The organism is Variovorax sp. HW608 (assembly GCF_900090195.1).
GTDB lineage: Bacteria > Pseudomonadota > Gammaproteobacteria > Burkholderiales > Burkholderiaceae_C > Variovorax.
Genome location: NZ_LT607803.1, coordinates 4119264 through 4233461, shown reverse-complemented (window position 1 = coordinate 4233461; position 114198 = coordinate 4119264). Strand labels below are relative to the sequence as shown.

Sequence of the window (114198 nt, the reverse complement as noted above, 5' to 3'; positions counted from 1 at the left end):
AGGCGCTGGCCGAAAAGGAGTTCGTCCTCATCGACGAGCCCTACCGCCTGCAGCGCTGACCCAGCCGGGCGCGCGGGCGCATCGCCGCCCTACACTCGCCCGATGCAAACCTATCTCGTCGGCGGCGCGATCCGCGATGCGCTGCTGGGCCGGCCCGGCAGCGATCACGACTGGGTCGTGGTGGGCGCGACGCCCGAGCAGATGATCGCGCGCGGCTACCTGCCGGTCGGCCGCGACTTTCCGGTCTTCCTGCATCCCGAGACGCGCGAGGAATACGCACTCGCACGCACCGAGCGCAAGAGCGCACCGGGCTATCGCGGCTTCGTCGTGCATGCGGCGCCCGACGTGACGCTCGAACAGGACCTCGCGCGCCGCGACCTCACCATCAACGCGATCGCCTTGCCCGAGGACCGGATCGGCGCCTCCGACCGCCTCGACGTCGATCCCGCCGATCTCGTCGATCCCTTCCACGGCCAGCGCGACCTGCGCGAGAAGCGCCTGCGCCACGTGACCGACGCCTTCCGCGAAGACCCGGTGCGCATCCTGCGCGTGGCGCGCTTCGCCGCGCGCTTCGACGACTTCAAGGTCGCGCCCGAGACCCTGGGGCTCATGCGTGAGATGGTCGAGGCCGGCGAGGTCGATGCGCTGGTGCCCGAGCGCGTCTGGCAGGAACTCTCGCGCGGGCTCATGGAAGCCAAGCCTTCGCGCATGTTCGAATTGCTGCGCGAATGCGGCGCGCTCGCGGTATTGCTGCCCGAGGTGGAACGGCTCTGGGGCGTCCCGCAGCCCGCGCTGCATCACCCCGAGATCGACACCGGCGTGCACCTGATGATGGTGCTCGACATGGCCGCGCACCTGAAGACATCGCTGGCCGTGCGCTTCGCCTGCCTGGTGCACGACCTCGGCAAGGGCACCACGCCTGCCGACATGCTGCCGCGCCACCACGGCCACGAACAGCGCAGCGCGAAATTGCTGCGCGATGTGTGTGACCGCTTGCGCGTGCCGGTCGAGATCCGCGAGCTGGCCGATGTGGTGGCGCGCGAGCACGGCCACATCCATCGCAGCGGCGAGCTCGACGCGGCTGCGGTGGTGCGCCTGCTGGAGCGCTGCGACGCCTTGCGCAAGCCCCAGCGCTTCGACGAGGTCCTGCAGGCCTGCGAATGCGATGCGCGCGGCCGGCTCGGCCTCGAAGACCGGCCTTACGCGCCACGCCAGCGCCTCCTTGCCGCGCTGGGCGCCGCGCAATCGGTGGCGACCGAGCCGATCGCCCGCGCGGCGCTCGATGCCGGCGCGTCGGGCCCGAAGATCGGCGAGGCGATCTCGCGTGCGCGCGTGGCCGCCGTGGACGCGGCGCTTCAACCCTCCTTGCGAAGTTGAATTGACGGCTTTGGCCGACGCGGCCTGCGGCGCGAGTCTGCTATGGTTTTTCCTCCATGCAGCAGCCCCCCCGACTCACCCGCGACGCGGCGCTCTTCCTCGACTTCGACGGCACGCTGGTCGATCTCGCCGAGACGCCCGAGGCCGTGCAGGTGCCGGCCGCCATGGTCCCGCTCCTGGGCGACCTCGCCGAGCTGCTCGGCGGTGCGCTGGCGGTGGTCTCGGGCCGACAGATCGACGTCATCGACCGCTTTCTCGCGCCCCTGCGGCTCCCGGCCGCGGGCGAACATGGCGTGCAGCGCCGCGATGCCGGTGGCGAGATGCTGGAGCAGCGCCCGCCCGATCTGCTGTTCGTGCTCCACACCGCCAATGAACTCGCACGCGTGCACGAAGGCCTCTTGGTCGAGCGCAAGCATGCCGCCATCGCGCTGCACTACCGGCTCGCGCCGCAGCTCGAGGCGGTGTGCCGCGACGCCATGCAGCGCGTGATCGAAGGCCAGCCCCAGCTCGAACTCATGCACGGCAAGTTCGTCTTCGAAGTCAAGCCCGCCGGCATCAACAAGGGCATCGCCATCGATGCCTTCCTGAAGGAGCCGCCTTTCGCGGGCCGCGTGCCGGTGTTCGCGGGCGACGACACCACCGACGAAAGCGGCTTCGCGATCGTGCAGCCGCGCGGCGGGGTCGGCATCAAGGTCGGCGCCGGCCCCAGCCTGGCGCTGCACCGGCTCGATTCGCCGCGCGCGGTCTTCGAATGGCTCGTCGCCACGCGCGACCTGCTCGCGGCGCCTGCAACGACAAGCCCGAGGAGGCCGGCATGACAACCTTTCAGAAAGACAACGAAACCATCGAGGGCCGCGCGGGCCCCTCGATCGCCGGCGCTGCCGGCGCGAGCGACACGGCGCCGGCCTATGACGAAGCCCTGGCCCGCCCCGGCGTACGCACCGGCTTCGCACCGCCGGCCGCACCCTCGCTCGAAGTCGGCGTGATCGGCAACTGCGCGTACAGCGCGCTCATCGATTCGCGCGCCCGCGTCGTGTGGTCCTGCCTGCCTCGCTTCGACGGCGACCCGGTCTTCAACGCGCTGCTGCATCCCGACGAGGATGAGGCCGGCGCCTGGAGCATCGAGCTCGAGGACTTCGCATCCTCCAGGCAGTGGTACGAGCCGAACACCGCGGTGCTGCGCACGCAGCTCGTCGACAGCGCCGGCCAGTGCATCGAGATCACCGACTTCGCGCCGCGCTTCCACAGCCGCTCGCGCTACTTCCGGCCGCTCACCATGGTGCGGCGCGTCAAGCCGGTCGTCGGCGCACCCCGCATCCGCGTCAGGCTCGCGCCGCGCTTCCAGTGGGGCGCCGCGGCGCCGACCATCACGCGCGGAAGCAATCACATCCGCTATGTCGGGCCCGAGTTCGCGCTCCGGCTCAGCACCGATGCGCCGGTCTCGCACATCCTCTCGCACCAGCCCTTCGTGCTTTCGCGCGAACACAACTTCGTGCTCGGCGCGGACGAGACCCTGAGCGACGGCATCGCCGACACCGCGCGCCACTTCGAGCAGGAGACCATCGCCTACTGGCGCACCTGGAGCAAGCGGCTCGCGATCCCCCTCGAGTACCAGGAGGCGGTGATCCGCGCCGCGATCACGCTCAAGCTCTCGCTCTACGAGGACACCGGCGCGATCGTCGCCGCGATGACCACCAGCATTCCCGAGGCGCCCGACAGCCAGCGCAACTGGGACTACCGCTACTGCTGGCTGCGCGACGCCTTCTTCGTGGTGCGCGCACTCAACAGCCTCTCGGAAGTGGGCACGATGGAGGACTACCTGCGCTGGCTCTCCAACGTGGTGATCGGCTCGCGCGGCGAGCACATCCAGCCGCTCTACGGCATCGGCCTGGAGCGCGAGCTGCCGGAGTCCTTCGTCGACGGCCTTCCGGGCTACCGCGGCATGGGGCCGGTGCGCGTGGGCAACCAGGCGCAGGAGCACTTCCAGCACGACGTGTACGGCAACATCGTGCTCGGCGCGGCCCAGGCCTTCCACGACCACCGGCTGCTGAGCCGCGCGGGCCTGGCGGAGTTTCCGTACCTCGAAGCCATCGGCGAGCAGGCGATCCGCGTCTACGGCACGCCCGACGCCGGCATGTGGGAGCTGCGCACCCGCGCCCGCGTGCACACCAGCTCGGCGCTGATGAGCTGGGCCGCCTGCGACCGGCTCGCGAAAATCGCGCGCGCGCTCGGCCTGCCGGAGCGCGCGGCCTACTGGCACGGCCATTCGTCGCGCATGCGCGAGGAGATCCTTGCGAAGTCCTGGTGCGAGGAGCGGCAGGCCTTCGCCGAGAGCTTCGGCGGCCATGAGCTCGACGCGAGCATCCTGCTCATGGTCGAAGTCGGGCTGATCGACGCGCGCGATCCGCGCTTCATCTCCACCGTCGACGCCATGGAGAAGTCGCTCTGCGACGGTCCGTACATGCGCCGCTACGAAGCGGCCGACGACTTCGGCAAGCCCGAGACCGCGTTCAACATCTGCACCTTCTGGCGCATCGACGCGCTCGCGAAGATCGGCCGGAAAGCCGAGGCGCGGCAGATCTTCGAGACCATGCTCGCCGCGCGCAATTCGCTCGGCCTGCTGTCGGAAGACACGCACCCGGTCACCGGCGAGATGTGGGGCAACTTCCCGCAGACCTATTCGATGGTGGGGATCATCAACGCGGCTGTTCGACTCTCTGCGCCCTGGGATTCGTGCATATGAGCAACGCCGGGCCGCCCCAAGTTGCGAAAGCCCCCTCGGGGGGCAGCGAGGACACGCCAGTGCCGAGCGTGGGGGCTCGCTCATGAGTCGTTTGGTGGTGATCTCCAATCGCGTGGCCGACCCCCGCAAGCCCGCAGCGGGCGGACTGGCCGTGGCGCTTGGAGAGAGCCTTCAGCAGAGCGGTGGCCTGTGGTTCGGCTGGAGCGGCGCGATCGTCGAGGACGGCCCGACCGGCGAAGGCGAGCTGCACCGGCAGCAGGCCGGCAAGGTCACGCTCGCGACCATCGACCTCGGTCGCGAGGACCATGACAGCTACTACCTCGGCTACAGCAACGACGTGCTCTGGCCGGTCTTCCATGGACGGCTCGACCTCGCGCATTTCGAGGCCGCCTTCATCACCGGCTACCGCCGCGTCAACCAGCTCTTCGCGCGCAAGCTGCTGCCGCTGCTGAGGGACGACGACCTGATCTGGGTGCACGACTACCACCTGATCCCGCTCGCGGCCGAGCTGCGCGCGATGGGCTGCCGGCAGCGCATCGGCTTCTTCCTCCACATCCCGATGCCGCCGCAGATCATCCTGGCGGCGGTGCCTCAGCACGAGTGGCTGATGCGCTCGCTGTTCGCGTACGACCTGATCGGCTTCCAGTCCCGACAGGACGTGCAGCACTTCGAGGACTACGTGCACCACGAGGCCCGCGGCGAGGACCTCGGCGACCATCGCTACCGCGCCTTCGGCCAGACGGTCAGCTCAGATGCGTTCCCGATCGGCATCGACGTCGACGAATTCGCCGCCCTCACGCACGCGAAGGAATCGCGCGACATGTACGAAACCATGAAGCGCGAGTATTCGACGCGGCGATTGCTGCTGGGCATCGACCGGCTCGACTACTCCAAGGGCATCCCGCAACGGGTGCGCTCGTTCCGCGAGCTGCTCGCGCACTACCCCGAGAACCGCCGCAGCGCGACCTTGATCCAGATCGCCTCGCCCACGCGCGAGACCGTCGATGCCTATGCCGACATCCGCCGCGAGCTCGAGTCGCTGTGCGGCGCGATCAACGGCGACTACGGCGAGCTCGACTGGATGCCGGTGCGCTACATCCACCGCATGGTCGCGCGCAAGCGCGTGCCTGGCCTGTGCCGCGCGGCGGCCGTCGGGCTCGTGACGCCGCTGCGCGACGGCATGAACCTCGTGGCCAAGGAATACATCGCCGCGCAGGACCCGGCGGACCCGGGCGTGCTCGTGCTCTCGCGCTTCGCGGGCGCGGCCGAGCAGCTGAAGGAAGCGCTGCTCGTGAACCCCTACGACACGCACGGTACCGCGGAGATCATGCAGCAGGCGCTGCAGATGCCGCTGGAGGAGAGGCGCGAGCGCCACCAGAAGCTGCTCGCGCGCATCCGCGAGCAGGACGTGCACTGGTGGCGCAACGGCTTTCTGAATGCGCTGCGCGCTGCCGAGCGGGTTCGATAGGCCGCCGCGGCGTGCTCAGCGCGCGCGCTCGCCCACCCGCCGCCCCGCCCGCTTCTCGTTCACCCTCACCCCCACCTTCTCGCGCCGCAGGCTGTTCCCCAGCGCCGTCTTGCGCAGGATCACCGCGAAGGACTGGATGAACACCGGCTTGGTCTCGCCGAGCCGCCAGAGGATGCCCGGCGTCCGCGTGGGCGTGGGGCTTTCGAGCGGGATCACGGTGAGCCCCGACATGCCTTCAGGCACCGCGTTGATCGCGACGATGGCGCCGATCTGCGTGCGCGCGACCAGCCCGAGCATCGGCGCGACGGTCGACATCTCCGCGACCACCATCGGCTCGGCGCCGCAGGCGCTGAAGCATTCGTCGATCATCGTGCGGGTGGAGAACGACTTGCCCAGCAGCACGAGGTCCTGCCGGTGCAGCTCCACCATGCGGATGCGCTTGCGGCCCGCGAGCGGATGGGTGTCGGAGACGACGAGCACCATCTCCTCGTTGTAGAGCGGCTCGAACCACAGGTCGGTCGGATCCTCGGGCCGGTAGGCGATGCCCAGGTCGAGCTCGCCCGCGCGCAGGCGCGAGCAGATCACCTCGGCCGAGAGCTCCTCCACGCTGATGCGCACCGTCGGATGCCGGGCCAGGAAGAGCGCCACGCATTCCGGAATGAGCCCCATGTTGAAGGTGTGCGTGGCGCCGATGCGCACCTGCCCCGTGAGGTTGCCCGCATCGGGCTTGAGCAGCGCCACGCCCTGGTCGACCTCGCGCAGCGCGCGCGAGGCAAAGCCGCGCAGCAGCTCGCCGGCCTCGGTGGTCACCACCTTCTTGCCGATGCGTTCGAAGAGCGGCTGGCCCAGTTCTTCCTCGAGCTGGCGGATCTGGTGCGAGAGGGTCGACTGGGTCACGTGCACCCGCTCCGCCGCCCGCGTGAAGCTCAGGCAGTCGGCGAGCGCGACGAAATAGCGCAAATGCCTCATCTCCATGGAAACCCCCAGGAATGATCGATGCCATCGATGATATCGATGGAAATTCATCATTTGTCGGGTGCGGGCCACCGCCCTATCGTCCACGCCATCGGCGCTCGATGACGCCGGGACAGGAGACAAGCACCATGTCGGAATACAACCAGGACGGCATCACGCGCGACGTGCTCGATGCCTTTGCCAAGACCCCCGACCCGCGCCTGCGCGAGCTGATGACGGCGCTGGTCAGGCACCTGCATGCCTTCGCACGCGAAGTCGATCTCAAGCCGGAGGAATGGCTCGCGGGGCTGAACTTCCTCAATGCCACGGGCCAGATCTCGACCGACAAGCGGCCCGAGTTCATCCTGCTGTCGGACACGCTGGGCCTGTCGATGATGGTGGTCGCGCTCGCGCAGGCCCGCGCCAGCAGGGCCAAGGGCGCGACCGAGGCGACCGAGGCCACGGTCGAAGGCCCGTTCTACTGGCCCGGCGCGCCCGACGTGCCGCTGGGCAGCGACATCGCGAACGGCGCGAAGGGCGAGCCGACCTTCTACATGGGCCGCGTGACCGACTGCGACGGCCAGCCGCTCGCGGGCGCACTGCTCGACGTCTGGTCGGGCGACGGGCACGGCAAGTACGACGTGCAGCTCAGCAGCGAGCCGTCGATGCAGGCGCGCGGGCGCTTGCGCACCGACGCCCAGGGCCGCTACTGGTTCTGGTCGATCCGGCCGAACTACTACCCGATCCCGGACGACGGCCCGGTCGGCGACATGATGCGCGCCACCGACCGCAGCATCTACCGCCCCGGCCATCTGCACATGCAGGTGTCGGCGCCGGGCTACGTGACGCTGACGACGCAGGTCTTCGTCGGCGGCAGCCCCTACATCGACGCCGACGCGGTCTTCGGCAAGCGCGACAGCCTGGTGGTGGATTTCGAGACCCATCCGCCGGGCAAGGCGGTGGACGGCCGCGAGATGCGCGTGCCCTACCACTCGGCGAGCTTCGACGTGCGGCTCGCACCCGCAACGGCCTGAAGAGGACATCACATGAAGATCGGCAAAGCGACCGTGCCGCGCACGGCCATCAGCACGTCGGACGCGCACACCATCGTCATCCGCGGGCAGGACCTGTCGAAGGACCTGATCGGCAAGATCTCCTTCGTCGACCATTTCTTCTTCCTCCTGACCGGCCAGCGCCCCACGCCGGCCCAGTCCGAGGTGCTGAACGCCACGCTGGTGGCGATCGCGGACCACGGGCTGGTGCCGAGCGTGCAGGCCGCGCGCATGACCTTCGCGGCTGCGCCCGATGCGCTGCAGGGCGCGGTCGCGGCCGGCATCCTCGGGTGCGGGTCGGTGATCCTGGGCGCCTCGGAGACCGCGGGCCGCATGTACCGCGAGATCGACGCCCTGGCGAGCGACGGCAGGCCGCTCCCCGCCGCGGCGCTCGAAGTGATGAAGGCATGGCGCGCGGCGGGACGCTCGATCCCGGGCTACGGCCACCCGCTGCACAAGGAACGCGATGCGCGGGTCGATGCGCTCTTCGCCGTCTCGAAGTCGGCAGGGACCGATCAACGCTTCGTCGAGATCGCCGGCGCGGCCGAGGCGGTGATGCCCGACGTGCTCGGCAAGCCGCTCAAGCTCAACGTCTCGGGCGCGATCCCGGCGGTGCTGCTCGGCGCGGGCTTTCCGGTGGAAGCGCTCCGGGGCGTGCCGATCCTGGCGCGCACCGCGGGGCTGATCGCGCATCTGTACGAGGAGATCCAACAGCCCATCGGCTTCGCGCTGTCCTACCAGGCCACGCGCGAGATGCAGTACGACGGCGAACTGCCCGCCCACTTCGGGACGCACGAATGATCCCTGTCCTGCAAGGCCTCAAGGTCATCGAGCAAGGCACTTTCATCACGGGGCCCGCGGCCGGCATGCTGCTCGGCGATCTCGGCGCCGACGTGATCAAGGTGGAGCAGCCCAAGACCGGCGACCCGTTCCGCGCCTTCAAGGACGGCCTCTACAGCCCGCACTTCCAGACCTACAACCGCAACAAGCGCAGCATCACGCTCGATACCCGCAGCGCCGAGGACCGCGAAGTGCTCGATGCGCTGATCGCCGATGCCGACGTGTACATCCAGAACTTCCGCCCCGGCGTGGCCGAGAAGCTGGGCGTGGGGGCGGAGCGGCTGCGCAAGCTCAACCCGAAGCTCGTCTACTGCTCGATCAGCGGCTTCGGCGCCACCGGCCCGGCCGCGGACCGGCCGGCCTACGACACCGTCGCGCAGGCGGCGAGCGGCTTCCTCAACCTCTTGATCAACCCCGAGAACCCGCGCGTGGTCGGCCCCGCGATCGCCGATTCGCTGACCGGCTTCTATGCCGCCTACGGCGTGCTCGGCGCCCTCTTCGAGCGCAGCCGCACGGGCCAGGGCCGCATGGTCGAAGTCTCGATGCTGGAGGCGATGGCGCACTTCAACCTCGATGCCTTCACGCACTACTTCCAGGCCGACGAGGTGATGGGTCCCTACAGCCGGCCCAGCGTCTCGCAGTCGTACGTGCTGCGCTGCGCGGACGGCAAGTGGATCGCGCTGCACATGTCCTCGCCCGAGAAGTTCTGGCGCGGGCTCGCGACCGCGATCGAGCAGCAGGGCATCTTCGAGGACCCGCGCTTCGCCACGCGCGAGGCCCGCATCGCGAACCAGGAAACGCTGATCGAGCTGCTCGGCGAGCGCTTTCGCACCCGGCCACGCGACGAGTGGTGCCGCCGCCTGCAGCGCGAGGACGTGCCCCACGCGCCGATGTACGACACCAGCGAGGCGCTCGAAGACCCGCAGGCCAGGCACCTGCAGCTCATGACCTCGGCCGAGCATCCGGTGATGGGGCTGTTCCGCACGGTGCGTTCGCCGGTGAGCTTCGACGGCCAGCGCTCGCTTGCGGTGCGGCCGCCGCCGGTGCTCGGTGAACACAACGAAGAGATCCGCGCCGCATTGCAGGCGCGAGCGAAGGCCAGCCGGCAAGGAGACGCGGCATGAGGCTGCACGACACACGACGCCGGCTCATCGGCGCACTGATCGGCGCTGCACTGGTCGCCGGCATCGCGCACGCACAGGACCGCCCGCCGATCCGCATGGTCGTGCCCTTCGGCGCCGGCACCACGACCGACACCGTCGGCCGCGTCGTTGCCGAAGCCCTCGGCAAGAACCTGCAGCAGCCGGTGATCGTCGACAACCGCGCCGGCGCGGGCGGATCGACCGGCACCGACCTCGTCGCCAAGGCCGCGCCCGACGGCCGCACGCTGGTCATGGGCACGGTCGGCACGCATGCGATCAACGCGGCGCTCTTCACCCGGCTGCCCTACGACCCGGTGCGCGACTTCGCGCCCATCGCCTTCATCGGCTACACGCCGACGCTGCTGGTCGTTGCGGCCGATTCGCCGATCAAGTCGCTGAATGACCTGGCACGGGCCGCCGCGAAGCCGGCCGGCATCAGCTTCGCCTCGGCCGGCAACGGCACCTCGGGCCACCTCGCGGGCGAGCTGCTCGCGCAGCGGCTCGGCGGCAAGATGATCCACGTGCCCTACAAGGAGGGCGCGGTCGCGCTCACGAGCGTGATGGCCTCGCAGGTGGACTTCATGTTCTATCACCCGGCCGCGGTGCTGCCGCAGATCAAGGCCGGCAAGCTGCGCGCGCTCGGCGCAAGCGGCGCGGTGCGCAGCGCCGCCGCGAGCGACGTGCCTACGCTGATGGAGCAGGGCGTCGCCGATTTCGATCTGGTCGCGTGGTTCATGCTGTATGCCCCCGCCGCGACACCAGCGGCCACGCTCGCGCAACTGCGCACCGCGGCCGGCGCCGCGCTGGCCCAACCCGAGGTGATGGCGCGCCTGCGCGACCAGGGCATCGAAGCGCGCAAGCTGCGCGCCGACGAATTGCTGCCCTTCAACAAGTCCGAGCTCGCCAAGTGGGCCGGGCTGGTCAAGCGCTCCGGCGCACAGGTCGACTGATTCCGACAGAAGAAACCAATAGGAGACAGGAACCATGAAGACATCCAATGGCATCGGGCGGCGCAGCGCAGTGGCCGCGATCGCGCTCGCGGCAGCCGGCATCTCGATGGCGCAGACGCCCGCCGGGCAGCCGATCCGCATCGGCAGCACGCTGGCGCTCACCGGGCCGCTCTCGGCCACGGCGCAGATCCACAAGCTGGTGGGCGACATCTACATCGAGCAGGTCAACAAGCGCGGCGGCCTGCTCGGCCGGCCGGTGGAATGGGTGGTGAAGGACGACCAGTCCAAGCCCGATTTCGCGCGCACGCTCTACGAGCAGCTGGTCACCGCCGACAAGGTCGATCTGCTCATGGGCCCCTACGCCACCGGCGCGATTCTCTCGGCGATGGGGGTGGCGCAGCGCTACAACAAGGTGCTGGTGCATCACACGCTGGGCATTCCGTCGCTGGCCAAGTACGACATGCAGTTCCCGGCCTGGTCGATCGGCTCCGACCCGGCGAACACCGTGCCCAACACGCTCTTCGATGCGCTCGCCGCATCGCCCAAGCCGCCGAAGACGGTGGCGGTGGTGACCAGCAAGTTCCCGTCGATCCAGTTCATGAGCGCGGGCGCACGCGAGGTGCTCAAGAAGCGCGGCCTCACCGAGGTGCTGTTCCTCGAATGGGACTTCGGCAACCGCGACTTCGGCCCCATCGCCAACCGCATCAAGGATGCGAAGCCCGACTTCGTCTGGGTCGGCGCGATCGGCCTCGACGGCAACCTGCTGCTCGATGCGATGAAGAAGATCGACTATGTGCCGCCGCAGCACTTCTACCTCTACCCCTCGCCCGGTCCCCTGCTGGCTGCGCCGGAGGCGAAGAACGCGCTGTCGGCCACGATCTTCGAGGACCAGCCGCCCTTCACCAGCAACTACGGCGCCGCCGAGTTCGTGAAGCTCTACCGCGAGCGCGCGGCCAAGGCCGGCTTCACCGACACCTCGGTCGAAACGCAGGCCGCGGCCTCGTACACCGCGTGGCAGATCCTCGAAGCCGGCATCGCGGGTACCAAGAGCCTCGACGACAAGGCCATTGCCAACTACCTGAAGACGCACAAGGTCGACACCATCCAGGGCAAGCTGCGCTTCGACGGCGTCGGCAACTTCGGCGACGACCTGATGCGCATCAAGCAGATCCAGGATGGCAAGTGGGTGGTGGTCTGGCCGAAGGAAGTGACCTCCGGCGGCGCGAAATTGCTGGCACCCTGACATGTCGGGCTTCACGCTGCCGAGCCTTTCGCTCTTGTCCCAGTCGGTCCTGTCGGGCATCTTCGTCGGTGCGCTGTACGGGCTGATGGGGCTCGGCCTCAGCCTGAGCTGGGGCCTCTTGCGGCTCATCAACCTCGCGCACTTCGCGTTCGCCTTCCTCGCCGCCTACCTCTGCTTGCAGCTCGCGACGATGGGCATGGACCCGCTGCTGACGCTGGCCGTGATCGTGCCGCTCTTCTTCGTGCTCGGAGCCGCCCTGCACTGGGTGATGGCGCGCTTCGCGGTGACGCCGTTCAACTCGCTCTTGCTGACCTTCGGGCTCATGGGCATCGTCGAAAGCATCATCCAGTCGATCTGGACCGCCGACTTCCGCAAGCTCGAATCGAGCTACGCGCAGCAGAAGTTCAAGGTCGGCGAGCTGTTCGTGCCGGTGCCGGAGCTCATCACGCTGCTGCTCGCGATCGGCATCGCCTTCGCGGTCTGGGGCGCGCTGCGCTTCACCGACCTGGGCAAGGCGATGCGCGCAGCCGCGCAGGATGCGCCGGTCGCGGCGGCCTTCGGCGTCAACGAGAAGGCGCTCGGCCTCTTGCTGGCCGGCACCTGCTCCGCGCTCGCGAGCGTGGCCGGCGTCTGCCTGGCGTTGAGCTTCACGCTCGCGCCCTCGCAGATGTACGCCTGGGTCGGCGTGGTGTTCGCGGCGGTGATGCTCGGCGGGCTCGGCAGTGCGCTCGGGCCGCTCGTCGCGGGCACGCTGATCGGCGTCAGCGAGGCCGTGACGATGGCGGTGACCGCGCCGTCCTGGGCACCGATCGTGTCCTTCACCTTGCTGATCTTCATCCTGCTGCTGCGACCCAGAACATGAGCACGCTCACACAGACCCTGGCCACTGCGCCCGCCCCGCCGCGCGCGGCAGGCCGGTTCATGAAGCGCACGCCGCTCGCGATCCTCGCGGCCGGCGTGGCGCTGGCCTTCGTGCCGCAACTGGGCCTGCCGGCCTTCTACGACTCGCTGCTCTACCTCGCGCTGCACTGGGTGGTGCTCGCGACCTCGTGGAACATCCTGTCGGGCTACTCGGGCTACTTCTCCTTCGGCCACGGCGCGTTCTTCGGCACCGGCATCTACACCAGCGCGAACCTGATGGCGCGCTACGACTGGCCCTTCCTGTGGACGCTGCCGGTGGCCGCGCTGACGGCCGCGCTGATCGGCGTCGCGCTCGGTGCGATCGTGTTCCGCGTCAAGGGCGTGCGCGGCGAGCTGTTCGCGCTGCTGACGCTCGCGATCACGCTCGTGATCGGCACCATCGTGGTCAATACGCCGCTGGACGGCGGCTCGGGCGTGCCGCTCTACGGCGTGCCGGTGCCGAAGATCGGACCCACGCAGTCGTCGACCTTCTACCTGCTCGCGCTCTCGGCGGCGGTGGTCACGCTGCTGATCGCCTGGGGCATCCAGGTGTCGAAGTTCGGCGCCGGCCTGTTCGCGATCCACGACGACGAGGACGCCGCCGAAGTGATGGGCGTGCCCACCTACCGCTACAAGCTCTGCGCGCTCGCGATCTCGTGCGCGCTGGCCGGCGTGGCGGGCGGCATCCACGCGCTGTTCCTCTCGTACGTGACCGCGGGCGAAGTCTTCACGATCGCGGTGCCGCTCACGGTGGTGCTGATGAGCGTGCTCGGCGGCACGCGCCACTGGGCCGGACCGGCCATCGGCGCGTTCGCGATCACCGGGCTGCTCTACAGCTTCACCGCGGCCGACCACGCGGTGGCGGGCAAGGCGGTGATCGGCGTGATCCTGATCGCGGCGATCCTGTTCATGCCGGAGGGCATCCTGGAGCGCTTCCGGCGTCATCGCCGGCCCGCGCCACCGACGGCGCCGGTCGCCACGCCGAGTGCGATCCAGCCGCCCGAGTTGCCGGCGCGAACCGCGCCGGGCATCGTGACGCAGGGCGAGCCGCTGCTGCGGGTGCGCGGCCTCACCAAGTCCTTCAAGGGCGTGCGCGCGCTGGCCGGTGTCGACGTCGACGTGCGGCAAGGCGAGATCCTCGGCCTGCTCGGGCCGAACGGCTCGGGCAAGTCGACCTTCATCAACGTGGTCAGCGGCCACTACGTGCCCAGCGGCGGCACGATCGCGTTCGAAGGACGCTCGCTCGACGGCCTGCCCGCGCACCGCATCGCCGGCAGCGGCATCGCGCGCACCTACCAGATCCCGCGCCCCTTCGCGCACCTGAGCGTGCTGCAGAACGTGGCGATCGCGACGATGTTCGGCGGCGCGATCCGCGACCCGGACAGCGCGCGCCGGCAGGCGATGACCTGGCTCGAATTCACCGGGCTGCAGGACAAGGCCGACGCGCGGCCCGACGACCTCAACCTGCACCAGCGCAAGTTCCTCGAACTCGCACGCGCGCTCGCCTCGCGGCCGCGGCTGGTGCTGCTCGACGAGGTGCTGTGCGGCCTCACGCCGAGCGAGATCGACGACGCGGTGGCGCTGATCCGGCGCATTCGCGACCAGGGCTCGACCATCGTCTTCGTCGAGCACGTGATGCGCGCGGTGATGGCGCTGACCGATCGCATCGTGGTCTTCAACCACGGCGTGCTGCTCGCCGAAGGCGCGGCGGCCGACGTGATGCGCCGACCCGAAGTCATGACCGCCTACCTGGGGAAAGCCCATGCTTGAGGTCCGCGATCTCCAGGTGGCCTACGGCGCCGCGCCGGCGTTGTGGGGCGTGTCGCTCGACGTGCGGCCCGGCGAACTGCTGTGCGTGGTCGGCCCCAACGGCGCAGGCAAGACCACCTTGATCAACACCATCGCGGGCATCCTGCGCGTGCGCGGCGGCAGCATCCGCCTGGGCGGCCAGGACATCACCCGCCTGCCGCCGCACCGCTTCTGCGAGGCCGGCATCGCGCTGGTGCCCGAAGGGCGGCGGCTCTTCACCGGCATGAGCGTGCTGGAGAACCTCGAACTCGGCAGCTACCTGCCGCGCGCCAAGGCGAAGCGGCGCGAGACGCTCGACGAGGTCATCGCGCTCTTCCCGGTGATCCGCGAGAAGCTCGCGAGCCCGGCCGGCGAACTCTCGGGCGGGCAGCAGCAGATGGTCGCGATCGCCCGTGCGCTGATGGCGCGGCCGAGCCTGCTGCTGCTCGACGAGCCCTCGCTCGGGCTGTCGCCGCTGATCGTGCACGACATGTTCGCCGCGATCCGGCGCATCAACGCCAGCGGCATCTCGGTGCTGCTGGTGGAGCAGAACGTGACCATGGCGCTCGATGTCTCGCATCGCGCCTATGTGCTCGAAGAGGGGCGCGTCGTCGCGGAAGGGGTGCCACGGGATCTGCTGGCGCAGCCCGAGATCCAGCGCGCCTACCTCGGCGTCTGAACCCAAGCCCGGAGGAAACCATGCTCTTCCCCACCACCATCGTCGGCAGCTTTCCGCAGCCTGAATGGCTGATCGACCGCGCGAAACTCGCGGGCCGCTTTCCGCCGCGCGTGCGGGCGCGCGAGCTCTGGCGCATTGCGCCCGAGTTCCTCGAAGAGGCGCAGAACGACGCCACCCTCATGGCGATCCGTGCGCAGGAAGAAGCGGGCCTGGACATCGTGAGCGACGGCGAGATCCGCCGCGAGAGCTATTCGAACCGCTTCGCGACCGCGCTGGACGGCGTGGACCTCGACAACCCGGGCACCGCGCTGGACCGATCGGGCCACCCGAATCCGGTGCCGCGCATCGTCGGCAGGATCGTGCGGCGACACGCGGTGGAGGTGGACGACCTGAAGTTCCTGCGCGCGCACACCGACCGGCAGGTCAAGATCACCGTGCCGGGCCCCTTCACCATGCTCCAGCAGGCGCAGAACGACTTCTACGCGAGCGAGGAAGAAGCCGCGATGGATTACGCCGCCGCGGTCAACGCCGAAATCCGCGATCTCTTCGCGGCCGGCGCGGACGTGGTGCAGATCGACGAGCCCTACATGCAGGCGCGGCCCGAGAAGGCCCGGCAGTACGGGCTCGCCGCGCTCAACCGCGCGCTGGAAGGCATCACCGGCACCACCGCCGTGCACATCTGCTTCGGCTACGCGGCGATCATCCACGAGCGGCCGAGCGGCTATTCCTTCCTGCCCGAACTCGCGCAGTGCAGCTGCAAGCAGGTGTCGATCGAGACCGCGCAATCGAAGCTCGACTGCGCGGTGCTCAGGGAGCTCGAAGGCAAGCGCGTGATGGTGGGCTGCATCGACCTGTCGGACCCGGCGGTCGAATCGCCCGAGACGATCGCGGGCCGCATCCGCCGCGCGCTGCCCTACATCGAGCCGGAGAACGTGATCCTCGCACCCGACTGCGGCATGAAGTATCTGCCGCGCGATTCGGCCATCGGCAAACTGCGCGCGATGGTCGCGGCGGCCAGGATGCTGCGCGCGGAATTCGCGCACCGCGCGCTGCCGGCATGAGCCGCCCGGCCGCCCGTAGGCGAATCCCGAAGCGCTGCTGCGCGAGGGTAGTCCAATGAGCCGCCCGGCCGCTCCGAAGGCGAATCCCGAAGCGCTGCTGCGCGAGGGTAGTCCAATGAGCCGCCCGGCCGCTCCGAAGGCGAATACCGAAGCGCTGCTGCGCGAAGGTACTCAATGAGCCGGCCGCACGCTCCAGCACGATCGGCTGGCCGCGACGCTACCGTCGCGGCGCAACTCCCCGTGTGACAGCGTGCCGCTCGCGAGGTTCTTCGACAGCACGCCCTTGCCGATCAGGCTCACCTCGATCTCGGAGCGGCTCGGGTCGACCCGGTCATCGGCGAAGGCCATGCCCGTGCGGATCATGCCGATCATCAGCAGCAGCATGGAGATCGCGAAGAAGAGGTCACGCGGGTTCATGGTGTCGGCCCTTCCGTGAGTGCGGCGCGACGGATGCGCGCCGATTCACTGCAATGTAGGCAGACGGCCTCCCGGGCACGAGTGACGAGTTCGCAACCCCGAAGTGACGCAGTTCACTTCGTTCGTCAGCTGCGCCACGCCAGGGCGCCCGTGAGGAGCTGGACCAGCCGCCCGACGCGCGTGCCGTTCACATAGCTCACCGGCGCCGGACGCGGCAGCCCCTGCACCCGCGCGGCGGACAGCGCCACGATCTCGATCCAGCCGCCGCGCTCCACCACGTGCACCTCTTCCGCCTGCACCGTGGACTTCACGTTGAACACGTTCTCGCCGAACCATGCGGGCGGAGACACCACCTGGACGCTGCCCTCCAGCACGCGCACTGCAAAGCCCTCGTCCACGGCCACGCGCAGCGCCTGGCCCGGCTGAAGGCAGGTGATTTCGGAAGTTTCGCTCGTCATGAAGGCACCTCGTCGGGTCGGTTGGGGATGGCTTCATCGTAGGAATCCGGCCGCTCGAAAAACAGGCACAGCGACGCGGCATACGAAGCGAAACAGATGCGCCCGCGGCCATCTGTTATGGTCCCCTGGCCTCGAATCTGCATCTGTTTTCAGGACGCGCGACGAGGGAGCATCGACCCATGGACTCGCCACCCCTCTACCGCAAACTCGCCGCGCATTACATCGACGCCATCGGCGCCGGCGCGCTCAAGCCCGGCGACCGGCTGCCGTCGCTGCGCAGCCTGATGCGGATGCACGACATCAGCCTTTCCACCGCGCTGCAGTTGTGCCGCGCGATGGAAAGCGAAGGCTGGGTCGAGGCGCGCGACCGCTCGGGCTACTTCGTGAAGCGCCCGCGCCGCCTCGCGATCGCGGCCATGGAAGAACCCGCGACCCACGTCGCGCCCGATCCGGCGCAATACGTCGGCATCCACGCGAAGGTCTCCGACTTCGTCGCGCGCCGCCGGCAGGGCGAGGTGCGCATCGATTTCTCCACCGCGCGCGGCTCGCCCGAGCTCTACCCCGGCGAGGCGCTGCGCACGATCATGATGCGGCTTTTGCGCCAGAAGCCCCTGCTCCTCACCACCGCCGCGCCCTCGCGCAGCCTCAACCCCTTGCGCGAAGCCGCCGCGCGCCGCGGCCTGCGGGTGGGCATGACGCTCTCGCCCGACGAAGTGCTGACCACCAACGGCTGCATCGAGGCGCTCAACCTCGCGCTGCGCGCGGTCGCCCAGCCCGGCGACACCGTCGCGGTCGAATCGCCGACCTTCTACGGCCTGCTGCAGGTGCTCGAAAGCCTGGGCATGCGCGCGCTGGAGATCCCGACCAGCCCGCAGACCGGCCTGTCGATCGAGGCGCTGGAGATGGCGCTCGATGCCTACGACAACATCAAGGCGGTCGTCACCGTGCCGCACCTGCAGAACCCGCTCGGCAGCGTGATGCCCGATGCCCACAAGGAGCATCTGGTCGCGCTGTGCGAGCGCCACGGGGTCGCGCTCATCGAGGACGACACCTACAGCGAACTGCTCGACATGGACACGCCGCCGCGCGCCATCAAGTCATGGGACCGCAGCGGCAACGTGATCCATTGCGCCTCGCTGCACAAGATCCTCGCGCCCGGCCTGCGCCTCGGCTGGATCTCGGCCGGCCGCTGGCACAGCCGCGTGGAAATGCTCAAGTACACCCAGACGCGCAGCAACGAGGAGTTGTCGCAATGGGCCGCCGGCGAATACATGAACACCGGCGCCTTCGACCGCCACCTGCGCCGCCTGCGCGAACGCCTTCGCCAGCAGCGCGAACAGGCCGCCGATGCGATCGCGGCGCACTTTCCGTCCGGCACGCGGCTGACCTACCCGCCGGGCGGATTGCAGCTGTGGGTGGAACTGCCGGACCGCCTGTCGTCGATGACCGTCTTCGACCTCGCCCTGCGCGACAGGATCTTCGTCGCGCCGGGCACGCTGTTCTCGAACTCGTCGCGCTTCGATCACTACCTGCGCCTGAACTGCGGATGGCCGATCACCGAGACGATCGAAGGCGGCCTGCGCCGGCTCGGCGAGATCGCGAGCGAATGTGTGGCGATGCAGCGCAAGGCGGCGTGATCCTTGCCAAATTTTGCCAAGCAACATAGGCTTGGCTCATGAGCACCATGAACGTATCCCTGCCGGACGCCATGAAGGCGTTCGTCGACGAGCAGGTGGCCGAACGCGGCTATGGCACGAGCAGCGAATACGTGCGCGAGCTGATCCGCAAGGACCAGCAGCGACTCCAGTTGCGCAACCTGCTTTTCCATGGCGGCCGCTCGGCGCCCGCCGCCGAGGCCGACCAGGCCTATTTCGATGGTCTGCGCGAGAGGGTGCGCAACGCCGGCAAGAAGGCGGACAGAGCCGCCGGCAAAAGGTGAAGGCGAAAAGAGTCGTCCCGCGTGAACAGGCAAACCGGGACGTTGACGACGCCATCGCGCATTACCTGCAAGAAGGCGCGGAAGGCGCCGCCCTCGGCTTCATCGACGCGCTCGAAAGCGCCTACCTCCACATCGGCCGGCACCCGGGCACCGGCTCGGCGCGCTACGCCCATGAGCTCGAATTGCCCGGGCTGCGCTTCTGGCCGTTGACTCGCTTTCCACACCTGGTTTTCTACTTCGAACAATCGAACTGCATCGACGTCTGGCGCGTGCTGCACGGGCAGCGCGATGTGCCTGCGTGGATGCAACCGGCTTCCGGCACCTGAAGTCGCTGCCGCGTGCTGTATGCGCATGCAGTATTTCGTCTCGCCTACACCTTCAGGGGACTTCTCACATTTGGCAACAGTCCTACACTGGGCCGCACCAGATGAGTACCTAATTCGTACATCCGTGCATCTAGGGGGTTTTATGGAAACGTTCAATGACGACGCCGCCCGGCTCAGGGCAGAGGCGACGAGGGCGGACGCGTTGGCCCGGCGCGCGAAGCGTGAGGCCGACGAGGCGTTCAGGGTGTTTCTGAAGGAGGACGGCGCCGTAGCGCCCGACCAGGCCATCGAGACCGCGAAGGCCAGCGCCCGTGCCGCGCAGGAAGCGTGGCGCAACTACGTGCGGCACGTCGCGCTGCATGGCGGGCATCTGCACAACTGCTGATCCCGGCGCGGCAACCGGGCAGGCTCGGGTGGGGTCAATCCACCAGCGCCAGCGCGCCGTAGTCGCCCACCTCAGAACGTGATCTTGACCGACGTCGCGCTGCGCTGAGCCTCGCCGTGGAACACCGCCTCGATGTTGTTGCCGTCGGGGTCCAGCACGAAGCACGCGTAGTAGCCCGGGTGGTAGGGCCGCTCGCCGGGCACGCCGTTGTCGGTGCCGCCGTTCGCGAGCACGGCCTTGTAGAAGGCGTCGACCATCGCCCGGTCCTGCGCCTGGAAAGCCAGGTGATGCCGCCCGGTCAGCTTGCCTTGCGACTCCTCACTGTCGGCCGTGGAGACGACGAGCTCGTCGGTCCAGAAATAGCCCTTGCCGGTGCCCCCGAGCGGAATCTTCAGCGCTTCGAAAGCCGCCTCGTAGAACGATCGGCTCGCGGCGAGATCGCGCACCACGAGTTGGATGTGGTCGATCAGGCGTCCTCGGTGCAGTTCCTGCGTTTCCATGAATCGGGCTCCCCTAAATTCAATCCACCAGCGCCAGCGCGCCGTAGTCCCCCACCTTGTCGCCCAGGCCGGCCGGCACCAGCAGCGCGCCGCGGGTCAGCGCTTCGAGCTTGCCGTCGATCTGCGCCTGCAGACGCGGCAGCAGGAAGTCGCGGTTGTTCCAGAACACGCTGCCGCCGAGGCTGATGCGCTGCAGGTCGAGCGTGGCGATGAGGTTGTAGAGCATGCGCCCCATCACGCGGCACAGCCCGTCGGTGGTGGCGAGCGCCGGCGGCTCGCCGCGCGCAGCGCGCGCGAAGAGATCGGCCGCGGGCTCGCCGAAGCGCCGCGCAATGCCGTTGCCGGCCGCGAGCGCTTCAACGTCGCCGTGGTTGCCGCAGCCGCACAGCGCGTTGTTGTCGTCGTCCGAGACGAAGCTGTGGCCCGCGTGGCCGGCGTTGCCGTTCTTGCCGCGAAGCACGAGCCCCTCGACGCAAAGGCCGACGCCGACGCCGGTGCTCCAGGTGACGTAGGCGCAATGGTCGAAGCCCTTCAGCGCACCCCAGCGGCGCTCGGCTTCGAGCGCGGCGACCGCATCGTTCTCGACGCGCACCTGCGCGAAGCGCTTGCAGAGGGGCGCTTCGAGCAGCGCGGTCATCCATTGATTGGGCAATCCGCGCGCGGGGCCGGCGATGCCGCCGCAGATGTTGGGCGTGGCCAGTTCGACCATCCCGTCATGCAGTTCGAACGGCCCGGCGGAAGAGACGCCGACGCGGTCGATGCTGCCGGCATCGATGCCCTGCTCGGCGCAGATCTGGTCGATGAGGCGAATGATCTGCACCGCGACCGCATCGTTGTCGCCGGTCTTGGCGGTCGGCTCGCTGCGGCGGCCGATGAGCGGGGAGGTGCTGTTGGCGGCGAGGCTCACCGCCACCTTGGTTCCGCCGAGGTCGACGCAGGCTTTCACGAGTGCCCCCACGCTCGGCACTTCGTGTCCTCGCTGCCCCCCGAGGGGGCTGAATGCCGCGGCTCCAAGTCTGCACGGGCAGACTTGGACGGCATGAAGAGACGCTGCGTCTCGCAGCGGCGCGGCCTGCAAGGCCGAGCTTGCTTGGGGCGGCCCTGCGCTGCGCTCATGCGCGCCCCCACGCTCGGCACTTCGTGTCCTCGCTGCCCCCCGAGGGGGCGCGAGCTTGCTTGGGGCGGCCCTGCGCTGCGCTCATCGATTCAAATCCATCGTGCGACCAGGGCCGCGATCATGCTGAGGACCACCGTGCTCGCGATCGGCAGCCGCCACTCGCGCCCGAACGCACGGAACTCGAAATCGCCGGGCAGCCGCCCGAAGCCGAAGCGCTTGAGCCACTCGGTGAGCCCGCTCATCAGCACCAGCGCAAGGACGACGACGATCAGCCAGCGAATCATGGTTGCAGTTTAGGGCGCGAGAAGCGAGAGCGCCTGTCGGTGGAGTTCGCGCGTCGCGGCGGCGACCACGCGGCCGTCGGATTGCAGGCCGAGCGGGCGCCCTTCCCAGTCGGTGACGATGCCGCCGGCGGCCTCGATGAGGCCGGTGGGGCCGAGGTAGTCGTAGGGTTGCAGGCCGGTCTCGACGACCAGATCGATGGTGCCGCCCGCGAGTTGCGCGTAGCCGTAGCAGTCGCCGCCGAAGCGCCGCATCGCGCACTTGCGGCTCAGGCGGTCGAAGGCCTGCCAGTCGGCGGCGTTGAAGATGTCGGGCGAGGTGGTGACGATGCGGGCGTCGGCGATTGCGGTGCAGTCGCGCACGCGCACCGCCTGCCCGTTGCGCTCGGCGCCGATGCCGGGCTGCCCGATCCAGCGCTCGCCGAGCACCGGCATGTCGACCATGCCCAGCTCGACGCGGCCGCCACGCACCAGCGCGATCAGCGTGCCCCAGAGCGGCGAGCCGGTGATGAAGCTGCGGGTGCCGTCGATCGGGTCGAGCACCCAGACGCGCTCGGCTTCGAGGCGCGTGAGGCCATGCTCCTCGCCGAAGATGCCATCCGCCGGCCGCTGCGCGCCGAGGATGTCGCGCATGGCCTGCTCGGCCTCGCGATCGGCCCGGGTGACCGGGCTCTCGTCGGCCTTGGCGATGATGTCGAGCGGCGTGCGAAAGAGGCGCATCGAATGCGCGGCCGCCGCATCCGCCAGTGCGTGGGCGACGCGCAGATCGTCTTCGGGCGTGAAGGTGGAACTCATGGGGCTTTTTCGGCAGAAGGAAGCCCGATTAGACCTGAGCCGCAGGACCCGCAAGCTCAGAAGGGCACGTCGCCTTCGACCGTGGTGCGATAGAGCTTGCGCCGCTCGCTGTCGGGTGTGCCGGCGGCGAGGTGCATCAACGACCGGTTGTCCCAGAAGACCAGATCGTGCGGCGCCCAGTGGTGCCGGTAGACGAACTCGGGCCTGACGCTGTGCGCGAAGAGTTCGGCCAGCAGCGCGTCGCTTTCCTCCTTGGGCAGCCCGACGATCCGGGTCGTGAAGTGCTCGCTGACGAACAGCGCCTTGCGGCCGGTCTCCGGATGCGTGCGCACCACGGGCTGCACGGCCGGCGCGACCTCGTCGATCTGCGCCTGCGACAGCTTGGGGCGCCACGGATTCTTGGCGCGCAGCTCTTCGTATTTGGCGAGGTAGCTGTGCTCGGCCCTCAGCGGCAGGATGCGCGCCTGCATCTCGGGGCTGAGCGCCTCCCAAGCGAGATGCTGGTCGGCGAAGAGCGTGTCGCCGCCCTCGCCCGGCAGCTCCTGCGCGTGCAGCAGGGAGCCGAGGCTGGGCTTTTCCTTGTACGAGATGTCCGAATGCCAGTAGGCTCCCGCATCTCCGAGGCCGATGGGCTCGCCGTTCTCCTTGATGTTGGAAACGATCAGGATCTCCGGATAGCCCTCGAGATGGAACTGGTGCAGCACATGGATTTCGAGCGGACCGAAGCGGCGGCTGAACGCGATGTGGTCCGCGGGCGAGACCTGCTGGTCGCGGAAGACGAGCACATGGTGGTCGAGATGGGCGCGGTGGATGCGCGCGAAGTCGGCGTCGTTGATGGGCTTCGAGATGTCGAGCCCGACGACCTCGGCGCCCACGGGGGCGTCGAAGGGGCGGATGTCGAAGGGCTGCGGCGGTGCATCGCGCGTGGTGGCTTCGGGGGAGAGGGCTGCTGTCATTCGAACCACCTTGGAAGATCTCAAGAGTGATGACACTCTACTTCATATGTCAAAGAAATAAAGCCAACGAGACCGATTGCACCGGTGTTTTCACCTATCTCATTTGATTATCCCGTGCCGACCATTGTCATGACTTGATCTGCCCATTACCGTTCAACGGGAATTGCTCGGCAAGCGGATGCTTGTGGGCGGCAGCCCTCGACAAAAAGACGACGCAATATGCAACTTCAAACGATAGGCCTCAAATCTTTCGCGATCTTGTTTGCAATAGTGGCAATTGGCCCGATAGTTGTCGGCGCGGTTCTTGCGCGCGAAGCCGGCACGGCAAATCGAGCGGGCTTCTGGTGGATCTTTGCCATCGGAGTGCTTACTCTTGCTGTCATTGGCGGCTCGATGAAAAACCGCAGCGTAGCCATCCGTGACGACGAGGTGATCGTCAAATCGACTTTTTACTCCACGTCAATTCCGTTGACCAACATCAGCAGCATCAGCACGGTGGTTCCGGGGTCGCCATCCGATCTTGTGGGCATGCGGGTGAATGGAGTCGGATTGCCCGGTTTTCGTTCCGGCTGGTTCGACTCGAAGGCTGGCGGCCGCCTCTTCGTAGACAGGGTCGCGGGCGATTATTTGTCGATCTTCGTAAACGGCAAGCCGCGACTGGCCCTTCAATTCTCGGACAATCAATCTGCCGCGCAAATCCTGTCTGCAGCAATTCCGAAGGAAGCGAAATAAAGAGATGCGAAATGGCAATTCGCTTCACAGCGTGTGGCTGCGGTCGCCCTGCGTGAAACCGATCGCGTCCCACGCCTCGCCAGCCGCGAAGCCGACGACCTTGAAGAGTTCGCCCATCTCGTGCTCGTGGACGAGCCGCGCGGCCATGCTGCGCTCGGCGAGCGAGGCCTCCTCCATCATCGGCAGGATGCCGGCGTTCAGCAGGAACCTCGCCTGGTTGCAGTAGCCGAGCACTTCGAGCCCCGCGTTCTGGCCCGCGAGCGCGATGCCGGTGAAATTGACGTGGGCGGTGATGTCCTTCTCGCCCACGTCCGAGAGCGGATCGCCATCGGCCTGGTGGCCGCGGTGGCACATCACGGTGCCCATGTGGCGCTGCGGGTGGTAGTACTCCGATTCCGGAAAGCCGTAGTCGAAGAAGAAGGCGGCGCCGCGCCCGAGGCGGTCGGCCAGCGTGGCGATGAAGGCCTCCGCCTGCGGATGGATTTCGGTGAGGTAGTCGTGCTCGCCTTCGATCTCGACCGGCGGGCGCAACTCGGTCGGGCGGTCGCTCCACGCGAAGCCGTCGCCGTGCGCGACCACGCCGCGCTCGAACCACCGGCCGCCCGAGCGCGCGAGCAGTTGCACCGGCATCGCATCGAGCACTTCGTTGCCGACGACGACGCCGTTCATGGATTCGGGCAGCTCGGACAGCCATTCGACCTTGGCCGCATGCCTTGCCAGGGTCTGCTGCTGGCGCTCCCGCAAGGTGCCGGAGAGGTCGACGATGCGGTAGCGCACCACACGCTCGCCGAGCGCATCGAGCAGTTGCAGCGCCAGCGCGCCGGAGCCGGCGCCGAATTCCCAGACCTCGCCGGTGCCGGTCTTTTCCAGCGCCTCGGCCACCTGCACCGCGAGTGCGCGGCCGAACAGCGGCGTCAGTTCAGGCGCGGTCACGAAGTCGCTGCCCGACGACGGCATGCGGCCGAACTTGCGGCTCGCGTTGGCGTAGTAGCCCAGTCCCGGTGCGTACAAAGCCAGTGCCATGAAGCGGTCGAAAGGCAGCCAGCCGCCGTCGCGTTGCAGCGCGGCATCGATAATCCGGGTCAAAGGGTTGGCGCGTTGCGCGCCTTGCTCCAGGTTCATACAGGAAATCTATCAGGATGGCTCCAACGTCCCCACGCCACAGCGTGCTCGTGACCGGCGGCGGCCAGAGGCTCGGCGCCGCGGTCTGCGAGGCTTTCGCGCGCGCGGGCTGGCGGGTGTGGTGCCAGTACCGCGCATCGCGCGCCGAGGCGCTGGCATTGTGCGCCCGGCTTCTCGATGAAGGCCACGACGCCACGCCGATCGAGGCCGACATCGGCAGCGAGGAGAGCCGGCGCGCCCTGGTCGGGCAGATCGCCGGCGATGGCCCGCTCGCCTGCATCGTCAACAACGCCTCGGCCTTCGCGCCCGACACGGCGCTGGATTTCGACGCCGACGCCGCCTTGCGACAGCTCGGCGTGAACCTGATCGCGCCGCTGTCTTTCGCGCGGCTTCTGGCCGGGAGCGCCGAGGCAGGCGACGGCATCGACCGCTCGGCGATCCACGTGCTGGACCAGAAGGTCTTCAACCTGAACCCCGACTATTTCTCCTACACGGTGTCCAAGCTGGCGCTGGAGCGCGCCGTGGCGCTGCAGGCCCAGGCGCTCGCGCCCGCGGTGCGCGTCTGCGGCGTCGCGCCGGGCATCCTCTATCCGAGCGGGCCGCAGACCCGGGCCAACTTCGAGAAGGCTTCGCATGCCAACCTGATGCGCCGCCCCATCGACCCCGCCGATGTGGCCCGCGCCTGCGTCTTCCTAGCCGACACGCCGAGCGTGACCGGCACCACCCTCTCTGTCGACAACGGCCAGCACCTCGTGCCGCTGCCGCGCGACATCATGTTCGTCGTCGATGAACTGCTGAAAGCCCCCCCGCCATGACCCACGCCACGATCGACCCCCTGCTCACCACCTGCCGGCGCGTGTTCCTGCGCGACTACGAGGTGTGGATCAACATCGGCGTGCACGAATTCGAGAAGCGCGCCGAGCAGCGCGTGATCATCAACGTCGACCTCTACGTGCCGCTGGACCTGTCGACGCCCAAGGCGGACGAGCTCGACGAGGTGGTGGACTACGACTTCATCCGCCGCACCGTCGCCGCGCGCCTGAGCAAGGGCCACATCCACTTGCAGGAAACGCTGTGCGACGACATCCTGACGCAGGTGCTGACGCACCCGAAGGTGCACGCCGCGCGCGTCTCGACCGCCAAACCCGACGTGTACCCGGACTGCGATGCGGTCGGGGTCGAAGTATTCAGGAGCAAGTAAGACATGAGTGCCGTATGGATCGACGAGCCGCCCTCGTCCACCAACAGCCTGAAGATCGAACGCGAGACGCACAAGCTCGAAAAGCGCCTGTGCCGCGAAGTGGGCCGCGCGATCTTCGACTACAACATGATCGAAGCGGGCGACAAGGTCATGGTCTGCGTCTCGGGCGGCAAGGACAGCTACGGGCTGCTCGACATCCTGCTCAAGCTGCGCGCCCGCGCGCCGATCCACTTCGACATCGTCGCGGTCAATCTCGACCAGAAGCAGCCGGGCTTTCCGCAAGAGGTGCTGCCGAGCTACCTGACGTCGCTGGGTGTCCCGTTCCACATCGAGGAGCAGGACACCTACTCGATCGTCAAGCGCGTGATCCCCGAGGGCAAGACCACCTGCGGCCTGTGCAGCCGGCTGCGCCGCGGCATCCTCTACCGCGTGGCGGACGAACTCGGCGCGACCAAGGTGGCGCTGGGCCATCACCGCGACGACATGCTGCAGACCTTCTTCCTCAACATGTTCTTCGGCGGCAAGCTCAAGTCGATGCCGCCCAAGCTGGTGAGCGACGACGGCAGGCACGTGGTGATCCGCCCGCTGGCCTACGTGCCTGAAAAGGACCTGGTGCGCTGGGCGCAGCACCGGCAGTTCCCGATCATCCCGTGCACGCTCTGCGGCAGCCAGGAGAACCTGCAGCGCAAGCAGGTCGGCGAGATGCTGCGCGAATGGGAGCGCAAGTACCCGGGCCGCATCGAGAACATGTTCAACGCGCTGCAGAACGTGGTGCCCTCGCATCTGCAGGACGGAACGCTGTATGACTTCAAGGGTCTGAAGGCGACGGGCGTGGCCGACGACGATGGCGACAAGGCCTTCGACGCGCCCGAGTTCCCGGCGGCCCCGTCACCGCTTCGCATCCTGCAGATCTGATCCGAATGAAATCGCTGCTGGCCGCCCTCGCCTTCACCGTGAGCCTCACGGGCTGCGCGACGCGATGGGTGGTCGACAGCGACGTACGGACCTTCTCCGAGATCGGCAGCGTGCCGGCCGATGCGACCTACCGCTTCGAGCGCCTGCCCTCCCAGCAATACGACGAGGCGGCACAGCTCCAGCTCGAAGCGATGGCCGGCCCGGCGCTCGAAGGCGTCGGCCTGCGCCGCGACGATGCCGCGCCGCACTACACCGCCCAGATCGGCGCACGCGTGACGGCCGAGGCGTCGCCGTGGGTGGACCCGTGGTACGGCAGCCCCTGGTGGGGTCCCGGTCCTTGGGGAGGCCCGGGACCGTGGGGCCCCTACCGCGGCGCCTGGGGCTATGGCCGCGGCTGGTGGGGACCGGGCTGGTGGGGACCGCCGCCGTACAACCCCTGGTACACGCGGGAAGTGAGCATCGTGCTGCGCGAGCTGCCCTCGAACCACGTGGTCTACGAGACGCGGGCGCGCAACGACGGTCCCTACAACGACAGCGGCGCCGTCCTCCCGGTGATGTTCCAGGCGGCGCTTCAGGGCTTCCCGAATCCGCCCAAGGGCGAGCGGCGGGTGAATCTGGAAATTCCGACGGCCCGGAACTGAGCCGCCCTCCGACAGCGCCTGCCTAGGGGTTCCCCCTAGAATTCCGTCGATGGAGTCCACCCGCGTCATTGCAGTCCGCCACGGCGAAACCGCCTGGAACGTCGACACCCGCATCCAGGGACAGCTCGACATCGAACTCAACGACACCGGCTTCTGGCAGGCCCGGCGCGTCGCGCAAGCACTGCTGGACGAGCCCATCGCCGCGATCTACGCCAGCGACCTCGCCCGCGCGTGGCAGACGGCCAGGGAAATCGCGGATCTGCGCCAGCTCGAAGTGACCACCGACGCCGGCCTGCGCGAACGCGCCTTCGGCCACTTCGAGGGCCGGACCTTCGCCGACATCGACGCCGCGCTGCCCGACCAGGCGCGGCTCTGGCGCACGCGCGATCCCGAATTCACGCCGGAAGGCGGAGAGTCACTGCTCACTTTCCGTGAACGCGTCACCAGCACGGCGGCCCGGATCGCGGCGCGCCATCCCAGCGAACTGGTGGTGATGGTCGCGCACGGCGGCGTGATGGACGTGCTCTACCGCGCGGCCACCGGCCAGGGCCTGCAGGCGCCGCGCACCTGGGAACTCGGCAACGCGGCGATCAACCGCCTGCTCTGGACCCCCCAGGGCTTCACGCTCGTCGGATGGGCGGACACCCGCCATCTCAGCGACGACGTGCTCGACGAAACCACCGTCTGAGCGCCCGCGACGGCTGAGTCGCAAAAACAGTACTTTCCTATGCATTTTTCGTCGATTCAGACGATTGATGTCAGTGTTTCTTACTCATTTCTGATAAACCTGGGCACAATCGTGACCGTGTGCAACTTTTGTCAACGTGACAAAAGCAACGATTTGCTTCGAATGTTTCAGCCCCCCAAAAAGGCATAGGCTGCTCAGCATGGCTTTCGGCGGGTGGCACAAAGGATCTTGAGAGGGCAATATCGGTCTGGTGAGAAATGTGAACGCTTTGTGATTACTGTTCATAACGGATACATGTGTTGCCAAACCACGCGCCGATCCTGAAACAGACCAGGGGTTACCAGAAGCTTCACACCCACTCGACAGCGGAGTCATCAGTCCATGGAACAACCACCTGCATCCCGTTCCCCCCTTGAGGCTGCGACGCTTTCGCTGGTGGATCTCTTCGTGGCCCGTACGGGCGGCGCATCGGCCTCCGGGCCGGTCACCCATGAGCTCCAGGTGCCGGCGGAGCTGGCGGCGAGGTGGGGACGCAAGGCGTCCGGATCGGCGCTTCTTCCCGACACCCTGTTCGCGGCCGCCTGGGCGCTGCTGCAGGCACGGTGGCTGGGCACCGCGATCCCGCTGAATGGAAGCGCGAGCGACTGGCTCGCGGAAACCGATCGGGTCCGGCGCAGCACCCCGAACGCAGCCGACGACGCGTTTGGCCTCGGCTTCTCGGCCGAAACCTCGGAGCTGAGCCTGCGCGGCCCCGCGGCCCTGCTCGATGCCGATGTCGCGGCAACGCTCTTGATCGCCATCGCCGACACCGCGTCGGATCTCCTGGACCGCCAGGGCGCCGCCCTGCGCGACATCCGCACACTGACCGCCGACGACCGCCAGCGCCAGTCGGACGCATGGAACGTCCCGCCCACGCCCTACGACCAGGCGCTGACCGTCCATGCGATGTTCGAGCGCCAGGTCGCCGCGCGCGGCGCAGCCATCGCGCTGGTGGGCGAAGACGGCGCCCTCTCCTACGACGAAGTGGCACGCCGCGCCGAAGTCATGGCGCGCCGTCTGCAATCGCGCGGCGTTCGCGCCGGCCAGGCGGTGGGCGTGATGCTCGATCGCTCGAGCGCCGCCGTCATCACCCTGCTCGGCATCCTGAAAGCGGGCGCGGCCTATGTGCCGGTGCAGCCCGATTTCCCCGCCGAGCGCATCGCGTTCATGCTGTCACATGCCGACGTCGGTCTCGTCGTCACCCAGGCCGCGCACCGGCAGCTCGTTCCCAGCGAGCGACCGGTGCTCTCGATCGACGACGGGCGCGCTGCCGACGAATCGGCGCTCCCGCCTTTCGCGCACGCCGAAGCCGACGGCGAGTCGGTCGCCTACGTGATGTACACCTCGGGCTCGACCGGCACGCCCAAGGGCATCGAGATCTGCCACCGCTCGATCCTGCGTCTGGTGGTCGACGCTCACTACGTGGACCTGCCGGCCGGCGAGGCGATGCTGCATGCGGCGCCGCTGGGCTTCGATGCCTCGACGCTCGAGATCTGGGGGCCGCTGCTCAATGGCGGCATCTGCGTGGTCCACGATGAACAGGTGCCGACCGGCGCCGGGCTGGCGCGCACCATCGAACGCCATTCGGTGCGCACCGCCTGGCTCACCGCCGCGCTTTTCAATGCGGTGATCGACGACGATCCGCTGCAGCTCAAGGGCCTCACCCAGTTGCTCGCGGGCGGCGAGGCGCTGTCGGTGTCGCATGTCCGCCGTGCGATGGCCGCGCTGCCCGACACCACGCTGATCAACGGCTACGGCCCGACCGAGTGCACCACGTTCTCGGCCACGCACCGCATTCCGCGCGAGCTGCCGGCCGATGCGCGTTCGGTGCCGATCGGCCGCCCGATCAACGACACCACGCTGCGCGTGCTGAGCCCGACGATGGCGATGCTGCCCGCGGGCCTCGTGGGCGAGCTCTGCATCGGCGGACGCGGCCTCGCGCGCGGCTACCTGCAGCGCCCCGACCTCACCGCCGAGCGCTTTGTCGCCGATCCGTACGGCGGCCCCGGCGACCGCCTCTATCGCACCGGCGACCAGGTGCGCTGGCTGCAGGACGGCAGCATCGAATACATCGGCCGCGTGGACGGCCAGGTCAAGATCCGCGGCCACCGCATCGAGACCGGCGAAGTCGAAGCGGCGCTGCTCACGCATCCGGGCGTCAAGTCCTGCGCCGTGATCGCGCGCAAGGATGCCTCGGGCCGGTTGAGCCTCGTCGCCTATCTCGTCGCGCGCGGCGCCGAAGTGCCGTGGACGACGCTGCGCCATCACCTGGCCGACCATCTGCCCGAGGCGATGCTGCCTTCGGCGCAGGTGTGGCTCGCGCAACTGCCGGTGACCACCAACGGCAAGCTCGACCGCCGCGCGCTGCCCGAACCGCCGCGCCAGCGGCCCGATCTGGCGCAGGCCTTCGAGGAAGCGCGCAGCGACGCCGAACGCATGGTGTGCGCGGCCTTCGCGCGCGCTCTCGGCATCGACCAGGTCGGCCGCAACGACAACTTCTTCGACCTCGGCGGCGATTCGCTCCTGGTCCTGAAGGTGATGAAGGAGCTGCAGCGCGCAAGCGAACGCCGTCTTTCGACCAACCTCTTCTTCCGCCAGCCCACGCCCGCTGCACTCGCCGCGAGCCTGCAGGCCGATGGACCGGTGGTGCCGAAGCGCGAAGCCGTCCGGCCCGCAGCGCGCATCGGCGCCGAGCTGGAACCGGTCGCGCTGGTCGCGATGGCCGGTCGCTTCCCGGGCGCGGCGGATGTCGAGCAGTTCTGGGACAACCTGCTCGCCGGCCGCGAATCGATCAGCTTCTTCGACGACGCGACGCTCGATGCCGGCGTGAGCGCCGCGCTGCGCGCGGACCCGCTCTACGTGCGCGCGCGCGGCATCATCGACGACATCGAGCAGTTCGACGCCGCCTTCTTCGGCATCAACCCGAAGGAAGCCGAGCTGATGGACCCGCAGCACCGCGTGTTCCTCGAGATCTGCTGGGAATGCCTGGAACGCGGCGGCTACGTGCCCGACCAGGCGCCGGGCCCGGTCGGCGTCTACGGCGGCATGTACAACCCGACCTACTTCCAGCGGCACGTGTCGACGCGCCCGGACCTGGTCGAGATGCTCGGCGAGTTCCAGGTGATGCTGGCCAACGAGAAGGACTACATCACCACCCGCGTCGCGAACAAGCTCAGCCTCACCGGCCCCGCCGTCAGCGTGCACACCGCATGCTCGACCTCGCTGGTCGCGGTGGCGCAGGCCTTCCATGCGCTGCGCACCGGCCAGTGCCGCATGGCGCTCGCGGGCGGCGCGTCGGTGAACTGCCCGCCGCGCAACGGCTATCTCTACAACGAGGGCTCGATGCTCTCGCCCGACGGCCACACGCGCAGCTTCGACGCCAAGGCCAAGGGCACCGTATTCAGCGACGGCGCCACGGTGGTGCTGCTCAAGCGGCTCTCCGATGCGATCGCCGACGGCGACACCATCTATGCGGTGCTGCGCGGCGCGGCGGTCAACAACGACGGCGGCGCCAAGGCCAGCTTCACCGCGCCCAGCGTGGACGGCCAGGCCGCGGTGATCGAAGCCGCGCTCGCGTCGTCCGGCGTCGAGGCGCGCAGCATCTCGTACATCGAAACCCATGGCACCGCGACGCCGATGGGCGATCCGATCGAGGTCGAAGGCCTGGCGCGCGCCTTCGCGCCGCACACCGCCGACAGGGGCTTCTGCGCGATCGGATCGCTCAAGAGCAACGTCGGCCACATGGTCACGGCCGCCGGCGCGGCGGGGCTCATCAAGGCCGCGCTCTCGCTGCACACCGAGGCGATCCCGGCCACGCTGCACTATGAGTCGCCGAATCCCGCGATCGACTTCGACGCGACGCCGTTCTACGTCAACAGCCGGCTCCTGCCGTGGCCGCGCGAAGCGGTGCCGCGCCGCGCGGGCGTCAGCAGCTTCGGCGTCGGCGGCACCAATGCACACGTGGTGATCGAGGAAGCGCCGCTGCGCGCGCCCTCCGATCCGGCCACCGGACCGCAACTGCTGACGCTCTCGGCCCGCTCGCCCGCCGCGCTGGCCGCCGCCGCCACGCGCCTGGCCGACCACCTCGACACGCATCGCGATGTGCCGCTGGCCGATGTCGCGCACACGCTGCGCGTGGGCCGCAAGGCGTTCGCGCACCGCACCTCTGTGGTGGCGGGCTCGGTCGACGAAGCCGTCGCCGCGCTGCAGAGCAGCGATTCGCCCGCACGCGCCGGCGCCTCGCAGAGCGCCTGGGTGCCGCAGCCGGTGTTCGCCTTCCCCGGCCAGGGTGCGCAATACGCCGGCATGGGCCGCACGCTGTATGAGAACGACGCGGTCTTCCGCGCCGCTTTCGACGAATGCCTGCGCGCCTTCGAGGGCGTGCTCGGCTTCGACCTGCGCGAACGCATGTTCTCGGACGACGCTGCGGCGCTCGCGCCCACCTCGGTCACGCAGCCCGCGACCTTCGCGCTCGAATATTCGCTGGCACGCCAGCTCATGGCGCTCAAGGTCCAGCCCGCCGCGATGGTCGGCCACAGCGTGGGCGAATTCGCCGCCGCGGTGCTGGCCGGCGTGATGCACCTCGAGGACGCCGCGCGCCTGGTGGCACGGCGCGGCGCGCTGATGCAGGCGCTGCCCGCGGGCACGATGCTCTCGGTGCGCACGCCCGCCGCCGACCTGCTGCCGCTCTTGCCCGAAGGCATCTCGCTGGCCGCCGACAACGGCCCGGCCGTCTGCGTGGCCGCCGGCCCGAGCGATGCGATCGAGCAGCTGCGCGCCGCGCTCGAAGCCAAGGGCATCGTCGCCAAGGCGCTCCAGACCTCGCACGCCTTCCACTCGGCGATGATGGAGCCGGCCGTCGCACCGTTCGAAGCCCTGGTGCGCGAGACCAGGCTCTCGCCGCCCCGGCTTCCGATCTACTCCACGCTCACCGGCCGCCTGCTTACCGACGAAGAGGCGACCGACCCGCACTACTGGGCACGCCACCTGCGCGAAACCGTGCGCTTCTCGCCCGCCGTGCGCGAGGTGCTGGCGCAGCTCGCGCATCCGCTCTTCATCGAGATCGGCCCGCGCAACACGCTGGCGACGCTGGTGCGCCAGCATGCGACCAAGGCGACGCCCGCGCCCGCCGTCTCGCTGCTGCTCGACCAGCCGCAGGGCGAGAGCGCCGCGTGGCGTCTTGCCGCCGGCCGCCTCTGGGCGCACGGCGTCGAGCTCGACCTGAATGCCCTGGACACGCGCGCGCGCAAGCACCGCGTGCTTCTGCCGACCTATCCCTTCGAGCGCAAGCGCTTCTGGATCGACATCGCCGCGGCACCCGCAGCCCCCGCCGCGACGGCCGCGCCAGTGATCGCCGCCGCCGCTCCCTCCGCCCCTCTTCTTTCCAATTCGCCTCCGGAGTTGACAATGACTGTCGCCGCCATTTCCGCACCGCCCGCGCGCCGCGCATCCCTGGTCACGCGCCTGCGCGAGCTGTTCGAGAACCTGTCCGGCGTCGACATGGGCGGCGTCGACGGCGCGGCCCCCTTCGTGGAGATCGGGCTCGATTCGCTCACGCTCACGCAGGCCGCACTGCAGGTCAAGAAGAGCTTCAAGGTCAATCTGACCTTCCGGCAGCTGATGGAGAGCTATCGCAGCTTCGACGCGCTCGCCGAGTTCCTCGACGCCACTCTGCCGCCCGACACCGCGCCCGCGCAGCCCGCGGCACCGGCAGCACCGGCAGCACCGGTGGCCGCCGTTGCGCCGACCGTGGCTCCCCAGGCCGCGCCGGTGATCACGCCCGTGCAGCAGGTCGTGCCTGCGATGCCCGTGATGCAGCCCCTGGCCGCCGGCACCGGCAGCCTCGTGCAGCAACTCATCGCGCAACAGATGCAATTGATGCAGCAGCAACTCGCATTGCTGTCGGCGGCACCATCGATGCCGGCCAGCCCCGTGCTGCCGGCACCGGTGGTGGAGCAACCCACGCCCACGGCCACCGCCGCGGCCACGGCGTCCAATTCACCACCAGCCGCGCAGCCGGCGCAGGCCGCAGCGGCGACCGATGCGGAGGCACCCGCCGAGGTCAAGTACGACGTCAAGAAGGCCTTCGGCGCCATCGCCCGCATCCACACGCAGGCCAAGGAGCCGACCGAGCGCCAGAAGGCGCGCCTGGCCGCCTTCATGCGCCGCTACACGGAGCGCACGAAGAAGAGCAAGGAATTCACCTCGCAGAACCGTCCGCACATGGCCGACCCGCGCGTGGTCAACGGCTTCCGCCCGGCGACCAAGGAGATCACCTACCAGATCGTCGTCGAGCGCTCCAAGGGCTCGCGCGTGTGGGACATCGACGGCAACGAGTACGTCGACACGCTCAACGGCTTCGGCATGAACCTCTTCGGCTGGACGCCCGACTTCATCAACGAGGCGGTGCACAAGCAGCTCGACATCGGCTACGAGATCGGCCCGCAGCACCCGCTCGCCGCCGAGGTGACGAAGCTGCTGTGCGAGCTCACCGGCTTCGACCGCGCGGCCCTGTGCAACACCGGCTCCGAAGCCGTGATGGCCGCGCTGCGCATCGCGCGCACCGTGACCGGCCGCAACACCGTGGTGCTGTTCACCGGCTCCTACCACGGCACCTTCGACGAAGTGCTGGTGCGCGCGGGCCGCAATGCCAAGGGCATGTCCGCTGCACCGGGCGTGCTGCAGACCATGTTCGGCGAAGTGCGCGTGCTCGACTACGGCACGCCCGAGGCGCTGGAATTCATCCGCGCCAACGCGGACGAGCTGGCCGCGGTGCTGGTCGAGCCGGTGCAGAGCCGCCGCCCCGACTTCCAGCCGCGCGAGTTCCTGCGCGAGGTGCGCGCGATCACCGAGAAGTCGGAGACCTGCCTGATCTTCGACGAGGTCATCACGGGCTTCCGCAGCGACCTCGGCGGCGCGCAGGCGATCTTCGGCGTCCGCGCGGATCTCGCCACCTACGGCAAGGTGCTCGGCGGCGGTTTCCCGGTCGGCGTGATCGCCGGCAAGCGCGCCTACATGGACGCGCTGGACGGCGGCGCGTGGCAATACGGCGACGACTCGGTGCCCACGGTGGGCGTGACCTACTTCGCCGGCACCTTCGTGCGTCATCCGCTGGCGCTCGCCGCCTCGAAGGCCGCGCTGGAGTACCTCAAGGCGGACAACAACAAGCTGCAGACGCAGCTCAACCTGCACACCGCGGCGATGGCCGACGAGCTGACCGCGTTCTGCCGCGAGGTCGGCGCTCCGCTGGAGATCCGCTACTTCGCATCGCTGTGGCGCGTGACCTGGCTCGAGGACCATCCGCTGCAGGATCTGCTGTTCGCGATGATGCGCAGCCGCGGCGTGCACATCCTCGACAACTTCCCCTGCTTCATGACGACCGCGCATTCGCAGGAGGACATCGCGACGATCAAGTCCGCGTTCAAGGAGTCGATCGCCGAGATGCAGGAAGCCGAACTGCTGCCGCGCCGCGCGGTGGTGCAGCCCGGCTTCGATGCATCGCACCCGCCCGTCCCCAACGCCCGGCTCGGCCGCGACAAGGATGGGCAGCCCGCCTGGTTCGTGCCCGATCCGAACGCCCAAGGCAAATTCACGAAGTTCCAAGCATGACCGCCGCCGTCCTCACCACCGCCCACAACGCGCCCGCCGACGACTTCGATCCCTTCGCGTCGGGCCTCATCGAGCGGATCGTCCCGACGACGGAGGCGCAGCGAGAGGTCTGGCTGGGCGATCGGCTGAGTCCCGAAGCCTCGCTGGCCTACAACGAGTCGCTGCGGATGCGGCTCAAGGGCGCGCTGGATGCAGGCGCGCTCGCCGCTGCGCTCGACCGCCTGGTGGCGCGGCACGAATCGCTGCGCGCGACCATCTCGCCGGACGGCACGCAGATGCTGATCGGCGAGGCCGTGCCGGCCAACCTGGCGGAACACGACCTGCGCCAGCTCGACCCCGCGGCGCAGCAGCGCCGGCTCGAGGACGAGAGCCTCGCGGCGGTGCTGGACCCCTTCTATCTCGAGAAAGGCCCGCTCTTCCGGGCCGCGCTGTACAAGCTCTCCGAGCTCGAGCATGTGCTGGTGATGACCGCGCATCACGCGATCTGCGACGGCTGGTCGTGGGGCGTGATCAGCCAGGACCTCGGCCTGCTCTATGCCGAGCAGATCGGCGCCGGCCCCGCGCTCGAAGCACCCTCGCAGTACTCGGACTACGCGGCCTGGGAAACGCAGGAGGCCGCAAGCCCCGAGATGCAGGGCCATATCGACTACTGGCTCTCGCGCTTCTCGGGCGGCAGCCTGCCGGTGCTCGAGCTTCCGCTCGACCGGCCACGCCCCGCCGTGCGCACCTTCGCCTCGCGCCGTGTCGACCATGTGCTGGGCCAGGACCTGATCGATTCGCTGCGCAAGGTCGGCGCTGCTTCGGGCACCAGCCTGTTCGCAACCATGTTCAGCGCCTTCGCGGCCACGCTGCACCGGCTGACCGCGCAGGACGATCTCGTGATCGGCATCGCCGCCGCCGGCCAGATGCCGAGCGACATGCCTTCGCTGGTGGGCCACTGCGTCAACACGCTGCCGATCCGCGTCGCGGTCGAGCCGCAGATGTCCTTCGACGCCTTCGCCAAGGTGTCGGGCGCGACGCTGCTCGATGCCTTCGAGCACCAGACGCTGACCTACGGCGCGCTGCTGCGCAAGCTGCCGGTGCCGCGCGATCCGAGCCGGCTGCCGCTGGTGAACGTGCTGTTCAATCTCGACAGCGGTGCGCTGGTCACGAGCAATTTCCCCGGGATCGAATCCCAGCAGAGTTCGATCCCGCGCCGCTACGAGAACTTCGAGCTGTTCATCAACATCGCGCCGGTCGCGAAGGGCATGCAGATCGAGGCGCAATACAACGCCGACCTGTACGACGACGCCACGGTCAAGCGCTGGCTCGGGATGTACGAATGCCTGCTGCACTCGGTCGCCTCGGATTCGGCGCAGGCCGTCGGCAAGCTCGAGGTGCTCGATGAATCCGAAGCGAAGGCCATCACCGCCCTTCAGCCGGGGGCGACGGTGCTCACGGGCCAGCCGCTGATGCATGCCGGCTTCGCCCTCCAGGCCGCGAAGACGCCCGACCGCGCCGCGCTGCGCGACGGCGCGCGCAGCCTGAGCTATCTGGAACTCGACGAACAATCGAACCGCCTCGCGCATGCGCTGCGCGAGCGCGGCATGGGCCGCGGCCAGCGCGTCGGCCTGTGCCTGGACCGCGGCGCCGACATGATGGTCGCGTTGCTGGCGGTGCTGAAGTCCGGCGCCGCCTACGTGCCGCTCGATCCGGCCTTCCCGCAGGCGCGCCTCGACTACTACGCCGAGGACGCGCAGCTCGGCCTGCTGCTCACCGCCTCCAGCGTCGCCGCGGTGCCCGCGAACTGGTGCGCCGATGCGGCCCAGCGGGTGCTCGTGCTCGATCGCGACAGCGACTGGCAGGACAAGCCCGCCACCGCGCTCGCGCCTTGCGCGCAGGATGCACAGGCCGGCGATGCGGCCTACGTGATCTACACCTCCGGCTCCACCGGCAAGCCCAAGGGCGTGTGCGTGCCGCACGGCGCGGTCGCGAACTTCCTGCAGAGCATGCGCGAGGCGCCCGGCATCAGCGCCGACGACCGCCTGGCGGCCGTGACCACGCTGTCCTTCGACATCGCGGTGCTCGAGCTCATGCTGCCGCTCGCGGTCGGCGCGGAAGTGATCCTGGTGCCGCGCGACACCACGATGGACGGCAATGCGCTGCGTGCCCTGATCGAGCAGAGCGGCGCGACGATGATGCAGGCCACGCCCGGCGGCTGGCGGCTGCTGCTCGATGCGCAATGGCAGGGCTCGCCGGACTTCAAGGCGCTGGTCGGCGGCGAAGGGCTGCCTTCGGATCTCGCGCAGTCGCTGCTGCAGCGCTCGCGCGAACTCTGGAACATGTACGGCCCGACCGAGACGACCATCTGGTCCACCCTCTGGCGCGTGGAGCCCGCGCGGGTCGCCCAGCGCGGCGTCTCGATCGGCAAGCCGATCGCCAACACCAGCGTGTGGGTGCTCGACAGCAACGGCCAGCGCTGCCCGATCGGCGTGCCGGGCGAGATCGTGATCGGCGGCGACGGCGTGACGCTGGGCTACCTCGACCGCCCCGAGCTCACCGCCGAGCGCTTCGTCGCCGATCCGTGGGGCGCCGCCGGTGCGCGCCTGTACCGCACCGGCGACCGCGGCCGCTGGGGCAACGACGGCCTGCTCGAACACATGGGCCGCTTCGACTTCCAGGTCAAGGTGCGCGGCTATCGCATCGAGCTCGGCGAAATCGAAGCCGCCTGCAACGAGGCGCCGGGTGTCGGCAACAGCGTGGTGATCACGCGCGAGGACCAGCCGGGCGACGTGCGCCTCGTCGCCTACGTGAGCCCGTCGCCCAACGCGAGCATCGACCTGCACGAACTGGACCGGCGCCTGCGCGATCGGCTGCCGCAGTACATGCTGCCGCAGCACGTCGTGACGCTGGACGCGATCCCCTTCCTGCCGAACGGGAAGGTCGACCGCAAGGCGCTGCCGAAGCCCACGGCCGTGCGCGAAGCCGCTGCCGAGCGCGTCGCACCGCGCAGCGAGCGCGAGAGGGCGGTGCTCCAACACATGGAGCGCGTGCTGAACCTGCCGGGGCTCGGCATCCACGACGACTTCTTCGCGCTCGGCGGCCATTCGCTGCTGGCGGCGCGGCTCGCGACGCTGCTCAGCCGCGAGTTCGACCTCACGGTGCCGCTGCGCGTGCTGTTCGAAGCGCCCACTGCGGAGAAGCTCGCGTCGGCGATCGACATGCTGAGCCGGAGCGGCGCGCCGCGCGGCGAAGCGGTCAAGGCCCTGCCCGGCCGCCGCGTCGCGCCGGTGACGCCGATGCAGGAGCGCGTCCGCTTCCTCGAGGAGATGTACCCGGGCCGCTCGACGTACAACGCGCCTTCCGCGCACCGGCTCGGCGGGCCGATGGACCTCGACAAGTTCAAGGCCACGCTGCGCACCATCATCGAACGGCAGCCGACCCTGCGCACCGCCTTCGGCATCGACCCCGCGAGCGGCGAACCGGCCGCGCTCATCGCCGCGAGCGTGCCCTACGAACTGCCGGTGGTCGACCTCAGCGCGCTGCCCGAAGGCGAGCGCGCCACCGCGCTGGACGAGAAGATGCGCGAACTCGCGGACCGCCCGATCCCGATCCACGAGGCGCCACTGTTCCACGCGACGCTGTTCCGGCTCGCGGCCGACGACCACGTGTTCGTCTTCGTGCCGCACCACCTGATCTGGGACGGCTGGTCCTTCGACATCCTGCAGCAGGAGCTGTCGACGATCTACGGCGCGCTGGTGCGCGGCGAGCCGCACGGCCTGCCGCCCTTGGCCGTGACGCATGGCGACTATGCCGACTGGTACGCACGCTGGCTCGAATCGCCGGCCGCGCTGGTCCAGCTTCGCTACTGGAAGGAGCGCTTCGCGAAGGCGCCGCCCGCCAGGGCGCCCCGCACCGACATGCCGCGCCGCGCGGGCATGAGCGGCCACGGCGGCTCGCACTGGGTCAGCGTCGACCCCGAGCTCACCGAGCAGCTGCGCCAGCTCGGCCAGCGCCACGAGATGACGCTCAACATGCTGACGCTCGGCGTCTACGTGATGATGATGAGCAAGGTCATCGACACGCCGTCGATCGTCATCGCGACGCCGGTGCGCGGGCGCGAGGCGCCGGAACTCGAGCCGGTGATGGGCTTCTTCAACAACCTGCTGCCGCTGTCGTTCCAGATCGACGGCGCGCAGCGCTTCGGCGAGTTCATGCGCTACATCAAGCAGGAACTCATCTCGGTGATGGATCACCAGCTGATCCCCTTCGAGCGCCTCGCGCGCGAGCCCGAGTTCGCCGAGCGCGCGCAGGGCGTGGGTCTCTACCAGGCGCTGTTCTCGTTCCAGGATGCGCGCGAGCGCGCGAAGGACGTGGGCGGCCTCGCCGACCGGCAGGTGCATCTGGTGCAGCACGGCGCGACCGACGACCTCGGCCTCTGGCTGATGGACAAGTCCGCCATCCTCGAAGGCGCCGTGGTCTACAACGCCGACATCTACAGCCCCGAAACCGGCGCCGCCTTCAAGGAGCGCTATATCGAGCTGCTGCAGCGCGTGGTCGAGCAGCCCGATGCGACGCTCGAAACCATCCTGTCGCCGGAGGGCTCCGAAAGCGCGGCCTACCTGCAGCGGCTGTCGGCCTCCTCCGATGCATCGGCGCCGGCCGCCCTGGCAGCGGCGCCTGCAACGGCGTCCGAACCGGTGACCGCGCCGCCGCAATCGGCGCGCCCACTGCTGCAGCCCGAGCAGGCACGCCTGGCGCAGATCTGGGCCAGCGCGCTCAGCATCGACGTCAACGACATGCGCCCGGACGAGACCTTCTTCGACCTCGGCGGCGATTCGCTGCTGGCGATGCGGGTGATCCAGCAGGCCGAGTCGGTGATGGGCTTCCGCGTCGATCCGCGCCGCTATGTCTTCGAGACGCTGGCGCAGCTGTCGTCCGCCGCGGCGGGCACCGCCATCGATCCGGCGGAACTGGCCGCCGGCAAGGAGCCCAAGCGCGGACTGCTGGGGCGCGTGTTCTCCGGCTGGGGCCGCAAAGGCTGAAGGAAGGGCACTTGTCGATCACGCCCATCCCCCGGCCAGGGCCCGCCCTCCTATGGCGGGTCGATCTCGACACGCCGCCGGCGGACACCGGCTGCCTGTCGCAGGCCGAGCGGGAACGCGCAGGGCGATTCGTGTTTGCCCGCGATCGCGAGCGCTTCGTCGCGGCACACGTCGCGCTGCGGCAGCTTCTTTCGTCGCACACGGGCATTGCCGCCTCCGAGCTCGAATTCGTGCAAGGCGAGGCGGGCAAGCCGTCGCTGATCCGTCCCGCGGGCCTGCAGTTCAACCTGAGCCACAGCAAGTCGGTCGCGCTGATCGCGATCGGCACGGCCGGTGCCGAGATCGGCGTCGACGTCGAGGTCCTGCGTTCGATGCCGGACGCGGACGCGATGGCCGCCTCCTACTTCACCGAGGCGGAGCAGCGGGCGCTCGCGGCCCTGCCTCCCGCACGGCGCGAGCGCGCCTTCCTCGCCTGCTGGACGCGCAAGGAAGCCTGCCTGAAGGCGATCGGACTCGGCCTCGGGGTCGACACGCGCAGCTTCGAAGCCGGCGTGGACGAGCGTGACCGCGAGGTCCGCATTCCGGTGTGCGGCGATACTGCCGACCTGTCGGTCTCGACCTTCGACGGTGGCGAAGGTGTAGTCTGTGCCATCGCCCGGCGGCTCCGCGCCGGCACGAGGGCGAGCCGCCCGACCCACGAAAGCGAGTTTTGCGCATGACCCCCATGCTCTTCGGTCCACCGTCCCGGCAGCTCTTCGGGCTGTTCCATGCACCCGAGCGCGAGGGCAAGCTCGCGCTGCTGGTCTGCATGCCGGTGGGTCAGGAGGCGATCCGCGCGCACCGGCTGTTCCGCGTGCTTTCCGATCGGCTCGCGAGGAGCGGCGTCGCAGTGCTGCGCTTCGACTACCACGGCACCGGCGATTCGCCCGGCGACGACCTCGACGGCGAGCTCGAAGGCTGGCGGCGCGATGTGTGCACCGCGCACGAGGAGCTGCGCCGGCGGGTCGGCCCGCGCCGCATCCTGTGGCTCGGCGCCCGGCTGGGGGCGTCGGTGGCGGTGCTCGCGGCCAAGAGCGGCCATTGCGACCCGGCCCGCCTCATCCTGTGGGACCCGATCGTCGACGGCGCGCGCTATCTCGACACCCTGCGCGAAAGCCACGTCGATGCGCTCGAACGCTCCTTCTGCGTGCCCGATCCGGCGTGGCGGCGCAGCCTGAAGGACGGCGACGCCTTCACCAACGAACTGCTCGGCTTCGCGGTCTCGCCGGTGCTGCGGCAGCAACTGCGTTCGCTGGCGCCGAAGGCGCTGCAGCTCACCGCCCTGCACCAGACCACCGTGCTGGCGGACCCCGAGGACCGGGCCGCGCAGCAATGGGCGCGCGCGGAAGCCGAGCGCCGCATGCCTGTCACGATCTCGTCGTTCCAGCATCCGCTGATCTGGACCTCCGATCCGCAACCCAACAACGCCATGGTCCCGACCGAAGCGCTGCAACGTCTCATGGCAGAAGCGCATGACTGATTCCAAGGAAACTCCCGTCCAGTTCGGCCCCGACGGCTCGCTCGTCGGCATCGTCACGACGCCGAGCGACGGCTCGCTGGAACCGGTCGCCTGCCTGCTGCTCAACATGGGCGCCACCCACCGGATCGGCCCGCGCCGCATCAACGTGAAGCTGGCGCGGCGCCTCGCTTCGCACGGCATCAGCACCATCCGCATCGATCTCGCCGGCCTCGGCGACAGCCGCGCTGCCAGCAGCGGAGAGCACTACCGCGCACAGGCGGTGCAGGACATGCAGGACGCGATGAACCTCATGGGCGCCATGCTCGGCGTGCGCCGCTTCGTGGTGATCGGGCTGTGCTCGGGTTCTTCCAACGGCCTGTCGCTGGCGGTCGCCGATTCGCGCGTGGTCGGCGTGCTGATGTTCGACGGCTATTCGTTCCTCGGACGCCGCTCGCTCCTGGAGCGCAACTTCCGCCGGGCGCTCGCCGCGTTGTCCAACGCCGCGATGATCGGCAAGACCACGCGCTGGGTGCACCGCCTGGTCTCCGCCAAGGCGGCCGCGGCGATCGCGCCGGATATCTTCGAGCCCGATCCGCCCGAGGTCACGGCCGCGATCTTCCACCGCTCGATGACGCAGGCGGTGGCGCGCAACGTGGCGATGCTGCTGCTCTACAGCGGCACGATGCACGTCGTCGACAGGAACCGGGACCACCTGGGCCCGTTCGCCAACGAGCCCTTCGTCGAGCAGATCGAATACATGTTCGACCCTTCGCTGGATCACAGCCTGACGTCGCTCGCCTCGCAGGAGACCTTCATGGCGATCGCGTCGGACTGGGTGCTGCGCGTGGCGCGTCGCGAGACGCCGCCGAGCCTGAATGCCCCGGCCGCCAGCGCATCGAGCGGGCCGTCCGGAACGCTCCCCGGCAAGCTCGCGCTGGCACGCGACGCGGTCGCCTGAAGGCGACCGCGTCGCGCCCCGGTTCAGCCGTGAGCGCCGGCGGCGTGCGGCGGCTGGATGGGTTCGCCGGGCAGATCCTGCAGCGGCCCGCTGCCGCTGTAGCGGTCGAGCGCCAGGTAGATCGCGGGCGTGATGTAGAGCGTGATCACCTGCGAGAAGATCAGCCCGCCCACCACCGCGACGCCCAGCGGCTGGCGCAGCTCGGCGCCGGCGCCGAGGCCGAGCGCCAGCGGCAAGGCGCCCATCATCGCGGCCAGCGTGGTCATCATGATCGGGCGGAAACGCAGCCGGCACGCCTCGCGGATCGCTTCCACCGGCTTCATGCCCTGGGTGCGCTGGGCCTCGAGCGCGAAGTCGATCATCATGATCGCGTTCTTCTTGACGATGCCGATCAGGAGCAGGATGCCGATGGTCGCGATCAGCGTCAGGTCGAAGCCGAAGAGCTTGAGCGAAAGCAGCGCGCCGACCGTCGCCGACGGCAGGCCGGCCAGGATGGTGATCGGGTGGATGTAGCTCTCGTACAGCACGCCCAGCAGCACGTAGATCACCAGCACCGCGAGCACCAGCAGCACCGCCTGGCTCGATTGCGAGCTCTGGAACACCGCCGCATCGCCGCCGTAGCTTGTGATGATCGCGGGCGGCATCTTGAGCTCTTCCTTGAAGCGGTCGATCTTCGCGGTGGCGTCGCCCAGCGGCACGTCCGGCGCGAGGTTGAACGACACCGTAACCGCCTGCAGCTGGCCCTGGTGGTTGATCGAGGTCGGTCCCACGGTGCGCTTGACCGTCGAGAAGGCCGACAGCGGCACGAGCTGGCCCGCCTTGTTGCGCACCGACAGGCGCGACATGTCTTCCTCGAACTGCCGGTCGCTGTCGGCCGCCGAGAGGATCACCTGGTAGGTGTTGCTGGCGCCGTAGATGCTGCCGATCTGACGGTCGCCGTAGGCGTTGTAGAGCGCGGTGCGCAGGTCGCCCACCGCGATGCCGAGCACGCCGGCCTTGTCGCGGTCGATCTCCAGCGTGGCCTGCAGGCCGCGGTTCTGCGAGTCGCTGGTGACGTCGCGGAAGACCGGGTCGGCGCGCATGCGCTCCATCAGCTTCTCGGACCACAGGTTCATGGTGCCGGCGCTGACGCTCTGCAGCGTGTACTGGAAGCGCGCCTTGCTCTGCCGCCCGCCGAGCCGCAGGTTCTGGATCGGCTGCATGTAGACCGCGATGCCCGGGATCTCGCGGAAGCGCTTGCGCAGCGATTCGAGCACCTGCGGCATGCGCAGGCGTTCGCTGCGCGGCCTGAGGACGACGAACAGCCGTCCCGAGTTCTGCGTCGCGGTCGGGCCGCCGACGCCGATGAACGAGTTGACGTAGTCCACGTTCGGGTCGGCCATGATGGCCTCGGCCACACGGTCCTGCAGCGCCTTCATCGCCGGGAAGGAGATGTCCTCGGCCGCCTCGGTCGTGACCTGGATCTGGCCGATGTCCTCCTCGGGGAAGAAGCCCTTGGGGATGGTGACGAACATCCACGCCGTGAGCGCGAAGGTCGACGCGGCGAGGAGCAGCATCACCGGGCGATGCCGCAGCGTCCAGTCGAGGGTGCGCATGTAGCCGGAATGCACCCAGCGGTAGCCGCGCTCGAAGGCCCGGCCGATCGCGGTGCCGGGCTCGGGGTGCTCTTCCTCGTGGTCCAGCACGCCGCCCTTGCGCGGCACGTGCCTGAGCAGCCGGCTCGCGAGCATCGGCACCAGCGTGAGCGAGACCACCGCCGAGACCATCACCGCGAGGCCGACGACGACCGCGAATTCATGGAACAAGAGCCCGATCACGCCCGGCATGAAGAAGATCGGAATGAACACCGCCACCAGCGAGATCGAGATCGAGATGATGGTGAAGCCCACTTCGCGCGCGCCGCGCAGCGCCGCGGCGAAGGGCTCCATGCCCTTCTCGACGTAGCGCATGATGTTCTCGAGCACCACGATGGCGTCGTCCACCACCAGGCCCACCGCCAGCGTGATGCCGAGCAGCGACACGTTGTCGAGGCTGTAGCCGAAGGCGTAGAGCAGCGCGACCGCGCCGATCAGCGAGATCGGGATCGTGAGCGCCGGGATCAGCGTTGCAACCAGCCGGTGCAGGAACAGGAAGATCACCAGCACCACCAGCAGGATGGTGCCCAGCAGCGTGAGCTGCACGTCATGCACCGCCTCGCGGATCGAGAGCGAGCGGTCGTTGAGCACGCTGATCTCGATCGACTGCGGCAGCTCTTCGCGGAAGCGCGGCATCAGCGCGCGCACCGCGTCGACCACCTGCACCGTGTTCGCATTGGGCTGGCGCTGCACCGCCAGCGAGATCGAGTTCTTGCCGTTGTAGGCGCTGCCGGTCTTGACCGACTCGAAGCTGTCCTCGATGGTCGCGACCTCGTCGAGCCGCACCGGGGCGCCGTTGCGCTGGCCGACGATGACCTTGGCGAAATCGGCCGCCTTGAGCATCTGCTCGTTCGCCTGGATGGTCAGCGTCTGGCGCGGCCCGTCGAGCACGCCCACCGGCGTGTTGGCGTTCGCGAGCCGCACCGCATTGGCGAGCTCGTCGAGCGTGATGTTGCGCGCGTTGAGCAGGTCGGCATCGGCCTTGATACGCACCGCGAAGCGCTTCTGCCCGTAGACCACCACCTGCGCCACGCCGTCGATGGTCGAGAGCGTGGGCGAGACGAAGTTCTCGGCGTAGTCGTTGAGCTCGGACGGCGTCATCGACTCCGAGGTCATGGCGATGAACAGCACCGGCGCATCCGCCGGGTTCACCTTGCGGTACGACGGCAACTGGGTGAGTTCCTGCGGCAATTGCCGCTGCGCCCGCAACAGCGCCGCCTGCACGTCGACCGCGGCGGCGTCGATGTCGCGCGAGCTCACGAACTCGAGCGTGACCGAGGTCGTGCCCTGCGTGTTGACCGAGCTGATCGTCTGCAGACCGGGAATGGTGGAGAACTGCTTTTCGAGCGGCAGCGCGACCGACGACGCCATCGTCTCCGGACTCGCGCCCGGCAGTTGCGCACTGACGTTGATGATCGGCGTGTTGTAGCTCGGCAGCGCTGCGACCGGGATCTGGAAGTACGCGAAGATGCCGATGACCACCACCGCGGCAGAGAGCAGCACCGTCATCGCCGGACGACGGATGCACAGCTCGGAGATGTTCATGTCCGCTCCCGTTCCGCGACCAGGCTGGCGTTGGTCGGCGCGACCGATGCGGCGCTGCCCGGTCCGGGCGCCTGCTCGTCGCTGCGCTGCGGCCCGCCGTTCGCCTCGACGCGCACCTTGCTGCCCGGACGGACGTTCTGCTTGCCTTCGATGACCACCTGCTCGCCCGGCTGCACGCCGCGCACCACGACCTGCGTGCCGAAGGTGTAGACCGCGTCCACCTTGCGCCGCGCCGCCTTCTTCTCGGCGTCGATCACGTACACCGACGACCCTTCGGTCAGCATCATCAGCGCCGAGGCGGGCACCACGGTCGCGTCGTCGATGGTGCGCACCGTGACGCGCGTCTCGACGAACTGGCCGGGCCAGAGGCTCTGGTCGGCGTTGTCGAACACCGCCTTCGCACGCACCGTGCCGATCTGCGGATCGACCGTGTTGTCGACGAAGTTGAGCTGGCCCTTGAGCGTCTCCTTGCGGCCGGGAATTACCGCCTCGACCGGCGTGTGCGAACGGGCGGCGGCCAGCAGGTCCTGCAGCTTGCCTTCAGGCACCGGGAAGCTCACCGCGATCGGGTCGAGCTGCGTGATCGTGACCAGCGACAGCGTCGGCTGGACCAGCGTGCCGGGGTAGATGTTGACCGCGCCGATGCGTCCGGCGATGGGGGCGCGCAGCGTGGCATAGCCCAGCGCCACGTCGGCCGCTTGCACTGCCGCACGGTCGGCGGCCACCGCGGCACGTTGCGCGTCGAGCTGCGCCAGGGTGGCATCGACCGCGCTCCTGGCGATGAAGTTCTGCGCCACGAGTTCCAGGTTGCGCTTGTACTGCCGCTCCAGGTCGGCCAGCACCGCCTCGTCCTTCTGCTGCTGCGCCCTGGCCTTGGCGAGGTTGGCCTGGTCGGGCCGGTCGTCGAGCGTGAAGAGCAACTGGCCGGCCTTGACGAACTGGCCTTCCTTGACGTGCACCTGCCGGACCGTGTTGGTCACCTGCGGCCGCAGATCGACGCTGTTGAGCGACACCACGCTGCCATTGACCTGCACCGTGACCGGCACGCTTTGCTTCCTGGCGACCGCAAGGGTCACGAGCGCCGGCGCGCCGCCACCGGCACCGTTGGCCGCCTTGCCGCCCGGGGTGGCAGAGGCGGTCTCCGCAGCATGGCGCGATGGGGCGCCGGACCACCACCAGCCGCCCGCGGCGGCCACCACCAGCACCCCGGTCAGGGTGAGTACGAGATTTTTCTTCATGGGGCATCCATCATGGATCGAAGCGCTGTGCGCCGGAATGGGAGTCGCACTAGGCAAGCGACAAGCAGGAGTTTTCCGGCGGCAGCTATTGGAGCAGCGTGCGGCGCAAAGCGCCCCCGCCTTCCGTAAAGATAAGTAAAGCGTGCGGGTACAAGAGCAACTCAGCGGGCCTCGCGACTGGGGGCCGGCCGCTAAAATCGCCCATCCCCAGCCTCTGGATGAACCCCATGAACCGCTGCAAGAAGCTCCTCGATTCCGCCCGGCGGGCCGCCCTGGGCGCCCTGCTCGTGCCAGCCGCGCTCCTCTCCTCCCCCGCGGCGGCGCAGACCGCGCAGATCCCCAACACCCAGAACGAGGCCGCCAACGGCGGCCGCAACTTCCCCGCCGGCACGCTGCGCGGGCAGTTCATGGTGGTGAACTATCCCCAGATCCAGCTCGACGGCAATACCGAGCAACTGTCGCCCGGCGCGCGCATCATGAGCGCCAACCGGATGCTCGTGATGCCCGCCTCCATCACCGGCCAGAACCTGCTGGTGAACTACACCCGCGACGCGGCCGGACTGGTGCGCGAAGTCTGGATCCTCACGCCCGAGGAAGCCGCCACCAAGCGAGCATCCGCCGAGAAGCCGCTGCTGAACTTCTGGCCCTTCGTGGCCTCCGACAGCAGCCCCCGCGACGACGGCAAGACCCCGTTCGACCAACTGCCCAAGTACGGCCAGTAGACAAGCTCGCCCCCAGGCTTGCTCGCTTCGTGTAGCCGCCAACCCCCTGCCGGGGGCGGCACCAGCGGCCTGGCGGAGCCGGTTCCGCAGTGTCCCGCGAAGGCGCTGCGCTGAAGCCATTACCCCGCATTTCCCGGGAGAGTCCCATGACCCGCAAAGTTTTCATCAAGACCTTCGGCTGCCAGATGAACGAGTACGACTCGGACAAGATGGCCGACGTGCTGCACGCCGCCCAAGGCTACGAGCCCACCGCGAACGTGGAAGAGGCCGACCTCATCCTCTTCAACACCTGCTCGGTGCGCGAGAAGGCGCAGGAGAAGGTGTTCTCCGACCTCGGCCGGATCAAGCATCTCAAGGCCAAGGGCGTGAAGATCGGCGTCGGCGGCTGCGTCGCGAGCCAGGAGGGCGACGCCATCATCGCCCGCGCGCCCTACGTGGACGTGGTGTTCGGCCCGCAGACGCTGCACCGCCTGCCCGAGATGCTGAGCCAGCGCGAGCGCGAAGGCCGCCCGCAGGTGGACATCAGCTTCCCGGAGATCGAGAAGTTCGACCACCTGCCGCCCGCGCGCGTCGAGGGCGCCACTGCCTTCGTGTCGATCATGGAAGGCTGCTCCAAGTACTGCAGCTACTGCGTGGTGCCCTACACGCGCGGCGAGGAAGTGAACCGGCCGCTGGATGACGTGCTGGTCGAAATCGCGGGCCTCGCCGACCAGGGCGTGCGCGAAGTCACGCTGCTCGGCCAGAACGTGAACGCCTACCGCGGCACCATGGGCGACACCGCCGAGATCGCCGATTTCGCCACGCTGATCGAATACGTCGCCGAGATCCCCGGCATCGAGCGCATCCGCTACACGACGAGCCACCCCAACGAATTCACCGCGCGGCTGATCGAGACCTACGCCCGCGTGCCGCAACTGGTGAGCCACCTGCACCTGCCGGTGCAGCACGGCAGCGACCGCATCCTGATGGCGATGAAGCGCGGCTACACCGCGATGGAATACAAGAGCACGGTGCGCAAGCTGCGCGCCATCCGCCCCCAGCTCGCGCTCAGCAGCGACTTCATCGTCGGCTTCCCCGGCGAGACCGACGAGGACTTCGCCAAGATGATGAAGCTCATCGACGACCTCGAATTCGACGCCAGCTTCAGCTTCATCTTCAGCCCCCGCCCCGGCACGCCCGCCGCCGCGCTGCACGACGACACGCCGCATTCGGTCAAGCTCGCGCGGCTGCAGCAGCTCCAGGCGGTGATCGACGGCAACGTCAAGCGCTTCGGCGCGGCCCGCGTCGGCACCGTGCAGCGCGTGCTGGTCGAAGGCGCATCGCGCAAGAACGCGCGCGAGCTGATGGGCCGCACCGAGTGCAACCGCGTCGTCAACTTCGAGGGCGACGCGCGGCTGGTCGGCCAGATGATCGACCTTCGCATCACGAAGTCGCTCGCCTACACCTTGCGCGGCGAACTTGACGCTCACCCCCAGGCTTGCTCACTTCGTGTAGCCTCCACCCCCCTCACCGGGGGCAATCCCAGCGGCCCGGCAAAGCCGGTTCCGCGGGATTCCTGGCCCGAGGCGCAGTGAAAACCAGGATGTCCGCGCGCGGCTCGTTCCAGCAACTGCTGCTTTTCGCGTTCCTCCTCATCACCGCCCTGCTCGTGGGTGTGGCGCTGCGCGCCGTGTTCCAGTACGACCTGCTCATGACAGAGAGCCGCGACGCGGCGGCGCGCGCGCTCACGCTCTCGGGTTCCGCGCAGTCGCTGGCCGAGCGGACCGCCGCCATGGAGCGCGCGGGGCGCCAGTCGCTGGTGCTCAACGACGCGGTGCTGCGCCGCCGCTTCGACGACGCCACCCGCGATGCCAGGCAGGTGCTGGACCGCCTCACCGCCAACGGCCTGGGCGCCGACGGCCCCGAAAAGTGGCGCGAGCAGCTGGAGGTGATCCAGGGCCTGATGAGCGGCGCACCAGAGACGGCGCTGGCGCGCGAAAGCTCGATGGCGATGCAGTTCCGCGACCTCGACGCGCTCAACACCAACATCGCCCAGCAGGCGCAGTTCCTCATCGAGACGCAGAACAAGGCCTTGGCCGAGCGCATCGAGACCGCGCGCACCCGGCTGATGCGGCTGGTGGTGGCGGCGAGCGCGCTGGCGGTCTCGCTCGCGCTGGCTTTCGGCGTGTGGCTCGCGCGGCCCTTCAAGCGGCTGCAGCGCGCGATCGTCGGCCTGGGCGAAAACCGTCTCGACGAGCCGATCGACATCCATGGCCCCTCGGACGTGCGCCGTGTTTCGCAGCAGCTCGAATGGCTGCGCCTGCGGCTCACCGAACTCGACGCCGACAAGGCACGTTTCCTGCGACACGTGTCGCATGAACTCAAGACCCCGCTCGCCGCGCTGCGCGAAGGCGTTTCCCTGCTGGAAGACGGCGTGACCGGCGCACTGAACCCCGCGCAGCGCGAAGTGGCGCAGATCCTGCAGCAGAACACCATCGCGCTGCAGGGGCAGATCGAGGCCCTGCTGCGCTTCAATGCCGCCGCCTTCGAAGCGCGCGAACTGCGCCGCGAGCGCACCGCGCTGTTGCCGCTGATCGAGGAGCAGATCGAATCCCAGCGCCTGCAATGGCAGGCCCAGGGGCTCACGGTGCGCGCCGAGGGCGAACCGATCTCGGTGGTGGTCGATCGCGTGAAGCTCGGCACCGCGATCGCCAACCTGCTCTCGAACGCGATCCGCTTTTCGGCCCGCGGCGGCAACATCACCATGACCGTCACGGGCACGGCCGACACGGCGGCCATCGAGATCAGCGACGCGGGCCCGGGCATCGCCGAGGGCGACCGCGACCGCATCTTCGAACCTTTCTACCGCGGCGAGCGGCAGCCCCAGCATTCGGTGAAGGGCACGGGTATCGGCCTGTCGATCGTGCAGGAGTACATTGCAGCCCATGGCGGCCGCATCTCGCTGCTGCCGGATGGGCCGGGCGCGCGCTTCCGCATCGAGCTGCCGCGTACCGCCTGAAGCCCGCCGCCCACGACTCCCTTTGCGATCCATGCCTTCTTCGATCTTCCGCAGGTCCGCCATCGTCATGACCTTCGTCATGCCGGTGCTGCTGGCCGGCTGCGGGGCGCCGCCGCGCAAGCCGCCGCCGGAGCCTGCCGTCGTTCCGGTGCTGCCGCCCCCGCCGCCGCCGATCACGCCCGTGGAGGCGGAACCGATCGCCCCGGCCACCCAGCCCGGCGGCATCTTCTCGCAGCTCACGCAGGGCCCGCTCGGCGCCATGCTGGCCTATGCCGACAGGATCCGGCCGCTCGGCCCGCCCGAGCTCGGCAACGAGCTCAACCGCCTCGGCGAACTCGCCGACACGCCGACGACGCAGATGCAGACCTCGCTGGTGCTCGCGCAGACGCGCAACCCGGCCGACCTCGCGCGCGCGCAGAGCCTGCTGCAGAAGGTGGCCACGAACCCGTCGGCGGAAGCCCAGCCGCTGCAACCGCTCGCGCGCACGCTGGCGGCGCGCATTGCGGAACAACGGCGGGTCGAGGAGGATCGAGACAAGCAGGCCCAGCAGTTGCGCGATGCGCAACGGCGCATCGATCAGCTCAACGACCGGATCGAAGCGCTGCGAGCCATCGAACGCAGCTTCGCGCGTCCCAACAGCCCGCAGCCGGCCGCGCCGGCGAATCATCCGAAACCCGCACCGTGAACAGCTCGGCTCCGCATTCCGCCCCGCCACTCTCCGCCACAGGGATCGGCGAGGGATCGCGCGGCGCTCGCCTCCTGGTCGTCGACGACGACCCGGACATGCTCCGGCTCCTGTCGATGCGCCTGACCGCCGCGGGCTACCAGGTCACGGCCGTCACATCGGCCGAGTCCGCGCTCACCCAACTGGAGATCGAGCACCCCCAGCTCGTGCTGAGCGACGTCCGGTTGCCCGGCCGCGACGGGCTCGCGCTGTTCGACGAAATCCGCAAGCGGCACCCGACCCTGCCCGTGATCCTGCTGACCGCGCACGGCACCATCCCGGATGCGGTGGAAGCCACCTCGCGCGGCGTCTTCTCGTATCTGACCAAGCCCTACGAAGGCCGCGAGCTGCTCGACAAGATCGCGCAGGCGCTCGCGCTCGCCGCGCCGACCGAAGCCTCCGGCAAGGGCGGCGACGAGAGCTGGCGCGCCGAGATCGTGAGCCGCAGCAACCGCATGGCCGAGCTGCTCGCCGAGGCGCGCATGGTCGCGAAGTCCGACGCCAGCGTGCTGCTGCGCGGCGACAGCGGCGCGGGCAAGGAACTGCTGGCGCGCGCCATCCACCGCGCTAGCGCCCGGGCCGGGAAGCCCTTCGTGGCCGTGAACTGCGGCGCCATTCCGGAGGCGCTGCTCGAATCCGAGCTGTTCGGCCATGTGAAGGGCGCGTTCACCGACGCGGTGGCGAACCACAAGGGCCTGTTCCAGCAGGCCGACGGCGGCACGCTGCTGCTCGACGAGATCGGCGACATGCCGCCGGCCTTGCAGGTCAAGCTGCTGCGCGTGCTGCAGGAGCGCGCGGTGCGGCCGGTGGGGTCGAGCCAGTCGATCGCGGTGGACGTGCGGATCATCTCCGCCACGCACCGCGACCTCGACGCCGCGATGGAAGCGGGGCAGTTCCGCGAGGATCTGTACTACCGTCTCAACGTCGTGACGCTCAGCCTTCCGCCGCTGTCCGCGCGGCGCGAGGACATTCCGCTTCTGGCCAACCACTTCCTGCAGCGCCTGTCGACCAAGTACGGCAAGCGCCTTTCCGGCTTCGCGCCCGAAGCGCTCAAGGCGCTGACCACGGCTTCGTGGCCCGGCAACGTGCGGCAGCTCTTCAATGTGGTCGAACAGGTGTGCGCGCTGTCGAGCTCGCCGCTGATCCCGCTCGCACTGGTGCAGCGTGCGCTTCGGGTCCCGAGTGTGGAGGTGCTCACCTACGCCGAAGCCAAGCAGCGTTTCGAGCGCGAATACCTGGTCGGCCTGCTCAAGCTGACCGACGGCAACGTGGCCGACGCCGCCCGCCTCGCGGACCGGAACCGCACGGAGTTCTACCGGCTGCTGCAAAAGCACGAGCTGACCCCCGGCCACTTCAAGGCCGAGGGCGTGTCGCAGCCCGGCGAGTCGGGTCGCTGACCAGCGACACCCCTAAGTCATTGATTTATCTGGGATTTTCCGGTCAGACTCCTGCACCTGTCGGGCTTTGGCGACAAAAAGCGGGGTTTTGAGGGCTTGCAACGCCCTTGCGCCGGATCCGGCACCTCAAAATCACCCTAACTCTTTGATTTGAAAGAGGATTTCCGAGCTGGCACAGGGTTTGCCCCTGTACCGGCATGACAGCTCATTCCAGCCCCACATTCGCACTGCGTCCGCAGCGCGACGGCCTGCGTCAAAAGCAGTTTTCCCTCTCGCGCCCCCGCGCAGCGGGACATTCGCTGGCAGCCCTCGAGGCCTCCAGCGGTATCGCGCCGGACTGCGTTTTCAAGCGTTATCCGGCAATCGGCGACACGCCCTCCGTCGACAAGCAACGGTGGTGAGTCGCGGATGAAGCCCAACGAATTCTCCCAACTGAAGGTACTTTCGGACGCGGATTTCTCGCGCCGCGGCCTTCTTCGCGAAGAGCGCCATCCCAACTCGGTGACGGCGCCTCCGATCAACCGTGGCTCCATGACGCCCCGCCCGTGGCGCGGCTTCTGGAACAGCATCGGCACCGCACTCCTGGTCAAGCTCGGCATCGGCCATGCCGCCAAGGCGGCCGCCGCGCAGAGCAAGGCGAAGCGCACGCCCGAGCAACCGTGGCAGCGCGCCGCGGCCCAGCGCCGTTTCGCCTTCCTCGCGCTGGCCGTGATGAGCACCGCCATCGCCTCGACGCTGTTCGCCCGCGTGCAGCCCGACTACGACAACCTGTGGCTCGAATACAGCCAGATCGCGCTCTACGGCGTGCTCTCCGGCTGGGTCGTGACCGGCTTCGTGACCGCCCTCATGGGCTTCTATGTCTCGGTGTTCGGTGACAAGCACGCGCTCTCGGCCAAGCAGGTGGCGCACCACCCGATGAACCCGGATGCGCGGACGGCGATCATCATGCCGATCTGCAACGAGGATGTGGCGACCGTGTTCGCCGGCTTGCGCGCAACCTGCGAATCGGTGGCCGCGACGGGCCACGCGAAGCAGTTCGACGTGTTCGTGCTCTCCGACAGCTACACGCCCGAGATCGCCGCCGCCGAGCGCGCCGCCTGGGAAGACCTGCGCGCCGCGCTGGCCCAGAACCACGCGAACAACCCGAACCAGCCGCAGGTCGAGGTCTACTACCGCCTGCGCAAGCGCCGCACGCACCGCAAGGCCGGCAACGTGGCCGACTTCTGCCGCCGCTGGGGCAAGGACTACCGCTACATGGTCGTGCTCGACGCCGACAGCGTGATGAGCGGCGACTGCCTGACCTCGATGGTCAAGCTGATGGAAGCCAACCCCAGCGCCGGCATCATCCAGACCGCGACGCAGGCCATCGGCCACGTCACGCTGCATGCCCGCGCCCAGCAGTTCGCCTCGCGCATGACCGGCCGCCTGTTCACGCTCGGCATGCAGTTCTGGCAGCTCGGCGAATCGCACTACTGGGGCCACAACGCGATCATCCGCGTCGAGCCCTTCATGGAACATTGCGCGCTCGCGCCGATCCGCGGCACGGGCGGCATGTCGGGCGGCATCATGTCGCACGACTTCGTCGAAGCCGCGCTGATGCGCCGCGCCGGCTACCACGTGTGGCTGGTGGCCGACCTGGTCGGCAGCTACGAACAGCAGCCGCCGGACCTGCTGGCCGAACTCCAGCGCGACCGCCGCTGGTGCCAGGGCAACCTGCAGAACGCGCGCCTGATGGCGGAACCCGGCCTGCATCCGGTCCACCGCGCGATGTTCATGACAGGCACGATGGCTTACGCGTCGGCGCCGCTGTGGCTCGCCTTCCTCACGCTGGGCACCGCGCTGTGGCTCAGCGGCTCGAGCGTGGTGGAGCACTGGCTCGCCATGCCGATGGAGCTCGCCGGCCTCTGGGTCTGGACGCTGTGCCTGCTGTTCCTGCCGCGCGTGCTGGGCGTGGTGGCCGTGGTGCTGCGCAATGAACAGCGCCAGTTCGGCGGCGTCGGCGGCCTGATCAAGAGCGCTGCGCTCGAAAGCGCCCTGGCGATCGTCCAGGCCCCGGTCCGCATGCTGGCCCATTCGCTGTTCGTGGTCGTGGCGCTGACGGGCATCAAGCTCGACTGGAAGTCGCCTCCGCGGGAAGCTGCCTCCGTGCCGTGGCGAGTCGCGGTCCAGCAACTGGCGCCGATGACGCTGGTGATCGCCGCGCTCGCGGTCGGCGTCGCGCTGATCGACGCCAGCGCGCTGACCTGGCTGATGCCGGTGGGCCTGCCCCTGCTGCTGGCGATCCCGCTCACGGTGCTGACCAGCCAGATCGCCCTCGGCAACTCGCTGCGCGATCGCGGCTTCCTGCTGATTCCCGAGGAATCGCGCTCGCCGGCCGTGCTGCGGCGTGCGTGGATGCATGCGGTGCGGCTGGCGCGGCCGACCACTGCCTGAGCCGCTCGACCCGCCACCGAAAAGCCCGCAATCGCGGGCTTTTTTCATGGTCGCAACAACGGCTGGTTACCTTACCTTGATGTGCATCAGACAGACGGCGCCCGGAACCCCCTACTCTCGTGCCCTTTGTCAAGAAATCGGCGATTGATGTTTGAACCTGTCGAGTTGTACCGCGATGCCCAGCATGTCTGCCTGATGTTCACCGACCTGGTCCGGGGCGAGCAGTCGGTCCAGGCGAATCAGTTCCTCATCGTGGACAGCGGAACCGGCGCCGTCCTCGACCCGGGCGGCAACCAGGGCTTCAACGAGCTGTTCCTGGCCATGTCCCGTCACTTCAGTCCACAGCGGCTGTCTTATCTGGTGGCGTCGCATGCGGACCCGGACATCATCGCTTCGCTCGATCGGTGGCTCACGTCCACGCCGGCCAGGCTCGTGATCTCCCGGATCTGGGAGCGCTTCGCACCCCACTTCACCAAGCTCGGCAAGACCGACGGGCGCATCCTCGGGGTGCCCGATGCCGGCGGCCGGCTGCCGCTCGGCGCCAACGAGCTGTGGCTGCTGCCCGCGCATTTCCTGCACGCCGAGGGCAACTTCCATTTCTACGATCCGGTCAGCCGGATCCTTTTCACCGGCGATCTGGGCGTCTCGCTGGTTTCAGGACGGGAAGCGCGCGAGCCGGTCCTCAGCCTGCCCCCGCACATCCCGCGCATGGAAGGCTTCCATCGCCGCTACATGGTGTCCAACAAGGTCCTGCGCCTGTGGTCGCACATGGCGCGCAAGCTGGACATCGCGATGCTGGTGCCGCAGCACGGCGCACCGATCGCCGGGCCGGCCATCGCGGAGTTCTTCGACTGGGTGGACAGGCTGCAGTGCGGCATCGACCTGTTCGACGACCGCCACTACCAGGTGCCGGCGGCGCGGCTCTGAAGCCGCGCCGTCAGAACGTCAGAAGCGCGGCAGTCCGCCGCCGCCGCCCATGCCCGGCAGGCCCTTCATGCCGCCCATGCGCTTCATCATCTTCATGAGGCCGCCGCCCTTCATCTTCTTCATCATGCCCTGCATCTGCTCGAACTCGTTGAGCAGGCGGTTGACTTCCTGAACCTGCACGCCCGCGCCGGCGGCGATGCGGCGCTTGCGCGTGGCCTTGAGCAGCTCGGGCTTGCGGCGTTCCAGCGGGGTCATGCTGTTGATGATCCCTTCCTTGCGGCGGATGTCGCGCTCGGCGCGGGTCATGTCGGCCTCGGTGGCCTTGGCGGCGAGCTGCGTCGGCAGCTTCTCCATGATGCTCGACAGGCCGCCCATCTGCTTCATCTGCTGAAGCTGCGAAAGGAAGTCGTTGAGATCGAAGCCCGCGCCGCTCTTCACCTTGGCCGCGAGCTTCTGCGCCGCCGCCACATCGACGCCGGCCGTGACCTGCTCGACCAGCGCGACGATGTCGCCCATGCCGAGGATGCGGCCCGCGTGGCGCTCGGCATCGAAGACTTCGAGGCCGTCGATCTTCTCGCTGACGCCCGCGAACTTGATCGGCACGCCGGTCACCTGCCGCACCGACAGCGCCGCGCCGCCGCGCGAGTCGCCGTCGGTCTTGGTCAGGATGATGCCGGTCAGCGGCAGTGCGTCCTTGAAGGCCTTGGCGGTGTTGATCGCGTCCTGGCCCTGCATCGCATCGACCACGAACAGCGTTTCGACCGGGTTCAGCGCCGCGTGCAGTTCCTTGATCTCCTGCATCAGCACTTCGTCGATCGCGAGGCGGCCTGCGGTGTCGACCAGCAGCACATCGAAGAAATGGCGGCGCGCATGGTCGAGCGCGGCGCGTGCGATGTCGAGCGGCTTCTGGTCGGGCGTGCTCGGGAACCACTCGGCGCCGGCCTGCCGGGTCACGGTCTTGAGCTGTTCGATCGCGGCGGGGCGGTAGACGTCGCCCGACACCGTGAGCACCTTCTTCTTGCGCTTCTCGATCAGGTGCTTGGCCAGTTTGGCGGTGGTGGTGGTCTTGCCCGCGCCCTGCAGGCCGGCCATCAGGATCACCGCCGGCGGCTGCGCGGCGAGGTTGATGTCGGCCACGCCCTCGCCCATGGTCGCGGCGAGTTCGCGGTTGACGATGCCGACCAGCGCCTGCCCGGGCTTCAGCGAGCCGAGCACTTCCTGGCCGAGCGCCTTTTCCTTGACGCGGGCGACGAAGTCGCGCACGACCGGCAACGCCACATCGGCTTCGAGCAGCGCCATGCGCACTTCGCGCAGCATGTCCTGCACGTTGCCTTCAGTGATGCGGGCCTGCCCGCTGACGTGCTTGACGAGGCGGGAGAACTTTTCAGCGAGAGCTGTCGCCATGAGAGGACCTGGTTTTCAAAGCCGGGGAACACCGCGGAACCGGCCTGGCCGGGCCGCCGGTGTCGCCCCCCGGCAGGGGGTGTCGGAGCCACACGAAGTGGGCGGGGCTGGGGGGCGAGCTAAACTCGATCAATGATTTTAGCGATCCCCTCCCCACTCGGCGTGGCACTGGGCATCGCCACCGCCGCCGCCTATGGCATTACCGCCGCAGCGTCTTCCCGGCTCAGTCGGACTTCCACGCAATGGATGCTGGCGCTGGCGTGGCTGCTGCACGGCTGCACGCTCGCCGAGGGCCTGAGCGGCAGCGTCCCGCGTTTCAGCTGGGCGCCGGCGATTTCGGTGACCGCCTGGCTGGTGCTCACGGTCTACGGCCTCGAAAGCCGCCTGTACCCGCAACTCAAGGTGCGCCGCGCGCTGGCCGCCCTGGGCGCGGCGGCCGTTCTGCTCGCGGTGCTCTTTCCGGGAACGCCGCTGCATGTTTCGGCTTCGCCGTGGCTGCCGCTGCACCTGGCGCTCGGCATCGCCTCGTACGGCCTGTTCGGCGCCGCCGTGATCCACGCCTGGCTCATGACGCGCGCCGAACGGCAGATCCGCCTCGCGGCCGAATCGCAAAGCGGCGTGCCGCTGCTCACGATGGAGCGATTGACCTTCCGCTTCGTCGCCGCGGGCTTCGTGCTGCTGTCGGCCACGCTGCTGGCGGGCATCTTCTTCAGCGAAACGCTCTACGGCGCCGCCGTCCGCTCGTGGAAGTGGGATCACAAGACCGTGTTCTCGATCCTCGCGTGGATCACCTTCGCCGTGCTGCTGATCGGCCGCGCGCGCTTCGGCTGGCGCGGCCGCACCGCGCGGCGCGTCCTGTACGCGGGATCGGCCATGTTGCTGCTCGCCTATGTCGGATCGCGCTTCGTCCTCGAGGTCGTCCTGTCGCGCGCGCCTGCATGAAATACCTCCTGGTCCTCGCCGTCGTCATCATTGCCATCTGGCTCTGGCGCAAAGGCCGGCAGGAGGAGCTGCGCTCGCGCCCGCCGCCGCCGCAGCCGCCCCGTCCCGCCGTGGGGGCGCCGACGGAGATGGTGCGCTGCGACCACTGCGGACTGCACCTTCCGGCGACGGACGCGGTGCGCGGCAACGCCGGCCGCATCTATTGCAGCGCGGCCCACCGCAAGGCGGCCGAAGAGCAGGGATGACCTCATCCCTCTGGTCACGTGGCGACCCGGCGACGGACTGGAGTTCGCTCGAGAAATTCATCAGCACCCAGAGCCCGGCCCAGTTGCGGCTCTGGCGCGGCTTCATGGCGGCGCGCTGCTTCGTCGCGGCGGTGCTGCTGCTGTTGCAGGGCATCGCGCTGGCGCTCGGCCAGTCGACGAACTTGCCGGCGATAGCGCTGTCGTCGGCCTACGTGGCGGCGGTCCTGCTCGCTGCGCGCTACGCCCCCTTCAAGCCGATGCGCAGCCTCGGCGGCGCCTGGCTCTACACCATCGGCATCGACCTCGTCACCTACACCGCGCTGCAGGTGATGCAGGTGGGCGGCATCAACTACACGCCGCTGTTCGCGCTGCCCGTGCTGATGGGCGCGGTGCTCGGCACCAGCGCGGTCGGGCTCGGCACGACCGCGGCCGCCACGCTGCTGCTGCTCGGCCACGCCGGCTGGTACTGGCTGGAGCAGCCCGCGGACACCTCGCCGCGCATCGTCCAGGCGGCGCTCTCCGGGACCGGTCTCTTCGTGGTGGCACTGCTGGCCCATGAGCTGGCCCGGCGGCTCACGCGCGAGGAAGCGATGGCGCAACGCAGCCGCAGCGCCGCGCAGATGCACGCGCTGCTCAACGACCTGGTGATCGAGACGCTCAGCGAAGGCGTGCTGGTGGTCGATGCCGAGGGGCAGGTGCATGCCGCCAACCCTGCCGCGAACGAGATCCTCGGCCAGGGCCTGGCCCGGATTCCGCTGCCCTTCGCATTGAGCGCCTACCCGGCTTGGGTTCCGCTGGCCGCGCTCGCACGGCAGACCTTCGCGCGGCGATCGTCAGAGGCGCGCGAGATCCCGATCGCGCAGTCGCAAGGCACGCCGCGCGAGGTCCGCGTGCGCACGCGCCTCACGCAGTCCCGGGATGCGCGCATCGAAAGCCTCTGCGTGATGTTCCTGCAGGACCTGCGCGAACTCGAAGCGCGCATCCGCACCGAGAAGCTGGCCGCCATGGGGCGGATGTCCGCCGCGGTGGCCCATGAGATCCGCAACCCGCTGGCCGCGATCACGCAGGCCAGCGCGCTGCTCGGCGAAGACCTCGTCGATCCGGCGCACCGCCAGCTCACCACGATGGTCCAGCAGAACGCGCAGCGCCTTTCGCGCATCGTCGACGACGTGCTCGACGTGGCGCGCGCCCGGCAGCAGCGCGTGCTGCCGCTGGCCGAGCAGGTGAGCCTCGATCCGACGGTGCGCACGCTGGCGGAAGAGTGGGTGCTGCACTCGCACCAGCAGGGCGTGCTGCTCTCGCTCGACGCGCCGGGCTGCGACGTGCGCTTCGACGTCGAGCACCTGCGCCGCATCCTCGTGAACCTGCTGGACAATGCGGCGCGCTATGCGGGCGATCGCGAGGGCTCGATCCAGGTCAGCACGCGCCTGAGCCCCGCGGGCCGCGCGAGCCTGCAGGTCTGGAGCGACGGCGCACCGCTCGAACCGGCGGTGCAGCGCCACCTGTTCGAACCCTTCTTCTCGTCGGAGAGCCGCTCGAGCGGCCTCGGTCTTTTCCTCTGCCGCGAGCTGTGCGAGCGCCACGGCGCCATGATCGGCTACGAGCGACGTGCCCTGTCGCCGGGCGGCCCCGAGGGCAACGAGTTCTTCGTCGCATTTGCCCCGGCCGAAAGCCGGCTGACACAATAGGGCCGTGAGCATTCCCAACCCGTCCGCAGCGCGCCCCGCGCAGATCCTGGTCGTCGACGACGAGCCCGACCTGCGCACGCTCTACGAGCTGACGCTGCTGCGCGAGGGCTATCGCGTCGAAGCGGCGGGCAGCGTCTCGGAGGCATGTGAGCACCTCGATGCCGGGCGCTTCGACGCGGTGATCACCGACATGCGGCTGCCCGACGGCCTCGGCATGCAGATCCTCCAGCGCATCCAGCAGGACCAGCGCAGCGAGCGCTGCGTGGTCATGACCGCTTACGGCTCGGCCGAGAACGCGGTCGAGGCGCTCAAGGCCGGCGCCTTCGACTACCTCACCAAGCCGGTCGACCTGAAGCAGTTCCGCTCGGTGGTGGCATCGGCCGTGCAGGCACCGCCGCAGACCGCGGCGCCCGCGAAACCGCCGCGCCCCGCAGGGACTGCCGAGGCCGCCGAGGAAGCCGGCAGGACGACGCCCGCCATCGGCGCGATCGGCGCCAGTGGCGCAGCGGCGCTCGATCGCCTGGTCGGCGAGTCCGAACCGATGCGGCTCGTGAAGGCGCGCATCGCCAAGGTCGCGCGCGGCATGGCGCCGGTGCTGGTGCGCGGCGAGTCCGGCACCGGCAAGGAACTGGTGGCGCGAGCGGTGCATGCCTGCAGCCAGCGCAGCGACGGGCCTTTCGTGGCGGTGAACTGCGGCGCGATCCCCGAGAACCTGCTCGAAGCCGAGTTCTTCGGCGCGCGCAAAGGCTCCTACACCGGCTCCGCGCAGGACCGCGACGGCTACTTCCAGGCGGCGCGCGGCGGCACGCTCTTCCTCGACGAGATCGGCGACCTGCCGCTGGCGATGCAGTCGAAGCTGCTGCGGGCGATCCAGGAACGCAGCGTGCGGCCCATCGGCTCGACGCAGGAAGACGCGGTGGACGTGCGCATCGTGAGCGCCACCCACAAGGACCTCCACGCGGAGGTCCAGGCCGGCCGCTTCCGGCAGGATCTCTTCTATCGCCTCAACGTGATCGAGATCGCGGTACCCGCGCTGCGCGACCGCCGCGAGGATCTGCCGTCGCTCTGCCATGCGCTGCTCGGCCGCATCGCGCGCGACGCCGGCATGCCGGCACCCACCCTTTCGGCCGAGGTGCTTCAGCAGTTGGCCGCGCATCCCCTCAATGGCAACGTGCGGGAACTCGAGAACCTGCTGCACCGCGCGGTGGCCCTGAGCGAGGGTGACGTGCTCTGCGTCGATCTGATGGGGACGACCAGCGCGCCCGCGCCGCTCGAGCCCGCGCCGCTCGAGCCGGCGGCAGTGCTCCCGCCGGCACCCGCGGCCGCGCCGGCCACACCGGCCGCATCGGTTCGAGCGCCGGCCACGGTGCCGCCGGACCTGCAGAGCTACCTCGACGAGCAGGAACGACAGATCCTCGTGCGCGCGCTGCAGGAAACCGGCTTCAACCGCACCGCCGCCGCCGCGCGGCTGGGCCTGAGCCTGCGCCAGATCCGCTACCGCATCGCGCGCCTGGGCATCACGACGCCCAACGGCGACGACGCCAACGGTCCCGGCGGCGATGAGTGATCCGGCACGCGGCCTCTGGCAGTCCGGCTGGTATCGCTTCGCGCGGCCCCTGCCCTCGCCCAACTTCGGTCCGAGGCCCGCGGGTGCGCAGGTCGACCTGATCGTCGTGCATTCGATCAGCCTGCCGCCGGGCCAGTATGGCGGCGACGAGGTGCAGCAGCTCTTCACGAACCGCCTCGACTGGGATGCGCATCCCTACTTCGACAAGATCCGCGGCCTCGAGGTCTCGGCGCATTTCTATGTGCGGCGCAACGGCGAGCTCTGGCAGTTCGTGAGCTGCGACGACCGGGCCTGGCATGCGGGCGCCTCGTCATGGCGCGGACGCTCGAACTGCAATGACGACTCGATCGGCATCGAGCTCGAAGGGCTCGAAGGCGAGACCTTCGAAAGCGCGCAGTACGAAACCCTCGCGAGCCTGTGCGCCGCCATCGCGCAGGCCTACCCGACGGCCTTCGTCGCGGGCCACGAGCACATCGCACCGGGCCGCAAGCAGGATCCCGGACCGGGTTTCGACTGGCGCCTCCTGCGCGAGCAACTGGGCTGGGACCGGGCGATGTTCCCAGCCGCCACGCCGGATCCCTGAAGATTTTTTCAATCGCGCCGCAGCGGGCGATGCGCCCATGCTGCGCCACAACAAAGCCGCGACCGGCAAGTCGCAGGCGCAGCAACCATGCGCTTTCCAGGCCCAAATCCGCCGCAAACGCCCATGGATCGGGGGTCGCGCTACCTTGAGCCAACCGGGAAGCGGCCCCGCCGCCCCATCACCCGCCGCCGAGCGAATTTCACAGTGGTTGTTGTTTGTGGAAAACACTATATCTAGTGGGTTGTAGACCCAATGGACCCTAGATATAGTGTGCCCCTGCCAGACGTTTACAGCCGGAAACAAAGGCCAGAGCGGCTCCGCCGTCCCACAAGAATTTGCCAAACGAGGATTGAATGCAAACTGCCCTGAACACCCCTTCCACCCCCCGCGCCGTACCCTCGACGCCGCAAAACCGTGACGTTGCCGGTTCGCCCACCGGCAATGCACTCGCCAACTACCAGATCATTCGCCGCAACGGCGCCGTGGTGCCCTTCGAGCCGAACAAGATCGCCGTCGCCATGATGAAGGCCTTCCTGGCCGTGCACGGCACCCAGGGTGCCGCTTCGGCCAGCGTGCGCGAAACCGTCGACGTGCTGACGCAGAACGTGGTGCGCGCGCTGATGCGCTCGCGCCCGGGCGGCGGCACCTTCCACATCGAGGACGTGCAGGACCAGGTCGAGCTCGGCCTGATGCGCGGCGGCCACCACGAGATCGCCCGCGCCTACGTGCTCTACCGCGAGCGCCGCGCGCAGGAGCGCACCAAGCAGGGCGAGCAGGAAGCGCCCGCGGCGCCGACGCTGCATGTGCTCGACCGCGGCGAACGTGTCGCGCTCGACCTCGGCGAACTCAAGGGCCTGATCGAATCCGCCTGCGCCGGCCTGGGCGAGAGCATCAGCGCCGAGCCGATCGTCGCCGAGACGATGCGCAACCTCTACGACGGCGTGCCGCTCGACGAGGTCTACAAGGCGTCGATCCTCGCCGCCCGCACGCTGATCGAGAAGGACCCCGACTACACCTTCGCGACCGCACGCCTGCTGCTGCACACGATCTTCAAGGAAATCATCGGCCGCGAAGTGCCGCCCGCCGAGCGCGCGCAGGCCTATGCCGACTACTTCCCGCAGTTCATCAAGAAGGGCGTCGACAACGAGCTGCTCGACGAGAAGCTGCTGCAGTTCGACCTGGCCCGCCTCGGCGCCGCGCTCAAGCCCGAGCGCGACCACCAGTTCGACTACCTGGGCCTGCAGACCCTGTACGACCGCTACTTCCTGCATGTGCGCAAGACCCGCATCGAGCTGCCGCAGGCCTTCTTCATGCGCGTCGCGATGGGCCTGTCGCTGAACGAGATCGACCGCGAAGCCCGCGCCATCGAGTTCTACGAGGTGCTGTCGTCCTTCGACTTCATGTCGAGCACGCCGACGCTGTTCAACAGCGGCACGCTGCGCTCGCAGCTGTCGAGCTGCTACCTCACCACGGTGCCGGACGACCTCGACGGCATCTACGAGTCGATCAAGGAAAACGCGCTGCTGTCGAAGTTCGCCGGCGGCCTGGGCAACGACTGGACGCGCGTGCGCGCCCTCGGCAGCCACATCAAGGGCACCAACGGCGAATCGCAGGGCGTCGTGCCCTTCCTCAAGGTGGTGAACGACACCGCGGTCGCGGTCAACCAGGGCGGCAAGCGCAAGGGCGCGGTCTGCACGTACCTCGAAAGCTGGCACCTCGACATCGAGGAATTCCTCGAGCTGCGCAAGAACACCGGCGACGACCGCCGCCGCACGCACGACATGAACACCGCGAACTGGATTCCCGACCTGTTCATGCGCCGCGTGATGGAAAAGGGCAACTGGACGCTGTTCTCGCCCTCGAGCGTGCCCGACCTGCACGACAAGTTCGGCGCCGAGTTCGAAGCCGCCTACGTCGCCTATGAAGAGAAGGCCGCACGCGGCGACCTCAAGCCCAGCCGCACCCTCCCGGCGACCGACCTCTGGCGCAAGATGCTCACGATGCTGTTCGAGACCGGGCATCCGTGGATCACGTTCAAGGACGCCTGCAACGTCCGCTCGCCGCAGCAGCACGCCGGCGTGGTGCACTCGTCCAACCTCTGCACCGAGATCACGCTGAACACCAGCGACACCGAAACCGCGGTCTGCAACCTCGGCTCGGTCAACCTGCTGCAGCACCTGAAGGACGGCAAGGTCGACCAGGAAAAGCTGGGGCGCACCGTCTCGACCGCGATGCGCATGCTCGACAACGTGATCGACATCAACTACTACGCGGTCAAGAAGGCGCGCGATTCGAACCTGCGCCACCGCCCGGTCGGCCTCGGCCTGATGGGTTTCCAGGACGCGCTGTACGAGCTGCGCATCCCCTACGCCTCGCAGGAAGCGGTGCAGTTCGCCGACGAGTCGATGGAGGCGATCTGCTACTACGCCTACTGGGCCTCGACCGAGCTGGCGCGCGAGCGCGGCAAGTATTCGAGCTACAAGGGCTCGCTGTGGGACAAGGGCGTGCTGCCGCTGGACACGCTCGACCTGCTCGAGAAGGCACGCGGCGGCTTCGTCGAAGTGGACCGTTCGTCCACGCTCGACTGGAACGAACTGCGCCAGAAGATCAAGGCCGACGGCATGCGCAATTCCAACTGCGTGGCCATCGCACCGACCGCGACCATCTCCAACATCATCGGCGTGGATGCCTCGATCGAGCCCTGCTTCGGCAACCTCTCGGTCAAGTCCAACCTCTCCGGCGAGTTCACGGTCATCAACCACTACCTGGTGCGCGACCTCAAGCGCCTGGGCCTGTGGGACGACGTGATGGTGATGGACCTCAAGCACTTCGACGGTTCGCTGCGCCCCATCGACCGCGTGCCGCAGGACGTCAAGGCGCTCTATGCCACCGCGTTCGAGATCGAGACCACCTGGCTGGTCGAGGCCGCCGCGCGTCGGCAGAAGTGGATCGACCAGGCGCAGTCGCTGAACATCTACATGGCCGGCGCATCAGGCAAGAAGCTCGACGACACCTACAAGCTCGCATGGCTGCGCGGCCTGAAGACCACCTACTACCTGCGCACGCAGAGCGCGACGCATGCGGAGAAGTCCACGGTTCAATCGGGTCGCCTCAACGCGGTGTCGTCGGGTAGCGATGCCTCGTCGTCCGGCATGAGCGCACTCGAAGCAGCGGCTCTGGCAGCGCAAGCGCAATTGAATGCGATCCCCGCAACCGACATCGCGTTCTGCGGCGTCGACGATCCGACGTGCGAAGCGTGCCAGTGATGTCGGCATGAAGTTGGCGTCGTTCGCGGCATTGCCCGACAAATTGCGATGCATGCGAACAACATAACGACAACATAATTGGAGCGCGATGTGTAGGAGCACTTTGCAACTCACATCGTTGCTCACATAATTTGAGCATTGGATTTTTCTATGTTGACCTGGGACGAAGAAGTCAAGCCCTCCTTGCCAACGAATCTTCAACAAGGATTGCGGCACCCATCGAACAGCGGCGCGCAAGTCGGCCGCTCGTCGGAGTTTCCGACTTCGCAAATTGCTCCCCAAATTTCTTCCGTCGCACCCGCGGTGGCGGAGGGACGCCGCGTCAAGGCGGCCGACAAGCGCATCATCAACGGCCAGACCGACGTCAACCAGCTGGTGCCGTTCAAGTACAAGTGGGCCTGGGAAAAGTACCTCGCCACCTGCGCCAACCACTGGATGCCGCAGGAAGTGAACATGACGCGCGACATCGCGCTCTGGAAGGACCCGAACGGCCTCTCCGAAGACGAGCGCCGCATCGTCAAGCGCAACCTCGGCTTCTTCGTGACCGCCGATTCGCTGGCCGCCAACAACATCGTGCTGGGCACCTATCGCCACATCACGGCGCCCGAATGCCGCCAGTTCCTGCTGCGCCAGGCGTTCGAAGAGGCGATCCACACGCACGCCTACCAGTACATCGTCGAATCGCTCGGCCTCGATGAGAGCGAGATCTTCAACGCCTACAACGAGATCCCGTCGATCCGCGAGAAGGACCAGTTCCTGATTCCGTTCATCGACGCCATCAGCGATCCGAACTTCCACACCGGCACGCCCGAGAACGACCAGAAGCTGCTCAAGTCGCTGATCGTCTTCGCCTGCCTGATGGAAGGCCTGTTCTTCTATGTCGGCTTCACGCAGATCCTTGCGCTCGGCCGCCAGAACAAGATGACCGGCGCTGCCGAGCAGTACCAGTACATCCTGCGCGACGAATCGATGCACTGCAATTTCGGCATCGACCTGATCAACCAGCTCAAGCTCGAGAACCCGCACCTCTGGACCGCCGAGTTCAAGGCCGAGATCAAGGCCCTCTTCCTGAAGGCCGTCGAGCTCGAATACCGATATGCCGAAGACACCATGCCGCGTGGCGTGCTCGGCATGAACGCATCCATGTTCAAGGGCTATCTGCGCTACATCGCCAACCGGCGCGCGCAGCAGATCGGCCTCGAAACGCTCTTCCCGAACGAGGAAAACCCCTTCCCGTGGATGAGCGAAATGATTGATCTGAAGAAGGAGCGTAATTTCTTCGAAACCCGTGTGATCGAGTATCAGTCGGGTGGTGCGCTCTCCTGGGATTGAAAGTTTCGACAAGAACAACGTGAGTTCAGAACTTGCCCTTGCCGACAGACTGCACCGAAGAGTGCGGCATCGGTAGGGCGTCGGTGTTCATGGCGCTGGGGCTGGCCCCAACACCATGGATCGCTTCGCGCTGACAAGCATGCGCGGAGTGCTTCAAGAGGTTGATTTTTTCAACTTGATCAAGGAGAAATAGAAATGGCAACTGCAAAGAAAGCGCCGGCCAAGAAGGCCGCTGCGAAGAAGGCTCCGGCGAAAAAGGCTGCAGCCAAGAAGGCCCCCGCCAAGAAGGTAGCGGCCAAGAAGGTCGTCGCCAAGAAGGCGCCGGCGAAGAAGGCCCCTGCCAAGAAGGTAGCAGCCAAGAAGGCGCCGGCGAAGAAGGCCCCTGCCAAGAAGGTAGCAGCCAAGAAGGCGCCGGCGAAGAAGGCCGCTGCCAAGAAGGCCCCTGCGAAAAAGGCTGCGGCCAAGAAGCCCGCCGCCAAGAAAGCAGCGAAGAAGCCTGCTGCCAAGAAGGCCAAGGCCCCCGCGAAGGCTCCTGCCGTAGCCCCCGCTGCCGCGCCTGCAGCCCAGACGACACTGAATCCCCAGGCAGCTTGGCCGTTCCCCACGGCCAGCAAGCCCTGATTCGATCAGTCGCTGTCAAAGAAAAAGCCCGGTGTTCACGCACCGGGCTTTTTTGTTTGTTGGGTACGGGGCGAAATCAGAGGCCGAGCGATTTGCGATCCACGCTGTAATTCTGCGGGCCGCGCTGGGCGATCTTGAGCGCGCCCAATTGATTGCCGAGTGCCGCGCAGCGAGCGAGCGGCCATTCTTTTTCCAGCCCGTAGAGCAGCGCGCCGCGCCATGCGTCGCCGCAGCCGGTCGGCTCGACCACGGCCGTCGGCGTCACTGCCGCAATGTGCTCGCGCTCGCCCCCTGTCCAGACTTCGCAGCCTTCCGCTGCGAGCGTCACCACCAGCCCGCGCACGCGCCTGGAGATCTCGGCTAGGCTCCAGCCGGTGCGCTGCGAGAGCATCTTGCCTTCGTAGTCGTTGACCACCACCCAGCTCGCGAGATCGACGAAATGCGCCAGTTCCTTGCCGTCGAACATCGGCAGCCCCTGGCCCGGATCGAACACGAACGGAATGCCCGCGGCCTCGAACTGCTCGGCATGCTGCAGCATCGCGTCGCGGCCATCGGGCGCGATGATGCCGATGCGGATGTCCTCGCGCGCAGCGATGCGCGTGATGTGCGCCTGCTGCATCGCGCCCGGGTGGAACGCCGTGATCTGGTTGTTGTCGCGGTCGTTCATGATCATCGCCTGCGCGGTGAAGGTGTCGTCGACCTGGCGGACGAACTCGGTGCTGATGCCGAGCGAACGCAGCCGCTCCACGTAGGAGCCGCCGTCGCTTCCGACGGTGGCCATCGGCAGCGCGTTGCCGCCGAGCGCGTTCAGGCTGTAGGCGATGTTGCCCGCGCAGCCGCCGAAATCACGCCGCAGGCCGGGCACCAGGAACGACACATTGAGGATGTGCAACTGGTCCGGAAGGATCTGGTCGGCGAACCGGCCTTCGAAGGTCATGATCGTGTCGAACGCGAGCGAACCGCAAATCACTGCTGCCATGGATGAACCGTCTGATGGAGTTGTCGAATGGGATGAAGAAGCGCGTGACGCTCAGGGATAGAGCGTCTCGACGCGAAAGCCGGCCACGGGCGGCATGCGCGCAGCCTCCGGACCGGTGAGCCTGAGCGAGAGCGAAGCCGATCGCTCCGACCGCGCGGGCAGGACGTTCGGCGCGCCGAATTCCGCGGGCATGAGCACCCGCCTGACGACCGCGCGCTCCTGCGTATCGAGCAGCGACAGCTCGACCGCCGGCATCGCGAGCGGGACGTCCGCTGTATTGCGCAGCGTGAAGCTGAATCGATAGCCGTCGTCGTTCTTTTCGCGCGCGAACGACGCGCCGTCGACCTTGATGTCGTTGATCTGGCGCAGCGCGGAGATCTCGCAGCCGAGCACCCTGCACATCGACGTCATCGCGGGACGCAGCGAGGGCTGACGGGCGACGATCAGATCGCGCTCCTGATAGGCCATCTGCGCCAGCAGGAGCGCGACCCCGAGGACCGCGAGCAGCGCCATCGAGCGGCGCACCGCGGGACGCTGCCAGAAGCCATTCGCCGGCTCGGCCCCGAGGAATGGGGGCATCTCGGCGGCCATCGGCAGGGTGGCGGGTTCGAGCTCGCTGGCGGCCAGCACCACGGGTGCGGTGTCGGCCTGCGCGGCCTTCCGCTCGCGCGCCATATTGGCCTTCGCGATCTTTGCCGACTTGACGCGCGCGCGGCGCAGCGCCTTGTGCAGTTGCACCTGGCTCGCATCATCCTCGGATGCGGACTCGCTGGCGGTCGCCGAGGTCGCCACGGCCGCAGCCAGCGGCGCCGGCGCGGTGGCAGCAAGCGGCGAGGACAGCGAAAGATCGATGTCGGGAAAGGACAGCGGAGGCGGCACCGGCGGACGAACCGCCGCGCGCCCTTCATCCCCCAGCGACAGCATGTCCGCATCAGGCCATGCCATATCGGGGAGCGCCCCGCGAACGGGCGGGTCGACGTGCGCATCCTCCTCGTCAGGGGCTGCCTCGGGGGCCGGCACCGGATCGGCCGATGGAGGCGCCGGGTCGGCGCTCAGCTCGTCGTGCAGGTCGTCGAAGAAGTCCGTTTCCGCATCGGCGGATGCGGCAGCGTCGGCATGCGCCTCAGGCAAGGCCGAAGGCGCCGGTTCGGCGACAGCCGCCGGTTCATGCGGGACATCGACTTCGGGCGGATGCTCCTCGACCACCGCGTCCGCCACGGGCGAAGGCGGCGCAGCGGGGGGCTCCACGGAGAACTCAGCCGCGTCCTGCAGATCCACGGTCGCATCGAACACCTGGCTGCAGCGCCCGCATCGCACCCATCCGTCGGAGATGCGAAGCTGGTCCCTGACCACCTTGAACGGGGTGGCGCACGCGGGGCAGCGGGTGACCAGACTCATGAGGCGCAGATTGTAGGGTTGCCTCCGCCTGAGGCACGACCGGCTACAGCCGCGCCGTCATCAGGATCCAGCCGTCCTCGCTGTCCGAGACTTCGAGCGACGCATAGGGCGCGTAGGCCTGCTTCAGCTCGTCGGCCTGCCGCTCGAGGATGCCGGCCAGCACCAGCGAGCCCCCCGCTGCCACGTAGCCGCAGAGCAAGGGCGCGAGCACCTTGAGCGGCGTCGCGAGGATGTTCGCCAGCACGATGTCATAGCGGCCGTTCGCAGCGTCCGGCAAGCCGGCATGGAGGCGCACGCCGTTCGCGTCGGCATTGAGGCGCGTCGATTCGACCGCGGCCTCGTCGATGTCGACCGCGTCGATGTCGCGCGCGCCGAACTTCGCCGCGCCGATCGCGAGGATGCCCGAGCCGCATCCGTAGTCGAGCACGCGCAGGCCCGCGAGATCGCCGCGCGAAGCGGTCCAGCGCAGGCACATGCGCGTGGTCGGGTGCGTTCCCGTTCCGAAGGCCAGGCCGGGGTCGAGGCGGATGACCTGCCGCGCCTGTTCCGGCGGCTCATGCCAGGTCGGAACGATCCAGAACTCGGGCGTGATCTCGACCGGCGCGAACTGCGACTGCGTCAATCGCACCCAGTCCTGCTCGGGCACGTCGATCACCCCGACCACGCTGCAGCCGGCGAAGAAGTCCTGCGCGGCGAGCACCGTAGCCGCTTCCCGCGCCGCGTCTTCGGTGGCAAACAGGGCGATCACCCGCGAATGCTGCCAGCCCTCCTTGGGCGGCGGCATGCCGGGCTCGCCGAACAGGGCCTGCTCGGCATCGGTCTGCGCGTCGGCATCCTCGACCGAGACGCTCAGCGCATCGAGCGCGTCGAGCGCATCGCTGACGATCTCGACACTCTCTTCCGGCACAAGCAGGCGAAGTTCAAACACGACAGACCTCAGAACTCTTCTTGGGCGAGCGCAGCGAAGCCCGTTCGCGGGACGCCGTGGAACCGGCTTGGCCGGGCCACTGGCGTCGCCCCCTTGAGGGGGGAGGAGGCTACACGCAGTGAGCAAGCAACGGGGGTGGTCATCGTTTATGCGCCCCCAGCCACTCTTCCAGGTAGTGGATGTTGGTGCCGCCATTCATGAAGTTGGCGTCGACCATCAGTTCGCGGTGCAGCGGCATGTTGGTCTGGATGCCTTCGATCACCGTCTCGTTGAGCGCGGTGCGCATGCGCGCCATGGCCTGCTCCCGCGTGTCGCCGTAGACGATGATCTTGCCGATCATCGAGTCGTAGTTCGGCGGCACGAAGTAGTTCGTGTACGCATGCGAATCCACGCGCACGCCGGGGCCGCCCGGCGGGTGCCACATCGTGATGCGGCCCGGCGAAGGCGTGAACTTGTACGGGTCCTCGGCGTTGATGCGGCACTCGATCGCGTGGCCGCGCATCTCGATCTGGCGCTGCGTGAACGGGAGCTTCTCGCCCGCCGCCACCATGATCTGGGTCTTCACGATGTCGATGCCCGTGGTGAACTCGGTCACCGGATGCTCCACCTGCACCCGCGTGTTCATCTCGATGAAGTAGAACTCGCCGTTCTCGTAGAGGAACTCGAAGGTGCCTGCGCCGCGGTAGCCGATCTTCTTGCAGGCCATCGCGCAGCGCTCGCCGATCTTCTCGATCAGCTTGCGCGGAATGCCCGGGGCGGGCGATTCCTCGATCACCTTCTGGTGGCGGCGCTGCATCGAGCAGTCGCGCTCGCCGAGATAGACCGCGTTCTTGTGCTTGTCGGCCAGCACCTGGATCTCGATGTGGCGCGGGTTCTGGAGGAACTTCTCCATGTACACGGCCGGGTTGTTGAACGCCGCGCCGGCTTCCGCCTTGGTCATCTGGATCGCGTTGATCAGCGCCGCCTCGGTGTGGACCACGCGCATGCCGCGCCCGCCACCGCCGCCCGCGGCCTTGATGATCACCGGATAGCCGATGGCGCGCGCGATGCGCTTGTTGGCCGCGGCATCGTCCGACAGTTCGCCGTCGGAACCGGGCACGCAGGGCACACCGGCCTTGATCATGGCCTGCTTCGCCGACACCTTGTCGCCCATGATGCGGATCGACTCGGGCGAGGGGCCGATGAACTGGAAGCCGCTCTGCTCCACCCGCTCGGCGAAGTTCGCGTTCTCGCTCAGGAAGCCATAACCGGGATGGATGGCCTCGGAGTCCGTCACCTCGGCGGCCGAGATGATGGCGGGCATGTTCAGGTAGCTTTGCGACGAAGGCGCGGGGCCGATGCACACCGCTTCTTCGGCCAGCTTGACGTATTTGGCATCGCGGTCGGCCTCCGAATAGACCATGACGGCCTTGATGCCGAGCTCGCTGCAGGCGCGCTGGATTCTTAAGGCGATCTCACCGCGGTTCGCAACCAGGATCTTCTTGAACATGGTCACTCGATGATGAACAGCGGTTGGCCGTATTCGACCGCCTGGCCGTTCTCGCCGAGGATCTGGGTGATGGTGCCCGCCTTGTCGGCCTCGATTTCGTTGAGGATCTTCATCGCCTCGATGATGCAGAGGGTGTCGCCTTCCTTGACCTGGCTGCCGATCTCGACGAACGCCGGGGCGCCGGGGCTGGACGACCGGTAGAAGGTGCCGACCATCGGCGACTTGACCGCGTGCCCGGTCACTGCCGGTGCGGCGGCGGCCGGCGCTGCGGCGGCGGGCGCAGGGACGCCGGCAATGGCGGGCACTGCCGCCGGGGTGGCAACGGTCTGCACGTACTGGACCGGCGCAGCGGGGCCACCCTTCACGATCCGGACCTTGCCTTCGGTTTCGGTGATTTCCAGCTCGGAAATATTGGATTCAGACACCAGATCGATCAGTGTCTTGAGCTTTCGTAGATCCATGGGACTCCAGCCTCGGCCTTGCCGGTTATTAGAACTTAACTCGCCTGAATTTCGGCTTATTTCGGCGTTTTACCGCCATCTGCCAAATTGGTGGGGCCGGATTCTAGCCGCGATCTCAGGCGCGGCGCCAAGTTTGCAGGTCGCTCGGGTCGAGCCTGCCCATTTTACGCGCCGCGACCGAACCTGAACCATCGATGAAGAGGGTGAACGGCAGGCCGCCCGAGGTGTTGCCGAGGTTCTTGACCAGTTCCGTGCCATGCAGACCGGCCAGCCCGATCGGGTAGCTGACCGGCGTCCTTTCCAGGAACTTGCGCACTGCACTCGGCTGATCGATGGCCAATCCGACAACTTGCCAGCCGTTGACGCCATTTTCGCGGAAGAAGGCGTCGATCATCGGCATTTCCTCGACGCATGGCGGGCACCACGTGGCCCAGAAGTTGATCAGCAGCGGCTTGCCGCGCAGGCTCGCCAGCGACAGCTCGCCGCCCTCCGGCCGGTCGAATCGCTGGGACCAGAAGGCCTCGTCGAGACGCTCGCCGCCCTGCTCCGAGGCGCGATTGCGCCAGTACGCGCCACCGATTCCGGCAGCTGCGGCAAACACCGCGACCCCACCGTAAAGCAGGCCGCGCCGGGTCGGTCCCGAGGTCATCCGTTTTCCTTTTCGATCAGGCGCCGCAGCGCTGCGAGGTTGCCGCGCGGCACGCGATGCTGCGAATCGGGCTTGAGCGCCCCCCGGAGGTCGTCGAGGTCGTACACCATCAGGTGCACGCCGACCTCTTCGCCGAGCGCCCGGCTCGCCGCATGAAGGCTCAGCGCCTCCACCTGCTCGCCGTGGAAGCCGGTGACCATGCGCGGCTCGTAGTCCACATGGTGGTCGATCAGCGCGATTTCGGCCGATTTCGGGTCGTCGCAGAAGAGTTGGATGTAGATGTCGGAAAGCCGCGTCGCGGTGCCGTGCCAGACGGCGCCGCCGATATGCGGGCGGAATTCCGCCATGTGCTCCATCCATTCGAGCGCGAGGACCCGCAACGCATGCAGTTCCTTGGGCTGCGTGTCGGCGCAATAAAGCCGGATGTAGTCGCGCACCTCGGCCTCGATCTCGTCGTTGTTGGGCAGCGCGGTGCGCGCAGGAAGTCCCAGGTCGCGCAGCGCGCGGCGTTTCGCGGGGCCGTATTCGAGCCCCTCCTCGACCACGAGGCGGGCCGCAGTCGCGGCGATTTCCTGCTTGGCATCGTCCATCGGGCCATTTTGCCCTCAGTAGCGCGTGCGCAGAAGGCCGGGCGCCAGCGTCCCTACCGCATCCCTAGAATCGGCCGATGCACATTCACATTCTCGGCATCTGCGGCACCTTCATGGGCGGCCTTGCCGCGCTGGCGCGCGAAGCCGGCCACAGGGTGACCGGCTGCGACGCCGGCGTCTATCCGCCGATGAGCGACCAGCTGCGCGCGCTCGGGATCGATCTCATCGAAGGCTTCGGTGCCGATCAACTGGCGCTCAAGCCCGATGTCTTCGTGGTCGGCAACGTGGTTTCCCGCGCCCGGCTGGCCGACGGAACGCCCAAGTTTCCGTTGATGGAAGCCATTCTCGACGCCGGCGCGAACTACACCAGCGGTCCGCAGTGGCTGGCGGAGCACGTGCTCCAGGGCCGGCATGTGCTGGCCGTCGCCGGGACCCACGGCAAGACGACCACGACCTCGATGCTGTCCTGGATCCTCGAGCGCGCCGGACTGGCGCCGGGCTTCCTGGTGGGCGGCGTGCCGCTGGACTTCGGCGTGTCCGCCCGGCTGGGCCGCGGCGGGAAGTCCACCTTCGTGATCGAGGCCGACGAATACGACACCGCCTTCTTCGACAAGCGCAGCAAGTTCGTCCACTACCGTCCGCGCACCGCGATCCTGAACAACCTGGAGTTCGATCACGCGGACATCTTCGACGACCTCGCGGCGATCGAGCGGCAGTTCCACCATCTCGTGCGAACCGTCCCGGCGAGCGGCCGGATCGTCGTCAACGCGACCGAAGAAAGCCTGCGCCGCGTTCTGGCCCAGGGCTGTTGGAGTCCGCTCGCGCGCTTCGGCGCCGGCGGCGAATGGCAGGCGCAAGGCACGCATGACGCCTTCGAGGTGCTGCGCGGCGGCGCCTCCGTCGGCCGCGTCCAGTGGGCGCTCACCGGACAGCACAACCAGATGAACGCACTCGCGGCGATCGCGGCGGCCGAGCACGTCGGCGTCGCGCCGGCCGCGGCGGCCGACGCGCTCGGCAGCTTTCGCAACGTGCGCCGCCGCATGGAGCTGCGCGGCGTGGTGGACCGCCCGCAGGGCGCGATCGCGGTGTATGACGATTTCGCGCATCACCCGACAGCCATCCGCACGACCCTGGACGGCCTGCGCCAGAAGCTGGACGCCGACGGCCGCAGGGCCGACCGGATCCTCGCGGTCTTCGAGCCCCGCAGCAACACGATGAAGCTGGGCACCATGGCCGCGCAGTTGCCCTGGAGCCTCGAATCGGCCGATCTGTCGTTCTGCCACAGCGGCGGGCTGGACTGGGACGCGGCGGCAGCACTCGCGCCGCTCGGCGAGCGCTCGAAAGTCGCCGCCGGTATCGATGCGCTGGTCCCCCAGGTGGTGGCCGCCGCCCGGCCGGGCGATCACATCGTGTGCATGAGCAACGGCGGCTTCGGCGGCGTGCACGACAAGCTGCTGGCTTCGCTGCGCGCATCGCGGTGACTCGGCCCCGAGGTCTAACATTCGCACCATGCGCGCACAGGAACTGATCAGAACCCTGAACCTGCAGCCCCATCCGGAGGGCGGCTGGTTTCACGAGATCTACCGCTCATCGGCGCAGGTGCAGCCCGATGACGGCCGGCCCGCGCGCGATGCGCTCACGACCATCTACTTCCTGCTCGAGGCGCACCAGCATTCGCGCTGGCACCGCGTGCAGTCCGACGAGGTGTGGATCCATCTGGAAGGCGCGCCACTGGCGCTCTGGACCAGCGATGCCGCGCTGCGCACGCCGCCGGCGCATGTGCGGCTGGGCCCGGTCGACGTCCACGGCACGCGGCCCCAGCACACGGTGCCGGCGGGCCAGTGGCAGGCGGCGCAGCCGATCAAAGGCCAGGGCGACGCGGACTACACGCTGGTGAGCTGCACCGTCGGGCCGGGCTTCGACTTCGACGACTTCGCCTTCATGCGCCCCGACGGCGACGAGGCCGCCTTGCTGCGGCACCACTGGCCGGAGCTGGCCGCGCTGATCTGAAGCGCGGCCCCCCGGCCCGGACGCACTCAGCCGCGGCGGCGCTTGACCGCCTGCGACAGCAGTTCGAGCACGTGGCTCGAATCCTCCCAGCCCAGGCACGCATCGGTGATGCTCTTGCCGTATTCGAGGCCCTCGATCGAGTCCTTGCCCGGCGTGAACTTCTGGGCGCCGGCATGCAGATGGCTCTCGACCATCAGGCCGAAGATGCTGCGGCTGCCGGCCGCCACCTGCGCCGCGATGTCCTTCGCGACATCGATCTGCTTCTGGTGCTGCTTGCTGCTGTTGGCATGGCTGCAATCGACCATCAGCGTGGGATGCAGCTTGGCCGCCTCGAGGTCCTTGCATGCGGCCGCGACGCTCGCGGCATCGTAGTTGGGCGCCTTGCCGCCGCGCAGGATCACGTGGCAGTCCTTGTTGCCGTTGGTCTGCACGATCGCGACCTGCCCGTTCTTGTGCACCGAGAGGAAGTGATGCCCGCGCGCCGCCGCCTGGATCGCATCGGTCGCGATGCGGATGTTGCCGTCGGTGCCGTTCTTGAAGCCGATCGGTGCCGACAGGCCCGAGGCCAGCTCGCGATGCACCTGGCTTTCGGTGGTACGGGCACCGATCGCGCCCCACGAGATCAGGTCGCCGATGTACTGCGGCGAGATCACGTCGAGGAACTCGCTGCCGGCCGGCAGGCCCATGCGGTTGATCTCGATCAGCAGCTGGCGCGCGATGCGCAGGCCCTCGTCGATGCGGAAGCTTTCGTCGAGGTACGGGTCGTTGATCAGGCCCTTCCAGCCGACCGTGGTGCGCGGCTTCTCGAAATACACGCGCATCACGATCTCCAGCGTGCCGGCGTATTTCTCGCGCTCGGCCTTCAGGCGCCGCGCGTATTCGAGGGCGGCCGCCGGGTCGTGGATCGAGCACGGCCCCATCACGATCAGCAGCCGGTCGTCCTTGCCGGACATGATGTGGTGGATGGCCCGGCGGGTGCCGGTGATGAGGGTTTCGACCTGCGTCCCCCGGATCGGGAAGAAACGGATCAGGTGTTCTGGAGGAGGCAACACAGTGATGTCCTTGATGCGTTCGTCGTCGGTCCGGCTGGTCTTTTCGACGTTCGCATACCAGTTGTCGCTAGCGGCGGCTTTGGAGCTCATGTGTTGTTCCTTCGGTTGTGTCGTGATTTCGTGGGGCAAGAAAAAACCGCCGGGCTTTTGGCACCGGCGGTTCTGGGAGGTTCTGTTTGTCTGCTTGCTTTACGCGCGCGCCTCTCGTCCGCCGATATTCGGGAACCAAAAGTAGGCAAAGAAATAAGCGCGGAGAGCGGACATCGGTGTCGAATGTAGCACAGGCGCCGGTGGATCCGAAATTTCGGGCTTCTGCGCGGCGCAACGCGCAGGCCGTCGAGCAAGGCTAGAGAAAGCCGATGGACAGCCACGGCACGGCCGCGATCACGACGATGCCGATCAGGAGCGCCAGCATGTAGCCGACCATCGGCCCGATCGCACGATCGGGGTGCACGCGAGCGATCGCGCAGGCGGCATAGAAGCCGACGCCCAGCGGCGGCGCGAACAGGCCCAGGCCCATGGAAAGGGTCGCGACCATCGCATAGTGCACCTCGTGCACGCCCATCGACCGCGCGATCGGGAACAAGAGCGGCCCGAACAGCACGATCGCCGGAATCCCTTCCAGGACCGAACCGAGCACCACGAAGGCGAGGATCGACATCGCGAGGAAGGTCGGCGCGCCGCCGGGAAGTGTGGCCATCGAGCCGGCCAGCCAGCCGGAGAACCCGGACTGCGTGAGCCCCCATGCCATTGCCGTCGCGGTGCCGATGATCAGCAGGATCGCCCCCGAGAGCGACGCCGTGCTGACCAGCATGGGCCCGAGACGGCGCCAGTCGAACTGGCGATACAAGAGGAGGCCGACGACGATCGCGTAGGCGATGCCGATCGTCGACACCTCGGTGGCGGTCGCCACGCCCTCGACCACCGCGGCGCGAATGACGAACGGCAATGCGAGCGCGGGCAAGGCGATCGCGAACAGGCGGCCGATCTCGCGCCATGGCCTGCGCGGCGTCCGGCTCGCGTCGTCGCCGCGGCTGCGTCGATGGACAACGACGCAAAGCCCGATGCCCAGCACCACGGCCGGCAGCAAGCCACCGGTGAAGAGCGCGGCGATCGACACGCCGGTGGCCGAGCCGATGGCGATGAGCACCAGGCTCGGCGGCACCGTCTCGGTCTGCGCGCCCGTGGCCGCGAGCAGGGCGACCAGCTCGCCGTCGTCCGCGCCGCGCTGCTTCATCTCCGGAAACAACGCGGGCGCGACCGCGGCCATGTCGGCGGCCTTCGCCCCCGAGATGCCCGACACGAGGTACATCGCGCCGACCAGCACGTAGGACAGCCCGCCGCGAACATGGCCGAGCAGGCTGGCCAGAAAGGCGACCATCGCGCGCGCCATGCCTGTCATCTCGATCAGCAGGCCGAGAAAGACGAACAGCGGCACCGCCAGCAGGATGAGGTGCGACATGCCTTCGTCCATGCGCCCGATGATGACCGGCAGCGGCGTCTCGGTGCCGAGCGCCAGATAGCTGAAGGTTCCGAGGCCGAAGGCGAAGGCGATGGGAATGCCGGCGAACACGCTTCCCGCGGCGACGCCGACGAAGAAGATCAACAGATTGAGGCGCCCGAGATCCGCGAAGGCGGAGCGCCCGAACCAGAAGGCCGCGATCACCGCCGCGACGATCGCCACGGCCTGCAGCGCCGGCCGGCGCCGCGCATGGCGAAGAAGCCGCAAGAGCGAGAACGCGGCCATCAGCAGGATGCCCGCAGGCAGCGCCGCGGCGCGCCACAGGTTGGAGATCTCGAGCGCAGGCGTCGTGATCGCGCCCTCGTCCGCCGCGTACTGCCATGCGGGCCACGCCACGAGCGCCAGGAAGGCCAGGGCAGCGCAAGTCGCGATCGCCTCGAACATCTCCCGTCCCGGCGGTGCGAGTCTCGACACCAGCGCGGTCATGCGCATGTGCTCGCCGCGCCGCAGCGCGATCACCGCGCCCAGCATCGCCAGCCACACGAACAGGATCGAGGCCAGCTCATCGGACCAGACGAGCGGGCGATGGAGCACGAAACGCGAGAAGACGCCCGCGAACAACACGACGATGTCCGCGACCACGAGCAATGCGGCCGGCCCCTCGACGAGCCAGCCCAGCGCGACGTCGAGCCGCGCCAGGCCGCGGCGCCAGGCCGTCTCGGCGGGGTGCTCGCCCGGCAGGTCTTGCAGGCGCGGCGCGGTCGTCACGCCAGCTTGCCGGCGCCGCGCTCGAGCAGCGCCCAGGCCTCGTCGCCGTACTTGGATTTCCACTCCGAATAGAAGCCCGCCTTGCGCAGCTGGGCCCGGAAGGCCGTCGGATCGGGCTGGTTGAAGGCGAGCCCCTTGGCCGCGAGTTCCTTCTGCAGGTTCGCGTTCAGCTCGGCGACGTCGGCGCGCTCCTTCATGCCGGCCGCGTTGATGTTCTTGGCGACGATGGCCTGCAGGTCCTGCGGCAGCTTGTCCCAGCTGCGCTTGTTGGCGAGGAACCAGAAGCCGTCCCACATGTGGTTGCTGAGCGAGCAGTACTTCTGCACTTCGTAGAGCTTGGCCGTCGCGATGATGGCCAGCGGATTCTCCTGGCCATCGACGATCCGGGTCTGCAGCGCGGAGTAGACCTCGGCGAAGTTGATCGAAGCCGGCGATGCGTCGAGCGCCTTGAACATCGAGGTCCACAGCGGCGAGACCGGCACGCGGATCTTCAAGCCCTTCATGTCCTCGGGCGTCGCGATCGGTTTGCTCGACGAGGTGATCTGGCGGAATCCGTTGTCCCAGATCTTGTCCATCACGACGAGGTTGGCCTTCGCGATCTGGCCGCGGATGAAGGCCCCGAGCTCGCCATCCATGGCCTTCCACACGCTGGCATAGTCATTGAAGGCGAACCCGATCCCGCTGATCGAGGCCGACGGCACGAGCGTCGACAGGATCAGGCCCGACAGGGTGAAGAACTCGATGCCGCCGGAGCGCAGCTGGCTCAGCATGTCGGTGTCGGAGCCGAGCTGGTTGTTGGGGTAGAGCTGGATATCGACGCGCCCCTGGGTCTCTGCGCGGATCGCGTCGGCCATCTCCTTCGCCCGGATGTTCATCGGGTGGCTGACCGGCAGGTTGTTCGCGTACTTGTAGGTGAACTCGGCCTTCTGCGCAAAGGCCCGGCTGGCCGGGATCGCGAGGGCCGATGCGCCGCTGGCCGCAAGTATCCGGCGTCGAGTGAAATTCATTCGCTGTCTCCTTTTTGGTGGTGTCTGTGGGGGCGAACTCGCGGCATGCACCCCGGAGGACGGGCGCCGCGCTCCTCGGGGCGGGAGTATAGGGCGCGGGATCAACCATCGCGGACGCCGCAGATACACTGCGGCAGGCACGTCCGCCCCCTCTCACGAAGTCCCATGAACACGTCCACATCCCCCTCCCCGGTCGCCGTCGTCACCGGAGGCGCTCGCGGCATCGGCCTGGAGATCGGCCGCTGGTTCCTCGCGCACGGCTGGCGCGTCGCGCTGATCGACATCGACCGCGAAACGCTGGAGCCCGCCGCGGCCGCGCTCGATCGGCCCGACGCGGTCCTCGCCCTGCACCGCGACGTCTCGGATCCCGAAGCGGTGCGCACCGGTATCGATGCCGTGGCCTCGCATTTCGGGCGCATCGACGCGCTGGTCAACAACGCCGGCATCGCGGTGTTCAAGCCGATCGGGGAAACGTCGTTCGAGGAATGGCGCAGCGTGCTCGGCGTCAATCTCGACGGCGCCTTCCTGTGCACCCAGGCGTGCGCGCCGGTGATGCTGAGGACAGGGGGCGGCGCGGTAGTCAACATCGCATCGATTTCCGGCCTTCGCGCCAGCACGCTGCGCGTGGCCTACGGCACCAGCAAGGCCGCGCTCATCCATCTCACCAAGCAGCAGGCGGTGGAACTCGGCAATGCCGGCATCCGCGTGAACGCCATCGCGCCGGGGCCGGTCGAGACCGAGATGGCCAAGCTGGTCCACAGCGTGGCCATCCGCTCGGACTACTACGACACCATCCCGCTCGGGCGCTACGGCACGACCGAGGAGATGGCGGCCACCGTGGGCTTCCTTTGCAGTCCGGCGGCCAGCTTCATCAACGGCCAGGTGATCGCCGTCGACGGCGGCTTCGATGCCGCGGGTGTCGGCCTGCCGACCTTGCGCCGACGCGCGGGACAGGCCCCGAAAGAGGACTGAGCGACGGGGACGATCAGGCGGTTCCGCCGACCGTGAGGCCGTCGATCCGCAGGGTCGGCTGGCCGACGCCGACCGGCACGCTCTGGCCTTCCTTGCCGCAGGTGCCGACGCCGGAGTCGAGCGCCATGTCGTTGCCGATCATGGTCACGCGGGTCAGCGCGTCGGGGCCATTGCCCACCAGCGTCGCGCCTTTCACGGGGTACTGGACCTTGCCGTTCTCCACCCAGTAGGCCTCGCTGGCCGAGAACACGAACTTGCCGCTCGTGATGTCGACCTGGCCGCCGCCGAAGTTGACGGCATAGAGGCCCTTCTTGATGCTGGCGACGATTTCATCGGGCGCACGGCTGCCGGCCAGCATGTAGGTGTTGGTCATGCGCGGCATCGGCGAATGCGCGTAGCTCTCGCGCCGGCCGTTGCCGGTGGGCGCGGTCTTCATCAGGCGGGCGTTGAGCGAATCCTGGATGTAGCCCTTGAGGATGCCGTCCTCGATCAGCACGTTGCGCTGCGTCGGGTTGCCTTCGTCGTCGACGTTGAGCGAGCCGCGGCGGTCGGCGATGGTGCCGTCGTCGAGTACGGTCACGCCCTTGGCCGCGACGCGCTCGCCGATGCGGCCCGAGAACGCACTCGAGCCCTTGCGGTTGAAGTCGCCCTCCAGCCCGTGGCCGATGGCTTCGTGCAGCAGGATGCCGGGCCAGCCGGGGCCGAGCACGACGGTCATTTCGCCGGCCGGCGCGGGGCGTGAATCGAGATTGGTGAGCGCGGACTTGACCGCCTGGTCGACGTATTCGGCGATCTGCTCGTCGTCGAAGTACGCCAATCCGAAACGGCCGCCACCGCCGCCGGACCCGACTTCGCGGCGCCCGTTCTGCTCGGCGATCACCGTCACCGACAGGCGCACCAGCGGACGCACGTCCGCCGCCAGCGTGCCGTCGGCGCGCGCGACCAGCACCACGTCGTATTCGCTCGCCAGCCCGGCCATGACCTGCGAGACGCGCGGATCGCGCGAGCGCGCGAGCTTCTCGACCTTTTCGAGCAGCTGGACCTTGCCGGTGCTGTCGAGCGTGGCGATCGGGTCGATGCCGCCGTAGAGCGAGCGGCTGCTCGCGATCTTGCGTGCCGGCGCCTTGACCCGGGCCGAGCGGCCGGCGGCCGAAATGCTGCGCACCGTGCGCGCCGCATCGAGCAGCGAGGCTTCCGAGATGTCGTCCGAATAGGCGAACGCCGTCTTTTCGCCGCTCACCGCGCGCACGCCGACGCCCTGGTCGATGCTGAAGCTGCCGGTCTTGACGATGCCTTCCTCGAGGCTCCAGCCTTCGCTGCGCGTGTACTGGAAGTAGAGATCGGCGTCATCCACCTTGTGCGCGGCGATTTCGGCGAGCGCACGCGTGAGGTGCGATTCGTCGAGACCGAAGGGCGTGAGCAGGAGTTGCTGCGCCGTGGCCAGGCGCTCGATGGTGGGTTCGCGGGAAATCATCAGGGGATTCTAGGCTTGCCCCTGCAATCGCGCTAAGTCTGAACCAGCCTCTTGGCCCGGGCGATGGACATCAGGATCCCGAGCCCCAGCCCCAGCGTGACCATCGCGGTGCCGCCGTAGCTGATGAAGGGCAGCGGCACGCCCACCACCGGCAGGATGCCGCTCACCATGCCCATGTTCACGAAGGCGTAGGTGAAGAAGATCATGGTCACCGCGCCGGCCAAGAGGCGCGAGAAGAGCGTCGGCGCATCGAGCGCGATGAGCAGGCCACGGAAGATCAGGAAGATGAACGAGACGATCAGGAACAGGTTGCCGACCAGACCGAACTCCTCGGAGTAGGCCGCGAAGATGAAGTCGGTGGTGCGCTCGGGGATGAATTCCAGGTGCGTCTGCGTGCCCTGCATGAAGCCCTTGCCGGGCACGCCGCCGGAGCCGATCGCGATCATCCCCTGGATGATGTGGAAGCCCTTGCCGAGCGGGTCCTTGGTCGGATCGAGCAGCGTGCAGATGCGCTGCTTCTGGTAGTCGTGAAGAACGCGCCAGTCGAAGCCGTCCGCGCAGAGCTGCGACTCGAAGCCGACGACCAGCGCCACCGCGACGAGGCCGATGACGACCGGCGGCACGATGAGCTTCCAGGGCAGCCCGGCGAAGAAGATCACCGACAGCCCGGTCGCCAGCACCAGCAGCGCGGTGCCAAGATCGGGCTGCTTCATGATGAGGCCGACCGGAACCGCGAGCAGCACCGTCGCCACCACGAAGTCGAGCGCCCGCAACTGGCCCTCGCGGCGCTGGAACCACCAGGACAGCATCAGCGGCATCGCGATCTTGAGGATCTCGCTGGGCTGGATCACGACGCCCACGTTGATCCAGCGCTGCGCACCCTTCTTGGTGATCCCGAAGAGCGCGACCGCCACCAGCAGCGCCACGCCGAGGACATAGAGCGGCGCCGCGAACTTCATCAGTCGCTGCGGCGGCACCTGCGCCACCACGAACATGATGCCGGCCGCGAGCACCATGTTCCGGCCATGGTCCACGAAGCGCGTGCCATGGTCGTAGCCGGACGAGTACATCGTGAGCAGCCCGGCCCCGGCCAGCAGGAGGACGGCGAAAAGGAGGTAGCCGTCGAAACCCTGGAAGACCGGCAACAGGCGGCGCGCGAGCGAGGGTTGATGAAGGACGGCTGACATAGCCCTCGATTATCCCCCGCGCCGCGCCCCGGCCCCACGGGCAGTGGGGCCGGCGACCGTTCGGTCCGGTCGGCTTTCGGGGCCGTTCAGGGTGCGTTCGGATAATTGCCCTATGAATTCCGCGCCGCCCATCACCCACCTGCTCTATCTGCACGGCTTCCGCTCCTCGCCGCAGTCCACCAAGGCCCGGCTGATGGCGCAGCGCATCGCCCGGCAGCACCCCGCAACGGCCTGGTGGTGCCCCCAGCTCCCGCCGTCGCCGAAGGCCGCCATCGAGCTCGTCATGTCGGGCACCGCCGGCTGGCCGCGCGCTTCGATGGGCGTGGTGGGCTCCTCGCTCGGCGGCTTCTATGCCACCCACGTCGCGCAGAAGGCGGGGTGCCGCGCGGTGCTGCTCAACCCGGCGGTGCATCCGGCCCGCGATCTGGCCGCCTACATCGGCGACCAGGTGGCCTGGCACGACCCGAGCGAGCATTTCTATTTCCGGCCCGAATACATCGACGAGCTGCGCGCGCTCGAGGTCGGCCCGCTGGCGCATCCGGAACGCCTCTTCGCGGTCATCGCCAAGGGCGACGAGGTGCTGGACTGGAAGGAAATGTCCGCCCGCTATCCGGGGAGCCGGCTCAAGATCGTCGAAGGCGAGGACCACGCGCTCAGCGATTTCGAGCGCAGCCATCTCGACGAGGTGCTGGCTTTCCTGAACCCCGCCTGAGCGCCCGGACCGCCGGAAGCCGCTGCACTGCGTGGGACAATCCGCGCCATGTTTGTATTGTTCGAAGAAGCCGGAAAGTACCTCGGCGGCCGCGTCCTGTCGGAGGCCGAGTCATCGGCCCAGGTCGAGCTCGAGACCGGCAAGCGCGTCAAGGTCAAGGGCGCCAACATCGTGCTGCGCTTCGAAAAGCCCGCGCCGGCCGAGCTGGTGGCGCAGGCGCGCGAGCTGGCCGCCGGCGTCGACCTCGATCTGGCCTGGGAGTTCGCTCCCGAAGGCGAATTCGGCTTCGCGGAACTCGCGGCCGAATACTTCCAGGCCCAACCCACGCTGGCGCAGCAGGCCGCGGCGCTGCTCGCGCTCTTCGATGCGCCGCACTACTTCCGCCGCGCCGGCAAGGGCCGCTTCAAGAAGGCGCCGGCCGAGATCCTGCAGCAGGCGCTCGCCGCCATCGAGAAGAAGAAGGCCCTCCAGGCGCAGATCGTCGAATGGTCGGCACAGCTCGCCGCGGGCGAATGTCCCGCCCCCGTGCGGGAGCAGCTCTTCAAGATCCTCTTCAAGCCCGACAAGAACGCGCCCGAATACAAGGCGGTGGTCGAAGCGGCGCGCGCCACCCAGCGCCCGCCGCTCGAACTGCTGAAGCAGGCGGGCGCGATCGATTCGTCCTACCAGTTCCACTGGCGGCGCTTCCTGTTCGAGAACTTCCCGAAGGGCACCGGCTTTCCCGGGCTCGATGCGCCCGCGATCGCGGACGACCTGCCCGTGGCCAAGGTCGAGGCCTTCTCGATCGACGATTCGCACACCACCGAGATCGACGATGCCCTCTCGGTGCAGGGCCTGGGCAGCGGCACGGTCGTGGTCGGCATCCACATCGCCGCGCCGGGCCTCGCACTGCTGCCGGGCAGCACGATCGACCAGGTGGCGCGCTCGCGCATGTCCACGGTCTACATGCCGGGCTACAAGATCACGATGCTGCCGGACCACGTGGTCGATGCCTACACGCTGCAGGAAGGCCGCGACTGCCCCGCCGTGTCGCTCTACGCCACCTTCGATGAATCGACGCTCGAATTGAAGTCGACCGAGACGCGCCTGGAGCGCGTGCCGATCGTTGCCAACCTGCGCCACGACCAGCTCGACACCGTGATCTCGCAGGCGTGGCTCGAGGACCCATCGGTGCAGGCCGACGGCACGCCCGAGGTGGCGACGCGCGTTCGCCAGCCGCTCGGCTTCCTCTTCCGCCTCGCGAAGCACCTGAAGGCACGGCGCGAAGTGGTTCGCGGCAAGCCCGAAACCTTCACCCGGCCCGACTACACCTTCCGGCTCGTGGGCAACGACGGCGAGCCCAGCGGCGCCGAACAGGTGCAGATCACCACGCGCCAGCGCGGCGCACCGCTCGACCTGATCGTTTCCGAGGCCATGATCCTGGCCAACAGCAGCTGGGGCGGCTGGCTCGCCGAACTGGGCGTGCCGGGCCTCTACCGCAGCCAGGCCAGCCTGCTGCCCGGCATCAAGGTGCGCATGGGCACGCGCGCGCTGCCGCATGCGGGCCTCGGCGTGAAGAGCTATGCCTGGAGCACCTCGCCGCTGCGCCGCTACACCGACCTCGTGAACCAGTGGCAGATCATCGCCGCCGCGCGGCACGGCAAGACCGCCGCGCTCGCCGCGCCCTTCAAGCCGAAGGACGCCGACCTGTTCTCGATCCTGTCCGGCTTCGACGCCGCCTACAGCGCCTACAACGCGCACCAGGGCGGCATGGAGCGCTTCTGGACGCTCAAGTACCTGGAGCAGGAAGGCATCACCGAGCTCGACGCCACGCTGATCAAGGACGTGCCGAACGGCGCGATGGTGCGCGCCGACACGCTGCCGCTGGTGTTCCAGGTGACCGGTACGCAAGGGCTGCAGCGCGGCGCGCGGGTGCGCGTCAAGCTCGGCGAGGTCGACGAGATCGCGCTGGACGTGCACGGCACGGTCATCGCGCGGCTCGACACCGCTGCCGCCGAAGCGGCGCCCGAGGAAGAAGGCGCCGAGGACGAGGAAGAAGTCGCCGGCCCCATCGCGATCGCGGTGGACCTGACCGACAGCGAAGCTGCCACAGAGAACACGCCTGCATGAAAGGCCGCCGGACATGTCAGTTCCCCATCACGCTCCGCGAACTCCACAACGCATGAACCCGGCGCGACTCAACCCAGGAACCCCGCGGAACCGGCTCTGCCGGGCCGCTGGGGTTGCCCCCTGGAAGGGGGTGTCAGAGCCACACGAAGTGGGCGAGGCTGGGGGTGAGCGATGAACCTGCGTGACTTCAGCACGCTGCAGATTGCGCTCGGCCTGTCGGTCATCGCCCACGCGGCCTTGCTGACCGTCCGCTTCGTGGACCCCGAGTCCTTCAACCGCGTCTTCAAGGAAACGCCGCTGGAGGTCATCCTGGTCAATGCCAAGACCAACGAACGCCCGGACAAGGCCCGGGCGATCGCGCAGACCTCGCTCGCGGGCGGCGGCGACCTCGACAAGGGGCGCGCCACCAGCCCGCTGCCGCCCTCGACCTTCACCACCATCGGCGATTCGATGGAAGACGCGCAGCGCCAGGTCGAGACCATGCAGCAGCAGCAGATGCTGCTGCTGGCGCAGCTCAAGCAGCAGCTCGCCGCGATGCCGACGACGACCGATCCGCGCAGCACGGGCGACCCGAGCGAGGCCGCCGCGCGCGAGGAGAAGCGCCGCCAGCTCATCGAGCTGCTCGCCGAGATCGAGCGCCGCGTCAACGAAGAGAACGCGAGGCCCAAGAAGCGCTACCTCAGTCCCGCCACGCGCGAGGCCGCCTATGCGGCCTACGTCGATGCGCTGCGCCGCCGGATCGAAGTGCGCGGCACCGAGAACTTCCCCGAAGCCGGCGGCAAGAAGCTGTACGGCGAACTCACGATGATGGTGACGGTCAATTTCGACGGCTCGATCCTCGCGACCGACGTCATCGAAAGCTCCGGCAACAAGGTGCTCGACCGCCGCGCGCAGGCCATCGTGCGCAGCATCGGCAGCTTCGGCAAGTTCACCGATGCGATGCGGCGGCAGACCGACCAGATCGTGCTGCCGTCGCGCTTCAAGTTCACCCACGACGAGACGCTGGAGACCCAGCTCTCGTCCAGATGACGAAGACAAGGGGGGCTCCGTGGATCTCTACTGTGTGATGGGCAATCCGGTCGAACACAGCCGTTCGCCGTGGATCCATGCGCGCTTTGCCGAACTGACCGGGCAGCAGCTCGACTACGGCCGGCGGCTCGTGCCGCTCGGCGGCTTCGACGCGGCGGTGGAGGCCTTCCGCAACGAGAGCTCCGGCACCGCGCGCGGCTGCAACGTCACCGTGCCCTTCAAGTTCGATGCGGCAGCGCTCTCGCAGCACCTGACGCCGCGCGCCGCGCTCGCGCGCGCGGTCAACGTGCTGAGCTTTCGCGAGGACGGCATCCACGGCGACAACAGCGATGGCATCGGCCTCGTCAACGACATCACGCTGCACGCGGGCATCGCGATCGCGGGTGGCGATCTGCTGCTGCTCGGCGCGGGCGGCGCCGCGGCCGGCGTGCTCGGTCCGCTGATCGAAGCCGGACCGCGCCGGCTGGTGGTGGCGAACCGCACGCTCGCCAAGGCGATCGCGCTCGTCCAGCAGCACGCGGCGCTGGCGCTCAAGCACCACGTCGAACTCGAAGCGCAGGCGCTGCACGCGGTCCCGGGCTCGTTCGATGTGCTGGTGAATGGCACCGCCTCGAGCCTTGCCGGCGGCGAAGTGCCGGTGGCCGCCGGCGTGCTCAAGCGCGGTGCGCTCGCGGTCGACATGATGTACGGCCCGGCCGCGGCCGGCTTCATGGGCTGGGCGCGCGAGCACGGCGCGGTGCCGCGCGACGGCCTCGGCATGCTGGTGGAACAGGCCGCCGAAGCCTTCCAGACCTGGCGCGGCGTGCGGCCGCCGACGGCCGACGTGCTGGCCGAGCTGCGCGCGATCGTCGAAGCCAAGTGAAGCCCTTCCTGCGCTGGCTCGGCTGCCTGCTGATCGCGGCCCTTGCGCTGCAGCTCTTCTTCATCCTGCGCATCGCCGCGATGGCGGCGCTCGATCCCGAGTCGACGGCGTTCCAGCGCTCCGAGGCCTGGCGGGTCGCCACGCAGGGCCGCGCCAACGGCGAGCGCGAATGGCGCCAGCGCTGGGTGCCTTATGCGCAGATCTCCGATTCGCTCAAGCGCGCCGTGATCGCGAGCGAGGACGGCGAGTTCATCTACCACCAGGGCGTGGAATGGGAAGCGATCGAACGCGCCCGCCAGCGCAATGCCAAGGCCGAGGAGATCGCCGCCAGGCGCGCCGCGCAGATGCGCGCACGCGGCAGGGAAGCGCGCCCGCCGCAGTTGCGCGGCGGGTCGACCATCACCCAGCAGCTGGCGAAGAACCTGCTGCTGTCGGGCGAACGCACGATGCTGCGCAAGGCGCAGGAGCTGGTGCTCGCGACCACGCTCGAAATGCTGCTCGGCAAGCAGCGCATCCTCGAGATCTATCTCAACAACGTGGAATGGGGCGAAGGCATCTTCGGCGCCGAGGCCGCGGCCCAGCACTACTACCGCAAGCCCGCGGCGCGACTCGGCACGAGCGAGGCGGCACGGCTCGCGGTGATGCTCCCGAGCCCGAAGCTCTTCGAGCGCCGGCCGGGGTCGAGCTACCTCGCGGGCCGCACCACGTCGATCGTCGCGCGCATGCCGGCGGCCGAGTTGCCCTGAGCATCGGCAGGCGAATCGAGATCCCGTTCCGCCGTCGCCCGGGGAAGCCGTCCTCGCGATTGCGCCCAGCGCGCCAAGGCGGCACGGCCCCGGGTGCGCACGGGCCGGTCGATCAGGTGGTAGCAGAGCGCAGCCAGCGCCACGGCCATCGAGGTGCCGGCCATCAGGACCGTGACCCGGCTGTACCCCGCCTCGCGCAGCCAGAACATCAGCGGGGCATGCCAGAGGTAGATGCCGTACGAGATCCTGCCGACATAAGCCAGGGGCGCCCATGCCAAAAGCCGTGCTTCATGGCTCGAATGAAAGGCAGAGAGCACCAGGATCGCCGCACACACCTCGGCGACCGGCAACGCCAGATCGAGGCCGTACGGCAGCCCCCAGCTGCCCGGGGCCGCGGCGAGCAGCAGCAGGATCAGCGCGACGATGCCTGCGTACTTCGGCGGTGCCTGGGTCGGCATCAGCGCCAGCATGCATCCGAGGACGATGCCGCTGGCCCGCGTGTCGAAACGGAAATAGGTCGGCTCCCAGCCGAGCATCGCCATGTTGAAGACACGCCACATGAAGACCAGCAGATAGAGCATCAGCATCAGCCGGACCGGGTCGCGCGAGCGCAGGACGAAGGGGAGCGCGAGCGGCCACAGCACGTAGAAGTGCTCCTCGACCGCGAGCGACCAGGTGTAGGTCAGCGGCGTCGGCACGTAGTGCAGCGCCTGCGCGTAGTCATTGAGGTACAGGCCCGCCAGCAATGCGTGCTGCCCGATCGGGATGCCCGGCCAGAGAATCCGTCCCGGCAGGGTCACGCAGGCCAGCACGACCAGGAACACGGGATACAAGCGGAGCGCCCGGCGCCCGTAGAAGGAGGCGACATCGAGACGTCCCTGCTGCTCCAGCTCGCCCGCCAGCAGCTTGGTGATCAGGAAGCCCGAGAGCACGAAGAACACGTCCACGCCGAGGTAGCCGCCGCCTGCTGGATGGAACCCGCCGTGAAAGACCAGCACCATCGCGATCGCGATGGCGCGGATGCCGTCGAATGCAGGCACATAGCCCAGTCGCGCCTCGGAAGGCGGATTGGCGTTCATCGAGATCCCTTCGCGGATGGATCCGGCCGAATCGGCGCGGGCCGCTCACCTTGCCTCGCTTCGTCGGCGCCGCCCTGTAGGAATTCGCGCATCCTGCTGTAGGCCCGCCCGGTACGCGCGACGGGGAGCCACATATGATCAGTCATGCTTGCAAAGTTCATGGGATGGGGGTTGCTGGCCGCCATCCGCCTGCTCACGGGTGCCCAGGCGCGCTGGTGGGGGTGTCCGCCCAAGGCCGAGCAGCGCATCTACTTCGCCAACCATCAAAGCCATCTCGACCTCGTGATGATCTGGGCCGCGTTGCCGCAGGAGCTGCGCAGCATCACGCGGCCGATCGCCGCGCGCGACTACTGGGCGACGACGCCGCTCAAGCGCTGGATCACCACGGAAGTCTTCAACGCGATCTATGTCGAGCGCGGCGGCAGCGCCGCGGTGGCAGCGCCGGTCATCCCCGGAAGCGCCGAGGCGCTCGCACCGCTGCAGCCGCTCGTCGAAGCGCTGCGAAGCGGCGACTCGATCATCATCTTTCCCGAAGGCACGCGCGGCAACACCGGCGTGCCGCAAAAATTCAAGTCGGGTCTCTTCACGCTGGCGCAGATGTTCCCCGAGGTCGTGCTGGTGCCCGCGTGGATCGACAACGTGCAGCGCGTCATGCCCAAGGGCGAGGTGGTGCCGGTGCCGATCCTGTGCTCGGTGACCTTCGGTGCGCCGATACGCCTCGAGCAGGGCGAGGAGCGCCGCCTGTTCCTCGATCGCGCCCGCGAGGCGGTGATGGCGTTGCGCGATGTCTAACGAATTCCTGCGCAATCTCACGCCGACCCGGCAGGTCGCGACCCTCTTCCTCATCGTCTTCGGGATCCTTTTCATCATGAGCACGGCCGCCTTCCTGCTGAGCTTCAGGGACAGGCGCAACCCGGTCCACGACGAGATCTGGCAGCGCGAACTGCAGCATTTCCGCTCGCTGCTGCGCACCAGCTGGGTGATGGCGGTCGTCTTCTGGATCGGCTGGGCATTGGGCGAAACGGTCGCGACGGTGCTCTTCGCGCTCATCTCCTTCTTCGCGCTGCGCGAGTTCATCACGCTCTCGCCCACGCGGCGCGGCGACCATCGCAGCCTGATCCTGGCCTTCTTCGTCGTGCTGCCGATCCAGTTCTGGCTGGTGGCGACCGCGCATTTCGACCTCTTCACCGTGTTCATCCCGGTGTACGTCTTTCTCGCGATCCCGGTGGTGAGCGCGCTGGCCGACGATCCGAGCCACTTCCTGGAACGCAATGCCAAGCTGCAATGGGGGATCATGGTCTGCGTCTACGGGCTCAGCCACGTGCCGGCGCTGCTGCTGCTTTCCTTCCCGCGCTACGAGGGCAAGAGCGCGTTCCTCGTGTTCTACCTGGTGGTCGTGGTCCAGACCTGCATGCTGGTGCAGCACCTCGTCTCGCGGCGAAGTTCGATGCCGGCCAGCGGCGCACCGCCTGGCGAGACGCCCGAGGGCAGGCTCGGTCCGCTCAGGCATCGCCTGTTCGTGCAGGCGCCCTTCGCGCCCCACGTGAGCCGCAGCTTCAACTGGACGAGCTGGGCGCTGGGCATGGTGATCGCAAGTCTCTTCGGTGCGCTGCTCTCGTTCATCACGCCGTTCAAGTACGGGCAGGCGCTCGCGATGTCGCTGATCGCCTGCGCGGCCGGCTCGATGGGCCACCTGGTGATGAAGGCGCTCAAGCGCGACCGCGGCATTCCCAACTGGGGCCAGCGCGGCGTGGGCGTGACGGGCGCCAACGGCCTGCTCGACCGCGTGGATGCGCTTTGCTTCGCAGCGCCGGTGTTCTTCCACGCGGTGCGCTGGTACTTCAACGTATAAGGGCCCGATGCGCATCCTCGGTATCGACCCCGGCCTGCAGACCACCGGTTTCGGCGTGGTCGACGTCGAAGGCCATTCGCTGCGCTACGTGGCGAGCGGCACCATCAGCACGCGCCACATCGGCAAGGGCCAGTTGCCCACGCGCCTCAAGGTGCTGTTCGACGGCATCGGCGAGATCAACGAGCGCTACAAGCCCGACGCGGCGGCGGTCGAAATCGTGTTCGTCAACGTCAATCCGCAGTCCACGCTGCTGCTCGGGCAGGCGCGCGGCGCCTGTCTCACCGCACTGGTTGCCTGCAACCTGAGCGTGGCCGAATACACGGCACTGCAGATGAAGCAGGCCGTCGCGGGACACGGCAGCGCCGCCAAGGCCCAGGTGCAGGAGATGGTGAAGCGCCTGCTTCAGCTGCCCGGGCTGCCCGGCAGCGATGCGGCGGACGCGCTGGGGATCGCCATCACGCATGCGCACGTCGGGCGCTCGATGGCGCGTCTGGAGACGGCGGCGATGCTGGAGAAGGGGCTCGCCGGACGATACCGGCAGGGGCGCACGCGCTAAGTCGCCGCTAGAAAGCGCGCTCGGCGATCAGTACCGCGAAGAAGCCGAACGCCGCCAGCAGCGTCCATTTGAGGACGATCCAGCCGAAGCGCCGGTACCTGACCTGCGCCGTGGCCGCGTAGATCGCGAACGACGCGCCGGCCACCAGCAGAAGCAGCAGGATGGCCCAGCGGAAGAGCAGCATCGTGCTCGTCGGCTACCAGGCGCGCGCGACCTCGGCGAAGCCGGCCGGCGCGCGGCGCTCGTCGTCGAAGGTCACGATCTCGTGCGCATCGCCCTGCGCGAGCAGCTCGCGCAGCAGCCTGTTGTTGAGCGCGTGGCCCGAGCGGAAGGCGCTGTAGGCCGCCAGCAGCGGCTGGCCGATGACGTAGAGGTCGCCCATCGCGTCGAGGATCTTGTGCTTGACGAACTCGTCGTCGTAGCGCAGGCCCCCGGCATTGAGCACCTTGGTGTCGTCCATCACGATCGCATTATCGAGACCGCCGCCGAGCGCCAGCCCCTTCGAGCGCATGTACTCGACTTCCTTGGTGAACCCGAAGGTGCGCGCGCGGGCTATGTCCTGGCTGTAGGAGCCGCTGCCGAGGTCGAACTCGAAGCGCTGCCCGGTCGAACTGACCACGCGATGGTCGAAGTCGATTTCGAAGCTGAGCTTGAAGCCGTGGTAGGGCTCCAGCCGCGCCCACTTCTCGTCGGCGCCCTGGCCTTCGCGTACCTCGATGGGCCGCGTCACGCGGATGAAGCGGCGCGGGGCATTCTGCAGCTCGATGCCGGCGCTTTGCAGCAGGAACACGAAGGACGACGCGGACCCGTCGAGGATCGGCACTTCGTCCGCGGTAATGTCGATCAGCAGGTTGTCGATGCCGAGGCCGGCGCAGGCCGACATCAGGTGCTCGACCGTCTGCACCTTCGCGCCGCCCGAGGACACGGTGGAAGCGAGGCGCGTGTCGGTGACCGCCTCGGCGGTCATCGGGATCTCGACCGGCTCGGGCAGGTCCACGCGCCGGAACACGATGCCGTGATTCACCGGCGCAGGACGCAAGGTGAGCTCCACGCGCTGGCCGCTGTGGAGCCCCACGCCGACGGCGCGGCTGATCGATTTGAGGGTACGTTGTGGAAGCACGGGCGCGATTTTAAAAGCGCGCGGCGTCCGGCGTACCGCCCGCCTCGCTATGTCCCCGATAGCTTCCACCGCGCCCCCGTCAGTCGGCCTGGCGGCGCAGGAAGGCGGGGATCTCGAAATCGTCCATCCCGCCCGACGACAGCGCATCCACCTTCGCGGCGGCCATCGTGCGGTTGGTGCGCCACACGCTGGGCACCGCCATGCCGTCGTAGTTCGGCTGGCTGGCAGCATGGCCGACGCCCGCGCCGAGCGCAGGAACGGTGAACGGGATGTTGTCGGTGCCGGTGCGGATCACTTCGAGCGTCGGCGCCTGGCGGCGGGCATCCTGGCGCGAGAGGCCGGTCGCGACCACGGTCACGCGCATCTCGTCGCCGAGGTTGTCGTCGTAGGCCGCACCGTAGATCACGTGCGCGTCCGGCGATGCGTAGGCGCGGATGGTGTTCATCGCGAGCTTCGATTCGCTCAGCTTCAGCGAAGCCTTCGATGCGGTCACCAGCACCAGCACGCCCTTGGCGCCCGAGAGGTCGATGCCTTCGAGCAGCGGGCAGGCCACGGCCTGCTCGGCGGCGATGCGGGCGCGGTCCGGACCGCTCGCGGCGGCCGTGCCCATCATCGCCTTGCCGGGCTCGCCCATCACGGTGCGGACGTCTTCGAAGTCGACGTTCACGCCGCCGTACTCGTTGATGATCTCCGAGATGCCGCCGACCGCGTTCTTCAGCACGTCGTTGGCATGCGCGAAAGCCTCTTCCTGCGTCACGTCCTCGCCCAGCACGTCGAGCAGCTTCTCGTTGAGCACCACGATCAGCGAATCGACGTTGGCTTCGAGCTCGTTCAGGCCGGTTTCGGCGTTGGTCATGCGGCGGCCGCCTTCCCAGTCGAAGGGCTTGGTCACCACGCCGACGGTGAGGATGCCCATTTCCTTCGCGACGCGCGCGATGACCGGCGCGGCGCCCGTGCCGGTGCCGCCGCCCATGCCGGCCGTGATGAACAGCATGTGCGCGCCGGCGATGGCTTCGCGAATGTCGTCCACCGCGGCTTCCGCGGCATCGCGGCCCTTCTCGGGCTTGCTGCCCGCGCCCAGGCCGTTGGTGCCGAGCTGGATGGTCTTGTGCGCATTGCTGCGCGACAGCGCCTGCGCATCGGTGTTTGCGGAGATGAACTGAACACCTTGCACGCCACGATCGATCATGTGCGCGACCGCGTTGCCGCCGCCACCCCCGACGCCGATCACCTTGATCTGAGTTCCCTGATTGAACTCCTCGATCTCGATCATTTCGATTGCCATGTTCTGACTCCTTGAATATGCAGTTGCCATGTTTGTGAATGAATTTGTTGTTGGAACCGTTGACGTGTCAGCGCGGTGGTCCGGTTCTTCGCCATCGCTCGTTGAAATGCCGCGGCGGCCCCGCACGCGCCAGCCAGAGTGGGGAGCCGTTCGTCATCAGAAGTTCCCTACGATGAAGTCCTTGAAGCGGCCGAAGGCCGTCTTCACGGAGCCATTCTTCTGTGCCACCTTGAAGCCGCGCATGCGCGCGTAGCGCGCTTCCTCGAGCAGCCCCATCACGGTCGCGGCCCTCGGCTGCGCCACCATATCGGACAGCGCGCTCGAATATTTGGGAATGCCCCGGCGCACCGGCTTCAGGAAGATGTCCTCGCCGAGTTCCACCATGCCGGGCATCACCGCGCTGCCGCCGGTGAGCACCACGCCGGACGACAGCACCTCCTCGTAGCCCGATTCGCGGATCACCTGCTGCACCAGCGAGAAGATCTCCTCGATGCGCGGCTCGATCACGCCCGCGAGCGCCTGCTTGCTCAGAAGACGAGGTCCGCGATCGCCGAGCCCCGGCACCTCGACCTGCGTTTCGGGATCGGCCAAAAGCTGCTTGGCAAAGCCGTTCTCGACCTTGATGTCTTCGGCGTCCTTGGTCGGCGTGCGCAGCGCCATCGCGATGTCGCTGGTGATGAGATCACCCGCGATCGGGATCACCGCCGTATGCCGGATCGCGCCGTTGGTGAAGATCGCGACGTCGGTCGTGCCCGCGCCGATATCGACCAGCACCACGCCGAGCTCGCGCTCGTCCTCGGTCAGCACCGCCTGGCTCGATGCGAGCGGGTTCAGCATCAGCTGATCCACTTCGAGGCCGCAGCGGCGCACGCACTTGATGATGTTCTCGGCCGCGCTCTGCGCACCGGTCACGATGTGCACCTTGGCTTCGAGCCGCATGCCGCTCATGCCGATCGGCTCCTTGACGTCCTGGCCGTCGATCACGAACTCCTGCGGCTCGACGAGCAGGAGGCGCTGGTCGCTCGAGATGTTGATCGCGCGCGCCGTCTCGACCACGCGCGCCACGTCGGCCGGCGTGACTTCCTTGTCTTTGACCGCCACCATGCCGCTCGAATTGATGCCGCGGATGTGGCTGCCGGTGATGCCGGTGTAGACGCGGCTGATCTTGCAGTCGGCCATCAGCTCGGCTTCCTTGAGCGCCTGCTGGATGCTCTGCACCGTCGCATCGATGTTCACCACCACGCCGCGCTTGAGTCCGTTGCTCGGCGCGATCCCCAACCCCGCCAGCTTGAGCTCGCCGCTCGGCAGCACTTCGGCGACCACCGCCATCACCTTGGCGGTGCCGATGTCGAGGCCGACAACGAGATCTTTGTAGTCTTTGGACATGAAGCTTCCTCTGTTCGCTTTCTCTCTTGTGCTTACTTTTTCTTCGGCAGGTCGGGCACGACCGTCGTCACGCCGCGCAGCCGCAGCGCGTACCCTTCGTTGTGCCGAAGATCGGCGCCTTCGACCGACGCAACCGTTCGCCCGTACTGGCTCGCCACCGGTGTGACCGTGCGCAGGAACCGCTGCGTACGCGCCACCACTTCCTCGCCCTGGCCGCGGCCGAGCTCGATCACCGCGCCGCTGTCGAGCGTCGCGCGCCAGCTCCCGCGGCTCGACAGCGTCAGGTCGGTGAGCGCGAGGTCATAGGGCTTGAAAAGCGGCGCCAGCACGAGGTACATGCCGAGCACCTGCCCCGCCTGCTCGACCGGCCCGTCGAGGCGCGGCAGGTCGTCGTCGACTTCCGCCACGTTGGCATCGAAGACCTCGCCGAAGCCGTTGATGAGCCGCGAGCCGGCCTCGTCGCCCCAGTGCGCGACCGGCTGCTGTTCGGTCAGCGTCACGCGCAGCTTGTTCGGAAACTCGCGCCGGACCACGGCCTTGCGCACCCACGGCACCGATTCGAAGGCCGCGCGCGCACGTGCGAGATCGACCGTGAAGAAGTTGCCCGCGAGCTGCGGCGCCACGTTGGCGCGCAAGGTCACCGCATTGTTGTGCGTGACCTCGCCGTCGACCTTGATGCCGGCCAGCGGGAAGAAGGGCTGACGCAGCACCCACCATGCGCCCGCGGCCAGCATCATGAGCGCGAACAGCGCGAACACCAGGCTCGCGGTCACGTTCATGAGCTTGACGTCGAAGGGCACGGGAATGCTATCGGCCATGTCTAGTCTTCCGTACGTCCAGACCCGGAATCGAGCGTCGCAGAAGCGAGCACCCGCAGGCAGAGTTCTTCGTAGGCGATGCCGGCCGCGCGCGCCGACATCGGCACGAGCGAATGGCTGGTCATGCCCGGCGAGGTGTTCATCTCGAGCAGGAAGGGCTTGCGGTCGCTGGCCCGGATCATCAGGTCGGCGCGCCCCCACCCACGGCAGCCGAGCTGGTGGTAGGCCGCCAGCGTGATGCGGCGGATCTCCGCCTCCTCCGCCGGCGGCAGGCCGCTCGGGCAGTGGTACTTCACGTCGTCGGTGAAGTACTTGTTCTGGTAGTCGTAGGCGCCTTCGGGTGCGGCGATGCGCACCACCGGCAGCGCGACCGCGTCGAGGCCGCTGCCGAGCACCGCGCAGGTGACTTCCTCGCCCTCGATGAACTCCTCGCACAGCACATCGGCGTCGTAGCGCACCGCGAGCGCGACCGCGTCCTGCATCTGCGAATAGCCGTCGACCTTGGTCACGCCGATCGACGAACCCTCGCGCGGCGGCTTGACGATCAGCGGCAGGCCGAGCACGTCGGGCACTGCGTTGATCTGCTCGCGGCTCTGCTGGTCGAAGGCGAGGCGCACGTAATGCGGCGTCGGCAGGCCGTCGGCCTGCCAGATGCGCTTGGTCATGACCTTGTCCATCGCCACGCTCGATGCCATCACGCCCGAGCCGGTGTAGGGGATGCCGAGCAGTTCGAGCGCGCCCTGCACGGTGCCGTCCTCGCCGTGCCGGCCGTGCAGCGCGACGAAGCAGCGCTGGAAGCCATCGCGACGCAGCTCGACGAGATCCCGTTCGGCGGGATCGAAGGCATGCGCATCCACGCCGCTCGACTGCAGCGCGGCCAGCACGCCCGTGCCGGACATGATGGAGATTTCGCGTTCGGCCGAACTGCCGCCGAACAGCACGGCAACCTTGCCGAAGGATTTGGGGTCGATCACGCTCACTGCGCACTCCCTTCGCGCGTTCCAATTTCAACGACCTTGGCGGGCACGCCGCCGATCGAGCCCGCGCCCATGCAGATCACCACGTCGCCGGCGCGCGCGTTGTCCAGGATGGCCTGGGGCATCTCCGCGATGTCGTCGACGAACACCGGCTCGACCTTGCCCGCGACGCGCAGCGCGCGTGCGAGCGAGCGGCCGTCGGCCGCCACGATCGGCGCCTCGCCGGCGGCATAGACCTCGCCCAGCAGCACCGCATCGGCCTGGCCGATGACCTTGACGAAGTCCTCGAAGCAGTCCCGCGTGCGCGTGAAGCGGTGCGGCTGGAAGGCCAGCACCAGCCGCCGTCCCGGGAACGCGCCGCGCGCGGCCGCGATGGTCGCGGCCATTTCGACCGGGTGGTGGCCGTAGTCGTCGATCAGCGTGAAGCTGCCGGCATCGCCCTGGGCGGCCGGGACTTCGCCATAGCGCTGGAAGCGCCGGCCCACGCCCTTGAAGTCGGCCAGGCCGCGCTGCACGGCTTCATCGGGGATGTTGAGCTCGACCGCGACCGCGATCACCGACAGCGCATTGCGCACGTTGTGTTCGCCGGGCAGGTTCAGCACGATGTCGAGGTCGGGCAGCGTCACGCCGTTGCGGCGCTGGGCCGTGAAGTGCATCTGCGCGCCGACCGCGCGGACGTTGACCGCGCGCACCTGGGCACCCTCGTCGAAGCCGTAGCTGGTGACCGGGCAGGACACCTCGGTCACGATCTGGCGCACCGCCGGATCGTCGGTGCAGAGGATCGCGACGCCGTAGAACGGCATGCGGTGCAGGAAGTCGACGAAGGCCTTCTTGAGCCGCGCGAAGTCGTGCCCGTAGGTCTCCATGTGGTCGGCGTCGATGTTCGTGACCACCGCCATGATCGGCAGCAGGTTCAGGAACGAGGCGTCCGACTCATCGGCCTCGACCACGATGTAGTCGCCGCTGCCGAGCTGCGCATTCGCGCCCGCGCTGTTGAGCCGGCCGCCGATGACGAAGGTCGGGTCCAGCCCGGCGGCGGCGAGCACGCTCGCGACGAGGCTCGTGGTGGTCGTCTTGCCGTGGGTGCCGGCGATCGCGATGCCCTGCTTGAGCCGCATCAGCTCCGCGAGCATCAGCGCGCGCGGCACCACGGGGATGCGCTTCTCGCGCGCCGCGACCACCTCGGGGTTGTCGGCATGCACGGCGGTCGAGGTGACGACCGCATCCGCGCCCGCCATGTGCGCCGCATCGTGGCCCACGAAGGTGGTGATGCCCAGGCCCGCGAGCCGCCGCAGCGTCGCGCTGTCGGCAAGGTCCGAGCCGGAGATCTTGTAGCCCAGGTTGAGCAGCACCTCGGCGATCCCGCTCATGCCCGAGCCGCCCACGCCGACGAAGTGGATGTGACGGATAGCGTGCTTCATGCGCGGCCTCCATGTCGGCAAGAATCTTCGTCGGCTTTGCTGGACTCGACGAAGTGAATGCGTCGGATCGCGTGTTTCATGAGCGCCCTCCACGTACGGGTTCGGCGAGTTCCTCGCAGGCGCGGACCACGGCGTCCACCGCCTCGGTCTTTCGCATCGTTCGGGCTTTCAGGGCCCGGTCCAGGAGCGCATCGCGCCCGGTTTTCTGTAGCAAGTCAGCCAGCACTTCAGGTGTCAGTTCAGTCTGCTGGACGAGCCAGCCGCCGCCCGCGTCGACGAGGAAGCGCGCGTTGGTGGTCTGGTGGTCGTCCACCGCGGAAGGGAAAGGCACGAACAGCGCTGCTGCGCCGACGGCCGCGATTTCGGTGACGGTGCTCGCGCCGGCGCGCGCGACGATGAGGTCGGCGTCGGCATAGGCGCGAGCGGTGTCGTCGATGAAGGGGGTGAGCTCGCCCTCGACGCCCGCCTGGGCGTAGTTGGCGCGGAGCTCGTCGATCTGCCTGGCGCCGCTCTGGTGCGTGACGCTCGGGCGCTGGGCCGGCGCGATCATCGCGAGCGCCTTGGGCACCACCGCGTTGAGCGCCTTCGCGCCCAGGCTGCCGCCGACGACCAGCAGCTTGAGCGGCCCGGTGCGGCCGGCGAAGCGGGCCGACGGCTCGCCCTGCGAGGTGAACGCCGCGCGCAGCGGGTTGCCCACCCACTGCGCCTTCTTGAGCACGTTCGGGAACGCGGTGAACACGCGGTCCGCGACGCCCGCGAGGATCCTGTTGGCCAGGCCCGCGACCGAGTTCTGCTCGTGCAGCACCAGCGGCTTGCCGACCAGCACGCTCATCATGCCGCCCGGGAAGGTGATGTAGCCGCCGAGGCCGACCACCACATCGGGCTTGACGCGCCGCACCACGCCCAGGCTCTGCCAGAAGGCGCGCAAGAGGCGCATCGGCAGCAGCGCCAGCGTGAGCGGCCCCTTGCCGCGCACGCCGCCGAACTGCACCGGCTCGAAGGCGAAGCCGCGCGGCGGCACCAGCTGGTGCTCCATGCTGCCGGGCGCGCCCAGCCAGTGCACGCGCCAGCCGCGATCGCGCAGCGCCTCGGCCACCGCAAGGCCGGGGAAGATGTGGCCGCCCGTGCCGCCCGCCATGACAAGCGCCGTCCTGGTCATACACGCCCCCACGCTCGGCATTGCATGTCCTCGCTGCCCCCCGAGGGGGCTGAATGCCGCGGCTCCAAGTCTGCGCGGGCAGACTTGGACGGCATGAAGGGACGCTGCGTCTCGCAGCGGCGCGGCCTGCAAGGCCGAGCTTGCTCGGGGCGGCCCAGCGCTGCGCTCATACACGCCCTCCCCGCATGAGGACACGGTTCTCGTAGTCGATGCGCAGCACCACGGCGAGCGCGATCACGTTCATCAGGATGGCCGAGCCGCCGAAGCTCATGAGCGGCAGCGTGAGCCCCTTGGTCGGCAGCGCGCCGAGGTTCACGCCCATGTTGATGAAGGCCTGGAAGCCGATCCAGATGCCCACGCCCTGTGCCACGAGACCCGAGAAGACGCGGTCGAGCGCGATCGCCTGCCGGCCGATGTGCATGATGCGGCGCGTGAGCCAGAGGAACAGGCCGATCGCCATCAGCACGCCCACGAGGCCGAACTCCTCGCCGATCACGGCCATCAGGAAGTCGGTGTGCGCCTCGGGCAGCCAGTGCAGCTTCTCGACGCTGCCGCCCAAGCCGACGCCGAAGATCTCGCCGCGGCCGATCGCGATCAGCGAGTGCGACAGCTGGTAACCCTTGCCGAGCGCGTGCTCCTCGCTCCACGGATCGAGGTAGGCGAAGATCCGCTCGCGCCGCCACGGGCTGGTCGCGACGATCGTGCCGAAGGCCACCACCACGAGCGCGGCGATGACGAAGAACATGCGCGCGTTCACGCCGCCAAGGAACAGGATGCCCATCGCGATCACCGCGATCACCATGAAGGCGCCCATGTCGGGCTCGGCCATCACCAGCATGCCGACCACGACCACCGCGATGCCCATCGGCAGCACTGCGCGGAAGAAGCGTTCCTTGATCTCCATCTTGCGCACCATGTAGCTGGCCGCGTAGAGAATCATCGCGAGCTTCGCGAGCTCCGAGGGCTGGAAGCGCATGAAGCCCAGCGGCAGCCAGCGCCGTGCACCGTTGACGTTGATGCCGAGGTGCGGGATCAGCACCACCACCAAGAGCAGCAGCGACACGACGAAGAGCCACGGCGCCGCGCGCTCCCAGGTCCGCATCGGCACCTGGAACGCCAGCATGCCGCCGACGAAGGCGATCACGAGCGATGCGGCATGGCGCGTGAGGAAGAAGACGGGGCTGTAGCCGGCGCGCGCGAAGCGCGGGTTGTCCGGCATCGCGATGGATGCCGAATAGACCATCACCAGCCCCCAGGCCAGGAGCGCGACCGTGACCCAGACCAGCGCCTGGTCGAAGCCCAGCACGCGCACCGGCGCGGCCTTGGTCTGCGTCATGCCGGCGCTGCCGAGCCGCACCGGGAGGTGGATCGGCAGTGCGTCGATGCCGCTCTTGGCGCGGCTGAACCAGCCGGCGAAGCGGCCGGCCCTAGCGTTGGGGACGGCAGCGCTCATGCCAGCCCTCCTTCCGCCGCGAGGTCCTGCACGGTCTCGCAGAACACGGCAGCGCGATGCGCGTAGTCCTTGAACATGTCGAAGCTGGCGCAGGCCGGCGACAGCAGCACCGCATCGCCGGGTTGCGCGCGCTCCGAAGCCAGTTGGACCGCTTCGGGCAGCGACGCGGCCTTCTGCATCGAGACGCCGGTGGATTCGAGGGCCGATTCGATCTGCGGCGCATCGCGCCCGATCAGCACCACCGCGCGTGCGTACTGGCGCACCGGCGCGGCGAGCGGCGTGAAGTCCTGCCCCTTGCCGTCGCCGCCGAGGATCACGACCACCCGGCGGTCTTCGCCCAGGCCGATCAGCGCGGCCACCGTCGCGCCGACGTTGGTGCCCTTGCTGTCGTCGAAGTACTCGACGTCCTTGACGATCGCGACCGGCTCGACCCGGTGCGGCTCGCCCTGGTACTCGCGCAGGCCGTAGAGCATCGGCGCGAGCTGGCAGCCCGCGGCCGACGCGAGCGCGAGCGATGCCAGCGCGTTGAGCGCGTTGTGCCGGCCCCGGATGCGCAGCGCATCGGCGGGCATCAGGCGCTGGATGTGGATCTCTTCTTCCAGGGCGGCGGCGCCGCGCTTGCGCTTCTGCGTCTCGTCGGCTTCGAGCGCGCGGACCAGCCACGTCATGCCGTGCAGCTTCTCGATGCCGTAGTCGCCCGGGCGCGTCGGCATGCCCGCGCCGAAGCTCACCACGCTGCGGGGCAGCTGCCCCTTGGCGAGCTTGACCGGCGCGGGGCGCATCGCCATCACCGCTTCGTCGTCACGGTTGAGCACCATCACACCCTCTTTGCCGAAGATGCGCGCCTTGGCCGCCGCGTAGGCGGCCATGTCGCCGTGCCAGTCGAGGTGGTCCTGGGTGATGTTGAGCACCGTGGCCGCCGTCGGCTCGAAGCCCTGCACGCCGTCGAGCTGGAAGCTCGACAGTTCGAGCACCCAGACCTCGGGCAGCGTGCCCGCGTCCATGCGCTCCGACAGGGTGTCGAGCAGGGTCGGGCCGATGTTGCCGGCGACCGCGACCGTCTTGCCGGCACGTTCGACCAGCTGGCCGGTGAGCGCGGTGACGGTCGTCTTGCCGTTGGTGCCGGTGATCGCGAGCACGGCGGGCGCGTAGCCCTCGGGCTTGGGCGGCGGCACGACGGCTTCGGGCGCTGGCGTGAACGAATCGTCGTCCTCGTCCCCAGGCGCGGATGCGCCTTCGGTCGCGCCGGTCGACGCGGAGCTCTGCGGCTCCAGTGCGGCTTGCACGTCGGCCGCATCGGGGGGTTCGGCCGCTTCGGCTTCCACGGTCAGCGACGTCATGCGCAGATCGGCCAGCGCCTGCGCGAACAGATCCAGTTCGCCGCCCACCGGCAGGCCGACCGCGCGTGCGGCGTCGGCCACTGCCGCCACGCTGGCCGGCGAAAGCCCGGGCGAGCGGTACACCGCCCGCACCGGCGTGCCTTCGATCAGCCCTGCCGCGAACGGTCCGCCGACGAAAGCCGCGGCGGGCAGCTCTTCGCGCAGCGTCGCCAATTGGGGCGGCGCCTCGCGCGTGTCGGCCACGGTGACCTTCGCGCCGTGGCGTGCACACCAGCGCGCCATCGCCAGCCCGGACGCACCGAGACCGAGGATCAGAACGTGGAGGTCCTTGAGATGCAGCATGGTCGTCCTAGCGCAGCTTCAAGGTGGAGAGACCCACGAGGCACAGCAGCATCGTGATGATCCAGAAGCGCACCACGACCTGCGTCTCGCGCCAGCCGCTCTTCTCGAAGTGATGATGCAGCGGCGCCATCTTGAGCACGCGCCGCCCTTCGCCGAAGCGCTTCTTGGTGTATTTGAAGTAGGTGACCTGCGCCATCACCGAGATCGCCTCGACCACGAAGATGCCGCCCATGATGAAGAACACGATCTCCTGGCGCACGATGACGGCGATGGTGCCGAGCGCACCGCCGAGCGCGAGCGCGCCCACATCGCCCATGAACACCTGCGCCGGGTGCGTGTTGAACCACAGGAACGCGAGACCCGCGCCCGCCATCGCCGAGCAGAACACCAGCAGCTCGCCCGAGCCCGGGATGTGCGGGAACAGCAGGTAGCGCGAGTACACCGCGCTCCCGGTGACGTAGGCGAAGACGCCGAGCGAGGAACCGACCATCACCACCGGCATGATCGCCAGCCCGTCGAGGCCATCGGTGAGGTTCACCGCGTTGCTGGCGCCGACGATCACCAGGTAGGTCAGGATCACGAAGCCGATGCCGCCGAGCGGATAGCTCACTTCCTTGAAGAAGGGCACCAGGAGGTTGATCTTGGGTGGGAAATCGAGGTCGAAGCCGGAACGCACCCAGGAGAAGAAGAGTTCGAGCACGCGCCAGTTGGAGCTCTCCGAGATGCTGAACAGCAGGTAGAAGGCCGCGACCGCGCCGACCACCGACTGCCAGAAGTACTTCTCGCGCGAGCGCATGCCCTCGGGGTCCTTGCGCACCACCTTGCGCCAGTCGTCGACCCAGCCGATCGCGCCGAAGCCCAGCGTGACCCACAGCACGATCCAGACGAAGCGGTTCGACAGATCGAACCAGAGCAGCGTCCCGAGCGCGATCGAGAACAGCACGAGCACGCCGCCCATGGTGGGCGTGCCGCTCTTGGTGAGGTGCGTCTCCATCGCATAGCCGCGCACCGGCTGGCCGATCTTGAGCGCCGTGAGGCGGCGGATGACGTAGGGCCCCGCGGCCAGTCCGAACAGCAGCGCGGTCAACGACGCCATCAAGGCGCGGAAGGTCAGGTACTGGAAGACGCGCAGGAACCCGAGTTCCGGCGACATCGCCTGCAGCCATTGGGCGAGTGTCATCAGCATGATGTGAACGAGCGCGGTTCATGCAGCATGACCGGCCTCCCTGTCTTGTTGTTGTGGCACCGAAGCGATGACGGCCTGCACCACGCGCTCCATCTTCATGAAGCGCGACCCCTTCACCAGGACGCTTGCGGCGGCCGGCAGTTGCGCGAGCACGGCGGCGTTGAGCGAATCGATGTCGCCGAAATGCCGGGCCTGGCCGTCGGCTGGGGCGCCGTACGCGAAGACGCTGTGCACCGTTTCGCTGCCGAGCGCGAACACGGTCTCGATGCCGCACTCGCGCGCCCAGGCACCGACTTCGGAATGGAATTGAGGACCCTGGTCGCCGACCTCGCCCATGTCGCCGATGACCAGCATGCGCGGGGCGGGCAGGCTCGCGAGCACGTCGATCGCGGCGCGCATGGAATCGGGGTTGGCGTTGTAGGTGTCGTCGACGAGCGTGATCGTGCGGCCGTCGGCGAGGCGAAGCTCGGCGGCCTTGGAGCGGCCCTTGACCGGTTCGAACGCGGCCAGCCCTTCGGCGATCCGGGCCGGCGAGGCACCGCTGGCCAGCGAGCAGGCGATGGCCGCCAGCGCATTGACCACGTTGTGGCGGCCCGCGATGCGCAGCGCGCAGCGCACGTCGCCGACCGGCGTGCGGGCCTCGAACTTCCAGGCGCCGTGCTGCCATTCGGCGGCCACCAGGGCGATATCCGCATCGGGGTGCACACCGAAGGTCAGCGTGCGCCGCGTCGCGCCTTCGCGCGCCATCGCCTGCCACAGCGGCGTGAACTCGTCCCCGAAGGGGAACACCGCCGTGCCGCCGTTGGGCAGCGCGGAGAAGACCGAGGCGTTCTCACGCGCCACCGCCTCGACGGTAGCCATGAATTCCTGGTGCTCGCGCTGCGCGTTGTTGACCAGCGCGATGGTGGGCTTGGCGATCGCCGCCAGCCGCGCGATCTCGCCCGGATGGTTCATGCCGAGCTCGACCACCGCGCGCTGGTGCCGCGCCCGCAGCCGCAGCAGGGTCAGCGGCACGCCGATCTCGTTGTTGAAGTTGCCGGCGGTCGCGAGCGCGCCTTCGCCGCTGGCAACGCGCAGGATCGACGCGATCATCTGCGTCACCGTGGTCTTGCCGTTGCTGCCGGTGACCGCGATCAGCGGCAGGTCGAACTGGCCGCGCCAGCCGGCCGCGAGCGCACCGAGCGCGACCAGCGTGTCCGGCACCTCGAGGCCCGGCAGGCCCACGGCTTCGAGACCGCCGTGCGCGAAGGCCGCGACCGCGCCGCGCGCCTTCGCGTCGGCCAGGAACTGGTTGGCGTCGAAACGCTCGCCCTTCAGCGCCACGAACAGATCGCCGGCGGCGAGCGTGCGCGTATCGGTGTGGACGCGCAGGATGGGCGTCGCGGGATCGCCGACCAGGCGCGAACCCCGGACCCAGGCATGCGCCTGGCCGAGCGTCATCATCGGAACCATGGCTTGCGATTCGGTCATGCGCCGCTCCTTCGGGTGAGCGCTTCGATGGCATGCGTGCGGTCGGAGAACGCGATGCGTTCGCCGGCGATCTCCTGCCATGCCTCGTGGCCCTTGCCGGCGATCAGCACCACGTCCTCGGGACGGGCCTGCGCCAGCGTGCCGGCGATCGCCCTGGCGCGGTCGGGCTCGACCTGCGCCGCCTCGGGGCTGGCCAGCCCGAGCAGGATCTGGCTGATGATCGCGGAGGGCTTCTCGCTGCGCGGGTTGTCGCTGGTCACGACCACGCGGTCGGCCCGCTTTTCGGCGACGGCGGCCATCATCGGGCGCTTGGCGCTGTCGCGATCGCCACCGCAGCCGAACACGCACCACAGCGCGCCGCCGCGCTGCTGCACCAGCGGACGCAGCCCCGCGAGGGCCTTGTCGAGCGCGTCGGGCGTGTGCGCATAGTCGACGACCGCCAGCGGGTGGCCGGCCACGCTGAGCCGTTCCATGCGGCCCGGCACGCTGTCAAGGCCGGTGCAGGCGGCCACGGCGTCTTCGAGCGACAGCCCGATCGCCCGCAGCGTGCCGATCACGCCGAGCAGGTTCGAGACGTTGTACTGGCCGATGAGCTGCGTCGCGAGCCGCACCGGCGGCGAGCCCCGCTCCACGACGCTGAAGCCGAGGCCCTCGGCGTCGTAGCCGATGTCCTCGGCCACGAGCCGCGCGGGCGCACCGGCGGCCGAGACGGTCCAGACGTCGAGCACGCCGACGCCGGTCGCGATCAGATTGCCCACCAGCGCGGCGCCATGCAGGTCGTCGATGTTGACCACCGCCGCACGCAGGCCGGGCCAGAGGAACAGCTCGGCCTTGGCCTGCCAGTAGGCATCCATGCTGCCGTGGTAGTCCAGATGGTCCTGGGTGAAATTGGTGAATACCGCGACCCCGATCCGCGTGCCGTCGAGCCGCCGCTCGACGATGCCGATGGAGGACGCCTCGATCGCACAGGCGCCGAAGCCGCGATCGGCGAAGCGGCGCAGCTCGCGCTGCAGCAGCACCGGGTCGGGCGTGGTCAGCCCGGTGTAGGTGAGCCCGGGCGGAACGCCCACGCCCAGCGTGCCGACGACCGCGCACGGCGCGCGGCCGGAGCGCGACAATGCCTCGGCGAGCCACCACGCGGTGGACGTCTTGCCGTTGGTCCCGGTGACCGCGAGCACGTCGAGCTGCGCGGAGGGGTTCTCGTAGTAGGCGGCCGCGATCGGCCCCGTCGCGGCCTTCAGGCCCGGATAGGTCGCGATCGCTTCGCCTTCGAATCCGAAGACCGCACTGCCCTCGGCCTCGACCAGGCAGGCCGCCGCGCCCTGCGCCAGCGCGGCCCGCACGAAGCGCCGGCCATCGGTGGCCGCGCCGGGCCAGGCGATGAAGCCGTCGCCGGCGCCGATGGCGCGACTGTCGGCGTGCAGCGCCCCGCGCACGCGCGAGCGCAGCCAGCGCGCGGCTTCGTCGGGGGTGCGAAGCATCGTCGTCATCAGAAGCTCTCTTCCACGCCCTTGGTCACCACCAGGGGTTTGACCGCGAGGTCGGGCGCCACGTTCATCATGCGCAGCGTCTGCTGAACCACTTCGCTGAACACCGGGGCGGCCACGATGCCGCCGAAATACTGGCCGTTGCTCGGCTCGTCGATCATCACCGCGACGATGATCCGCGGCTTCTCGATCGGGGCCAGGCCGGTGAACCACGAGCGGTACTGCTTGCTCGCGTAGCCGCGGCCGACCTGCTTGTGCGCGGTGCCGGACTTGCCGCCCACCGAATAGCCGATGGTCTGCGCGAGCGGACCGGTGCCGCCGGGCCCGGCCGCCATCTGCAGCATCTTGCGCACCGACGCAGCGGTCTGCGGCGAGAACACCTTGACGCCGACGGCGGGCTCGCTGCTCTTGAGGATGGTCGCCGGAATGACGTCGCCGTCGTGCGCGAAGGCGGTGTACGAATGCGCCATCTGGAACAGCGACGCCGACAGGCCGTAGCCGTAGGCCATGGTGGCCTGCTCGACCGGCTTCCACGACTTCCACGGGCGCAGGCGGCCGGTGACCGCGCCGGGGAACTGGATCTGGGGCTTCTGGCCGTAGCCGAGCGCGGTGTAGGTGTCCCACATCTCGTGGGGCGTCATCTTCTGCGAGATCTTCAGGGCGCCGATGTTGCTCGACTTCTGGATCACGCCTTCGACGGTGAGCGAGCCGTAGTTGTGGGTGTCGCTGATCGTGAAGCCGCCGAGGCTGTAGCGCCCCGGCGAGGTTTCGATGATGGTCTGCGGCTTGATGCGGCCGGCTTCGAGCGCGGTGGCGACCGTGATCGGCTTCATCGTCGAGCCGGGCTCGAAGACGTCGGTCAGTGCGCGGTTGCGGAGCTGCTCGCCGGTGAGGTTCTGGCGCTTGTCCGGCACGTAGCTCGGGTAGTTGGCCAGCGCCAGCACTTCGCCGGTGATCGAGTCGAGCACCACCACGCTGCCGGCCTTGGCCTTGTGGAAGGTCACCGCGTCGCGCAGCTTCTGGTAGGCGAAAAACTGCACCTTGCTGTCGATGCTCAGCTGGATGTCCCTGCCCTCGGATGGCGGCACCTGCTCGCCCACGCCTTCGACCACGCGGCCGAGGCGGTCCTTGATGACGCGGCGCGAACCCGGCTTGCCCGCCAGCTCCTTGTTGAAGGCGAGCTCGATGCCTTCCTGGCCGTTGTCCTCGACGTTGGTGAAGCCCACCACGTGCGCCGCCGATTCGCCCTCGGGGTACTGGCGCTTGTATTCCTTGCGCTGGTAGATGCCCTTGATGTTGAGTGCCGCGATTTCCTTCGCGATCGGCTCATCGACCTGGCGCTTGACCCAGACGAAGCTCTTGTCCTCGTCCTCGAGCTTCTTGTCGAAGTCCTTCTGCGGCATGTCGAGCAGCTTGGCGACCTGCCGCAGCTTGGCCTTGACCTCGGGATCGTCGCGCTCGATGTCCTCGGGGATCGCCCAGATGCTCGGCGCGACCACGCTCTGCGCGAGCAGCAGGCCGTTGCGGTCGAGGATGCGCCCGCGGTTCGCCGGCAGCTCGAGCGTGCGGGTGAAGCGCACCTCGCCCTGGCGCTGGAAGAAGGCGTTGTCGATCACCTGCACGTAGGCTGCGCGCGCGGCGAGCACGATGAAGCCGAACGCGATGCCCGCGACGATGAACTTGCTCCGCCAGACCGGAGTCTTGCTGGCGAGCAAGGGGCTCGTCGTGTACTGGACGCTGCGGCGGGCCATCTCAGTGCGCTCCTCGCGGGGTGGCGGGGCGCTGCGCGGGCGCGGTCGCTGCGGTTGCGGGCATGGCGACGGCCGGGATCACGGTGCCGTCCTGGCGCACGTACTGCGTGATCGCGGGCGTGGTCGTGCGCATCTTGAGCTGCTCCTTGGCGAGCTTCTCGATGCGCAGCGGCGTGGCCTGTGCGCGCTTCTCGACCTGCAGGCGGTCCTGGTCGAGCTCGAGGCGCCGGGTTTCGAGCTCGACCCGGTGCAGCTCGGTGAAGAGCTGCCGCGACAGGTACTGCGTATGCACGAGGTACATCGCCGAGCCCAGCACGGCGATCAGGAGGAGCAGGTTCAGGCGGATCATGGCTTCTTCAGCCCCCATCCGCGGTGCGCTCTGCCACGCGCAGGATCGCGCTGCGTGCGCGCGGGTTGCCGTCGACCTCGGCCTGCGACGGCTTCACGCGGCCCAGGGAGCGCAGCTTCATCGCCTTCGGCGCAGCGAAGGGCGCGCGACGGTCGTAGACCTCGCGCGAATGCTTCGCGATGAACTGCTTCACGATGCGGTCTTCCAGCGAATGGAAGCTGATCACCGCGAGCCGACCCTGGGGCTTGAGCACGACGAGACTCGCTTCTAGCGCCTGTTGCAGCTCTTCAAGCTCGGCGTTGATGAAAATCCGAAGAGCCTGAAATGTGCGCGTTGCAGGGTTCTGGCCCGGCTCGCGGGTTTTGACCGCGCCAGCCACGAGCTGGGCCAGCTCGGTGGTGGTTGAAATTGGGCCCCGTTCTTGTCGGCGAGCAACAATCGCCTTTGCAATCTGAACAGCAAACCGTTCTTCGCCATAGTCACGAATCACCTCCGCAATCTGCTGCTGGTCGGCCGTTGCCAGCCACTCGGCCACACTCTCCCCGCGCGTGGTGTCCATGCGCATGTCGAGCGGCCCCTCGAAACGAAAAGAAAAACCCCGGGCGGGGTTGTCGATCTGGGGAGAGCTGATTCCGAGGTCCAGCAGCAGGCCTGACACGCTGCCCGGCGGGAGCTCTCCCAGGTCCTTGAATCCCTGGTGACGGATGGAAAAACGCGCATCCTGGATGCGCGCTGCTTCGGCCACCGCTTCCGCGTCCTTGTCGAACGCGATGAGGCGGCCCTCCGGCCCCAGCCTGGCGAGGATCGCGCGGCTGTGCCCGCCGCGGCCGAAGGTGGCATCCACGTAGGTGCCCGCAGGCGGCGGCGCGTGCGGACCGTCGGGGAAGAGGGCATCCACCGCTTCCTTCAACATGACGGTCGTGTGAGTCCATGGCTCCTGCACTTCGCGCCTCAGAACGAAAAGTCCTGGAATACGTCCGGCATCTGGCCTTGGGTGGCCTCGGCCTCCTTGGCATCGTAGGTCGCCTTGTCCCAGAGCTCGAAGTGGTTGCCCATGCCGAGGAGCAGGGCATCGCGCGTGATGCCGGCGGCGGCGCGCAGTTCGGGCGAAACCAGCACGCGACCGGTGCCGTCCATCTCGACGTCCATCGCGTTGCCGAGGAAGACGCGCTTCCACCACTGGGCCGACATCGGCAGCTGGGCGATGCGTTCGCGGAACTTCTCCCACTCGGGACGCGGGAACACCATGAGGCAGCCGTGGGGGTGCTTGGTGATCGTGAGCTGGCCGCCGGCGGTCGCGCTCAGGACGTCACGGTGCCGGGTCGGCACCGAGAGCCGCCCCTTGGCATCGAGATTGAGCGATGAAGCGCCTTGAAACACGACCTGAAAACCCCGCTTGGGAGAGCCGCCGCATGGGTTCTTGCGGCAGTTCTCGACACTTTTTCCCACTTAACTGCACTTTTTTGCACTGTAGCAGGAAACGACTACTGCGCAACGGGAGGTCGCCGGAATTTTTTGTAATGGAATCAACGACTTAGCGGCGTTTTCGCAACCGCGAAAAACCGAATTCCGTTGCAAATGAAGTACTTAGCTCACGCAATGAATGTGTTGCGTGAAGCGTCCGTTACATGGCGCGGGAATCAGAGGATGAACCGGGAGAGATCCTCGTCGTGACTTAGTGCCGAAAGCCGCGCATCCACGTAGGCGGCATCGATGCGCACCGACTGGCCGCCCAGGCGGGTGGCGTCGAAGCTCACCTCGTCGAGCAGGCGCTCCATGACCGTCGAGAGGCGCCGCGCGCCGATGTTCTCGGTGCGCTCGTTGACATCGAAAGCGATGCTCGCCAGGCGGGTGATGCCGTCGGGCATGAACTCGAGCCCGACGCCCTCGGTCGCCAGCAGCGCCTGGTACTGCTTGACCAGCGAGGCCTGCGTTTGCGTCAGGATGCTTTCGAAGTCCGACACCGAGAGCGACTGCAGCTCGACCCGGATCGGAAAGCGGCCCTGCAGTTCGGGGATCAGGTCGCTGGGCTTGCTGAGATGGAAGGCGCCGCTCGCGATGAAGAGGATGTGGTCGGTGCGCACCACGCCGTACTTGGTGCTCACGGCCGTGCCTTCGACCAGCGGCAGCAGGTCGCGCTGCACGCCCTGGCGCGAGACATCGGCGCCCTGCCCTTCGGCGCGCGAGGCAACCTTGTCGATCTCGTCGATGAAGACGATG

At 68.4% G+C, this 114198-nt stretch carries 98 protein-coding genes (2 of these 98 running past the window's edge); 55 read left to right on the top strand and 43 right to left on the bottom strand.

Going from position 1 to position 114198, the window contains the following annotated elements:
• The 5 genes from VAR608DRAFT_RS19910 to VAR608DRAFT_RS19890 form a co-directional block, all read left to right on the top strand.
• Positions 1 to 59: the end of a glutathione S-transferase family protein gene (locus tag VAR608DRAFT_RS19910; RefSeq protein ID WP_088955626.1), read on the top strand. 625 nt of this gene lie to the left of the window's left edge; 59 of the gene's 684 nt are visible here — the last part of the coding sequence; its start codon lies off the left edge, out of view; it ends in the stop codon at positions 57 to 59.
• Between the two features lie 43 nt (positions 60 to 102).
• Positions 103 to 1377 carry a multifunctional CCA addition/repair protein gene (locus VAR608DRAFT_RS19905; protein WP_088955625.1) on the top strand — a complete coding sequence of 425 codons (1275 nt, stop codon included), beginning with the start codon at positions 103 to 105 and terminating at the stop codon, positions 1375 to 1377.
• A gap of 56 nt (positions 1378 to 1433) precedes the next feature.
• Positions 1434 to 2195: a trehalose-phosphatase gene (otsB, locus tag VAR608DRAFT_RS19900; RefSeq protein WP_088955624.1), complete on the top strand. Its 762-nt coding sequence runs from the start codon at positions 1434 to 1436 to the stop codon at positions 2193 to 2195.
• Positions 2192 to 4120 (top strand): glycoside hydrolase family 15 protein, encoded by a 1929-nt coding sequence (locus VAR608DRAFT_RS19895; RefSeq protein WP_088955623.1) that lies wholly within the window; start codon positions 2192 to 2194, stop codon positions 4118 to 4120. Before otsB ends, VAR608DRAFT_RS19895 begins: the two co-directional genes overlap by 4 nt.
• Before the next feature lie 82 nt (positions 4121 to 4202).
• A complete protein-coding gene (locus VAR608DRAFT_RS19890) occupies positions 4203 to 5588 on the top strand; it encodes an alpha,alpha-trehalose-phosphate synthase (UDP-forming) (protein ID WP_088955622.1) in 1386 nt (461 codons plus the stop codon).
• Between the two features lie 15 nt (positions 5589 to 5603).
• Here the strand turns inward: VAR608DRAFT_RS19890 and VAR608DRAFT_RS19885 are convergent, their stop codons facing one another.
• Entirely contained in the window at positions 5604 to 6563 is a 960-nt protein-coding gene (locus tag VAR608DRAFT_RS19885) for a LysR substrate-binding domain-containing protein (protein WP_088955621.1), read from the bottom strand.
• A 128-nt stretch (positions 6564 to 6691) separates the two neighbouring features.
• Between VAR608DRAFT_RS19885 and VAR608DRAFT_RS19880 the strand changes: the two genes are divergently transcribed.
• Genes VAR608DRAFT_RS19880 through VAR608DRAFT_RS19840 form a run of 9 tightly spaced genes read left to right on the top strand, consistent with a single transcriptional unit; the run spans position 6692 to position 16197 of the window.
• Entirely contained in the window at positions 6692 to 7576 is an 885-nt protein-coding gene (locus VAR608DRAFT_RS19880; RefSeq protein WP_088955620.1) for a dioxygenase family protein, read from the top strand.
• 12 nt (positions 7577 to 7588) lie between these two features.
• Positions 7589 to 8395, top strand: coding sequence for a citryl-CoA lyase (locus tag VAR608DRAFT_RS19875; RefSeq protein WP_088955619.1), 807 nt, complete (start codon positions 7589 to 7591; stop codon positions 8393 to 8395).
• Positions 8392 to 9558: a CaiB/BaiF CoA transferase family protein gene (locus tag VAR608DRAFT_RS19870; protein WP_088955618.1), complete on the top strand. Its 1167-nt coding sequence runs from the start codon at positions 8392 to 8394 to the stop codon at positions 9556 to 9558. Before VAR608DRAFT_RS19875 ends, VAR608DRAFT_RS19870 begins: the two co-directional genes overlap by 4 nt.
• A complete protein-coding gene (locus tag VAR608DRAFT_RS19865; protein WP_088955617.1) occupies positions 9555 to 10526 on the top strand; it encodes a Bug family tripartite tricarboxylate transporter substrate binding protein in 972 nt (323 codons plus the stop codon). The genes VAR608DRAFT_RS19870 and VAR608DRAFT_RS19865 overlap by 4 nt, the downstream gene beginning before the upstream one ends.
• A gap of 34 nt (positions 10527 to 10560) precedes the next feature.
• Positions 10561 to 11769, top strand: coding sequence for an amino acid ABC transporter substrate-binding protein (locus VAR608DRAFT_RS19860; RefSeq protein ID WP_088955616.1), 1209 nt, complete (start codon positions 10561 to 10563; stop codon positions 11767 to 11769).
• Between the two features lies 1 nt (position 11770).
• Positions 11771 to 12631, top strand: coding sequence for a branched-chain amino acid ABC transporter permease (locus VAR608DRAFT_RS19855; protein ID WP_088955615.1), 861 nt, complete (start codon positions 11771 to 11773; stop codon positions 12629 to 12631).
• Positions 12628 to 14439, top strand: coding sequence for a branched-chain amino acid ABC transporter ATP-binding protein/permease (locus VAR608DRAFT_RS19850; protein ID WP_231972899.1), 1812 nt, complete (start codon positions 12628 to 12630; stop codon positions 14437 to 14439). The genes VAR608DRAFT_RS19855 and VAR608DRAFT_RS19850 overlap by 4 nt, the downstream gene beginning before the upstream one ends.
• Complete coding sequence (locus tag VAR608DRAFT_RS19845) at positions 14432 to 15136, top strand: ABC transporter ATP-binding protein (RefSeq protein WP_088955614.1); 705 nt, start codon at positions 14432 to 14434, stop codon at positions 15134 to 15136. The genes VAR608DRAFT_RS19850 and VAR608DRAFT_RS19845 overlap by 8 nt, the downstream gene beginning before the upstream one ends.
• A gap of 20 nt (positions 15137 to 15156) precedes the next feature.
• Positions 15157 to 16197: a uroporphyrinogen decarboxylase family protein gene (locus VAR608DRAFT_RS19840; protein ID WP_088955613.1), complete on the top strand. Its 1041-nt coding sequence runs from the start codon at positions 15157 to 15159 to the stop codon at positions 16195 to 16197.
• 171 nt (positions 16198 to 16368) lie between these two features.
• Here the strand turns inward: VAR608DRAFT_RS19840 and VAR608DRAFT_RS19835 are convergent, their stop codons facing one another.
• Both VAR608DRAFT_RS19835 and VAR608DRAFT_RS19830 read right to left on the bottom strand, forming a co-directional pair.
• A complete protein-coding gene (locus VAR608DRAFT_RS19835; protein ID WP_088955612.1) occupies positions 16369 to 16614 on the bottom strand; it encodes a hypothetical protein in 246 nt (81 codons plus the stop codon).
• Positions 16615 to 16739: 125 nt separating this feature from the next.
• On the bottom strand, positions 16740 to 17072 hold the full coding sequence (locus tag VAR608DRAFT_RS19830; protein WP_088955611.1) for a hypothetical protein: 333 nt from the start codon (positions 17070 to 17072) through the stop codon (positions 16740 to 16742).
• A 179-nt stretch (positions 17073 to 17251) separates the two neighbouring features.
• Here VAR608DRAFT_RS19830 and VAR608DRAFT_RS19825 point away from each other — a divergent pair, with 179 nt between their 5' ends.
• From VAR608DRAFT_RS19825 to VAR608DRAFT_RS19810, 4 genes are all read left to right on the top strand, one after another.
• Positions 17252 to 18709: an aminotransferase-like domain-containing protein gene (locus VAR608DRAFT_RS19825; RefSeq protein ID WP_088955610.1), complete on the top strand. Its 1458-nt coding sequence runs from the start codon at positions 17252 to 17254 to the stop codon at positions 18707 to 18709.
• Between the two features lie 38 nt (positions 18710 to 18747).
• On the top strand, positions 18748 to 19011 hold the full coding sequence (locus tag VAR608DRAFT_RS19820) for a type II toxin-antitoxin system ParD family antitoxin (RefSeq protein WP_088955609.1): 264 nt from the start codon (positions 18748 to 18750) through the stop codon (positions 19009 to 19011).
• Entirely contained in the window at positions 19008 to 19337 is a 330-nt protein-coding gene (locus VAR608DRAFT_RS19815; RefSeq protein WP_088955608.1) for a type II toxin-antitoxin system RelE/ParE family toxin, read from the top strand. The genes VAR608DRAFT_RS19820 and VAR608DRAFT_RS19815 overlap by 4 nt, the downstream gene beginning before the upstream one ends.
• A gap of 142 nt (positions 19338 to 19479) precedes the next feature.
• Positions 19480 to 19722 carry a hypothetical protein gene (locus tag VAR608DRAFT_RS19810; RefSeq protein WP_157731053.1) on the top strand — a complete coding sequence of 81 codons (243 nt, stop codon included), beginning with the start codon at positions 19480 to 19482 and terminating at the stop codon, positions 19720 to 19722.
• A gap of 71 nt (positions 19723 to 19793) precedes the next feature.
• Here the strand turns inward: VAR608DRAFT_RS19810 and VAR608DRAFT_RS19805 are convergent, their stop codons facing one another.
• The 5 genes from VAR608DRAFT_RS19805 to VAR608DRAFT_RS19785 all read right to left on the bottom strand — a co-directional run bounded on the left by VAR608DRAFT_RS19805 (position 19794) and on the right by VAR608DRAFT_RS19785 (position 23371).
• Complete coding sequence (locus VAR608DRAFT_RS19805; RefSeq protein WP_088955606.1) at positions 19794 to 20222, bottom strand: VOC family protein; 429 nt, start codon at positions 20220 to 20222, stop codon at positions 19794 to 19796.
• A 19-nt stretch (positions 20223 to 20241) separates the two neighbouring features.
• On the bottom strand, positions 20242 to 21168 hold the full coding sequence (locus VAR608DRAFT_RS19800) for an ROK family protein (RefSeq protein WP_088955605.1): 927 nt from the start codon (positions 21166 to 21168) through the stop codon (positions 20242 to 20244).
• A gap of 260 nt (positions 21169 to 21428) precedes the next feature.
• Positions 21429 to 21623 (bottom strand): DUF2905 domain-containing protein, encoded by a 195-nt coding sequence (locus tag VAR608DRAFT_RS19795; RefSeq protein ID WP_088955604.1) that lies wholly within the window; start codon positions 21621 to 21623, stop codon positions 21429 to 21431.
• A gap of 9 nt (positions 21624 to 21632) precedes the next feature.
• Entirely contained in the window at positions 21633 to 22415 is a 783-nt protein-coding gene (gene hisN / locus VAR608DRAFT_RS19790) for a histidinol-phosphatase (RefSeq protein ID WP_088955603.1), read from the bottom strand.
• A 56-nt stretch (positions 22416 to 22471) separates the two neighbouring features.
• A complete protein-coding gene (locus VAR608DRAFT_RS19785) occupies positions 22472 to 23371 on the bottom strand; it encodes a TauD/TfdA dioxygenase family protein (protein WP_088955602.1) in 900 nt (299 codons plus the stop codon).
• A 219-nt stretch (positions 23372 to 23590) separates the two neighbouring features.
• On the opposite strand from VAR608DRAFT_RS19785, the gene VAR608DRAFT_RS19780 reads away from it, so the two are divergent.
• Positions 23591 to 24103 (top strand): PH domain-containing protein, encoded by a 513-nt coding sequence (locus VAR608DRAFT_RS19780; protein WP_088955601.1) that lies wholly within the window; start codon positions 23591 to 23593, stop codon positions 24101 to 24103.
• Between the two features lie 24 nt (positions 24104 to 24127).
• Here VAR608DRAFT_RS19780 and VAR608DRAFT_RS19775 read toward each other — a convergent pair whose 3' ends face one another.
• Positions 24128 to 25225, bottom strand: a complete 1098-nt coding sequence (locus tag VAR608DRAFT_RS19775; RefSeq protein ID WP_088955600.1) for a class I SAM-dependent methyltransferase — start codon at positions 25223 to 25225, stop codon at positions 24128 to 24130.
• A 17-nt stretch (positions 25226 to 25242) separates the two neighbouring features.
• Here VAR608DRAFT_RS19775 and VAR608DRAFT_RS19770 point away from each other — a divergent pair, with 17 nt between their 5' ends.
• The 10 genes from VAR608DRAFT_RS19770 to VAR608DRAFT_RS19725 all read left to right on the top strand — a co-directional run bounded on the left by VAR608DRAFT_RS19770 (position 25243) and on the right by VAR608DRAFT_RS19725 (position 43797).
• Positions 25243 to 26040, top strand: a complete 798-nt coding sequence (locus VAR608DRAFT_RS19770) for an SDR family oxidoreductase (RefSeq protein WP_088955599.1) — start codon at positions 25243 to 25245, stop codon at positions 26038 to 26040.
• Positions 26037 to 26426, top strand: a complete 390-nt coding sequence (locus VAR608DRAFT_RS19765) for a dihydroneopterin aldolase (protein WP_088955598.1) — start codon at positions 26037 to 26039, stop codon at positions 26424 to 26426. Before VAR608DRAFT_RS19770 ends, VAR608DRAFT_RS19765 begins: the two co-directional genes overlap by 4 nt.
• Before the next feature lie 3 nt (positions 26427 to 26429).
• Positions 26430 to 27341 (top strand): tRNA 2-thiocytidine(32) synthetase TtcA, encoded by a 912-nt coding sequence (gene ttcA / locus VAR608DRAFT_RS19760; RefSeq protein WP_088955597.1) that lies wholly within the window; start codon positions 26430 to 26432, stop codon positions 27339 to 27341.
• Between the two features lie 5 nt (positions 27342 to 27346).
• A complete protein-coding gene (locus tag VAR608DRAFT_RS19755) occupies positions 27347 to 27982 on the top strand; it encodes a DUF4136 domain-containing protein (protein WP_088955596.1) in 636 nt (211 codons plus the stop codon).
• A gap of 49 nt (positions 27983 to 28031) precedes the next feature.
• Positions 28032 to 28670, top strand: coding sequence for a histidine phosphatase family protein (locus tag VAR608DRAFT_RS19750; protein ID WP_088955595.1), 639 nt, complete (start codon positions 28032 to 28034; stop codon positions 28668 to 28670).
• Positions 28671 to 29051: 381 nt separating this feature from the next.
• Positions 29052 to 36317, top strand: coding sequence for a type I polyketide synthase (locus VAR608DRAFT_RS19745; RefSeq protein WP_088955594.1), 7266 nt, complete (start codon positions 29052 to 29054; stop codon positions 36315 to 36317).
• Positions 36314 to 41341, top strand: coding sequence for a non-ribosomal peptide synthetase (locus VAR608DRAFT_RS19740; protein WP_088955593.1), 5028 nt, complete (start codon positions 36314 to 36316; stop codon positions 41339 to 41341). Before VAR608DRAFT_RS19745 ends, VAR608DRAFT_RS19740 begins: the two co-directional genes overlap by 4 nt.
• An 11-nt stretch (positions 41342 to 41352) precedes the next feature.
• On the top strand, positions 41353 to 42060 hold the full coding sequence (locus VAR608DRAFT_RS19735; RefSeq protein WP_088955592.1) for a 4'-phosphopantetheinyl transferase family protein: 708 nt from the start codon (positions 41353 to 41355) through the stop codon (positions 42058 to 42060).
• Complete coding sequence (locus VAR608DRAFT_RS19730) at positions 42057 to 42860, top strand: alpha/beta fold hydrolase (protein WP_172843878.1); 804 nt, start codon at positions 42057 to 42059, stop codon at positions 42858 to 42860. The genes VAR608DRAFT_RS19735 and VAR608DRAFT_RS19730 overlap by 4 nt, the downstream gene beginning before the upstream one ends.
• Complete coding sequence (locus VAR608DRAFT_RS19725; RefSeq protein ID WP_088955590.1) at positions 42853 to 43797, top strand: alpha/beta fold hydrolase; 945 nt, start codon at positions 42853 to 42855, stop codon at positions 43795 to 43797. Before VAR608DRAFT_RS19730 ends, VAR608DRAFT_RS19725 begins: the two co-directional genes overlap by 8 nt.
• A 23-nt stretch (positions 43798 to 43820) precedes the next feature.
• Here the strand turns inward: VAR608DRAFT_RS19725 and VAR608DRAFT_RS19720 are convergent, their stop codons facing one another.
• Together VAR608DRAFT_RS19720 and VAR608DRAFT_RS19715 are read right to left on the bottom strand one after the other, a co-directional pair.
• Positions 43821 to 46976 carry an efflux RND transporter permease subunit gene (locus VAR608DRAFT_RS19720; RefSeq protein WP_088955589.1) on the bottom strand — a complete coding sequence of 1052 codons (3156 nt, stop codon included), beginning with the start codon at positions 46974 to 46976 and terminating at the stop codon, positions 43821 to 43823.
• Positions 46973 to 48214 carry an efflux RND transporter periplasmic adaptor subunit gene (locus tag VAR608DRAFT_RS19715; protein WP_088955588.1) on the bottom strand — a complete coding sequence of 414 codons (1242 nt, stop codon included), beginning with the start codon at positions 48212 to 48214 and terminating at the stop codon, positions 46973 to 46975. The genes VAR608DRAFT_RS19720 and VAR608DRAFT_RS19715 overlap by 4 nt, the downstream gene beginning before the upstream one ends.
• Before the next feature lie 227 nt (positions 48215 to 48441).
• Here VAR608DRAFT_RS19715 and VAR608DRAFT_RS19710 point away from each other — a divergent pair, with 227 nt between their 5' ends.
• From VAR608DRAFT_RS19710 to VAR608DRAFT_RS19675, 7 genes are all read left to right on the top strand, one after another.
• The gene (locus VAR608DRAFT_RS19710; RefSeq protein WP_088955587.1) at positions 48442 to 48936 is read left to right on the top strand and encodes a hypothetical protein; all 495 of its coding nucleotides are present in this window, start codon (positions 48442 to 48444) and stop codon (positions 48934 to 48936) included.
• Positions 48937 to 49082: 146 nt separating this feature from the next.
• Positions 49083 to 50510 (top strand): tRNA (N6-isopentenyl adenosine(37)-C2)-methylthiotransferase MiaB, encoded by a 1428-nt coding sequence (gene miaB, locus VAR608DRAFT_RS19705; protein WP_231972898.1) that lies wholly within the window; start codon positions 49083 to 49085, stop codon positions 50508 to 50510.
• A gap of 8 nt (positions 50511 to 50518) precedes the next feature.
• Positions 50519 to 51934, top strand: a complete 1416-nt coding sequence (locus VAR608DRAFT_RS19700; protein WP_088955586.1) for a sensor histidine kinase — start codon at positions 50519 to 50521, stop codon at positions 51932 to 51934.
• A gap of 31 nt (positions 51935 to 51965) precedes the next feature.
• Positions 51966 to 52619 (top strand): hypothetical protein, encoded by a 654-nt coding sequence (locus VAR608DRAFT_RS19695; RefSeq protein WP_088955585.1) that lies wholly within the window; start codon positions 51966 to 51968, stop codon positions 52617 to 52619.
• Positions 52620 to 52663: 44 nt separating this feature from the next.
• A complete protein-coding gene (locus VAR608DRAFT_RS19690; RefSeq protein WP_088958872.1) occupies positions 52664 to 54055 on the top strand; it encodes a sigma 54-interacting transcriptional regulator in 1392 nt (463 codons plus the stop codon).
• 408 nt (positions 54056 to 54463) lie between these two features.
• Positions 54464 to 56488: a glucans biosynthesis glucosyltransferase MdoH gene (gene mdoH, locus VAR608DRAFT_RS19680; RefSeq protein ID WP_088955583.1), complete on the top strand. Its 2025-nt coding sequence runs from the start codon at positions 54464 to 54466 to the stop codon at positions 56486 to 56488.
• 147 nt (positions 56489 to 56635) lie between these two features.
• Positions 56636 to 57415 carry an MBL fold metallo-hydrolase gene (locus tag VAR608DRAFT_RS19675; protein WP_172843877.1) on the top strand — a complete coding sequence of 260 codons (780 nt, stop codon included), beginning with the start codon at positions 56636 to 56638 and terminating at the stop codon, positions 57413 to 57415.
• Between the two features lie 18 nt (positions 57416 to 57433).
• Here the strand turns inward: VAR608DRAFT_RS19675 and ffh are convergent, their stop codons facing one another.
• Positions 57434 to 58819 (bottom strand): signal recognition particle protein, encoded by a 1386-nt coding sequence (gene ffh / locus VAR608DRAFT_RS19670; protein ID WP_088955581.1) that lies wholly within the window; start codon positions 58817 to 58819, stop codon positions 57434 to 57436.
• 132 nt (positions 58820 to 58951) lie between these two features.
• On the opposite strand from ffh, the gene VAR608DRAFT_RS19665 reads away from it, so the two are divergent.
• From VAR608DRAFT_RS19665 to VAR608DRAFT_RS19630, 8 genes are all read left to right on the top strand, one after another.
• The gene (locus VAR608DRAFT_RS19665) at positions 58952 to 59761 is read left to right on the top strand and encodes a cytochrome C assembly family protein (RefSeq protein ID WP_088955580.1); all 810 of its coding nucleotides are present in this window, start codon (positions 58952 to 58954) and stop codon (positions 59759 to 59761) included.
• On the top strand, positions 59758 to 60006 hold the full coding sequence (locus VAR608DRAFT_RS19660; RefSeq protein WP_088955579.1) for a PP0621 family protein: 249 nt from the start codon (positions 59758 to 59760) through the stop codon (positions 60004 to 60006). Before VAR608DRAFT_RS19665 ends, VAR608DRAFT_RS19660 begins: the two co-directional genes overlap by 4 nt.
• Positions 60003 to 61694, top strand: coding sequence for a sensor histidine kinase (locus VAR608DRAFT_RS19655; RefSeq protein ID WP_088955578.1), 1692 nt, complete (start codon positions 60003 to 60005; stop codon positions 61692 to 61694). The genes VAR608DRAFT_RS19660 and VAR608DRAFT_RS19655 overlap by 4 nt, the downstream gene beginning before the upstream one ends.
• A 4-nt stretch (positions 61695 to 61698) precedes the next feature.
• Positions 61699 to 63261, top strand: a complete 1563-nt coding sequence (locus tag VAR608DRAFT_RS19650; protein ID WP_088955577.1) for a sigma-54-dependent transcriptional regulator — start codon at positions 61699 to 61701, stop codon at positions 63259 to 63261.
• Entirely contained in the window at positions 63254 to 63844 is a 591-nt protein-coding gene (gene ampD / locus VAR608DRAFT_RS19645; protein ID WP_088955576.1) for a 1,6-anhydro-N-acetylmuramyl-L-alanine amidase AmpD, read from the top strand. Before VAR608DRAFT_RS19650 ends, ampD begins: the two co-directional genes overlap by 8 nt.
• Before the next feature lie 353 nt (positions 63845 to 64197).
• The gene (locus tag VAR608DRAFT_RS19640) at positions 64198 to 67110 is read left to right on the top strand and encodes a ribonucleoside-diphosphate reductase subunit alpha (RefSeq protein WP_088955575.1); all 2913 of its coding nucleotides are present in this window, start codon (positions 64198 to 64200) and stop codon (positions 67108 to 67110) included.
• Positions 67111 to 67260: 150 nt separating this feature from the next.
• A complete protein-coding gene (locus tag VAR608DRAFT_RS19635) occupies positions 67261 to 68442 on the top strand; it encodes a ribonucleotide-diphosphate reductase subunit beta (RefSeq protein ID WP_088955574.1) in 1182 nt (393 codons plus the stop codon).
• 195 nt (positions 68443 to 68637) lie between these two features.
• Positions 68638 to 69063: a histone H1-like DNA-binding protein gene (locus VAR608DRAFT_RS19630; protein WP_088955573.1), complete on the top strand. Its 426-nt coding sequence runs from the start codon at positions 68638 to 68640 to the stop codon at positions 69061 to 69063.
• A gap of 76 nt (positions 69064 to 69139) precedes the next feature.
• Here VAR608DRAFT_RS19630 and VAR608DRAFT_RS19625 read toward each other — a convergent pair whose 3' ends face one another.
• From VAR608DRAFT_RS19625 to VAR608DRAFT_RS19595, 7 genes are all read right to left on the bottom strand, one after another.
• Positions 69140 to 70042, bottom strand: coding sequence for a carbohydrate kinase family protein (locus VAR608DRAFT_RS19625; protein WP_088955572.1), 903 nt, complete (start codon positions 70040 to 70042; stop codon positions 69140 to 69142).
• Positions 70043 to 70093: 51 nt separating this feature from the next.
• Positions 70094 to 71440: a zinc-ribbon and DUF3426 domain-containing protein gene (locus VAR608DRAFT_RS19620; RefSeq protein ID WP_088955571.1), complete on the bottom strand. Its 1347-nt coding sequence runs from the start codon at positions 71438 to 71440 to the stop codon at positions 70094 to 70096.
• A 43-nt stretch (positions 71441 to 71483) separates the two neighbouring features.
• Positions 71484 to 72368 (bottom strand): 50S ribosomal protein L11 methyltransferase, encoded by an 885-nt coding sequence (prmA, locus tag VAR608DRAFT_RS19615; protein ID WP_088955570.1) that lies wholly within the window; start codon positions 72366 to 72368, stop codon positions 71484 to 71486.
• Positions 72369 to 72507: 139 nt separating this feature from the next.
• Entirely contained in the window at positions 72508 to 73857 is a 1350-nt protein-coding gene (gene accC / locus VAR608DRAFT_RS19610; RefSeq protein ID WP_088955569.1) for an acetyl-CoA carboxylase biotin carboxylase subunit, read from the bottom strand.
• Between the two features lie 2 nt (positions 73858 to 73859).
• Positions 73860 to 74318, bottom strand: a complete 459-nt coding sequence (accB, locus tag VAR608DRAFT_RS19605; RefSeq protein WP_088955568.1) for an acetyl-CoA carboxylase biotin carboxyl carrier protein — start codon at positions 74316 to 74318, stop codon at positions 73860 to 73862.
• 115 nt (positions 74319 to 74433) lie between these two features.
• On the bottom strand, positions 74434 to 74967 hold the full coding sequence (locus tag VAR608DRAFT_RS19600; RefSeq protein ID WP_088955567.1) for a TlpA family protein disulfide reductase: 534 nt from the start codon (positions 74965 to 74967) through the stop codon (positions 74434 to 74436).
• Complete coding sequence (locus VAR608DRAFT_RS19595) at positions 74964 to 75557, bottom strand: hypothetical protein (protein ID WP_088955566.1); 594 nt, start codon at positions 75555 to 75557, stop codon at positions 74964 to 74966. The genes VAR608DRAFT_RS19600 and VAR608DRAFT_RS19595 overlap by 4 nt, the downstream gene beginning before the upstream one ends.
• 77 nt (positions 75558 to 75634) lie before the next feature.
• Here VAR608DRAFT_RS19595 and mpl point away from each other — a divergent pair, with 77 nt between their 5' ends.
• Positions 75635 to 77038 (top strand): UDP-N-acetylmuramate:L-alanyl-gamma-D-glutamyl-meso-diaminopimelate ligase, encoded by a 1404-nt coding sequence (mpl, locus tag VAR608DRAFT_RS19590; protein ID WP_088955565.1) that lies wholly within the window; start codon positions 75635 to 75637, stop codon positions 77036 to 77038.
• 28 nt (positions 77039 to 77066) lie between these two features.
• Positions 77067 to 77567 (top strand): cupin domain-containing protein, encoded by a 501-nt coding sequence (locus VAR608DRAFT_RS19585; RefSeq protein ID WP_443082878.1) that lies wholly within the window; start codon positions 77067 to 77069, stop codon positions 77565 to 77567.
• 26 nt (positions 77568 to 77593) lie between these two features.
• On the opposite strand, the gene VAR608DRAFT_RS19580 is transcribed toward VAR608DRAFT_RS19585, so the two are convergent.
• The 3 genes from VAR608DRAFT_RS19580 to VAR608DRAFT_RS19570 all read right to left on the bottom strand — a co-directional run bounded on the left by VAR608DRAFT_RS19580 (position 77594) and on the right by VAR608DRAFT_RS19570 (position 81856).
• Positions 77594 to 78709, bottom strand: a complete 1116-nt coding sequence (locus VAR608DRAFT_RS19580) for a 3-deoxy-7-phosphoheptulonate synthase (RefSeq protein ID WP_088955563.1) — start codon at positions 78707 to 78709, stop codon at positions 77594 to 77596.
• Between the two features lie 256 nt (positions 78710 to 78965).
• Positions 78966 to 80849, bottom strand: coding sequence for a TRAP transporter large permease (locus tag VAR608DRAFT_RS19575; protein ID WP_443082877.1), 1884 nt, complete (start codon positions 80847 to 80849; stop codon positions 78966 to 78968).
• Positions 80846 to 81856, bottom strand: a complete 1011-nt coding sequence (locus VAR608DRAFT_RS19570) for a TRAP transporter substrate-binding protein (protein WP_088955562.1) — start codon at positions 81854 to 81856, stop codon at positions 80846 to 80848. The genes VAR608DRAFT_RS19575 and VAR608DRAFT_RS19570 overlap by 4 nt, the downstream gene beginning before the upstream one ends.
• A gap of 165 nt (positions 81857 to 82021) precedes the next feature.
• On the opposite strand from VAR608DRAFT_RS19570, the gene VAR608DRAFT_RS19565 reads away from it, so the two are divergent.
• Positions 82022 to 82828: an SDR family NAD(P)-dependent oxidoreductase gene (locus tag VAR608DRAFT_RS19565; RefSeq protein ID WP_088955561.1), complete on the top strand. Its 807-nt coding sequence runs from the start codon at positions 82022 to 82024 to the stop codon at positions 82826 to 82828.
• A gap of 13 nt (positions 82829 to 82841) precedes the next feature.
• Here the strand turns inward: VAR608DRAFT_RS19565 and tldD are convergent, their stop codons facing one another.
• Positions 82842 to 84302, bottom strand: coding sequence for a metalloprotease TldD (gene tldD, locus VAR608DRAFT_RS19560; protein ID WP_088955560.1), 1461 nt, complete (start codon positions 84300 to 84302; stop codon positions 82842 to 82844).
• Positions 84303 to 84334: 32 nt separating this feature from the next.
• The gene (gene rodA / locus VAR608DRAFT_RS19555; RefSeq protein ID WP_088955559.1) at positions 84335 to 85489 is read right to left on the bottom strand and encodes a rod shape-determining protein RodA; all 1155 of its coding nucleotides are present in this window, start codon (positions 85487 to 85489) and stop codon (positions 84335 to 84337) included.
• A gap of 112 nt (positions 85490 to 85601) precedes the next feature.
• Between rodA and VAR608DRAFT_RS19550 the strand changes: the two genes are divergently transcribed.
• From VAR608DRAFT_RS19550 to mtgA, 5 genes are all read left to right on the top strand, one after another.
• Positions 85602 to 86201 (top strand): YqiA/YcfP family alpha/beta fold hydrolase, encoded by a 600-nt coding sequence (locus VAR608DRAFT_RS19550; RefSeq protein ID WP_088955558.1) that lies wholly within the window; start codon positions 85602 to 85604, stop codon positions 86199 to 86201.
• Positions 86202 to 86249: 48 nt separating this feature from the next.
• Positions 86250 to 88310: a ribonuclease catalytic domain-containing protein gene (locus VAR608DRAFT_RS19545; RefSeq protein ID WP_088955557.1), complete on the top strand. Its 2061-nt coding sequence runs from the start codon at positions 86250 to 86252 to the stop codon at positions 88308 to 88310.
• A gap of 171 nt (positions 88311 to 88481) precedes the next feature.
• Positions 88482 to 89339, top strand: coding sequence for an energy transducer TonB (locus VAR608DRAFT_RS19540; protein WP_088955556.1), 858 nt, complete (start codon positions 88482 to 88484; stop codon positions 89337 to 89339).
• Between the two features lie 19 nt (positions 89340 to 89358).
• Positions 89359 to 90201, top strand: coding sequence for a shikimate dehydrogenase (gene aroE / locus VAR608DRAFT_RS19535; protein WP_088955555.1), 843 nt, complete (start codon positions 89359 to 89361; stop codon positions 90199 to 90201).
• Positions 90198 to 90947, top strand: a complete 750-nt coding sequence (mtgA, locus tag VAR608DRAFT_RS19530; RefSeq protein WP_088955554.1) for a monofunctional biosynthetic peptidoglycan transglycosylase — start codon at positions 90198 to 90200, stop codon at positions 90945 to 90947. The genes aroE and mtgA overlap by 4 nt, the downstream gene beginning before the upstream one ends.
• Here mtgA and VAR608DRAFT_RS19525 read toward each other — a convergent pair.
• Positions 90887 to 92026 (bottom strand): acyltransferase family protein, encoded by a 1140-nt coding sequence (locus VAR608DRAFT_RS19525; RefSeq protein ID WP_088955553.1) that lies wholly within the window; start codon positions 92024 to 92026, stop codon positions 90887 to 90889. The two genes, mtgA and VAR608DRAFT_RS19525, sit on opposite strands and share 61 nt — an antisense overlap.
• Before the next feature lie 144 nt (positions 92027 to 92170).
• Between VAR608DRAFT_RS19525 and VAR608DRAFT_RS19520 the strand changes: the two genes are divergently transcribed.
• From VAR608DRAFT_RS19520 to ruvC, 3 genes are read left to right on the top strand one after another with little or no spacing between them, the layout of a single operon-like run.
• Positions 92171 to 92818, top strand: a complete 648-nt coding sequence (locus VAR608DRAFT_RS19520; protein WP_088955552.1) for a lysophospholipid acyltransferase family protein — start codon at positions 92171 to 92173, stop codon at positions 92816 to 92818.
• On the top strand, positions 92811 to 93878 hold the full coding sequence (locus VAR608DRAFT_RS19515) for a phosphatidate cytidylyltransferase (protein ID WP_088955551.1): 1068 nt from the start codon (positions 92811 to 92813) through the stop codon (positions 93876 to 93878). The genes VAR608DRAFT_RS19520 and VAR608DRAFT_RS19515 overlap by 8 nt, the downstream gene beginning before the upstream one ends.
• A gap of 7 nt (positions 93879 to 93885) precedes the next feature.
• Complete coding sequence (gene ruvC, locus VAR608DRAFT_RS19510) at positions 93886 to 94434, top strand: crossover junction endodeoxyribonuclease RuvC (RefSeq protein ID WP_088955550.1); 549 nt, start codon at positions 93886 to 93888, stop codon at positions 94432 to 94434.
• Positions 94435 to 94441: 7 nt separating this feature from the next.
• On the opposite strand, the gene VAR608DRAFT_RS37505 is transcribed toward ruvC, so the two are convergent.
• From VAR608DRAFT_RS37505 to hslU, 18 genes are all read right to left on the bottom strand, one after another.
• Positions 94442 to 94618 (bottom strand): hypothetical protein, encoded by a 177-nt coding sequence (locus VAR608DRAFT_RS37505; protein ID WP_172843876.1) that lies wholly within the window; start codon positions 94616 to 94618, stop codon positions 94442 to 94444.
• Positions 94619 to 94630: 12 nt separating this feature from the next.
• Positions 94631 to 95554 (bottom strand): UDP-3-O-acyl-N-acetylglucosamine deacetylase, encoded by a 924-nt coding sequence (lpxC, locus tag VAR608DRAFT_RS19505; protein ID WP_172843875.1) that lies wholly within the window; start codon positions 95552 to 95554, stop codon positions 94631 to 94633.
• Positions 95555 to 95633: 79 nt separating this feature from the next.
• Complete coding sequence (gene ftsZ, locus VAR608DRAFT_RS19500) at positions 95634 to 96839, bottom strand: cell division protein FtsZ (protein ID WP_088955548.1); 1206 nt, start codon at positions 96837 to 96839, stop codon at positions 95634 to 95636.
• Between the two features lie 156 nt (positions 96840 to 96995).
• Positions 96996 to 98225, bottom strand: coding sequence for a cell division protein FtsA (gene ftsA / locus VAR608DRAFT_RS19495; protein WP_088955547.1), 1230 nt, complete (start codon positions 98223 to 98225; stop codon positions 96996 to 96998).
• 32 nt (positions 98226 to 98257) lie between these two features.
• Complete coding sequence (locus VAR608DRAFT_RS19490; protein WP_088955546.1) at positions 98258 to 99043, bottom strand: cell division protein FtsQ/DivIB; 786 nt, start codon at positions 99041 to 99043, stop codon at positions 98258 to 98260.
• A 2-nt stretch (positions 99044 to 99045) separates the two neighbouring features.
• Positions 99046 to 100023 carry a D-alanine--D-alanine ligase gene (locus tag VAR608DRAFT_RS19485; protein ID WP_088955545.1) on the bottom strand — a complete coding sequence of 326 codons (978 nt, stop codon included), beginning with the start codon at positions 100021 to 100023 and terminating at the stop codon, positions 99046 to 99048.
• Positions 100020 to 101441, bottom strand: coding sequence for a UDP-N-acetylmuramate--L-alanine ligase (gene murC, locus VAR608DRAFT_RS19480; protein ID WP_088955544.1), 1422 nt, complete (start codon positions 101439 to 101441; stop codon positions 100020 to 100022). Before murC ends, VAR608DRAFT_RS19485 begins: the two co-directional genes overlap by 4 nt.
• Before the next feature lie 76 nt (positions 101442 to 101517).
• A complete protein-coding gene (murG, locus tag VAR608DRAFT_RS19475) occupies positions 101518 to 102600 on the bottom strand; it encodes an undecaprenyldiphospho-muramoylpentapeptide beta-N-acetylglucosaminyltransferase (protein ID WP_088955543.1) in 1083 nt (360 codons plus the stop codon).
• A gap of 166 nt (positions 102601 to 102766) precedes the next feature.
• The gene (gene ftsW, locus VAR608DRAFT_RS19470) at positions 102767 to 104053 is read right to left on the bottom strand and encodes a putative lipid II flippase FtsW (RefSeq protein WP_088955542.1); all 1287 of its coding nucleotides are present in this window, start codon (positions 104051 to 104053) and stop codon (positions 102767 to 102769) included.
• Positions 104050 to 105735 (bottom strand): UDP-N-acetylmuramoyl-L-alanine--D-glutamate ligase, encoded by a 1686-nt coding sequence (gene murD / locus VAR608DRAFT_RS19465; RefSeq protein ID WP_088955541.1) that lies wholly within the window; start codon positions 105733 to 105735, stop codon positions 104050 to 104052. Before murD ends, ftsW begins: the two co-directional genes overlap by 4 nt.
• Positions 105736 to 105742: 7 nt before the next feature.
• Positions 105743 to 106921 carry a phospho-N-acetylmuramoyl-pentapeptide-transferase gene (gene mraY / locus VAR608DRAFT_RS19460; protein ID WP_088955540.1) on the bottom strand — a complete coding sequence of 393 codons (1179 nt, stop codon included), beginning with the start codon at positions 106919 to 106921 and terminating at the stop codon, positions 105743 to 105745.
• A gap of 18 nt (positions 106922 to 106939) precedes the next feature.
• The gene (locus VAR608DRAFT_RS19455; protein ID WP_088955539.1) at positions 106940 to 108391 is read right to left on the bottom strand and encodes a UDP-N-acetylmuramoyl-tripeptide--D-alanyl-D-alanine ligase; all 1452 of its coding nucleotides are present in this window, start codon (positions 108389 to 108391) and stop codon (positions 106940 to 106942) included.
• Positions 108388 to 109881 (bottom strand): UDP-N-acetylmuramoyl-L-alanyl-D-glutamate--2,6-diaminopimelate ligase, encoded by a 1494-nt coding sequence (locus tag VAR608DRAFT_RS19450; protein ID WP_088955538.1) that lies wholly within the window; start codon positions 109879 to 109881, stop codon positions 108388 to 108390. The genes VAR608DRAFT_RS19455 and VAR608DRAFT_RS19450 overlap by 4 nt, the downstream gene beginning before the upstream one ends.
• The gene (locus tag VAR608DRAFT_RS19445; protein ID WP_088955537.1) at positions 109881 to 111629 is read right to left on the bottom strand and encodes a peptidoglycan D,D-transpeptidase FtsI family protein; all 1749 of its coding nucleotides are present in this window, start codon (positions 111627 to 111629) and stop codon (positions 109881 to 109883) included. The genes VAR608DRAFT_RS19450 and VAR608DRAFT_RS19445 overlap by 1 nt, the downstream gene beginning before the upstream one ends.
• Before the next feature lies 1 nt (position 111630).
• Entirely contained in the window at positions 111631 to 111978 is a 348-nt protein-coding gene (gene ftsL / locus VAR608DRAFT_RS19440) for a cell division protein FtsL (protein WP_088955536.1), read from the bottom strand.
• A 7-nt stretch (positions 111979 to 111985) separates the two neighbouring features.
• Positions 111986 to 112921 (bottom strand): 16S rRNA (cytosine(1402)-N(4))-methyltransferase RsmH, encoded by a 936-nt coding sequence (gene rsmH / locus VAR608DRAFT_RS19435; protein ID WP_088955535.1) that lies wholly within the window; start codon positions 112919 to 112921, stop codon positions 111986 to 111988.
• Between the two features lie 8 nt (positions 112922 to 112929).
• Positions 112930 to 113358, bottom strand: coding sequence for a division/cell wall cluster transcriptional repressor MraZ (gene mraZ, locus VAR608DRAFT_RS19430; RefSeq protein WP_088955534.1), 429 nt, complete (start codon positions 113356 to 113358; stop codon positions 112930 to 112932).
• 260 nt (positions 113359 to 113618) lie between these two features.
• Positions 113619 to 114198 carry the 3' end of an ATP-dependent protease ATPase subunit HslU gene (gene hslU, locus VAR608DRAFT_RS19425; RefSeq protein WP_088955533.1) on the bottom strand. 746 nt of this gene lie beyond the right edge of the window, so the window shows 580 of its 1326 coding nt (coding positions 747-1326); its start codon lies beyond the right edge, outside the window; the stop codon is at positions 113619 to 113621.

Bases quoted from the DNA above. Each gene is read 5' to 3' on its own strand.
- VAR608DRAFT_RS19905 (WP_088955625.1), top strand. From the start codon at position 103: ATGCAAACCTATCTCGTCGGCGGCGCGATCCGCGATGCGCTGCTGGGC.
- VAR608DRAFT_RS19730 (WP_172843878.1), top strand. From the start codon at position 42,057: ATGACCCCCATGCTCTTCGGTCCACCGTCCCGGCAGCTCTTCGGGCTG.
- ftsZ (WP_088955548.1), bottom strand. From the start codon at position 96,839: ATGGCAATCGAAATGATCGAGATCGAGGAGTTCAATCAGGGAACTCAG.
- VAR608DRAFT_RS19895 (WP_088955623.1), top strand. From the start codon at position 2,192: ATGACAACCTTTCAGAAAGACAACGAAACCATCGAGGGCCGCGCGGGC.
- VAR608DRAFT_RS19820 (WP_088955609.1), top strand. From the start codon at position 18,748: ATGAGCACCATGAACGTATCCCTGCCGGACGCCATGAAGGCGTTCGTC.
- VAR608DRAFT_RS19725 (WP_088955590.1), top strand. From the start codon at position 42,853: ATGACTGATTCCAAGGAAACTCCCGTCCAGTTCGGCCCCGACGGCTCG.
- VAR608DRAFT_RS19805 (WP_088955606.1), bottom strand. From the start codon at position 20,222: ATGGAAACGCAGGAACTGCACCGAGGACGCCTGATCGACCACATCCAA.
- ffh (WP_088955581.1), bottom strand. From the start codon at position 58,819: ATGGCGACAGCTCTCGCTGAAAAGTTCTCCCGCCTCGTCAAGCACGTC.
- VAR608DRAFT_RS19710 (WP_088955587.1), top strand. From the start codon at position 48,442: ATGAACCGCTGCAAGAAGCTCCTCGATTCCGCCCGGCGGGCCGCCCTG.
- VAR608DRAFT_RS19640 (WP_088955575.1), top strand. From the start codon at position 64,198: ATGCAAACTGCCCTGAACACCCCTTCCACCCCCCGCGCCGTACCCTCG.
- murC (WP_088955544.1), bottom strand. From the start codon at position 101,441: ATGAAGCACGCTATCCGTCACATCCACTTCGTCGGCGTGGGCGGCTCG.
- ampD (WP_088955576.1), top strand. From the start codon at position 63,254: ATGAGTGATCCGGCACGCGGCCTCTGGCAGTCCGGCTGGTATCGCTTC.
- murD (WP_088955541.1), bottom strand. From the start codon at position 105,735: ATGCTGCATCTCAAGGACCTCCACGTTCTGATCCTCGGTCTCGGTGCG.
- VAR608DRAFT_RS19695 (WP_088955585.1), top strand. From the start codon at position 51,966: ATGCCTTCTTCGATCTTCCGCAGGTCCGCCATCGTCATGACCTTCGTC.
- VAR608DRAFT_RS19570 (WP_088955562.1), bottom strand. From the start codon at position 81,856: ATGAATTTCACTCGACGCCGGATACTTGCGGCCAGCGGCGCATCGGCC.
- mraY (WP_088955540.1), bottom strand. From the start codon at position 106,921: ATGCTGATGACACTCGCCCAATGGCTGCAGGCGATGTCGCCGGAACTC.
- ftsL (WP_088955536.1), bottom strand. From the start codon at position 111,978: ATGATCCGCCTGAACCTGCTCCTCCTGATCGCCGTGCTGGGCTCGGCG.
- ruvC (WP_088955550.1), top strand. From the start codon at position 93,886: ATGCGCATCCTCGGTATCGACCCCGGCCTGCAGACCACCGGTTTCGGC.
- VAR608DRAFT_RS19520 (WP_088955552.1), top strand. From the start codon at position 92,171: ATGCTTGCAAAGTTCATGGGATGGGGGTTGCTGGCCGCCATCCGCCTG.
- VAR608DRAFT_RS19775 (WP_088955600.1), bottom strand. From the start codon at position 25,225: ATGAACCTGGAGCAAGGCGCGCAACGCGCCAACCCTTTGACCCGGATT.
- VAR608DRAFT_RS19565 (WP_088955561.1), top strand. From the start codon at position 82,022: ATGAACACGTCCACATCCCCCTCCCCGGTCGCCGTCGTCACCGGAGGC.
- murG (WP_088955543.1), bottom strand. From the start codon at position 102,600: ATGACCAGGACGGCGCTTGTCATGGCGGGCGGCACGGGCGGCCACATC.
- VAR608DRAFT_RS19700 (WP_088955586.1), top strand. From the start codon at position 50,519: ATGTCCGCGCGCGGCTCGTTCCAGCAACTGCTGCTTTTCGCGTTCCTC.
- VAR608DRAFT_RS19870 (WP_088955618.1), top strand. From the start codon at position 8,392: ATGATCCCTGTCCTGCAAGGCCTCAAGGTCATCGAGCAAGGCACTTTC.
- otsB (WP_088955624.1), top strand. From the start codon at position 1,434: ATGCAGCAGCCCCCCCGACTCACCCGCGACGCGGCGCTCTTCCTCGAC.
- VAR608DRAFT_RS19455 (WP_088955539.1), bottom strand. From the start codon at position 108,391: ATGACCGAATCGCAAGCCATGGTTCCGATGATGACGCTCGGCCAGGCG.
- VAR608DRAFT_RS19855 (WP_088955615.1), top strand. From the start codon at position 11,771: ATGTCGGGCTTCACGCTGCCGAGCCTTTCGCTCTTGTCCCAGTCGGTC.
- VAR608DRAFT_RS19825 (WP_088955610.1), top strand. From the start codon at position 17,252: ATGGACTCGCCACCCCTCTACCGCAAACTCGCCGCGCATTACATCGAC.
- miaB (WP_231972898.1), top strand. From the start codon at position 49,083: ATGACCCGCAAAGTTTTCATCAAGACCTTCGGCTGCCAGATGAACGAG.
- VAR608DRAFT_RS19890 (WP_088955622.1), top strand. From the start codon at position 4,203: ATGAGTCGTTTGGTGGTGATCTCCAATCGCGTGGCCGACCCCCGCAAG.
- ttcA (WP_088955597.1), top strand. From the start codon at position 26,430: ATGAGTGCCGTATGGATCGACGAGCCGCCCTCGTCCACCAACAGCCTG.
- ftsW (WP_088955542.1), bottom strand. From the start codon at position 104,053: ATGAGCGCTGCCGTCCCCAACGCTAGGGCCGGCCGCTTCGCCGGCTGG.
- VAR608DRAFT_RS19740 (WP_088955593.1), top strand. From the start codon at position 36,314: ATGACCGCCGCCGTCCTCACCACCGCCCACAACGCGCCCGCCGACGAC.
- VAR608DRAFT_RS19600 (WP_088955567.1), bottom strand. From the start codon at position 74,967: ATGACCTCGGGACCGACCCGGCGCGGCCTGCTTTACGGTGGGGTCGCG.
- VAR608DRAFT_RS19880 (WP_088955620.1), top strand. From the start codon at position 6,692: ATGTCGGAATACAACCAGGACGGCATCACGCGCGACGTGCTCGATGCC.
- VAR608DRAFT_RS19595 (WP_088955566.1), bottom strand. From the start codon at position 75,557: ATGGACGATGCCAAGCAGGAAATCGCCGCGACTGCGGCCCGCCTCGTG.
- rodA (WP_088955559.1), bottom strand. From the start codon at position 85,489: ATGTCAGCCGTCCTTCATCAACCCTCGCTCGCGCGCCGCCTGTTGCCG.
- VAR608DRAFT_RS19795 (WP_088955604.1), bottom strand. From the start codon at position 21,623: ATGATTCGCTGGCTGATCGTCGTCGTCCTTGCGCTGGTGCTGATGAGC.
- VAR608DRAFT_RS19490 (WP_088955546.1), bottom strand. From the start codon at position 99,043: ATGGCCGATAGCATTCCCGTGCCCTTCGACGTCAAGCTCATGAACGTG.
- VAR608DRAFT_RS19865 (WP_088955617.1), top strand. From the start codon at position 9,555: ATGAGGCTGCACGACACACGACGCCGGCTCATCGGCGCACTGATCGGC.
- VAR608DRAFT_RS19840 (WP_088955613.1), top strand. From the start codon at position 15,157: ATGCTCTTCCCCACCACCATCGTCGGCAGCTTTCCGCAGCCTGAATGG.
- VAR608DRAFT_RS19655 (WP_088955578.1), top strand. From the start codon at position 60,003: ATGACCTCATCCCTCTGGTCACGTGGCGACCCGGCGACGGACTGGAGT.
- VAR608DRAFT_RS19835 (WP_088955612.1), bottom strand. From the start codon at position 16,614: ATGAACCCGCGTGACCTCTTCTTCGCGATCTCCATGCTGCTGCTGATG.
- VAR608DRAFT_RS19585 (WP_443082878.1), top strand. From the start codon at position 77,067: ATGCGCGCACAGGAACTGATCAGAACCCTGAACCTGCAGCCCCATCCG.
- VAR608DRAFT_RS19630 (WP_088955573.1), top strand. From the start codon at position 68,638: ATGGCAACTGCAAAGAAAGCGCCGGCCAAGAAGGCCGCTGCGAAGAAG.
- VAR608DRAFT_RS19540 (WP_088955556.1), top strand. From the start codon at position 88,482: ATGAACCTGCGTGACTTCAGCACGCTGCAGATTGCGCTCGGCCTGTCG.
- VAR608DRAFT_RS19625 (WP_088955572.1), bottom strand. From the start codon at position 70,042: ATGGCAGCAGTGATTTGCGGTTCGCTCGCGTTCGACACGATCATGACC.
- VAR608DRAFT_RS19450 (WP_088955538.1), bottom strand. From the start codon at position 109,881: ATGACGACGATGCTTCGCACCCCCGACGAAGCCGCGCGCTGGCTGCGC.
- VAR608DRAFT_RS19860 (WP_088955616.1), top strand. From the start codon at position 10,561: ATGAAGACATCCAATGGCATCGGGCGGCGCAGCGCAGTGGCCGCGATC.
- VAR608DRAFT_RS19845 (WP_088955614.1), top strand. From the start codon at position 14,432: ATGCTTGAGGTCCGCGATCTCCAGGTGGCCTACGGCGCCGCGCCGGCG.
- VAR608DRAFT_RS19635 (WP_088955574.1), top strand. From the start codon at position 67,261: ATGTTGACCTGGGACGAAGAAGTCAAGCCCTCCTTGCCAACGAATCTT.
- VAR608DRAFT_RS19785 (WP_088955602.1), bottom strand. From the start codon at position 23,371: ATGACAGCAGCCCTCTCCCCCGAAGCCACCACGCGCGATGCACCGCCG.
- VAR608DRAFT_RS19675 (WP_172843877.1), top strand. From the start codon at position 56,636: ATGTTTGAACCTGTCGAGTTGTACCGCGATGCCCAGCATGTCTGCCTG.
- accB (WP_088955568.1), bottom strand. From the start codon at position 74,318: ATGGATCTACGAAAGCTCAAGACACTGATCGATCTGGTGTCTGAATCC.
- VAR608DRAFT_RS19620 (WP_088955571.1), bottom strand. From the start codon at position 71,440: ATGAGTCTGGTCACCCGCTGCCCCGCGTGCGCCACCCCGTTCAAGGTG.
- VAR608DRAFT_RS19660 (WP_088955579.1), top strand. From the start codon at position 59,758: ATGAAATACCTCCTGGTCCTCGCCGTCGTCATCATTGCCATCTGGCTC.
- VAR608DRAFT_RS19665 (WP_088955580.1), top strand. From the start codon at position 58,952: ATGATTTTAGCGATCCCCTCCCCACTCGGCGTGGCACTGGGCATCGCC.
- VAR608DRAFT_RS19770 (WP_088955599.1), top strand. From the start codon at position 25,243: ATGGCTCCAACGTCCCCACGCCACAGCGTGCTCGTGACCGGCGGCGGC.
- VAR608DRAFT_RS19765 (WP_088955598.1), top strand. From the start codon at position 26,037: ATGACCCACGCCACGATCGACCCCCTGCTCACCACCTGCCGGCGCGTG.
- VAR608DRAFT_RS19445 (WP_088955537.1), bottom strand. From the start codon at position 111,629: ATGGCCCGCCGCAGCGTCCAGTACACGACGAGCCCCTTGCTCGCCAGC.
- VAR608DRAFT_RS37505 (WP_172843876.1), bottom strand. From the start codon at position 94,618: ATGCTGCTCTTCCGCTGGGCCATCCTGCTGCTTCTGCTGGTGGCCGGC.
- VAR608DRAFT_RS19850 (WP_231972899.1), top strand. From the start codon at position 12,628: ATGAGCACGCTCACACAGACCCTGGCCACTGCGCCCGCCCCGCCGCGC.
- accC (WP_088955569.1), bottom strand. From the start codon at position 73,857: ATGTTCAAGAAGATCCTGGTTGCGAACCGCGGTGAGATCGCCTTAAGA.
- mpl (WP_088955565.1), top strand. From the start codon at position 75,635: ATGCACATTCACATTCTCGGCATCTGCGGCACCTTCATGGGCGGCCTT.
- VAR608DRAFT_RS19720 (WP_088955589.1), bottom strand. From the start codon at position 46,976: ATGAACATCTCCGAGCTGTGCATCCGTCGTCCGGCGATGACGGTGCTG.
- VAR608DRAFT_RS19750 (WP_088955595.1), top strand. From the start codon at position 28,032: ATGGAGTCCACCCGCGTCATTGCAGTCCGCCACGGCGAAACCGCCTGG.
- VAR608DRAFT_RS19515 (WP_088955551.1), top strand. From the start codon at position 92,811: ATGTCTAACGAATTCCTGCGCAATCTCACGCCGACCCGGCAGGTCGCG.
- VAR608DRAFT_RS19830 (WP_088955611.1), bottom strand. From the start codon at position 17,072: ATGACGAGCGAAACTTCCGAAATCACCTGCCTTCAGCCGGGCCAGGCG.
- VAR608DRAFT_RS19810 (WP_157731053.1), top strand. From the start codon at position 19,480: ATGGAAACGTTCAATGACGACGCCGCCCGGCTCAGGGCAGAGGCGACG.
- VAR608DRAFT_RS19755 (WP_088955596.1), top strand. From the start codon at position 27,347: ATGAAATCGCTGCTGGCCGCCCTCGCCTTCACCGTGAGCCTCACGGGC.
- tldD (WP_088955560.1), bottom strand. From the start codon at position 84,302: ATGATTTCCCGCGAACCCACCATCGAGCGCCTGGCCACGGCGCAGCAA.
- VAR608DRAFT_RS19580 (WP_088955563.1), bottom strand. From the start codon at position 78,709: ATGAGCTCCAAAGCCGCCGCTAGCGACAACTGGTATGCGAACGTCGAA.
- VAR608DRAFT_RS19885 (WP_088955621.1), bottom strand. From the start codon at position 6,563: ATGGAGATGAGGCATTTGCGCTATTTCGTCGCGCTCGCCGACTGCCTG.
- VAR608DRAFT_RS19525 (WP_088955553.1), bottom strand. From the start codon at position 92,026: ATGAACGCCAATCCGCCTTCCGAGGCGCGACTGGGCTATGTGCCTGCA.
- ftsA (WP_088955547.1), bottom strand. From the start codon at position 98,225: ATGTCCAAAGACTACAAAGATCTCGTTGTCGGCCTCGACATCGGCACC.
- VAR608DRAFT_RS19780 (WP_088955601.1), top strand. From the start codon at position 23,591: ATGCAACTTCAAACGATAGGCCTCAAATCTTTCGCGATCTTGTTTGCA.
- VAR608DRAFT_RS19550 (WP_088955558.1), top strand. From the start codon at position 85,602: ATGAATTCCGCGCCGCCCATCACCCACCTGCTCTATCTGCACGGCTTC.
- mdoH (WP_088955583.1), top strand. From the start codon at position 54,464: ATGAAGCCCAACGAATTCTCCCAACTGAAGGTACTTTCGGACGCGGAT.
- hisN (WP_088955603.1), bottom strand. From the start codon at position 22,415: ATGAGTTCCACCTTCACGCCCGAAGACGATCTGCGCGTCGCCCACGCA.
- VAR608DRAFT_RS19875 (WP_088955619.1), top strand. From the start codon at position 7,589: ATGAAGATCGGCAAAGCGACCGTGCCGCGCACGGCCATCAGCACGTCG.
- VAR608DRAFT_RS19545 (WP_088955557.1), top strand. From the start codon at position 86,250: ATGTTTGTATTGTTCGAAGAAGCCGGAAAGTACCTCGGCGGCCGCGTC.
- VAR608DRAFT_RS19745 (WP_088955594.1), top strand. From the start codon at position 29,052: ATGGAACAACCACCTGCATCCCGTTCCCCCCTTGAGGCTGCGACGCTT.
- VAR608DRAFT_RS19715 (WP_088955588.1), bottom strand. From the start codon at position 48,214: ATGAAGAAAAATCTCGTACTCACCCTGACCGGGGTGCTGGTGGTGGCC.